Annotated in this window: 111 protein-coding genes (2 of these 111 only partly in view); 72 read left to right on the top strand and 39 right to left on the bottom strand. The window is 63.5% G+C overall.

Annotated elements, in window-relative coordinates:
* The 5 genes from EEB12_RS05030 to EEB12_RS05010 form a co-directional block, all read right to left on the bottom strand.
* Window positions 1-1,327: the 5' portion of a condensation domain-containing protein gene (locus tag EEB12_RS05030; RefSeq protein ID WP_046378325.1), read on the bottom strand. The gene continues 74 nt to the left of window position 1, outside the view; only the first 1,327 of its 1,401 coding nucleotides appear in the window; it begins with the start codon at window positions 1,325-1,327; the stop codon falls past the left edge of the window.
* A gap of 4 nt (window positions 1,328-1,331) precedes the next feature.
* On the bottom strand, window positions 1,332-1,748 hold the full coding sequence (locus EEB12_RS05025) for a SufE family protein (protein ID WP_019747745.1): 417 nt from the start codon (window positions 1,746-1,748) through the stop codon (window positions 1,332-1,334).
* On the bottom strand, window positions 1,745-2,650 hold the full coding sequence (locus tag EEB12_RS05020; protein ID WP_019747746.1) for a sulfurtransferase: 906 nt from the start codon (window positions 2,648-2,650) through the stop codon (window positions 1,745-1,747). The genes EEB12_RS05025 and EEB12_RS05020 overlap by 4 nt, the downstream gene beginning before the upstream one ends.
* 118 nt (window positions 2,651-2,768) lie before the next feature.
* Window positions 2,769-4,232: a condensation domain-containing protein gene (locus tag EEB12_RS05015; protein WP_141487463.1), complete on the bottom strand. Its 1,464-nt coding sequence runs from the start codon at window positions 4,230-4,232 to the stop codon at window positions 2,769-2,771.
* Window positions 4,232-5,725: a condensation domain-containing protein gene (locus EEB12_RS05010; RefSeq protein WP_141487462.1), complete on the bottom strand. Its 1,494-nt coding sequence runs from the start codon at window positions 5,723-5,725 to the stop codon at window positions 4,232-4,234. Before EEB12_RS05010 ends, EEB12_RS05015 begins: the two co-directional genes overlap by 1 nt.
* 150 nt (window positions 5,726-5,875) lie before the next feature.
* Between EEB12_RS05010 and EEB12_RS05005 the strand changes: the two genes are divergently transcribed.
* Window positions 5,876-7,573 carry an MFS transporter gene (locus EEB12_RS05005; RefSeq protein WP_019747749.1) on the top strand — a complete coding sequence of 566 codons (1,698 nt, stop codon included), beginning with the start codon at window positions 5,876-5,878 and terminating at the stop codon, window positions 7,571-7,573.
* 62 nt (window positions 7,574-7,635) lie between these two features.
* Window positions 7,636-8,946, top strand: a complete 1,311-nt coding sequence (locus EEB12_RS05000; protein ID WP_141487461.1) for an HNH endonuclease signature motif containing protein — start codon at window positions 7,636-7,638, stop codon at window positions 8,944-8,946.
* Between the two features lie 109 nt (window positions 8,947-9,055).
* Here EEB12_RS05000 and EEB12_RS04995 read toward each other — a convergent pair whose 3' ends face one another.
* Genes EEB12_RS04995 through EEB12_RS04985 form a run of 3 tightly spaced genes read right to left on the bottom strand, consistent with a single transcriptional unit; the run spans window position 9,056 to window position 11,691 of the window.
* Window positions 9,056-9,697, bottom strand: coding sequence for a Maf family protein (locus tag EEB12_RS04995; RefSeq protein ID WP_007731146.1), 642 nt, complete (start codon window positions 9,695-9,697; stop codon window positions 9,056-9,058).
* Between the two features lie 15 nt (window positions 9,698-9,712).
* Complete coding sequence (locus EEB12_RS04990) at window positions 9,713-10,054, bottom strand: acyl-CoA carboxylase subunit epsilon (RefSeq protein ID WP_019747751.1); 342 nt, start codon at window positions 10,052-10,054, stop codon at window positions 9,713-9,715.
* Window positions 10,051-11,691 (bottom strand): acyl-CoA carboxylase subunit beta, encoded by a 1,641-nt coding sequence (locus tag EEB12_RS04985; protein ID WP_020969200.1) that lies wholly within the window; start codon window positions 11,689-11,691, stop codon window positions 10,051-10,053. The genes EEB12_RS04990 and EEB12_RS04985 overlap by 4 nt, the downstream gene beginning before the upstream one ends.
* A 115-nt stretch (window positions 11,692-11,806) precedes the next feature.
* Here EEB12_RS04985 and EEB12_RS04980 point away from each other — a divergent pair, with 115 nt between their 5' ends.
* The 5 genes from EEB12_RS04980 (at window position 11,807) to EEB12_RS04960 (ending at window position 16,063) form a co-directional block, all read left to right on the top strand.
* Window positions 11,807-12,661 (top strand): biotin--[acetyl-CoA-carboxylase] ligase, encoded by an 855-nt coding sequence (locus EEB12_RS04980; RefSeq protein WP_019747752.1) that lies wholly within the window; start codon window positions 11,807-11,809, stop codon window positions 12,659-12,661.
* A gap of 118 nt (window positions 12,662-12,779) precedes the next feature.
* On the top strand, window positions 12,780-13,355 hold the full coding sequence (locus EEB12_RS04975) for an HdeD family acid-resistance protein (RefSeq protein ID WP_046378328.1): 576 nt from the start codon (window positions 12,780-12,782) through the stop codon (window positions 13,353-13,355).
* A gap of 74 nt (window positions 13,356-13,429) precedes the next feature.
* Window positions 13,430-13,996 carry a PH domain-containing protein gene (locus EEB12_RS04970; protein WP_021343702.1) on the top strand — a complete coding sequence of 189 codons (567 nt, stop codon included), beginning with the start codon at window positions 13,430-13,432 and terminating at the stop codon, window positions 13,994-13,996.
* 37 nt (window positions 13,997-14,033) lie between these two features.
* The gene (locus EEB12_RS04965) at window positions 14,034-14,714 is read left to right on the top strand and encodes a response regulator transcription factor (RefSeq protein WP_003940916.1); all 681 of its coding nucleotides are present in this window, start codon (window positions 14,034-14,036) and stop codon (window positions 14,712-14,714) included.
* A gap of 26 nt (window positions 14,715-14,740) precedes the next feature.
* Window positions 14,741-16,063: a sensor histidine kinase gene (locus tag EEB12_RS04960; RefSeq protein ID WP_019747754.1), complete on the top strand. Its 1,323-nt coding sequence runs from the start codon at window positions 14,741-14,743 to the stop codon at window positions 16,061-16,063.
* Between the two features lie 26 nt (window positions 16,064-16,089).
* On the opposite strand, the gene EEB12_RS04955 is transcribed toward EEB12_RS04960, so the two are convergent.
* The gene (locus EEB12_RS04955; protein WP_047890253.1) at window positions 16,090-16,725 is read right to left on the bottom strand and encodes a GtrA family protein; all 636 of its coding nucleotides are present in this window, start codon (window positions 16,723-16,725) and stop codon (window positions 16,090-16,092) included.
* Window positions 16,726-16,916: 191 nt separating this feature from the next.
* Between EEB12_RS04955 and EEB12_RS04950 the strand changes: the two genes are divergently transcribed.
* The 7 genes from EEB12_RS04950 (at window position 16,917) to EEB12_RS04920 (ending at window position 24,327) form a co-directional block, all read left to right on the top strand.
* Window positions 16,917-18,116 (top strand): 5-(carboxyamino)imidazole ribonucleotide synthase, encoded by a 1,200-nt coding sequence (locus EEB12_RS04950; RefSeq protein ID WP_410055704.1) that lies wholly within the window; start codon window positions 16,917-16,919, stop codon window positions 18,114-18,116.
* Window positions 18,100-18,612 (top strand): 5-(carboxyamino)imidazole ribonucleotide mutase, encoded by a 513-nt coding sequence (gene purE / locus EEB12_RS04945; RefSeq protein ID WP_019747756.1) that lies wholly within the window; start codon window positions 18,100-18,102, stop codon window positions 18,610-18,612. The genes EEB12_RS04950 and purE overlap by 17 nt, the downstream gene beginning before the upstream one ends.
* A gap of 7 nt (window positions 18,613-18,619) precedes the next feature.
* Window positions 18,620-18,997 (top strand): hypothetical protein, encoded by a 378-nt coding sequence (locus EEB12_RS04940; RefSeq protein WP_019747757.1) that lies wholly within the window; start codon window positions 18,620-18,622, stop codon window positions 18,995-18,997.
* 35 nt (window positions 18,998-19,032) lie between these two features.
* Window positions 19,033-20,220 carry a sensor histidine kinase gene (locus EEB12_RS04935; RefSeq protein ID WP_019747758.1) on the top strand — a complete coding sequence of 396 codons (1,188 nt, stop codon included), beginning with the start codon at window positions 19,033-19,035 and terminating at the stop codon, window positions 20,218-20,220.
* A gap of 35 nt (window positions 20,221-20,255) precedes the next feature.
* On the top strand, window positions 20,256-20,948 hold the full coding sequence (locus EEB12_RS04930; RefSeq protein WP_019747759.1) for a response regulator: 693 nt from the start codon (window positions 20,256-20,258) through the stop codon (window positions 20,946-20,948).
* Between the two features lie 134 nt (window positions 20,949-21,082).
* Window positions 21,083-21,880 (top strand): ABC transporter ATP-binding protein, encoded by a 798-nt coding sequence (locus EEB12_RS04925; protein ID WP_019747760.1) that lies wholly within the window; start codon window positions 21,083-21,085, stop codon window positions 21,878-21,880.
* Complete coding sequence (locus EEB12_RS04920) at window positions 21,877-24,327, top strand: ABC transporter permease (RefSeq protein ID WP_141487459.1); 2,451 nt, start codon at window positions 21,877-21,879, stop codon at window positions 24,325-24,327. The genes EEB12_RS04925 and EEB12_RS04920 overlap by 4 nt, the downstream gene beginning before the upstream one ends.
* 3 nt (window positions 24,328-24,330) lie before the next feature.
* On the opposite strand, the gene EEB12_RS04915 is transcribed toward EEB12_RS04920, so the two are convergent.
* Both EEB12_RS04915 and EEB12_RS04910 read right to left on the bottom strand, forming a co-directional pair.
* Window positions 24,331-25,044 carry a TIGR03089 family protein gene (locus tag EEB12_RS04915; RefSeq protein WP_019747762.1) on the bottom strand — a complete coding sequence of 238 codons (714 nt, stop codon included), beginning with the start codon at window positions 25,042-25,044 and terminating at the stop codon, window positions 24,331-24,333.
* A 21-nt stretch (window positions 25,045-25,065) separates the two neighbouring features.
* A complete protein-coding gene (locus tag EEB12_RS04910) occupies window positions 25,066-26,550 on the bottom strand; it encodes an LCP family protein (RefSeq protein WP_141487866.1) in 1,485 nt (494 codons plus the stop codon).
* A 114-nt stretch (window positions 26,551-26,664) separates the two neighbouring features.
* Between EEB12_RS04910 and rfbD the strand changes: the two genes are divergently transcribed.
* Genes rfbD through EEB12_RS04890 form a run of 4 tightly spaced genes read left to right on the top strand, consistent with a single transcriptional unit; the run spans window position 26,665 to window position 30,344 of the window.
* Window positions 26,665-27,504 (top strand): dTDP-4-dehydrorhamnose reductase, encoded by an 840-nt coding sequence (rfbD, locus tag EEB12_RS04905; protein WP_141487458.1) that lies wholly within the window; start codon window positions 26,665-26,667, stop codon window positions 27,502-27,504.
* A gap of 43 nt (window positions 27,505-27,547) precedes the next feature.
* Window positions 27,548-28,462: a glycosyltransferase family 2 protein gene (locus EEB12_RS04900; protein WP_019747765.1), complete on the top strand. Its 915-nt coding sequence runs from the start codon at window positions 27,548-27,550 to the stop codon at window positions 28,460-28,462.
* The gene (locus tag EEB12_RS04895) at window positions 28,459-29,541 is read left to right on the top strand and encodes a sugar phosphate nucleotidyltransferase (RefSeq protein WP_019747766.1); all 1,083 of its coding nucleotides are present in this window, start codon (window positions 28,459-28,461) and stop codon (window positions 29,539-29,541) included. The genes EEB12_RS04900 and EEB12_RS04895 overlap by 4 nt, the downstream gene beginning before the upstream one ends.
* A 32-nt stretch (window positions 29,542-29,573) precedes the next feature.
* Complete coding sequence (locus tag EEB12_RS04890; protein ID WP_019747767.1) at window positions 29,574-30,344, top strand: SGNH/GDSL hydrolase family protein; 771 nt, start codon at window positions 29,574-29,576, stop codon at window positions 30,342-30,344.
* On the opposite strand, the gene EEB12_RS04885 is transcribed toward EEB12_RS04890, so the two are convergent.
* The 3 genes from EEB12_RS04885 to cofD are packed head-to-tail and all read right to left on the bottom strand — an operon-like array spanning window position 30,335 to window position 33,273.
* The gene (locus tag EEB12_RS04885; RefSeq protein WP_141487457.1) at window positions 30,335-30,895 is read right to left on the bottom strand and encodes an NUDIX hydrolase; all 561 of its coding nucleotides are present in this window, start codon (window positions 30,893-30,895) and stop codon (window positions 30,335-30,337) included. The two genes, EEB12_RS04890 and EEB12_RS04885, sit on opposite strands and share 10 nt — an antisense overlap.
* A 3-nt stretch (window positions 30,896-30,898) precedes the next feature.
* A complete protein-coding gene (locus tag EEB12_RS04880) occupies window positions 30,899-32,284 on the bottom strand; it encodes a coenzyme F420-0:L-glutamate ligase (RefSeq protein ID WP_070386883.1) in 1,386 nt (461 codons plus the stop codon).
* Window positions 32,281-33,273, bottom strand: a complete 993-nt coding sequence (gene cofD, locus EEB12_RS04875; RefSeq protein ID WP_003940958.1) for a 2-phospho-L-lactate transferase — start codon at window positions 33,271-33,273, stop codon at window positions 32,281-32,283. Before cofD ends, EEB12_RS04880 begins: the two co-directional genes overlap by 4 nt.
* Window positions 33,274-33,653: 380 nt before the next feature.
* Between cofD and EEB12_RS04870 the strand changes: the two genes are divergently transcribed.
* Window positions 33,654-33,932, top strand: a complete 279-nt coding sequence (locus EEB12_RS04870; RefSeq protein WP_020907098.1) for a WhiB family transcriptional regulator — start codon at window positions 33,654-33,656, stop codon at window positions 33,930-33,932.
* 175 nt (window positions 33,933-34,107) lie between these two features.
* Here the strand turns inward: EEB12_RS04870 and EEB12_RS04865 are convergent, their stop codons facing one another.
* Window positions 34,108-34,596: a metallopeptidase family protein gene (locus EEB12_RS04865; RefSeq protein ID WP_003940797.1), complete on the bottom strand. Its 489-nt coding sequence runs from the start codon at window positions 34,594-34,596 to the stop codon at window positions 34,108-34,110.
* An 80-nt stretch (window positions 34,597-34,676) separates the two neighbouring features.
* Between EEB12_RS04865 and EEB12_RS04860 the strand changes: the two genes are divergently transcribed.
* The 18 genes from EEB12_RS04860 to secA all read left to right on the top strand — a co-directional run bounded on the left by EEB12_RS04860 (window position 34,677) and on the right by secA (window position 55,179).
* Window positions 34,677-35,063 carry a DUF3499 domain-containing protein gene (locus EEB12_RS04860; protein WP_020969213.1) on the top strand — a complete coding sequence of 129 codons (387 nt, stop codon included), beginning with the start codon at window positions 34,677-34,679 and terminating at the stop codon, window positions 35,061-35,063.
* Window positions 35,064-35,190: 127 nt separating this feature from the next.
* Window positions 35,191-36,564 carry a phosphomannomutase/phosphoglucomutase gene (locus EEB12_RS04855; protein ID WP_020907099.1) on the top strand — a complete coding sequence of 458 codons (1,374 nt, stop codon included), beginning with the start codon at window positions 35,191-35,193 and terminating at the stop codon, window positions 36,562-36,564.
* Between the two features lie 163 nt (window positions 36,565-36,727).
* Window positions 36,728-37,822: a tobH protein gene (locus tag EEB12_RS04850; RefSeq protein WP_141487456.1), complete on the top strand. Its 1,095-nt coding sequence runs from the start codon at window positions 36,728-36,730 to the stop codon at window positions 37,820-37,822.
* The gene (gene manA / locus EEB12_RS04845; protein ID WP_113683006.1) at window positions 37,823-39,055 is read left to right on the top strand and encodes a mannose-6-phosphate isomerase, class I; all 1,233 of its coding nucleotides are present in this window, start codon (window positions 37,823-37,825) and stop codon (window positions 39,053-39,055) included.
* A 28-nt stretch (window positions 39,056-39,083) separates the two neighbouring features.
* Window positions 39,084-40,043 (top strand): cation diffusion facilitator family transporter, encoded by a 960-nt coding sequence (locus EEB12_RS04840; protein ID WP_019747775.1) that lies wholly within the window; start codon window positions 39,084-39,086, stop codon window positions 40,041-40,043.
* A gap of 86 nt (window positions 40,044-40,129) precedes the next feature.
* A complete protein-coding gene (locus EEB12_RS04835) occupies window positions 40,130-41,626 on the top strand; it encodes an amino acid permease (protein WP_019747776.1) in 1,497 nt (498 codons plus the stop codon).
* 111 nt (window positions 41,627-41,737) lie between these two features.
* Complete coding sequence (locus tag EEB12_RS04830; protein WP_020907102.1) at window positions 41,738-42,964, top strand: alkane 1-monooxygenase; 1,227 nt, start codon at window positions 41,738-41,740, stop codon at window positions 42,962-42,964.
* Complete coding sequence (locus EEB12_RS04825; RefSeq protein WP_003940827.1) at window positions 42,964-43,149, top strand: rubredoxin; 186 nt, start codon at window positions 42,964-42,966, stop codon at window positions 43,147-43,149. The genes EEB12_RS04830 and EEB12_RS04825 overlap by 1 nt, the downstream gene beginning before the upstream one ends.
* Window positions 43,146-43,328: a rubredoxin gene (locus EEB12_RS04820; protein ID WP_003940894.1), complete on the top strand. Its 183-nt coding sequence runs from the start codon at window positions 43,146-43,148 to the stop codon at window positions 43,326-43,328. Before EEB12_RS04825 ends, EEB12_RS04820 begins: the two co-directional genes overlap by 4 nt.
* Window positions 43,329-43,376: 48 nt before the next feature.
* Window positions 43,377-44,018 (top strand): TetR family transcriptional regulator, encoded by a 642-nt coding sequence (locus EEB12_RS04815; RefSeq protein ID WP_021332563.1) that lies wholly within the window; start codon window positions 43,377-43,379, stop codon window positions 44,016-44,018.
* A 60-nt stretch (window positions 44,019-44,078) separates the two neighbouring features.
* Window positions 44,079-45,557: an adenosylhomocysteinase gene (gene ahcY / locus EEB12_RS04810; RefSeq protein ID WP_021332564.1), complete on the top strand. Its 1,479-nt coding sequence runs from the start codon at window positions 44,079-44,081 to the stop codon at window positions 45,555-45,557.
* Between the two features lie 80 nt (window positions 45,558-45,637).
* On the top strand, window positions 45,638-46,279 hold the full coding sequence (locus tag EEB12_RS04805; protein ID WP_019747780.1) for a dTMP kinase: 642 nt from the start codon (window positions 45,638-45,640) through the stop codon (window positions 46,277-46,279).
* A 116-nt stretch (window positions 46,280-46,395) separates the two neighbouring features.
* The gene (gene mtrA, locus EEB12_RS04800; RefSeq protein WP_003941013.1) at window positions 46,396-47,073 is read left to right on the top strand and encodes an MtrAB system response regulator MtrA; all 678 of its coding nucleotides are present in this window, start codon (window positions 46,396-46,398) and stop codon (window positions 47,071-47,073) included.
* Entirely contained in the window at window positions 47,070-48,809 is a 1,740-nt protein-coding gene (gene mtrB / locus EEB12_RS04795; protein WP_019747781.1) for an MtrAB system histidine kinase MtrB, read from the top strand. The genes mtrA and mtrB overlap by 4 nt, the downstream gene beginning before the upstream one ends.
* Entirely contained in the window at window positions 48,806-50,584 is a 1,779-nt protein-coding gene (gene lpqB, locus EEB12_RS04790; RefSeq protein ID WP_020907106.1) for an MtrAB system accessory lipoprotein LpqB, read from the top strand. The genes mtrB and lpqB overlap by 4 nt, the downstream gene beginning before the upstream one ends.
* Before the next feature lie 33 nt (window positions 50,585-50,617).
* Entirely contained in the window at window positions 50,618-51,349 is a 732-nt protein-coding gene (locus EEB12_RS04785) for a ComF family protein (RefSeq protein ID WP_141487865.1), read from the top strand.
* Between the two features lie 175 nt (window positions 51,350-51,524).
* Complete coding sequence (gene hpf / locus EEB12_RS04780) at window positions 51,525-52,205, top strand: ribosome hibernation-promoting factor, HPF/YfiA family (RefSeq protein ID WP_141487455.1); 681 nt, start codon at window positions 51,525-51,527, stop codon at window positions 52,203-52,205.
* A gap of 130 nt (window positions 52,206-52,335) precedes the next feature.
* Window positions 52,336-55,179: a preprotein translocase subunit SecA gene (secA, locus tag EEB12_RS04775; RefSeq protein ID WP_046378336.1), complete on the top strand. Its 2,844-nt coding sequence runs from the start codon at window positions 52,336-52,338 to the stop codon at window positions 55,177-55,179.
* Between the two features lie 52 nt (window positions 55,180-55,231).
* On the opposite strand, the gene EEB12_RS30740 is transcribed toward secA, so the two are convergent.
* Window positions 55,232-55,567 (bottom strand): Rv3235 family protein, encoded by a 336-nt coding sequence (locus tag EEB12_RS30740; RefSeq protein WP_243617116.1) that lies wholly within the window; start codon window positions 55,565-55,567, stop codon window positions 55,232-55,234.
* 314 nt (window positions 55,568-55,881) lie between these two features.
* On the opposite strand from EEB12_RS30740, the gene EEB12_RS04765 reads away from it, so the two are divergent.
* The 6 genes from EEB12_RS04765 to EEB12_RS04740 all read left to right on the top strand — a co-directional run bounded on the left by EEB12_RS04765 (window position 55,882) and on the right by EEB12_RS04740 (window position 62,112).
* Window positions 55,882-56,307 (top strand): HAD-IA family hydrolase, encoded by a 426-nt coding sequence (locus tag EEB12_RS04765; RefSeq protein ID WP_020969221.1) that lies wholly within the window; start codon window positions 55,882-55,884, stop codon window positions 56,305-56,307.
* Window positions 56,301-57,710, top strand: a complete 1,410-nt coding sequence (locus EEB12_RS04760) for a WS/DGAT/MGAT family O-acyltransferase (protein WP_003940935.1) — start codon at window positions 56,301-56,303, stop codon at window positions 57,708-57,710. The genes EEB12_RS04765 and EEB12_RS04760 overlap by 7 nt, the downstream gene beginning before the upstream one ends.
* Before the next feature lie 23 nt (window positions 57,711-57,733).
* On the top strand, window positions 57,734-58,234 hold the full coding sequence (locus EEB12_RS04755) for a DUF6912 family protein (RefSeq protein WP_031330962.1): 501 nt from the start codon (window positions 57,734-57,736) through the stop codon (window positions 58,232-58,234).
* Window positions 58,235-58,326: 92 nt separating this feature from the next.
* Window positions 58,327-59,445, top strand: coding sequence for a ferredoxin reductase (locus EEB12_RS04750; RefSeq protein ID WP_003940928.1), 1,119 nt, complete (start codon window positions 58,327-58,329; stop codon window positions 59,443-59,445).
* 24 nt (window positions 59,446-59,469) lie between these two features.
* The gene (locus tag EEB12_RS04745) at window positions 59,470-60,732 is read left to right on the top strand and encodes a fatty acid desaturase family protein (protein WP_020907111.1); all 1,263 of its coding nucleotides are present in this window, start codon (window positions 59,470-59,472) and stop codon (window positions 60,730-60,732) included.
* A 138-nt stretch (window positions 60,733-60,870) separates the two neighbouring features.
* A complete protein-coding gene (locus EEB12_RS04740; protein ID WP_019747790.1) occupies window positions 60,871-62,112 on the top strand; it encodes a fatty acid desaturase family protein in 1,242 nt (413 codons plus the stop codon).
* Window positions 62,113-62,234: 122 nt separating this feature from the next.
* On the opposite strand, the gene rsgA is transcribed toward EEB12_RS04740, so the two are convergent.
* Window positions 62,235-63,272 (bottom strand): ribosome small subunit-dependent GTPase A, encoded by a 1,038-nt coding sequence (rsgA, locus tag EEB12_RS04735; RefSeq protein WP_007731200.1) that lies wholly within the window; start codon window positions 63,270-63,272, stop codon window positions 62,235-62,237.
* Window positions 63,221-64,534, bottom strand: coding sequence for a 3-phosphoshikimate 1-carboxyvinyltransferase (gene aroA, locus EEB12_RS04730; protein WP_141487454.1), 1,314 nt, complete (start codon window positions 64,532-64,534; stop codon window positions 63,221-63,223). Before aroA ends, rsgA begins: the two co-directional genes overlap by 52 nt.
* 49 nt (window positions 64,535-64,583) lie before the next feature.
* On the opposite strand from aroA, the gene EEB12_RS04725 reads away from it, so the two are divergent.
* Entirely contained in the window at window positions 64,584-65,336 is a 753-nt protein-coding gene (locus EEB12_RS04725; protein WP_020969226.1) for an SOS response-associated peptidase, read from the top strand.
* A gap of 3 nt (window positions 65,337-65,339) precedes the next feature.
* On the opposite strand, the gene EEB12_RS04720 is transcribed toward EEB12_RS04725, so the two are convergent.
* Window positions 65,340-66,053 (bottom strand): SIMPL domain-containing protein, encoded by a 714-nt coding sequence (locus EEB12_RS04720; RefSeq protein ID WP_021332569.1) that lies wholly within the window; start codon window positions 66,051-66,053, stop codon window positions 65,340-65,342.
* A gap of 24 nt (window positions 66,054-66,077) precedes the next feature.
* Entirely contained in the window at window positions 66,078-66,572 is a 495-nt protein-coding gene (gene ybaK / locus EEB12_RS04715; protein WP_031330963.1) for a Cys-tRNA(Pro) deacylase, read from the bottom strand.
* 207 nt (window positions 66,573-66,779) lie between these two features.
* Between ybaK and EEB12_RS04710 the strand changes: the two genes are divergently transcribed.
* Together EEB12_RS04710 and rsrA are read left to right on the top strand one after the other, a co-directional pair.
* Entirely contained in the window at window positions 66,780-67,478 is a 699-nt protein-coding gene (locus EEB12_RS04710) for a sigma-70 family RNA polymerase sigma factor (RefSeq protein WP_019747795.1), read from the top strand.
* Window positions 67,475-67,756: a mycothiol system anti-sigma-R factor gene (rsrA, locus tag EEB12_RS04705; RefSeq protein ID WP_003940722.1), complete on the top strand. Its 282-nt coding sequence runs from the start codon at window positions 67,475-67,477 to the stop codon at window positions 67,754-67,756. The genes EEB12_RS04710 and rsrA overlap by 4 nt, the downstream gene beginning before the upstream one ends.
* Window positions 67,757-67,857: 101 nt before the next feature.
* On the opposite strand, the gene EEB12_RS31125 is transcribed toward rsrA, so the two are convergent.
* The gene (locus EEB12_RS31125) at window positions 67,858-67,932 is read right to left on the bottom strand and encodes a 50S ribosomal protein bL37 (protein WP_022597109.1); all 75 of its coding nucleotides are present in this window, start codon (window positions 67,930-67,932) and stop codon (window positions 67,858-67,860) included.
* Window positions 67,933-68,068: 136 nt separating this feature from the next.
* On the opposite strand from EEB12_RS31125, the gene EEB12_RS04700 reads away from it, so the two are divergent.
* Both EEB12_RS04700 and EEB12_RS04695 read left to right on the top strand, forming a co-directional pair.
* Entirely contained in the window at window positions 68,069-68,284 is a 216-nt protein-coding gene (locus EEB12_RS04700) for a biotin/lipoyl-binding carrier protein (RefSeq protein WP_007731208.1), read from the top strand.
* Between the two features lie 8 nt (window positions 68,285-68,292).
* On the top strand, window positions 68,293-69,795 hold the full coding sequence (locus tag EEB12_RS04695; RefSeq protein ID WP_019747797.1) for a sensor histidine kinase: 1,503 nt from the start codon (window positions 68,293-68,295) through the stop codon (window positions 69,793-69,795).
* Between the two features lie 119 nt (window positions 69,796-69,914).
* On the opposite strand, the gene EEB12_RS04690 is transcribed toward EEB12_RS04695, so the two are convergent.
* Together EEB12_RS04690 and EEB12_RS04685 are read right to left on the bottom strand one after the other, a co-directional pair.
* Window positions 69,915-70,169 (bottom strand): WhiB family transcriptional regulator, encoded by a 255-nt coding sequence (locus EEB12_RS04690; protein ID WP_003940950.1) that lies wholly within the window; start codon window positions 70,167-70,169, stop codon window positions 69,915-69,917.
* A gap of 255 nt (window positions 70,170-70,424) precedes the next feature.
* Window positions 70,425-71,381 carry a diacylglycerol/lipid kinase family protein gene (locus EEB12_RS04685; protein ID WP_019747798.1) on the bottom strand — a complete coding sequence of 319 codons (957 nt, stop codon included), beginning with the start codon at window positions 71,379-71,381 and terminating at the stop codon, window positions 70,425-70,427.
* A gap of 41 nt (window positions 71,382-71,422) precedes the next feature.
* Here EEB12_RS04685 and EEB12_RS04680 point away from each other — a divergent pair, with 41 nt between their 5' ends.
* A complete protein-coding gene (locus tag EEB12_RS04680) occupies window positions 71,423-71,893 on the top strand; it encodes a membrane protein (RefSeq protein WP_019747799.1) in 471 nt (156 codons plus the stop codon).
* Between the two features lie 26 nt (window positions 71,894-71,919).
* On the opposite strand, the gene EEB12_RS04675 is transcribed toward EEB12_RS04680, so the two are convergent.
* Window positions 71,920-72,399: a GNAT family N-acetyltransferase gene (locus tag EEB12_RS04675; RefSeq protein ID WP_003940724.1), complete on the bottom strand. Its 480-nt coding sequence runs from the start codon at window positions 72,397-72,399 to the stop codon at window positions 71,920-71,922.
* 17 nt (window positions 72,400-72,416) lie between these two features.
* Window positions 72,417-73,040 carry an acid phosphatase gene (locus EEB12_RS04670; RefSeq protein ID WP_019747801.1) on the bottom strand — a complete coding sequence of 208 codons (624 nt, stop codon included), beginning with the start codon at window positions 73,038-73,040 and terminating at the stop codon, window positions 72,417-72,419.
* A 71-nt stretch (window positions 73,041-73,111) separates the two neighbouring features.
* On the opposite strand from EEB12_RS04670, the gene EEB12_RS04665 reads away from it, so the two are divergent.
* Complete coding sequence (locus EEB12_RS04665) at window positions 73,112-73,909, top strand: ParA family protein (protein WP_003940948.1); 798 nt, start codon at window positions 73,112-73,114, stop codon at window positions 73,907-73,909.
* A gap of 15 nt (window positions 73,910-73,924) precedes the next feature.
* On the opposite strand, the gene EEB12_RS04660 is transcribed toward EEB12_RS04665, so the two are convergent.
* Together EEB12_RS04660 and EEB12_RS04655 are read right to left on the bottom strand one after the other, a co-directional pair.
* Window positions 73,925-75,127, bottom strand: a complete 1,203-nt coding sequence (locus tag EEB12_RS04660) for a hypothetical protein (RefSeq protein ID WP_181447582.1) — start codon at window positions 75,125-75,127, stop codon at window positions 73,925-73,927.
* A gap of 9 nt (window positions 75,128-75,136) precedes the next feature.
* Window positions 75,137-76,741 (bottom strand): DEAD/DEAH box helicase, encoded by a 1,605-nt coding sequence (locus tag EEB12_RS04655; RefSeq protein ID WP_030244557.1) that lies wholly within the window; start codon window positions 76,739-76,741, stop codon window positions 75,137-75,139.
* 400 nt (window positions 76,742-77,141) lie between these two features.
* On the opposite strand from EEB12_RS04655, the gene EEB12_RS04650 reads away from it, so the two are divergent.
* Both EEB12_RS04650 and EEB12_RS04645 read left to right on the top strand, forming a co-directional pair.
* On the top strand, window positions 77,142-77,837 hold the full coding sequence (locus EEB12_RS04650; RefSeq protein WP_029255047.1) for a ferritin-like fold-containing protein: 696 nt from the start codon (window positions 77,142-77,144) through the stop codon (window positions 77,835-77,837).
* 107 nt (window positions 77,838-77,944) lie between these two features.
* The gene (locus tag EEB12_RS04645; protein ID WP_003942312.1) at window positions 77,945-78,175 is read left to right on the top strand and encodes a DUF3107 domain-containing protein; all 231 of its coding nucleotides are present in this window, start codon (window positions 77,945-77,947) and stop codon (window positions 78,173-78,175) included.
* A gap of 69 nt (window positions 78,176-78,244) precedes the next feature.
* On the opposite strand, the gene EEB12_RS04640 is transcribed toward EEB12_RS04645, so the two are convergent.
* The gene (locus EEB12_RS04640) at window positions 78,245-78,916 is read right to left on the bottom strand and encodes a TetR/AcrR family transcriptional regulator (protein WP_003942309.1); all 672 of its coding nucleotides are present in this window, start codon (window positions 78,914-78,916) and stop codon (window positions 78,245-78,247) included.
* Window positions 78,917-79,245: 329 nt separating this feature from the next.
* Here EEB12_RS04640 and EEB12_RS04635 point away from each other — a divergent pair, with 329 nt between their 5' ends.
* From EEB12_RS04635 to EEB12_RS04625, 3 genes are read left to right on the top strand one after another with little or no spacing between them, the layout of a single operon-like run.
* Window positions 79,246-80,292, top strand: a complete 1,047-nt coding sequence (locus EEB12_RS04635) for a DUF3152 domain-containing protein (protein WP_153212496.1) — start codon at window positions 79,246-79,248, stop codon at window positions 80,290-80,292.
* Between the two features lie 47 nt (window positions 80,293-80,339).
* Window positions 80,340-81,527: an adenylyltransferase/sulfurtransferase MoeZ gene (gene moeZ / locus EEB12_RS04630; RefSeq protein WP_019747808.1), complete on the top strand. Its 1,188-nt coding sequence runs from the start codon at window positions 80,340-80,342 to the stop codon at window positions 81,525-81,527.
* 45 nt (window positions 81,528-81,572) lie between these two features.
* On the top strand, window positions 81,573-82,427 hold the full coding sequence (locus tag EEB12_RS04625; protein WP_007731227.1) for a TIGR02569 family protein: 855 nt from the start codon (window positions 81,573-81,575) through the stop codon (window positions 82,425-82,427).
* Here EEB12_RS04625 and EEB12_RS04620 read toward each other — a convergent pair.
* The gene (locus tag EEB12_RS04620; protein WP_020907120.1) at window positions 82,424-83,104 is read right to left on the bottom strand and encodes a FadR/GntR family transcriptional regulator; all 681 of its coding nucleotides are present in this window, start codon (window positions 83,102-83,104) and stop codon (window positions 82,424-82,426) included. The genes EEB12_RS04625 and EEB12_RS04620 overlap by 4 nt on opposite strands.
* 93 nt (window positions 83,105-83,197) lie before the next feature.
* On the opposite strand from EEB12_RS04620, the gene EEB12_RS04615 reads away from it, so the two are divergent.
* From EEB12_RS04615 to EEB12_RS04585, 7 genes are all read left to right on the top strand, one after another.
* Entirely contained in the window at window positions 83,198-84,460 is a 1,263-nt protein-coding gene (locus tag EEB12_RS04615; RefSeq protein WP_084326444.1) for a CynX/NimT family MFS transporter, read from the top strand.
* Window positions 84,461-84,573: 113 nt separating this feature from the next.
* A complete protein-coding gene (locus EEB12_RS04610; RefSeq protein WP_085989607.1) occupies window positions 84,574-85,974 on the top strand; it encodes an MFS transporter in 1,401 nt (466 codons plus the stop codon).
* A 49-nt stretch (window positions 85,975-86,023) separates the two neighbouring features.
* On the top strand, window positions 86,024-88,525 hold the full coding sequence (gene nirB, locus EEB12_RS04605) for a nitrite reductase large subunit NirB (RefSeq protein WP_070386895.1): 2,502 nt from the start codon (window positions 86,024-86,026) through the stop codon (window positions 88,523-88,525).
* Between the two features lie 90 nt (window positions 88,526-88,615).
* Window positions 88,616-89,029 (top strand): nitrite reductase small subunit NirD, encoded by a 414-nt coding sequence (nirD, locus tag EEB12_RS04600; RefSeq protein ID WP_019747813.1) that lies wholly within the window; start codon window positions 88,616-88,618, stop codon window positions 89,027-89,029.
* The gene (locus EEB12_RS04595; protein ID WP_019747814.1) at window positions 89,026-90,186 is read left to right on the top strand and encodes a uroporphyrinogen-III synthase; all 1,161 of its coding nucleotides are present in this window, start codon (window positions 89,026-89,028) and stop codon (window positions 90,184-90,186) included. The genes nirD and EEB12_RS04595 overlap by 4 nt, the downstream gene beginning before the upstream one ends.
* A complete protein-coding gene (locus EEB12_RS04590) occupies window positions 90,173-90,922 on the top strand; it encodes a sirohydrochlorin chelatase (RefSeq protein WP_020969234.1) in 750 nt (249 codons plus the stop codon). The genes EEB12_RS04595 and EEB12_RS04590 overlap by 14 nt, the downstream gene beginning before the upstream one ends.
* Window positions 90,867-91,514: a maleylpyruvate isomerase family mycothiol-dependent enzyme gene (locus EEB12_RS04585; protein ID WP_020907123.1), complete on the top strand. Its 648-nt coding sequence runs from the start codon at window positions 90,867-90,869 to the stop codon at window positions 91,512-91,514. Before EEB12_RS04590 ends, EEB12_RS04585 begins: the two co-directional genes overlap by 56 nt.
* 35 nt (window positions 91,515-91,549) lie before the next feature.
* On the opposite strand, the gene EEB12_RS04580 is transcribed toward EEB12_RS04585, so the two are convergent.
* On the bottom strand, window positions 91,550-92,317 hold the full coding sequence (locus EEB12_RS04580) for a hypothetical protein (protein WP_003942311.1): 768 nt from the start codon (window positions 92,315-92,317) through the stop codon (window positions 91,550-91,552).
* Between the two features lie 89 nt (window positions 92,318-92,406).
* On the opposite strand from EEB12_RS04580, the gene EEB12_RS04575 reads away from it, so the two are divergent.
* Complete coding sequence (locus EEB12_RS04575; RefSeq protein ID WP_029255052.1) at window positions 92,407-92,985, top strand: hypothetical protein; 579 nt, start codon at window positions 92,407-92,409, stop codon at window positions 92,983-92,985.
* Window positions 92,982-93,335, top strand: coding sequence for a hypothetical protein (locus EEB12_RS04570; protein ID WP_141487453.1), 354 nt, complete (start codon window positions 92,982-92,984; stop codon window positions 93,333-93,335). Before EEB12_RS04575 ends, EEB12_RS04570 begins: the two co-directional genes overlap by 4 nt.
* Window positions 93,336-93,340: 5 nt before the next feature.
* Here the strand turns inward: EEB12_RS04570 and EEB12_RS04565 are convergent, their stop codons facing one another.
* From EEB12_RS04565 to EEB12_RS04555, 3 genes are read right to left on the bottom strand one after another with little or no spacing between them, the layout of a single operon-like run.
* Window positions 93,341-95,092, bottom strand: a complete 1,752-nt coding sequence (locus EEB12_RS04565; protein ID WP_141487452.1) for an NTP transferase domain-containing protein — start codon at window positions 95,090-95,092, stop codon at window positions 93,341-93,343.
* 49 nt (window positions 95,093-95,141) lie between these two features.
* Window positions 95,142-95,438, bottom strand: a complete 297-nt coding sequence (locus tag EEB12_RS04560) for an MGMT family protein (RefSeq protein ID WP_019747820.1) — start codon at window positions 95,436-95,438, stop codon at window positions 95,142-95,144.
* Window positions 95,439-95,448: 10 nt separating this feature from the next.
* Window positions 95,449-96,237, bottom strand: a complete 789-nt coding sequence (locus EEB12_RS04555; protein ID WP_019747821.1) for an alpha/beta hydrolase — start codon at window positions 96,235-96,237, stop codon at window positions 95,449-95,451.
* A gap of 52 nt (window positions 96,238-96,289) precedes the next feature.
* Between EEB12_RS04555 and EEB12_RS04550 the strand changes: the two genes are divergently transcribed.
* Both EEB12_RS04550 and EEB12_RS04545 read left to right on the top strand, forming a co-directional pair.
* Window positions 96,290-99,652 carry an ATP-dependent helicase gene (locus EEB12_RS04550; RefSeq protein ID WP_141487451.1) on the top strand — a complete coding sequence of 1,121 codons (3,363 nt, stop codon included), beginning with the start codon at window positions 96,290-96,292 and terminating at the stop codon, window positions 99,650-99,652.
* A complete protein-coding gene (locus tag EEB12_RS04545) occupies window positions 99,653-103,045 on the top strand; it encodes an ATP-dependent helicase (RefSeq protein ID WP_141487450.1) in 3,393 nt (1,130 codons plus the stop codon). It begins immediately after the preceding gene.
* On the opposite strand, the gene EEB12_RS04540 is transcribed toward EEB12_RS04545, so the two are convergent.
* Window positions 103,042-103,443 (bottom strand): membrane protein, encoded by a 402-nt coding sequence (locus tag EEB12_RS04540; RefSeq protein ID WP_019747824.1) that lies wholly within the window; start codon window positions 103,441-103,443, stop codon window positions 103,042-103,044. The two genes, EEB12_RS04545 and EEB12_RS04540, sit on opposite strands and share 4 nt — an antisense overlap.
* 156 nt (window positions 103,444-103,599) lie before the next feature.
* Between EEB12_RS04540 and EEB12_RS04535 the strand changes: the two genes are divergently transcribed.
* Entirely contained in the window at window positions 103,600-104,667 is a 1,068-nt protein-coding gene (locus tag EEB12_RS04535; protein WP_003942296.1) for a potassium channel family protein, read from the top strand.
* 38 nt (window positions 104,668-104,705) lie between these two features.
* Entirely contained in the window at window positions 104,706-105,605 is a 900-nt protein-coding gene (nudC, locus tag EEB12_RS04530; protein WP_007731249.1) for an NAD(+) diphosphatase, read from the top strand.
* A 30-nt stretch (window positions 105,606-105,635) separates the two neighbouring features.
* On the opposite strand, the gene EEB12_RS04525 is transcribed toward nudC, so the two are convergent.
* The gene (locus EEB12_RS04525) at window positions 105,636-105,893 is read right to left on the bottom strand and encodes a mycoredoxin (protein ID WP_003942350.1); all 258 of its coding nucleotides are present in this window, start codon (window positions 105,891-105,893) and stop codon (window positions 105,636-105,638) included.
* A 103-nt stretch (window positions 105,894-105,996) separates the two neighbouring features.
* On the opposite strand from EEB12_RS04525, the gene EEB12_RS04520 reads away from it, so the two are divergent.
* Both EEB12_RS04520 and EEB12_RS04515 read left to right on the top strand, forming a co-directional pair.
* Window positions 105,997-108,135, top strand: coding sequence for an ATP-dependent DNA helicase UvrD2 (locus tag EEB12_RS04520; RefSeq protein ID WP_029537946.1), 2,139 nt, complete (start codon window positions 105,997-105,999; stop codon window positions 108,133-108,135).
* 512 nt (window positions 108,136-108,647) lie between these two features.
* Window positions 108,648-108,971, top strand: a complete 324-nt coding sequence (locus EEB12_RS04515; protein WP_003942321.1) for a WhiB family transcriptional regulator — start codon at window positions 108,648-108,650, stop codon at window positions 108,969-108,971.
* A gap of 26 nt (window positions 108,972-108,997) precedes the next feature.
* On the opposite strand, the gene EEB12_RS04510 is transcribed toward EEB12_RS04515, so the two are convergent.
* The 3 genes from EEB12_RS04510 to EEB12_RS04500 all read right to left on the bottom strand — a co-directional run bounded on the left by EEB12_RS04510 (window position 108,998) and on the right by EEB12_RS04500 (window position 112,759).
* Window positions 108,998-110,341, bottom strand: coding sequence for an ABC1 kinase family protein (locus tag EEB12_RS04510; protein ID WP_020969242.1), 1,344 nt, complete (start codon window positions 110,339-110,341; stop codon window positions 108,998-109,000).
* A gap of 4 nt (window positions 110,342-110,345) precedes the next feature.
* Entirely contained in the window at window positions 110,346-111,257 is a 912-nt protein-coding gene (locus tag EEB12_RS04505; protein WP_020969243.1) for a hypothetical protein, read from the bottom strand.
* A gap of 101 nt (window positions 111,258-111,358) precedes the next feature.
* Window positions 111,359-112,759 (bottom strand): zinc-dependent metalloprotease, encoded by a 1,401-nt coding sequence (locus EEB12_RS04500; protein WP_024487215.1) that lies wholly within the window; start codon window positions 112,757-112,759, stop codon window positions 111,359-111,361.
* Between the two features lie 123 nt (window positions 112,760-112,882).
* On the opposite strand from EEB12_RS04500, the gene EEB12_RS04495 reads away from it, so the two are divergent.
* A complete protein-coding gene (locus EEB12_RS04495; protein WP_020907134.1) occupies window positions 112,883-113,905 on the top strand; it encodes a PDZ domain-containing protein in 1,023 nt (340 codons plus the stop codon).
* Between the two features lie 41 nt (window positions 113,906-113,946).
* Here the strand turns inward: EEB12_RS04495 and EEB12_RS04490 are convergent, their stop codons facing one another.
* On the bottom strand, window positions 113,947-114,549 hold the full coding sequence (locus EEB12_RS04490; RefSeq protein WP_019747831.1) for a PPA1309 family protein: 603 nt from the start codon (window positions 114,547-114,549) through the stop codon (window positions 113,947-113,949).
* A gap of 174 nt (window positions 114,550-114,723) precedes the next feature.
* Here EEB12_RS04490 and EEB12_RS04485 point away from each other — a divergent pair, with 174 nt between their 5' ends.
* Window positions 114,724-115,343, top strand: partial view of a UPF0182 family protein gene (locus tag EEB12_RS04485; RefSeq protein ID WP_223257968.1) — the 5' portion only. It continues 2,296 nt past the right edge of the window; 620 of the gene's 2,916 nt are visible here — the first part of the coding sequence; the start codon lies at window positions 114,724-114,726; the stop codon falls past the right edge of the window.

Genomic DNA, 115,343 nt, shown 5'->3' with positions numbered 1-115,343 from the left:
CGACGGTCCGGCGCAGTGTGGCCACGTAGGCGTGAACCGCGGCGTTCGCCGTCTCGTTGCCTGGATACCTGACTGCGAGATTGAGGCCTTGGGGTGTGCGGTTGATCCAGATGTATACGTCGTGCGTGTATGCCTTGCTTCGAAGTGCTCTGGCGTTCCATTCGGGCCACTGTGCGGCCTCGGGTACAAAGCGAACGTCCATGTAGGACACCACGAATCGCGGTCGAATCGGGGTTTCGAGGTGCTCACCGATCCGATCGAACGGGACCGCGGCGGCAGGCTTGACCGAAGCGATCGATTCGGCGGCGCGTGTCGCGAGGTCGCCGAACGAACAGTCCGATCCAACGGCGAACTCGACCGGGCACAGTCCGACGAACCAGCCGAGCGCACCCGCCCACTCCTGAGCGCTGCGGGTGTGAACCGGCGTCACGACCTCGAATTGATCGGATCCCGCGACTTCGCGACCTACGGCCGCAAGTCCGCCGAGTAGTCCGGCGAAATAACCCACGCCGGCTGCTGCACACGTCGAACTGAAGGCCTTGGACTGCTCGGCGTCGAGTAGCCAGGTCGACAGGCCGTTCTGAGAATCGGTTCCGCGTTCACCGATCGGTAGCGGGAACTGGGGTAACCCGTCCGTTCCGAGAGCCTTACGCCAGATCTCCACCGCAGCCTTCTCGGCTTCCATGTCGGCCATCTGCTCGCGTTCGACGGCACCGAAATCGACGTAGCTGCCGACCGGAAACAGATTTGCAGCGCTGCCGGTCGAGGCCTCGCGGTACAGCGCTGCGATCTCGTGAGCGACCAGCACGATCGAGAAACCGTCGATGATCGAGTGGTCCGCCGCGAAGAACACGGTGAACGGACCGTCGCCACCGCGGGGCGTCAACGTCGCGAATACGTACGACGGCCAACTGTGCGGGGACGCGTAATCGTCGAACAGGCGGTGAAGGTGGTCGAAGTTGTCCTGGCTGGACGCGTCGTAGCCGTGGCTGACGACCCCGATGTCGATTCCGCCGATCGGGACGGTGTGCCGGGTGATCTCGCCACTCGAGGGCTCGAGGACGGTATGCGAGCGCAGAACTTCATGACGGTCGATCCAGCGGCCGAGGGCGACTCGGAACGCATCGACGTCGAGCGGGCCGGAAATCTCGAAAGCTGTTCCCAGCCAAGACTTGTCGCCTGCGCCTGCAGCGGAACGGTTGAGATGTGCCTCGTGAATGTAGGAGACGGGCCGCGGATCCGGAACCCAAGGCCCGGTTGCGCACGGCAACCATTCGACGAGTGCGCCGGCCGGAATCGCATAGTCGGCCAGTTCGGTGAACTCCATGTTTTCAGCCCCGCAAGTGCCGCTTGATGCGCGCGAGCATGGCCGACATTCCGCGCAGACGGAGCGGGCTCACAGCTTCTGCGAGACCGAGCGCCGAATAGAAGTCGTCGGGTACACCGAGGATCTCGTCCGCGCTGTGACCGTCGAGCCCCTGCGCGAGGATCGATGCGAAACCGCGCGTCGTGGGAGCCTCGGGGGGCGCGCTGAAGTACAGGCGGACGTTGTCGCGGTCCGAATCGTCGACCGAGAGGAACAGCGGCGACTGACATTCGGGGACCGGTTCCATCGCGCTCTGCTCGAGCTCCGCCGGCAACGGCGGTAGCTCTCGGCTGAACTCGAGAAGAAGGGTGAGCTTGTCCGAGGCGCCGACGGCTGCGAAGTCGTCGACGATCTCGGCCAGAGCCGAAGGAAGAGTGCTCATGACGCCGATACGGAGGAAGGAACTGCGCCGGGCTCTTCGCCCTGGACGATCGGGACGCGCACTGCATTGCCCCACTCTGTCCAGGAACCGTCGTAGTTACGAACGTTCGGGTAGCCGAGAAGATGGGTCAACACGAACCAGGTGTGGCTGGAACGCTCACCGATGCGGCAGTACGCGACGATGTTGTCGTCGGCCGACAGACCGCCGTAGATCTCGCCGAGTTCGGTGCGGGTGCGGAAGCGGCTGTCCGGTGCCGCTGCCTTCGCCCACGGGATGCTGAGAGCGCTGGGAATGTGTCCACCGCGCAACGCACCCTCTTCGGGGTAGTCGGGCATGTGGGTGCGCTCGCCGGTGTACTCCTGCGGAGATCGCACGTCGATGAGCGGCCCGTCGCCCAAGTGTGCGAGTACGTCGTCCTTGAATGCGCGGATGGGAGCGTCGTTGCGCTTGACGACCGGGTAATCCGTTGACGTGATGTCGGGAACGTCGAATGCGGTGTCACGGTTCTCGGCGATCCACGCATCGCGGCCACCGTCGAGAAGACGGACGTCCTCGTGGCCGAAGAGAGTGAAGACCCACAGTGCGTAGGCGGCCCACCAGTTGCTCTTGTCGCCGTAGATGACGACGGTGTCGTCGCGGCTGATGCCCTTGCGGTTCATCAACTCTGCGAACTTCGCACCGTCGATGTAATCGCGGGTGACCGGATCGTTGAGGTCGAGATGCCAGTCGATCTTCACTGCGCCGGGAATGTGGCCGACGTCGTACAACAACACGTCTTCATCGGATTCGACGACCTTGAGGCCCGGCGTACCGAGATTCGCCGAGAGCCATTCCGTCGAGACCAACCGGTCGGGATGCGCGAACTCGGCAAACGCGGTTGAGGGATCGGGGGCAACGGGCACGGGCGTACTCCTGAAGACGAATCGTTCGGTTCGAACACGGACTTGATCGATTCTATGCGCTGCGCGCAAGGGGAGACGCCCGGAAGCAGGTTCTGCCTGCTCGTACCCGTTGCCGACACTAAATCCTCGGTGTTCCTGCCCCGACGCTCGAATCTCTCAATTGTTCGGTGACACTTCCGATCGGCGTCACGCCCCGGGCGCAGACTTCCCTCAGAATCCGGTCGAGATCGGTGAGGAAATTCACCATGGTTTCTTTTGCCGTGTCGGTGTCCGGGAAGCGCGAACGCAGCGAGAGACCACGGTTCGTTCGCGAGATCCAGAACTGGGCATCGTCGGCGACAGTCACATTGCTGATGTGATGAGCGTTGAGGAGATCATGATCGTCGGTGCCGGGTAGTTTGCGGTAATCGATGTACGACACCATGAAGACGTCAGTGCGCGTGCGTCGAATCTTGTCGCCCAAAGCATCTCGAACCTGGGCCATGGTGACGCCCTCGAGCGTCAACGCAACTCGGAATGACGCGTGCGTATGTGCAAGGGATGCACCGAAATCCGCGTCGGGAGTGATCTGGACCGTGATCGGCGCGCTCGTGGTGAGCCAGCCGATGGCGTCGGCCCAGCGTGGATCTTTGCGGATGTGCAGCGGGAATTGCAGTGGAAGCGTCGCCTGTCCGGTGAACGAGTGGACGGAAAGTCCCATCGCAGTGAGGATTCCGGTGAACACGCTACCGCCGGCGGATAGGCAGATCTCGTCGAACGTCGCGGTCAGTTCCTCGTCGAGCAGCACGCGCACATCGGCGCCCTGAGGCGCGGGCTTTCCTGCCTCGACGCCGAGATCCAAGGGGAAACTCGGCGATGTGCCACCACAAATCTCGTAGAACCTTGCCCACTCTCGGATTCGAGGGTCGTTGTCGACGGGAAGCAGAGCGTCGGCCTCCAGTTCGCAGTACCGCACGAAACTTCCCGGGTCACCCAGTCGGCTCATCACTGCGTCGATGGCCTCGTGGTCGGTCAGTTCGGGTATGGCGATCAGTCCCTCGTAGATCTGTCGCAGTTCCCCGAGAGCGATGACCAACGAGTAGCCGTCGACGAGGGTGTGATCGAAGGCGCTCAGGACCGTGTAGTGCTCTTCGCGTTCGACCGTGGCAAACGTGTAGGCGGGGAAGGTCAGTGGATCGCATACCGTCGTGAATCGCTTCTTGAGGTGCGCTCGGAGGTCTTCGGTCGAATCGAACTTCACAGGTTCCGAAGTCTCGATGTGTGTGCCGTCGGGATCGAGTCCCATTCGGGTGGTGGTGAACTCGCCCACCTCGAATCCTGTGTGCAGAGTGTCATGGCGACTGATGAACAGGCGCAGCGCGAGATCGAGTGCGGGCCGATTCAGTTCTCCGGGAAGGTCGAATGCGGCTGCCATCCACACACTCCGGCCCATGCCGTGTGTTCGCGCAGTCTCGAGATGGAAATGTTGGTTGTACGACGGTGGTACTTCCGACTCGGTGACGGCGCCGTCCGCGGGCTGGAGCGACCATTCGGTGACGATTCCGGGCTCGAGTCCGTATCGATCGATCGAGGTGACATGCATCAGGACGCTCCCTCTGGTGCCGAGAACGAGTAGTCGCCCTGAGCTGCAACAGTTTTGATGATCTTGGAGACGTGCTCGGCGAAGCGGGTGGCCGATTCGTGGGCAATGGGGGTGTCAGGGTGGGACACGGCGATCCAGGTGCCGGTGTGCATCCGGTTGATCCACATCGACGCGATCTGCGTCTCTTTGCCGCCGACGATTCCCGTTGCCTTCGTCTCGGCGTAACTGTATGGATCCGGCATGCGGCGGCCGTCGATGTACGAGACGATCGGCGGTGGGGTGAGCGTCTTCGACAATCCGCCGGGTGCGGAATCCGACTCGGCCAAGCTCGACAGAACCAGATCGATGACTTGCTGCACAGAGACATCGAGGAGTGCCTTGCCGTCGTGGTACCCCTGCTGCCCGAGCTTTGCCAACTCGGTGAAGCGTCGCTTGTCGTCGACGTCGATGCCGACCGGGATCAGGTTGATGTACCAGCCCTGTGCAAACGAGTCGGCCTCGGTTCGTGTGCTGACCGGCGAGAGGGCGATGTACTTGTCGCGTCCGGCCAGTTCGAATTCCGCAATCGCGAGGGCGGTGAATATTCCACCGATGAAGTTGGCGCCGTTGGCTTTACAGATCGCACCGAACCTTTCGCACTCATTGTCGTCGGCCAGGTCGAAGCGTGAACCGATAGCCGGTTTGGGCGCGTCTTCCGCCCCGAGCGGGAGCGGAAATCCGGGGAACGAGCCGCCGCTGCGCATGAGGTAACCGAGCCACTGGTGCACTTCGGGGGACTGCATAGTCAGTTCGGTTGTTCGCTCGCGTTCGACGCGACCGAACTGTGCGTAACTTCCCGCGGGGCCTAGTTCGGGATGTGACCCGGTCGTTTCCGCGGCGTAGAGCTGACGCAATTCTGCGTACATCAGCACCATCGAGTTCATGTCCGAATGGGCGTGGTCGACTGCGTGGAACAGGGTGAAGCTCGGATCGGCTTCGAGGTCGGCATGGTGGTGCTCGACGGCGCCGAACACGAAGGCCGGCCACTGAAGGGCACTGGTTTCCGTTGCGAACTTGGTTGCGACGAGTGCGCGGATCGCCTCGGATTCGGAGACGTCGTCGCCGACGCGGTACTCGAGTTCGATGCTCTCGACCGGCACCACGTGTCGACGGACCTCGAACGCGGTGTCCGCAGCGTCGGTGGTTGCTTCGTCGAAGGAGAACCAGCTGTGCAGCGTGTCGTGGCGACGGACGTAGCGCTGCAGGGCTCGCGTCATGGCGTCGCGGTCGAGTGTTCCTGCGAAATCGAAGGCGATACCGATCCACGGAGACTGCGGATCGCCTTTCTCTGCGGTGACGCGGGCGCGTCGCAGGTGGCGATCCTGCATCGTGGTCGGGGGTAGTTCTCGGTCGATCTCGGCTTCGGCGGCTCGTTGAGCGGAAGCATGCGTGACGCCCCATTCGATTACCCGTCCAGGAAGCGGGTGCCAATGGGTGATCAAGTTCAGATCCATCGAGTAGAACTCCTGCGTGTGTCGTCGAGAAGCCTGCTCTGAAAATGGGCAGACGACGAACTATCCCATCTGGGGGACTGAATTGTCCGAAATACTACAATCTAAACAAGAACAGGTTCTAGAAGCGTCGTGTTCGATTAGGATCATTCGGTGCTTCCGGACCCTTTAGGTGACGCTGTCGGCGCCGACCACAAGGGCGGACGGCGAGCTGGTTCTCTGACGCCCTGGCTCGGGTTGGCGACGAGTCTGGCGGCGGCGTTCATGCAGTTGCTCGACGCGACGATCGTCAACGTCGCGCTTCCGAGTATCGCCGTCGATCTTCAAGCAGGCGTATCGGCGCAGTTGCTCATGGTCAGCGTGTACATCCTGGCTTTTGCGTGTTCGTTGATCACCGCGGCCAGGTTGGGGGACCTGTTCGGTCGTAGGGTTGTTTTTCTGACCGCCCTGTTCGTATTCGTCGCGGCCTCGTTGCTGTGCGGGCTCGCTCAGAGCGCGACGATGTTGATCGTCTTCCGGGGTTTGCAAGGGTTGGCGGCCGGTTCGATGTCCGCCCAGACGTTTGCCATCATCTCGGGTCTGTTTCCGAAGGCCAGGCATCCGCGAGTGTTCGGGATCTACGGTGCGACCATCGGGCTCGCAACGGTCAGTGGGCCTCTGATCGGCGGGCTGCTGATCGAGTGGAATCTCTTCGACTGGGGCTGGCGCCTGATCTTCTTCGTCAACATTCCGATCGGCATCGCCGCCTTGATTCTCGGGTATTTCCATCTCGTCGATGCTCGCGCTGAGCATGTGCGCTCACTGGACCTCATCGGCGCCGCACTGTCATCGCTGGCGCTGTTCCTGCTGATCCTTCCCCTGGCCGAGGGAAGGGCGCGTGGATGGCCCACAGGTCTTGTTGTCATGCTCGCGATGTCGGTGCCGGTGGCATTGGCGTTTGTGCTCTACGAATCGCGTCTGGCGAAACGAGGCGGCGATCCGGTCCTTCGTCTGGAGCTTTTCCGCGACCGAGCCTTCGCGATCGGCGCGGTTCTTGCGTTCGTATTCTTCGGAACCCTGACTTCGTTGATCTTCACCATCAGTCTCACGCTTCAGTTCGGGTTCGGGTTCTCCGCATTGCGAGCGGGCGTGATGACGCTCCCGTGGGCCGTCGGCATGGGCGTGGCTGCGGTTCTCTCATCCGCGGTGTACCGGATGCTTGGAAACCGCGTCCTGATCTTGGGGATGGTCGTCTTTGCCGGCTCGCTGATCGCGTTGTCGGTAATCCTCGAACACGAAGGAACTGATCCACGCTGGCTCGCGCTCGCCGGTCCTCTCCTCCTCGGGGGCGCAGGGCTCGGACTGTTCGTGGCGCCACTGCAAACCGCGATCCTCGCGACGGTCGAACCCGCGCACGCGGGTTCGGTGTCGGGACTGCTACCGACCGTTCAGCAGGTTGGCAGCTCGATCGGACTGGCCTTGATCGGAGTGGTGTTCTTCTCGCTGGTCGCGGGGCAAGCTCCGCAAGCAGTGCAGGGGGAGCGGCCCGAGTACGTTGCGAATCTTGAAGCTGCCGGCGTGAATCCCGGCCTGGTCGACATCGCCGAAAAGGCATTTGTCGATTGCGCGACAAGTCAATTGGCATCCGGAACACCGATGGAGGTGGCGCCGGAATGTCGCCGCGAAGGAACTGCCGGCGCCGGGGGCCAATCCGTTCAAGTGGCAGTTGATGCCGCGTACGCATCTACTCGCGCGGCGGCCGGCGAAGCGTTTCTCGAAGCCCAACGCCGCGTGCTCGCGATCATCGCCGCAATTGCGCTCGGCATCGGATTGGCCTCGACTGCCCTGCCGCGGGTCAATTCCCCAGTCTGAAAAAATGCCCTTGACTCGAACGGGTGTTCGAGTATTCTCTGAGTGGGGGATCGGGGGATTCAATGAGTGTTCTGTTGTCGGATGTGGTGTCCGGTTCTGCGGTGGGGTTGCGCGGACGCCTGTGGCAGTTGTCTGCTTCTGAGTTGCGGGCTGCTGCTATCGAGGCGAGTGCGGAGATTCTTCGTCTCGAGGCTGTGCGTGTGGCGGTGGTCGACGAGTTGTCGATGCGTCCCGATGATCAGGTGATCGCCAGCCGCGGTGTCGGTGCCTGGTTGGCCTCGAACACGATGCTGCAGGTTCGGGACGGGAAGAAGATCGCCGCCCTGGGTGCAGCGCTACGGCCGTTTCCGGCGGTGACTGCCCGGTTCGATGACGGGGACTGCTCCTTCGAGCATGCCGTGTTGATCGTGGCGTTCTGCGAATCACCACCAAAGGGCATGCCGGACGCCGCGTTGCCTCGCTGTATCGATTTGTTGTTGGCTGCCGCGTCGGGGGTGGAGTCGACGAACACGAAGGTCCGGAACGTGATCGCGATCTTGGAGCGAGTGTTCGAATCGGATGAGATTCCGCCCGCCGAAGATGTGGATCGGAATGAGTTGCGGATCGCGTCGACGTTGAACGGTCGGGTGGTGGTGCGCGGCGATTTCGATGCTCTCACCGGCGAAATGTTGTTGTCGGCGTTGTCGAATCTGACGATGCCGACCCCGGCACCCGATGGAACCCCGGATTCTCGCTCGGCGGCGAAGCGGACGGCGGATGGGTTCACCGAACTGATCCGCCGGTATTTGGACTGCGCCAAGACCGGTACGGATGGTGGTCAGCGGCCGCATGTGAACGTGCACATCAATGCTCGTGATTTGGCTGAGCATCGGGGTTGCGCCGCACAGTCTTCGGATTCGGGTGATGACGGCTCACTGGAGCCGGCCGATCTTGATGTCGGGCACATGTCCTGGCTCGGACCACTGTCCGTGTCGCAGACCAGACTCCTCGGGTGTGACTGTTTCCTGTCGACTGTTCTGCTCGACGACCACGGGGCGCCGTTGGATGCGAAACCCGGGAAACGGTTGGTGTCCGCCGAACAGCGAGTGGCGTTGATCGCCCGCGACAAAGGCTGCGCGTTCCCCGGCTGCACGTGTGTACCGGCCTGGACGGATGCGCACCATATTCGGCACTGGGCCAACGGCGGGCCGACGGTGATGAGCAACCTTGTCCTGCTGTGCCGTTCACATCACCGGTTGATGCACCGAAAATCCGGGTTCGTCGGGAAATGGGAAATCCGAATCGGGGTCGACAACAAACCGTGGTTCATCCCGCCGCCCTCGATCGACCCGCGGCAGCACCCGCGGCCCGCGAACACCACATTCAAAACCTGAGGGGTCAAGCCTCTTCGGCGACAACAAAAACGACCAGCTTCGCATCGGCATGAACCCGATGCGAGGCTGGTCAGTGGTGCTTGGAGAAAACGTGCTTGGAGAAATCGTGTCAGAAGATGCTCTGCGTGCGCCAGAGATCCGAGACGGAAACCCCGACACGCTCGAGAAGTGTTCGTACCAAAGGTAATCCGATACCGATGACGCTCGATGGATCACCCTCGATTCTCTCCACGAACCAGCCGCCGAGACTGTCGAGCGTGAATGCTCCGGCGACTTGGAGCGGTTCGCCCGTTGCCAGGTATGCCTCGAGATCTTCGGTGGACGGTTGCGCGAAATGAACCACTGTTGCGCTGTGATCCGAGGCCATGCGAACGATGCGGCCGTCGGCGACGCGCAGGACACAGTGCCCGGTCAAGAGAGTGGCGCTGCGTCCGGCCATTGCGGCCCATCGCTTTCGGGCGATGTCTACGCTGCCCGGCTTGCCTTGAAGTTGCCCGTCGATCAGGAGCATCGAATCGCACCCGACAACGACTACGTCGGTGAGATTGTCGGCGGCAAGACCGGGAACGATCTCGGCGGCCTTGGCCTCCGCCAGCACCGTCACGACTTTTTCGGGAGCGGCGTCGGGGCCGAGGTTGTCGGCAATCTTGTCCTCGTCGACGCCGGAGACACGCACAAGCGGCGAAACCCCGGCCGCCCGCAGAACTGCGAGGCGAGCCGGGGACGCTGAAGCTAGAACCAGTTGAGTCACGTCAGCAAGTGATCGTCAGCTGCGACGGATCGCGGGGTTCAGGTACGCGTACGGCGAGAACGGCGCACGCGTGCGGTGGAACTGAGTCGGATCGCCCCAGGTCTCCGCGGGAACATTCGACTCGGGAGCCTGACCGCTGCCGGCAGCCGCGGCAAGCACGCTGACCAGTGCGGCGATCTCGACGTCGGTGGGCGAACCCTTGACGATCTTGATGACCGACGCGTCGGAGGTCGACGTCTCGGTCAGCTCCGTGAGCGAAGCGTCCGTCGCGCTTCCCTCGACGACCGCACCGTTGGTCGGTGCAGTCTCCGCCAGTGCGACATCTTCGCTGAGAATGTCCTCGGTGGTTGCGGTCATAGGGGAATGTTCCCATGCTTCTTGGGCGGAAGGGAAACGGCCTTGCGCTCGAGCAGTCGCAATGCGGAAACGATTTGTCCGCGGGTGTGCGACGGAGGAATGACAGCGTCGACGTATCCGCGCTCAGCGGCGACGTACGGGTTGACGAGGGTGTCCTCGTACTCGTTCTGCAGCTTGAGGCGCAATGCATCGACGTCTTCGCCGTTCTTCGCGGCTTCGAGAAGCTGCTTGCGGTAGACGAATCCGACAGCTCCGGATGCACCCATGACGGCGATCTGAGCGGTCGGCCATGCCAGGTTCACGTCGGCGCCCATGTGCTTGGAGCCCATGACGTCGTACGCTCCGCCGTAAGCCTTGCGGGTGATGACCGTGATCTTGCCGACCGTTGCCTCGCCGTACGCGTAGAGGAGCTTCGCGCCGCGACGGATGATGCCGTTGTATTCCTGCTCGGTTCCGGGGAGGAAACCGGGAACGTCGACGAGGGTGATGATCGGGACGTTGAACGCGTCGCAGGTACGCACGAAGCGAGCGGCCTTCTCCGAGGCGTCGATGTCGAGGCAGCCCGCGAACTGGGTGGGCTGGTTGGCGACGATGCCGACCGAGCGGCCGTCGACGCGACCGAAACCGACGATGATGTTCATCGCGCGCTCGGCCTGGACCTCGAGGAACTCGTCGTCGTCGAGGATGCGACGGATGACCTCGTGCATGTCGTACGGCTGGTTGGCCGAATCCGGGATGAGGGTGTCGAGTTCGATGTCCTCAGCGGTCAGGCTGTCTTCGATCGAACCGATGATCGGGTCGGTGATCTCGCCGCGGGGAGCTGCTGCCTGGTTGTTGGACGGCAGGTAGCTGAGCAGGTCCTTGACGTAGTCGAGGGCATCCTGCTCGCCGGAAGCGACGTAGTGGGCGACTCCGGACTTGACCATGTGGGTGCGAGCACCACCGAGGTCTTCCATCGTGACGTCTTCGCCGGTGACTGTCTTGATGACGTCGGGGCCGGTGACGAACATCTGGGAAGTCTCGTCGACCATCACGACGAAGTCGGTCAGTGCGGGGGAGTAGACGTGGCCGCCGGCGGCGGGTCCCATGATCAGTGAGATCTGGGGGATGACACCCGAGGCCTGGACGTTGCGGTGGAAGATCTCGCCGTAGAGGCCGAGCGAGACGACGCCTTCCTGAATGCGCGCGCCTGCACCTTCGTTGATGCCGACGAGGGGGCGACCGGTGCGGATCGCGAGGTCCATGACCTTGACGATCTTCTCACCGTAGATTTCGCCGAGCGATCCGCCGAAAACGGTGGCGTCCTGTGAGAAGACACAGACGTCGCGGCCGTCGATGGTGCCGTAACCGGTGACGACGCCGTCGCCGACCGGGCGGTTGTCAGCGAGACCGAAGTTCACACTTCGGTGCCGTGCCAGTGCGTCGAGTTCGACGAAGGAGCCCTCGTCGAGGAGGGCGGTGATGCGCTCGCGGGCGGTCAGCTTGCCTTTGGCGTGCACCTTGTCGATGGCGGCTTCGCCGCTCGGTGCCTGCGCCTGGGCTTGGCGATTCCGCAGGTCCGCGAGCTTTCCCGCGGTCGTGTGGATATCGGGTGCGGCCGCCGCCTCCGGCGCGTTCGGCTCTTGGACAGTGGTCATGGACGTGAGCTTAACGAGAGTGCGTGGGGGGCTTCGAAGGCAGGTCCGATTGTCGCTGTCTTGCAGGCTCAAGCTACTGACCAGTACATTCTCGCTGTCGTCATAGGCTGGGGCTATGTGGACCGACTTGAACCGACCGCCCCTCGACGGCAATGCCCTACGACGCGCACTCGTGCGCAGTGACAACGACGACGCGCGCGTTTTCTGGAACCGCCTCGACGTTGTCGAGGAGACCGGTTCGACGAACGCGGATCTCCTTGCGCGAGCGGCAGATCCGGATGCCGACCGTCACGTTCTGATCGCCGAGTATCAGGCGAGTGCCCGCGGCCGTCATTCGCGCACTTGGGTGAGTCCGCCGCAAGCGCAGATCTCGATGTCGGTTCTGCTGTCGATGCCCGGAATGAATCTCACGGACATGGGTTGGCTCCCGCTACTGTCGGGAATCGCGGTCGTCGACGCGCTGCGGAACGTGGCCGAAGTGCCCGCAGAACTCAAGTGGCCGAACGACGTTCTCATCGGTGACAAGAAGGTCGCCGGAATTCTGGCCGAGGTGGCAAGGACAGCGCCCGATCCCGCGGTGGTGGTGGGCATCGGGTTGAACGTGAGCCTGGGTGTCGAGGAGTTGCCCGTCCCGACCGCTACATCACTCCTCATCGAAGAAGCATCGACTGTCGACCGCGACACCCTCGTTCGAGCAATCGCCCGTGAGTTGGCGACGCAATTCCGTGCTTGGGAATCATCGAAATGGGATACATCTGTGTTGGCTGCCGAATACCGGCAGCGTTGCGGGACGCTGGGCAAACGAGTCCGCGCGGTCTTGCCGGGCGACAAGGAGGTGTTCGGTATCGCGACCGACGTCGACACTTCCGGCCGCGTCGTCATCGAAATCGAGGGAACAGATGGGGAGACCTTTGCGGTCGCTGCGGGTGATATCACGCACCTTCGGGCCGCCCCGGTAGCCGAATCGTGAGCCTTGCCGGATTTTCTGGCACCAAAGTGCTAATTTTTGGCCCTGGCCGGTTTTCGAACCAACCGTCCGTCCTTCATTTCATTTAACTGCGGGATTTACTGAGCTGCCTAGGGGCGTCATGACCACACCGATCGTTGTTCCGACCGAAGCCGAGACGGCCGAGAGCGCTCGCCGCGTACTCACCGGTGTGACGGTGCTGCTCGGTGTCCTCACATTGGGCCTGGGTATCGCCGTACTCGCATGGCCGGATGCCACCCTTTTCGTGGTCGCGGTTGTCATTGCGATTCAGTTGTTCGGATTCGGAATCGTCCAGATCATCCGTTCGTTCGCGGACGTGGCGGCTTCGGGTGGAACTCGGACGCTTGTCGCGATCTCCGGCGCGTTGGCAGTGCTCCTCGGATTCCTGGTTCTCCGTAGCCCTTTGCAGACGGTGGTTCTGATCGCATTGGTGATCGGTGCCTGGTGGGTATTCCGTGGCGTTCTCGATCTGGTCGACGCGGCGTCCGGGCACACCGTCGATCGCGGTCTGTCGATCGTGCTCGGAGTCATCAGCATCGTCGCGGGTGCAATCGTCCTTCTGCAGCCCGAACTCTCGCTCGACGTCTTCCGCATCGTGGTCGGCGTGTGGATGGTGCTGTACGGCATCATCATCGTCGTGACCCCGTTGGTGCTGCGAAAGATCGCGCAGCCCTGAGCGTTGCCCTGAACGTGGGTGTGCCTGAAAGTCGGTGTGCCTGAAAGTCGGTGCGGGATGGCAGACTTCCCGTCATGGGATATCCCGAAGACGCCCTCGCTCAGGACGAGGAACTGATACTGCATCGCCATCCTCATTGGAAGATGTTGGTGCTTCCGGCGCTGACGTTCGTGCTTGCGACGGCCGTCGCCGGGTTCTTGTTGGGCCTCGCACAGACGAGATTGGACGGCACGGCTCGCACCGTGTCGTCCATTGCCATCGGAATCATCTGGCTCGGTGTCGTGGCCTGGCGATCGGTTGCACCGTTCACGGTCTGGAAGTTCACGCATTTCATCGTCACCGATCGGCGGGTGCTCATACGCCACGGAGTGCTCACGCATACCGGTATCGACATCCCCATGGGGCGGATCAGCAATGTTCAGTTCCGCCACGGCTTGATCGATCGAATGCTCAAGACCGGAACTCTGGTCATCGCCTCTGCCAGTGACGATCCGCTCGAGTTCGACGACATTCCTGACGTCGAGCACGTTCACGCCCTGCTGTATCACCAGGTTTTCGATTCCATGCAGCAGCCACCATCGCAGCCACCGCAGCGGCCGGCGGGTGAAAACGACGACCCGAACGATCGAAATGGCTGGTAATCAACGTGCAAAGGCGTGTTGTCCGTAGTCTGTTCGTGTGACTGCCGTATTGCTAGCCGAAGACGACGAGGCCATTGCCGCACCCCTCTCCCGCGCACTGGGGCGTGAAGGGTATTCGGTGACGGTCGAACCGACCGGACCCGCTGCGTTGCAGCAGGCGCTCGAAGGTGATTTCGATCTGTTGATTCTCGATCTCGGCCTTCCGGGCATGGACGGACTCGAAGTCTGTCGACAGATTCGTGCGCATCGCACCTCGCTCGCCGTGCTGATGTTGACCGCCAGGACCGACGAAGTCGACTTCGTGGTCGGGTTGGACGCCGGCGCCGACGACTACGTCAGCAAGCCGTTTCGTCTCGCCGAGTTGATGGCACGTGTGCGAGCACTCCTGCGTCGCCACGGTGGCCGCGAGGACACGATCGTCGAGGTCGGTGGCATCAGGCTCGAGCCCGCGGCACGACGCGTACTCGTCAACGGCTCCGAAATCGCCTTGGCCAACAAGGAATACGAACTTCTGCGGGTCCTCCTCGAACATGCCGGGGAAGTAGTATCGCGCGATACGATCCTTCGTGAGGTGTGGGGCGACGTCGAGCTTCGTGGATCGAAGACGCTCGACATGCACATGTCGTGGCTGCGCCGCAAGATCGGTGACGAGGGCCCCGCTGTGGAACGCAGAATTGCCACCGTCCGCGGTGTCGGTTTCCGAATCAACACCGACTAACTTCTCGAGAATCAGGAACTGCCGGCATGCGGCGTCGCATATTGCAGTCGATTCTCGCTGTCGTGATCATGACGGCGTTGCTGCTGGGGGTTCCGCTGATCTACACGGCGTGGCTCTGGGTGGAGGACGTGACGCGAAGTGATCTCCGGGTGCGCCTCGACCGGATGGCCGCTGAGGTCATCGCGCAAGAGGGGACGAACGGGCTCGTCGAAGGTGCGTTGAACACCGATTCGCTCAAGGTTCTCACCCCGAACGACGGGCGCCTCGTCGTCGTGTATCCGACCGTCGTCGACGGCGCTGCACGCGTCGACGTCGGTGAGGCGACGGTCAAGAACGCACTCGTCGAATCGCTCGCGATGGGAACGTCCGGCTCGTTGCGTCTCGAGGTGCCGTCGGAGAACTTGCGCACCCAGCAGAAGCAAGCGGTGATGGCCGTCGGTGTGCTCGTGCTTCTGTCCATCACGGCAGGCACCGTGGTCGCTGTGGTCACTGCACGTCGGCTTGCCGATCCGCTGCAGGATGTGGCCGACCGGGCGGCGCGCCTCGCCGAAGGTGACTTCCGGCCGGATCCTCGTCGGCACGACATCCCCGAACTCGACCGCGTGTCCGACGTCCTCGACGCGGCAACTGTGGAGATTTCGGTGCGGCTGCAACGAGAACGCGCGCTGGTCGCGGACGTCTCGCATCAACTGCGCAGTCGACTGACTGCAGTGCGGCTGCGCTTGGACGAGTTGTCCGTTCACGAAGATCCTGACGTCGTGAACGAGGCCGAGGAAGCCATGGCGCAAGTGGACAGGCTCACCGACGGAATCGACGACCTGATTCGCTCGTCGCGCACCAGTGGGTCATCGGCGAGTCTGGTGTCGGTAGTCGGCGAGCTGGAACAGGTGACCCGCGACTGGCAGGCTCAGTTCGACGGAGAGGGACGCAGGCTCCGCCTACGCGGCGATCGCGCGGTGATGGCCGCGACCACAGGTTCGCGTCTGCGTGAAGCTGTTTCCGTTCTGGTCGACAATTCGTTCGAACACGGTGAAGGTACGTGCACGGTGTCTGTCCGATTGATCGACGGTACCGGGCGCAGTTCGTCTCGTCGCGACTCGATGGTGTGCGTCGAGGTCACCGACGAAGGCTCCGGCGTGGAGAACGATCTTGCACCGCACATCTTCGACAGAGGATTTTCGGGGGCCGGGTCCACCGGCGTCGGGTTGGCGCTCGCACGTGCACTGATCGAAGCCGACGGGGGCCGACTGGAACTGCAGAGGCGTAAGCCTGCCTTGTTCGCGGTCTTCCTGCCGGTGGCCAACACTGCGCCGACCGCGGACGTCGTTCCGCACCGCGAACCGCGCTGACCGAAAGGCTCGCGCAGACGGAAAACTCAGGAGTGCCCGAGCTCCTCTTCGGCATCAGGAATGACCGGGTCAGGCGCCGTGGTTTCGGATAACGCTGTGGTTTCGGATAACGCTGTGGTTTCGGATAACGCTGTGGTTTCGGACAATCCTGTGGTGTCGGACAGCTCGAGCGGTTCCGGATTCTCGTCGGGAAACACGAACTTGCGGAAGGCCCAGAATCGGAACGCCATCTGCAGCAGGTTGCCGATGACATATGCACTGATGAAGTCGGCGATGTTCTCCGTCGCCAAGCTGACTTCGGGTACACGCAGGTTGAAGACGTAACTGGAGATGTAGAGCGGGATGAAGCTGATGACGACGCCGATGGCGCTGATGATGAAGAACAGAGCAGCTTCGTGCGCTGGCTCACGGCCACCACGGTTCTTGAACGACCACTCGCGGTTGAGAATGTACGACGCGATCACCGCGACGACGCCGGCGATGATCTTGGCCGTGATCGGCTTGGATTCGAGGATCGACAGCTTGAGTGTGTAGAAGATGCCCGAGTCGATCAGGAAGGTAGTTCCGCCGACGATCGCGAATTTGATCAGCTCGCTGTGACGCAGAGCGATGTCACGAAACGGTTGGGGTATGCGGGCAATGACCCCGTCGACAAATGGCACAACAGATGAGTTTACGAAACGAAACCGCGTTACCACCAATTTGCCGCGGATTCATCAGCAGAATCACAGATTGGGAACGCTGAATGAACGGGCGAACGCGGCACATGACAACATAGAGAGCCGTGACCGGCAACAACGATCCCGCGCAGATCCCCGCCCGCCCGACCACCCCTCGACCGGCAAAAGCATCCATGCCCGTCGTCACCATGATCGGTGGCGGACAGTTGGCCAGGATGACTCACCAGGCGGCGGTGGCCCTGGGCCAGACGCTCCGAGTGCTCTCCGGAACTGCGGACGAGCCGGCAGCTCAGGTCAGCCCCGATGTCGTGCTCGGTAGCCACACCGACCTCGACGCTCTTCGCCGCGCAGCGGTCGGTTCCAACGCGTTGACGTTCGACCACGAGCACGTGCCGACCGAACATCTCGAGGTTCTTGTTGCCGAAGGCGTGAACGTTCAGCCTCCGCCGCAGGCTCTGATCTTCGCTCAGGACAAATTGCTGATGCGTCGCAAACTTGCCGAACTGGGCGCACCTGTACCCGCGTACGCCGAAGTGACGTGGGCGGAAGACGTCGTGCGTTTCGGTGCCGAACACGGTTGGCCGCTTGTCATCAAGGCAACCCGCGGAGGCTACGACGGCCGGGGCGTCTGGATCACCGATGATCAGGACGAAGCAGAAGCCATTGTCACCGAGCAGTTGGACAAGGGTGTTCCGCTGATCGTCGAGGAAATGGTCTCGATGCGTCGGGAACTGTCTGCCATGGTTGCGCGGTCGCCGTTCGGACAGGGCGCTACGTGGCCGGTCGTAGAGACCGTTCAGCGCAACGGCCAGTGCGCCGTCGTGATCGCACCTGCCCCCGCCCTTTCGAGTGCCGTTGCCGAGGAAGCCGAACAATTGGCGCTGCGCATCGCTTCCGAGTTGGGTGTCGTCGGCTCGATGGCCGTCGAACTCTTCGAGACGACTGACGGCACTCTCGTGGTCAACGAGCTGGCAATGCGCCCGCACAACTCCGGTCACTGGACGATGGACGGCGCACGCACCTCTCAGTTCGAACAGCATCTGCGTGCCGTTCTCGACTACCCGCTCGGCGACACCTCGCCGATCGCGCCGGTCACGGTGATGGCAAACGTTCTGGGTGCGCCGGAAGCGCCCGAGATGACGATGGACGAGCGTGTCCATCACCTCTTCGCGCGGATGCCCGATGCGAAGATCCACCTGTACGGCAAGGGCGAGCGCAAGGATCGCAAGATCGGCCACGTCAACATCGTCGGCGGCGCCGGATCCATCGACGACCCGAATTACGTTGCCGCAGTTCGGGAACGCGCCGAGCGCGCAGCACATTGGCTTTCGCATGCAGTTTGGACCGACGGATGGGATGTACACGGTGAGTGAGAGCGCGCAGGTCGGCCTGATCATGGGCAGCGATTCGGATTGGCCGACCATGGAAGCTGCAGCCGAAGCTCTGGCCGAGTTCGGTATCCGCTTCGAGGTCGGTGTCGTCTCGGCGCACCGCACGCCTCAGCGGATGCTCGACTACGCCAAGGAAGCCGCCGGCCGCGGAATCAAGGTCATCATCGCCGGTGCCGGTGGCGCCGCGCATCTTCCGGGCATGGTTGCCTCGGCTACACCGTTGCCGGTCATCGGTGTTCCGGTGCCGCTCAAGTACCTCGACGGTATGGATTCACTCCTCTCGATCGTGCAGATGCCGGCCGGCGTCCCGGTGGCGACGGTCTCGATCGGCGGCGCTCGCAACGCCGGTCTGTTGGCTGCTCGGATCCTCGGCGCTTCGGATCCCGCACTGCAGCAGCGGATGGTGGCTTTCCAGGAGAGCCTCGAGGCGATGGTGCTCGACAAGGACAAGGCGCTTCGCGAGAAACTGCTGGGCTGATCTTCTCGTGTGTGCACGGCGTGGGCTGCCGCTGATCCGAGCGAGTCGGGGCAGCGCGCAGTCCGCATTCGTCACTCGCGTCGCGCTGTTCTACGCCGGGATTCTCGGCGCGGACATCCGCTTCGACAACGAGTCCGGGATCTTTGTCGCTTCCGGGCTGCGCGGCGGGTTCGCCAGAGGCGGAACAACTCTCGGTGGTGTGTACCTCACCCGGCGAAACACGACTCGATCCGTCCTTCGCCACGAGGCAGTTCACGCGGACCAATGGGCCAGGTACGGAATCGTATTCGGGCTGCTGTACCTGCGTGAGGAGTTGCGTCATCGCGGTCCGCGGAACCGGTTCGAAATCGAGGCCGGTCTCGAAGACGGCGGTTACCGCACCTGAGTGAAAGCTCGTGAGTAAAAGCTACTCTTGGCGGCATGGCTCGTTTTCCGACTAGTGAACGCTTCGTCCGCTGGAGCGCGGAACATGCTCGCGGTGTGGACATTTGCATTGCGACGGTTGCCGCACTGTTCAGCGTTGTCGTTGCGGTCGAGGCGAGTCCGCTGGCGGTGTTCGTCTCGCTGGGTATGACCGTTCCGTTGGCATGGCGACGCTCGCGCCCCGAACTCTCCGGCATGGTGATCGCAGGGTTCGCAGTTCTACACGTGATCTTCATCGGCAACACACTGCTCGCATCGGCCGTTGTCGTGCCCATCTCCCTGTACGCGCTGGCCGCCTATGGCGCTCGGTGGAGTTCGCTCACCGGCCTGGTGCTCGCGTTGCTCGGCTCGATTGCCGGAACTGTTCGATACTTCGGCTACGACGGAATCCCAGTGTCTTCGCAGGTCATGCAGTCCGTGGCCGTCATGATCTTCATGCTCGCGGTCTGGGCGTTCGGTGATTTGCGTCGAGTTCGCACCAAACAATTGGAAGGTCTGACCGAGCGCGCACGGTTGCTCGAACTCGAGCGTGCGCAGGAAGCGGAAATCGCGACGATCAGCGAACGCTCGAGGATTGCGCGCGAGATGCACGACATCGTCGCGCATTCGTTGACCGTTGTCATCGCTCAGGCCGACGGCGGACGCTACAGCGCGGCCAAGGATCCTCAGGCTGCAATCCAGGCGCTCGAAACCATTGCCTCCACCGGTCGCCAAGCGTTGACCGACATGCGATCGCTTCTGTCCGTCCTGCGTGAGGACACGCCCCGGGATTTCTCGGTGATCCCGGGCGCCGGTGATATCGACAGTCTCTTCCACGAGTTACGCAGCAGCGGACTCGACATCGCCGTCAGTGTGACCGGTGAACCACGCGAACTCTCTGCGGGTGCGGGGTTGACGGCCTATCGCATCGTCCAGGAATCGCTGACGAACGTTCTCAAACATGCGGGGCCAGGAGCACAGGCGAGCGTCGAGATGACGTGGGCTGAAACCGAACTCGTTCTCGGCATCACCGACGACGGACGAGGCGGCAGCGCCGCGCTGGTCGAATCGTCACCAGGCGGGCAGGGCCTGATCGGAATGGCCGAGCGCGCCAAACTGCACGGAGGCAAAGTAACCGCCGGGCCGAAATCAGGCGGCGGATACAGTGTCCGGGCCGTCCTGCCGTATGAACGAACGTCTGGGTAGGTCTTGAAACGTCTGAAGGTCTTAAGGTGAGTGGCATGGACGAACACGTGGCTCCGATCGCAGTGGCACTGATCGACGATCAGCAGCTGGTCCGCGCAGGTTTTCGAATGGTCATCGACTCGCAGCCGGATCTGTCCGTGGTGGTCGAGGCTTCGGACGGTCAGCAGGCATTGACCGAGTTGGCGGCCCGACATGTCGACGTCGTCCTGATGGATGTCCAGATGCCGAAGATGGACGGCATCGAGGCGACCCGTCGGCTCCTGGCCGACCCCGATGCGCCGAAGGTCGTGGTGCTCACCACCTTCGACAACGACGAGTACGTGATGTCGGCAATCAGGGCGGGCGCCAGCGGCTTCCTGCTCAAGGACGTGCCACCGGAACAGTTGCTCGACGCCATCCGCACCGTGCATCGCGGGGACGCGGTGATCGAAGCTCGGGCCACTCGGCGACTGCTTCAGCACGTCGGACCTCTCCTGGAAGGTTCGGCGCCCGAATCGCAGTTGCCCGAAGAGCTGACACCGCGCGAGGTCGAGGTGCTCGAGGCCATGGCGTACGGGCTGTCGAATTCGGAGATCGCCGCAAAATTCCACGTCTCCGAAACGACAGTGAAAACCCATGTCGGACGGGTTCTTTCGAAGACTCATTCACGTGATCGTGTGCAGGCCGTCGTCTTTGCCTTCCAGATCGGACTTGTCCGGCGCGCAGATCTCCTGGGAACCGAGGGCTGACGCGCAGCCCTGTTCAGTCCTACCCCGGGATGACACCGGGCTCTCCAAGATCGCCCCGCGCTCCGACGCGGAGACCACTTGCGCTGCAATAACGTCGATTCCGTCATAGCGAGAAGCTTTACGGAGGGCAAAAAATGCATGCGCACACCACGACGGAACCAGCCGCAGTGCCGGCGATCACTGCCCGCGGTGTCACCAAGGTGTACGGCACCGGTGAGACCACGGTTCACGCGCTCGGCGGGGTCGACGTGGACTTCGGTCGTGAGCGGTTCACCGCGATCATGGGCCCGTCCGGCTCCGGAAAGTCGACGCTCATGCACTGCCTGGCCGGGCTCGACACGGTTTCGGGCGGACAGGTCTTCCTGGGCGACACCGAAGTCACGAAACTCGGCGACACAGAACTCACCGAACTTCGACGCGAGCGAATCGGATTCGTCTTCCAAGCGTTCAACCTGCTGCCGGTGCTCACTGCTCGGGAGAACATGCTGCTGCCGATGAAGCTGGCGGGTAGTGAACCCTCGCCCGAGTGGATGGACGAGGTGATCGGGAAACTGGGCCTGTCGAAGCGCCTCGACCACCTGCCGCACGAGTTGTCCGGTGGTCAGCAGCAGCGTGTAGCTGTCGCCCGCGCACTACTGCCGCAGCCCGACGTGATTTTTGCCGACGAGCCCACGGGAAATTTGGATTCCCGTTCCGGGACCGAGGTTCTGGGCCTCTTGCGCACCAGTGTTCGGGAGACCGGTCAGACGGTTGTCATGGTGACACACGATCCGGTGGCGGCGTCGTATGCGGACCGAGTCGTGTTGATCGCGGACGGGCGTATTGCCGGAGAGATCGACCATCCCACCGTCGACTCGGTGATCGGTGCCATGCGAGCACTCGGTGCCGACGACCTGGCTGATGTTCCTGCAGTTTCGGGTGCACTGCGATGAGGGGTCTGGCTTTTGCCCAGGCGCGGGCACATGCCGGGCGCTATGTGGCTTCGATACTCGCCGTGGTGATCGCAGTCGGATACATCGTCGCGACTTTGACATTGAGCTCGACGGTCGATGCGAGTGTGAGTAAATCACTTGCGACGCAATACGAAACCACGGATGTCGTCGCCTCCGGTCCAGGCGTGACGGAAGCACTGCTGAGTGCGGTGCCGGGCGTCTCGGCAGTCGCCGACGACGTGTCGACGTATGTTCGTGTCGACTCCGAGGCAAAGGGCGCGTCCTACGGGGATGCTCTCTCGATCGCCGACAATCCCGAATTGCGTTGGGAGAACTTGTCGGAGGGTTCGCTTCCGGCCGGTCTGGGGCAGGTGTTGGTGAGCGCGGACTCCGGGATACCGACGGGTGCCCGAATCGCTGTCACGGCAAGGGATTCGACGGTCGGTGCCGCTGCGCCCACCGCGCAGGTGGTCGGACTGGTCGATCTCTCCGGTTCGGCGCAACGACTGGGCGGGATCAAGATATTCACCACCGCCGAGCAGGTGAGCGCGTGGGCCGGGGACAGCGCCAAACGTGAGTTCCGTGTCGCCGGTGACGGTTCGCGCTCTCAGCAACAACTCGTGGATTCGATCGCGAGCGCGTTGCCCGCGGACTCCACCGTGTTGACAGGAGAAGAAGCCACCGACAACGCGGCAGCGGAATACATGGGTGGCACCAAGATCCTCAGCACGGTGTTGCTCGCCTTCGGTGCCATTGCCGTTGTTGTTGCCGCGCTGGTGATCGCCAATACGTTTGCCGTTCTGCTCGCCGCGCGCACTCAGGAACTCGCGTTGCTGCGATGCGTCGGCGCCACAGCCAAACAGGTTCGCCGGAGCATTCGCAGCGAAGCCGCTGCGGTCGGCGTGATCGCCTCGGTGATCGGCGTCGGACTCGGTGTCGGACTTGCCTGGGCGATCGGTCGCGTAGCAACGGCCGCAGATGTGCCGGTGCCTCTTTCGTCACTGAGCGTCACCCCGGTGACCGTGCTGGTCGGTCTTGCCGTCGGCATCGTGATGACGATGCTCGCTGCATCTGCGCCCGGGCGGGCGGCAACGAGGCTCTCCCCGCTGGCGGCACTGCAGCCGATGGAGTCCAAGCCCGAGAGCGTTCAGGTGTCGGTCGTGCGCCGGGTTCTGGGCGTCGTGATACTGCTCGCGGGCATCGCGATGACCGTCCTGGGAGTGACGAATCAGCAGGTGCCGGCGGCGACTGCCGGTGGACTCTTTTCGTTCCTGGGGATCGCAGCACTGTCCGGGCGAATCGTGCCCGCGCTGATCAATGCCGCCGGCGGAGTGCTGGCGAGACTGATCGGTCCGGTGGGAAGCCTGGCAGCAGGCAACGCCGGTCGGAACCCACGCCGGACCTCGGCGACAGCCACGGCCCTGTTGATCGGTGTGGCCTTGACGAGCACGCTCGTCGTGGGAATCGCGACGGTCAAGGAAGCCGCACCCGCGGCGATGGACAGTCAATTCCCCGTCGACGTCATGGTGAGCAGTTCCGGTTCGGCACCGCTTTCCGCAGGGTTGGGCACAGACATCGCCGCGGTCAACGGCGTCGGCGCGGTGAGCGGTCTGGACAAGGCCGAACTGACGATCGACGGGCGCGGTTCGTTGGCCGGATTCGGCGTCGACGCTGCTCGGGTGAAAGATGTTCTGCGTACCGAGATCTCGGTACCCGCGGCCGGTCAGTTGGTGCTCTCGCCCGCTGACCTGACCGAATACAAACTCTCGGCGGGCGAGACGGCAACGGTGCGCGGAGATCGTGGAGCTGTCAACGTCAGCGTGATCGAAGGTGTGAAAGGTCAACCAGCGCTGTTGGATCGAGGCGATCTGGGTGCAGCGGCCACCACGCCGACCACCGATTCCTACTGGGTCAGGTTGGGGACGGACACCGACGAAGAGGCGCTCGCTGCCACCGACCGCATCACCGAACTGGCACGCCAGGAAGCTCCGGGCAGCGATGTTCAAGGAATGACCGAAATGCGCTCGGCTCTCGATTCGATCCTCGACACCATGCTCATGGTGGTTGCCGGGTTGCTGTCGGTAGCGGTGTTGATCGCTCTGATCGGGGTGGGAAACACCATGGCACTGTCGGTTCTCGAACGGCGCCGCGAATCCGGACTGCTTCGCGCACTCGGACTGACCAAGAAGGGAATTCGAGCCATGTTGATCTGGGAAGCACTGCTGGTGGCAGGAGTCGCATCGGTGATCGGAGTGCTGTTCGGGATGGTGTTCGGTGTAGCCGGTACCGCATCGGTGTTCGGGATCGAGGACGTCGCCCTCAGCGCAGTGCCGTGGGCGCAATTGGTAGCCATCGTGTTGATCGGCGGAATCTGCGGTGTGATCGCGTCACTGCTCCCCGCTAGGCGGGCGGGGCTGGTGTCACCGGTGACAGCTCTCGCGAGCTAGCGTTCAGAACTGCTTCGTGACCTTCTCGGTGCCCACTCGGCGCGCGGTAGCTTCCGCGTCCGGGTGGGCTACCTGCACGAGTGAGGCGCCCGCGGCGAGAACGGCCAGAAGCCCGTCGATCAATTCGTCTGCCGTGTCCCACGTGCGGCTGGAGAGGACACGATCCGTCGACGCCAATTCGACGTTCTTCGACGATGCCCGTGCGGCGTCGATCGTGTCCGCTACGGACCGGCCTTCCAGCGCCGAACCGGCTCCGGCGCTACGGAACTGGTCGCCGTGGACACGAATGGAGGTTGCGTAGTCGGCGACGCCGAGCGGAAGATCGCTCAAACCTTTGCCGAACGCGTCGAGTGAGAGTGCGGCTACTTCCGGTACGTCCGCAACATCGTCCAGGCGGTCGGCAGTGACAAAAGCCAGTTCGGCGTCGGCGTCGGGGGAGAGGACGACCTCACCGCCTGCCCACCACACACCCAGCAAGACGGCGACGCTCTGCCAGTGTGCGGGAAGCAGCACGGCAACTTTGCCACCGGGCTCGAGGGCGAACTCGTCCCGAACCATGTTCGCTGTCTTTGCCGCCCAGTTGGCCAGAGTGCTCGCAGACAATTCGATGCGCTCGCCGGTGGCGTCGTCGTAGTAGGTCACGCGAGGGCCGGCCGGGTCGGCAGCCAGGATCGGTCCGAGGAGGGCGTCGGTCAGGTTGTCTACAGGCGAAGGCACGTAATCAGCTTACGCAGCCGTTCAGTTAACACAGCGGGGACCGTTGGAGGCTGCATCGATCGGGGGACCGGGCGGTGCCGGGGTTGGGCTGGTCTCGGTGGTGCTCGCCGATTCAGTCGTGGTCGCTGCGCCTTCGGACGGGGATACCGCGTCCGCGGATTGCGGTCCGCTGTAGTCCTCGGCAATGACAACCCGAACCTTGCCCGAGGACAATGACGAATCCGCCTTGACCGTCAGACCGCCGAGTGCCTCGGCCACCGCGAGTGCAGCGTCGTCGTCCGCGGACTTTGCGAACACCGTCGATTCGGAGACGTCGGAGCCGGTGTTGTTGCCGACCTGACCCTGCTTGTACCCGAGGGCACTCAACGCCTCGGAAACCCCGCTGGCCAACCCCGCGATGTCGCTGGCGTTAGCGACGTCGACCGTGATCGAGGACGCATTCACGGTGGTCGGTGCCTCGGAGGTCTCCTCCGAGTCCTCGCTGTCGGCGCCGACCAATCCGGCGATGTACTTCTTGACGGCCTTGGGATCGACCTTGACGATGGACTCGCCGTAATCGGTCATGCCGTTGATGTCGAGAACGGGAATGGTCTCGAATTGCACCTTTCCGCCGGCCAGATTCTGCAACTGCTTGGCGAATTCGATGATGTCCCAGTCGTCGTCGATGACGACGGAACGCTGAACGGCCGAGGTCAACTGACTGAGCTTGCCCGGGTCACTGAGGGTTTTTGCGCTGAGTACCTTACTGACGAGGGACGCCATGAACACCTGCTGGCGCACGATCCGGTCCAGGTCGCCGCGAGGAAGGTCGTGTCGTTGTCGCACGAAGCTCAGCGCGTCGGCGCCGTCGAGTGTCTGTTTCCCGGCTGCGAAGTTGGCTCCGGACATCGGTTCGTCGACTGGCGCGTTGAGGCAGACGTCGACTCCGCCCACTGCGTTGGTCAGCAGGACGAATCCGAGTAGACCGACTTCGGCGTAGTGATCGACGGTGATGCCGGTCAGATTTCCTACCGCTCCGATGAGCGCGGTCCGGCCGGCTTCCGTCGACTTCTTGTCTGCGTCGCTGTCGGACGACCCGTTGTTGACCAACTTCAGTCGCTCGGTTTCCTTGGTGGCACCGAACGCGGCGTTGATCTTCGACATACCGATACCGGGGACGTTGACGTACGCGTCTCGGGGAATCGAGATCGCGGTTGCCGAACTGCCGTCGTTGGGGACGCGGATCAAGATGATGGTGTCGGTGTTGGACGCAACTTCCTCACCAGCGCGCAACGAGTCGAGCTCGCTTTGTGAAAGCGGGTTGCCGTGTGCGTCGGTGCGACTGTCGGTTCCCACCATCAGAATGTCGATGGCTCCGTCCTTGCCCCCACCGAGGCCGAGTCCGCTTGCAGTGGCAAGGCTGTTTCTCAACGAGTCCACACCTCGCCATGCGAACCCGGTGACCAGCAGTACGAGCACGGAGAGCACCGCGACCGCTATGCGAGCCGGGCTCGTCTTGGTCCGAATCGGCGCAGGTCGTGGACGCGCGCGGCGCTGCGGTTGCTGGTGGGACACCCCTTCAGGTTACTGGTCCGATGCTCGGCCGCGGGTACCTCGACGCGGCGTGCCAGACTCAACCATGTGACGAATATCCTGCTCACCGGCGCCCGAGGGCAGCTCGGAACACGTATCGATGCTCTCGCAACGTCGGCGGGTCACACTGTGACGGCCGTCGGTTCCCGCGAGCTCGACATCACAGACAGCCGCGCGGTCGACGACTTCGTCTCGCCCGATTCGGTGCTGATCAACTGCGCTGCGTACACGGCGGTCGACGCCGCCGAGACCGACCAGGAGGCAGCGAGGGCGGTCAACGAGATCGGACCGCTGAATCTCGCGCGAGCGTGTGCGCGGGCCGGTTCGCGGTTGATCCACGTTTCGACGGACTACGTCTTTCCGGGTGACGCGAGCACTCCATACGACGTCGATGCACCGACCGGTCCCGCGACGGTCTACGGCCGAACCAAGCTGGACGGCGAGATCGCAGTACGAGAGTCGGGCGCCGACGTGGCCGTTGTCCGTACCGCGTGGGTGTATTCGGGTGTCGGTACGGATTTTGTCGCCACGATGCGCAGGCTCGAAGCCGAACGAGAATTCGTGAACGTCGTGGACGACCAGATCGGGTCACCCACGTACAGCGTCGATCTGGCCGGCGGCATCGTCGAACTTGCGCTGCGGGACTTCACGAGTGCGTCGACGTTCCACCTGACCAACGGCGGGCAAGCCAGTTGGTACGAGTTGGCGCGAGCGGTGTTCGAGGAGATCGGAGCAGACCCGGCGCGGGTGCGCCCGTGCAGCAGCGCGGACTTCGTGCGCCCTGCGCCCCGCCCGGCATATTCGGTTTTGTCCGAGCGCGCGTGGGTTACCGCGGGAATGACGCCGCTGCGTCCGTGGCGAGAGGCTCTGCACGCCGCTCTGGCGTGAGCATTGTTCGGGGCAGTGCCCGTGGGCGGCTAGGCTGACCGGCGTGAGTCCCAAGCTGGCCGTGGTAACGGTGACGTACTCCCCAGGCGAGCATCTCGAGAATTTCTTGAGCACGCTCGCCGCGGCGACGACAGAAAAACCCCAGGTCATCATGGCCGACAACGGGTCGACCGATGGTGCGCCGGAGGCGGCGGATGCCAAGTACGAGCATGTTCGTCTGCTTCGTACAGGGGGAAACATCGGCTACGGCGGAGCGATAAATCGGGCTGTGGCGGAGATCGATTCGTCGATCGAATTTGTCGTGATTTCCAATCCTGACGTCCAATGGGCACCCGGTTCACTCGACGAATTGGTCGCTGCGGCAAATCGGTGGCCAAGGGCCGGTGCACTGGGGCCGAAGGTCCTCGAACCGGACGGAAGTGTCTATCCGTCGGCACGAACGGTGCCCGACATCACCTCGGGGGTCGGGCACGCGTTGCTCGGCACCGTGTGGCCGAAGAACCCGTGGACTGCTCGTTACCGTCAGGAGAACGAGGCCGTCACCGAGCGCTCCGTCGGTTGGCTTTCCGGGTCGTGCCTGTTGGTACGACGTGATGCCTTCGATGCCATCTCCGGCTTCGACTCGCGATACTTCATGTACATGGAGGACGTCGATTTCGGTGATCGCCTCGGAAAAGCCGGGTGGCTCAACGTCTTTGTTCCCTCCGCTGTCGTGACCCATGCCAAAGGCCATGCGGCAGGCCGGCATCCGGAACTGATGCTGCCCGCCCATCATCGCAGCGCTTACCAGTTCCAAGCTGATCGTCATCCGCACTGGTGGCAGGCTCCGCTGCGACTTGCCTTGCGCGGTGGCCTGGCCGTGCGGTCCAAGATCGCCGTAGCTTCTGCTGTACGCGAGCGCGCTCGCACCGACGACTCGACCGACAACCCATCAGTTTCGAACCACGGGGGAAAATGATGTCCGATCCGAATCCGACCGACGCCGTAATCCTGGTAGGCGGCAAGGGCACTCGGCTGCGTCCGTTGACGCTGTCGGCGCCCAAGCCGATGCTTCCGACCGCCGGCCTTCCGTTCCTGACGCATCTGCTTGCCAGGATCGAGGCTGCCGGTATCAAGCACGTGGTGCTCGGAACATCTTTCAAGGCAGAGGTATTCGAGGACTACTTCGGCGACGGCTCCAAGATGGGGCTCGAGATCGACTACGTCTTCGAGACCGAGCCGCTGGGCACCGGTGGTGGAATCCGCAACGTACTCCCGAAGTTGCGCGGCGACAACGTCATGGTGTTCAACGGTGACGTGCTCGGTGGCACCGACCTGAACGCCATTCTCGAGACCCACGAGAAGACGGACGCCGACGTGACACTTCACCTGGTTCGTGTGGGAGACCCGCGTGCATTCGGTTGTGTTCCGACCGACGAGGACGGACGAGTCTCGGCATTCCTGGAGAAGACCCAGGATCCGCCGACGGATCAGATCAACGCCGGCTGCTACGTCTTCAAGCGCGAGATCATCGAACAGATCCCGGAGGGACGACCGGTATCGGTCGAGCGCGAGGTGTTCCCGAATCTCCTGGCCGAGGGCAAGCGGGTGTTCGGCCACGTCGACTCGTCGTACTGGCGTGACATGGGAACCCCCGAGGACTTCGTTCGCGGTTCCGCCGACCTGGTGCGAGGCATCGCGCCTTCGCCGGCTCTCGAAGGTCCGCGCGGCGAGTCGCTCGTTCACCCCGGGGCGGGAATTGCGCCTGGCGCCGTCCTGATCGGCGGCACGGTTGTCGGCCGTGGCGCAGAAGTCGGCGCAGGTGCGCGCCTCGACGGTGCGATTCTCTTCGACGGCGCCGTTGTGGAAGCCGGTGCGGTAGTCGAACGATCGATCCTCGGATTCGGCGTCCGTATCGGACCACGAGCACTGGTCCGCGACGCCGTCATCGGAGACGGCGCGGACATCGGTGCGCGGTGCGAATTGTTGCGCGGCGCACGTGTGTGGCCGGGGGTGACGCTGCCGGACGGTGGCGTGCGCTTCAGCACAGATGTGTGATCGTTAGCTGACCTACTGGAATACTGGCGGGTATGACTTCTCTTCCGAGCCGTTACGTTGCCCTCGGTGACTCGTTCACCGAGGGCGTCGGCGACGCCGACGAACGATTCCCCAACGGTCTGCGCGGGTGGGCAGACCGAGTGGCCGAGCAGCTGGCGGTGAACAACCCCGAGTTCCGCTACGCCAACCTGGCGATTCGTGGTCGCCTACTCGGACCGATCATCGACGAGCAGTTGGAACCCGCTCTGGCGTTGAAGCCCGATCTGGTGACCATCTACGCCGGCGGAAACGACATGATGCGTCCGAAGCTCGACATCGACGCGATGGTCGCCCGCTACGATTCGGCAATCGGCCAGCTCACTGCTTCCGGTGCGCAGGTTCTCATGTTCACCGCATACGACACCGGATGGTCCGCCTTCTTCGGCAAGCTCCGCGGACGCCTGGCGATTTACAACGAGCTTGTTCGCGAGGTAGCGGACCGCCACGGCGCGACCCTCGTCGACTTCTGGCGATTCTCCGAATATCAGGACCTACGGATGTGGGACTGGGATCGCCTCCACATGTCGCCCGCCGGGCACGAGAACATGGCGACGCGGGTGCTCGACGTACTGGGCGTCGAACACGGATTGATCGCGCCCGACCTCGGGCCTGCGCCGGTTCTCACGAAAGCGGAAACTCGTCGCGAGGATCGTCAATGGGCGCGAGAGTTCTTGGTGCCGTGGGTAGCTCGGCGCGTGAAGGGAACATCTTCGGGCGACGGCGTGAGCGCCAAGCAGCCCGAGCTGTCTCCGATTCAGTCCTGATTCTTGCGCTGATGGGCGAGCGCTACCAGGTGGTCGATGGTCTCGCGTTCGGCAGTCGGCGGTAGCGCGTCCACCGGCCACCACCGGAGGTCGGTGGACTCCGCGCTGCGGACGATATGTGAATTGTCCGGCGCCACAACAAGAAACCGTAGATCGAGATGTCTGGTCGGGACCCCGAGTGAGCACGTGATCGGATGTGTGTGGGCGGAGAGTAGGTCCGCGTCTATCCGAACGTCGTGAATTCCGGACTCCTCACGAGCCTCCCGCAATGCCGCATCGACTACCGTCTCGTCGTCGGGCTCGCAGTGACCTCCGAGCTGAATCCACCTGCCCACCTTGGGATGCAGGGTCAGTAAGACATGGCAGCCACTCTCGTCGAGAACCAGAGACGACGCGGTGATGTGTCCTGGGGCATGGTGACGAAGGCAGCCGTCCGGAGCCGAATCGAGGAACGCGAGCATCGTGTGCCGCAGTGACTCGTCCGCTTCGGAGGACGTCGACCAGCCCTCCAGGACGCCCTTGGCGGAGGCGTGCAGCGATTCGGCTGACATGACCTACAGCTCCACCAACGCGTCCCCGGGGGCGGAGACCGTGCGCGGAGTCAGTGGTTCGAGGGGGTACCCGATTGCGACTGCGCCGAGTGGCTGCCAATCGGCCGGGAGATCGAGTTGTTCGCGTACGAGGTCGGCGGCGAAGATCGTCGATCCGATCCAGCAGCTTCCCACGCCGCGTGTGGCCAGCGAGACCAGCAGTCCCTGCACTGCCGCGCCGGCAGCGACGGTGAACATCGTGGACTCCGCCGCGGTACGTCGGGCATCCGGATAACTGTGTGCGCCGTCGGGCACGCAGAAGGGAATGACGACCTCGGGGGCATCGAACAGGATGTTTCCGCGGGCAACCCGCGCGTCGACGGATTCGTCGCTACGACCGTCCGCACGCAGATCGGCGGCCCACTTCTCACGCATCTGCTCGAGGAGCGACGTGCGGACCGACGCGGTCCGCAGCCACACGAATCGAACAGGCCTCGTGTGGTGGGGTGCTGGAGCGGTGAGTGCCTCGGCGATCGAGCTGCGAATGATCTCCGCGTCGACGGGATCACCTGCGAACTGCCGAACCGACCGACGCAACAGCAGCGCCTGGCCGCGGCCCATCGCCGTAGCCTCCTCGGTTCCCAGCCAGAACAGATCGTCCGGGCCGCGACGGATCAGATCCTGGCCACTCGAACCGTCGTCCTCGAATCGGAGTCCTCGCACGACGGCGACGGGAACGCCGCCGAGCTTGCCCTTGACCAGATCGCCCGCAGCGGCGATCTCGTCCGCGATCGCGATCTCGGTGACGATCAGATCGTTGCCCTGGCTGTCCTGTGCCCCGAGGTAGCCGTGCAGGACCGGAATGCCGGAGGAACCGATCGCGGCATCGGTCTGCCCATTGCGCCACGCACGACCCATCGTGTCGGTCACGACGACGGCGACGGACTTGCCCGTGCTCTCGAGGATTCGGGCACGCAGCCCCGCTGCGCTCGCATCGGGATCCACGGGGAGCAGGGCGAGTTCGGCACCGTCGACGTTGGAGCCGTCGATGCCCGATGCGGCCTGCACGATGCCGAGTTTGTTCTCGGTGATCAGAGTGCGGCCCTTGCGGGCCACGACGCGGACGGCTTCCTGATCCACCAGGAGGCGTCGTGCTGCGTCGCGCTCTTCCGGATCGGTCGGCGAGGAAACGATGCGACCCTCGACTTTTGAGAACACCTTGCTCGTGACGACAACGACGTCGCCGTTCTCGAGCCACGGTGTCGCGTCGACGACAGCGGCGGCCAAGTCGTCTCCGGGCCGGAACTCGGGAAGGCCGAGCACGGGAATGACTTCGATTGCGGCGCCGGGGGAGTGATCGCCGGGAGAGTGATTTCTGTCGCGGCTTGCTTCGGTTCCGGGCTCGGTCACAGTTCGACTCCGGCGATCTCGAAAGCCGTTCGAACCATTTTTGCGGTCTCTTCGGGGGACGTCATCAAAAGTGGGATGCTTCGCACGTCCACCCCGTCGATGTCGGCCGTGTCACCTTCGTCGACGAGCCAGCCGTCGAGAATGCCGTTGATCGAGCGAGCTCCGTAGTGGCGACCGATCGCCTCGGAAGTAGTCTCGACCCCGATCACTTCGAGGCACTCGTCAGCCATGCCGCGCAACGGTTTTCCACCGATGACGGGGGAGAGGCCGACAACCTTGGCCGCGGTGGTCCGCAGGGCTCCGCGAATGCCGGGCACCGCGAGGATCGCGCCGACGCTCACGACGGGATTGGACGGTGCGATCAGCACGATGTCGGCACCGTCGATCGCCTCGACCACCCCCGGCGCGGGCTTGGCCTGCTCGGCGCCGACGTGAGCGAAGCTGTGAGTTTCCACCTGTGCTCGATGGCGTACCCACCACTCCTGGAAATGAATCGCCTTCTGTTCACCGTCTTCCGGATCGGTGATCACAACGTGTGTTTCGCTGCGGTCGTCGCTCACGGGAAGCAGTGCGACACCCGGATTCCAGCGATTGCACAATGCTTCGGTGATCGCGGACAACGGATATCCCGTGCGGAGCATCTGGCTGCGAATCAAATGCGTTGCGATATCGCGATCTCCGAGGCCGAACCAGTCCGGCTTCGCTCCGTATGCCGCGAGTTCTTCTTTCGCATTCCAGGTTTCGCCGGCGTGCCCCCACCCGCGTTCGGTGTCGATACCGCCGCCGAGTGTGTACATACAAGTGTCCAGATCGGGGCAGATCCGCAGACCGTGCATCCAGACGTCGTCTCCGACGTTGACGACGGCCGTGATGCGATGTGGGCCTTCGTATTTCTCGAGGGATTCACCACCGGCGATTCCGAGCGCATTTTGCACACCTTGAAGGAAACGGGCCCCGCCGACGCCGCCAACCAATACAGTCACGTTCACGACAACAGAGCCTAGGCGGTCGGCGCGTCGTCGTGTCTGGCGGGCAGAAGGTCCCGTCAATTGGGGGCCGGAATACTAATGGATTCATCTCGTTTAGCTTGACCGCGACACGCTGGACGTGTGTAATCTCAAATGTGTCATTCCAACCGCTACTTGTGAGTTCACTTGCAGCGGGGCCGGTTTCGAACACAGTTTCGAACGGTCGACGGGGTGGGGTTGAAGATGGAGTGAAAATTCTGCGCTATTACAGGTGAGGAGGCGGAACGATGCCCAATGAAAATGTCGAGATCAGTTCTCTCGCAATGACAGTAAGCGACGAACCGCAGACCGATTCCCGAGCAGGCGCAGCAGAAGGTGCCTGCAGCAGTGAGTTCGACGGTATGAGTACTCGGCCAGTGCTGAGTCTCGTCACCGGCTTCGAAGAATTGTTCGACACCATCGAGGATCAGTGGCAGGAGCGTGCTCTCTGCGCGCAGACCGATCCCGAAGCGTTCTTCCCTGAAAAGGGTGGATCGACGAGGGAAGCAAAACGGATCTGCCTCGGTTGTGAAGTTCGTGACGAGTGCCTCGAGTACGCGCTCGCGAACGACGAACGGTTCGGAATCTGGGGAGGGTTGTCCGAGCGCGAGCGTCGGCGACTCAAGCGGGGGATCATCTGATCTGCTGCTGAATCGGTTCTGTCAGCGTCGGGGCTGACGGGCGGTCTTCGAAAGTCTGACCTGCAACGGGGAATTGCAGGTCAAGCAACGACTGTTTTGTTCTTCGTGTGGATTTACTTCTTCGTGTGACATCAGTTTTTTCGTCTGACGGTGCGTCAGTCCTCGTCGGGCAGTATCAGTCCTCGTCGGGCAGTGTGGGGTCGATGACCTGTGGGTCGACGCCCAGATACGTGCCGACTTGATGGACCAACACGTCGTGCACCAGATCCGTGAGTTCTTCCGGATCCTTCGCGCGCTGCTCCAACGGGCGGCGAAACAGCACAATTCTTGCGCGAGTCGTATTTCCGTGACGGTCGATTCCGGCGGGTATCAGTCGTGACAGTGGAACCGGGCCGTCTGCGATGACCTCCGGCGGCCATGTGACGGACTCCGGATCGTGCGCGTGAATCTTCGGAACTTCGTCCACCGCGATGTCGAGTTTCGTCAACCGGTCGTGCCACGCGAGGTCGACGGGCGAGAAGGCGTCGAGCACCAGGAGATCGAACTTCTCGGCCCGGGTACGCCTGGCCGGCACCTCCGGGGGAAGTAGTGGTCCGCGCAGGCCACGGCCGTGTCGCTCGATGGAACGAGTGGTGACCGAGCGTCGGCGGCGGGCTTGTGGCATGGCGCCCAGATTACGACAGAAGAAACTGCTCGGTGTGTCCGAGTAGGTTCCGGACGTGGGGAGGGCTAGGCTCCGTACCTGTGAGATCTCTGCGTCGCTGCTGCCGCCCCGGGTGCAAGAACCCCGCCGTCGCGACGCTTACGTATGTCTACTCGGACTCCACTGCGGTTGTCGGGCCGCTGGCAACCGTCGCCGAGCCCCATTCATGGGATTTGTGTGACACTCACGGCTCTCGAATCACCGCCCCCAAGGGCTGGGAACTCGTCCGTCACGAAGGCGGATTCGCGTCGAGCACTCCCGACGAAGACGATCTGACCGCTTTGGCCGAAGCTGTACGTGAAGCCGGTCTCGGAGATCGCAACAAGTCCAACGTCGACGCAGATGAGGACATACGTCCCGCGGCTCCGAGTACTGCCCGTACAGGGCGTCGTGGACACCTCCGCGTACTGCCCGACCCATCCAACTGACGCGAGATTCGTCGCCGCAGACGCTAGGCTCGACCGAGTACTTCCACACCCGAGTACTGCGAATCTCCGGACGCCATGCGCCCGGACGTTCCCGTCTGTGAGGGTGCATGCACAAGGAGAGTTTTCAGTGGGGCGAACAGCCGAGTCGGTTGCTGCAATCATCAAGGCGTACGACGTGCGCGGCGTGGTCGGTGAGCAGATCGACGAAGATTTTGTCCGCGACGTGGGAGCGTCGTTCGCCCGTCTGGTCCGTGACGAGGCCGGCGCTGCCACGACGGTTGTGATCGGCTACGACATGCGTGCATCGTCGCCCACACTGTCTTCTGCTTTCGGTGACGGCGTGCTCGCTCAAGGACTCGACGTCGTCTACATCGGATTGGCGTCGACCGACGAGCTCTACTTTGCATCCGGTTTGCTGAACTGCCCGGGCGCGATGTTCACGGCGAGCCACAATCCGGCCAAGTACAACGGCATCAAGATGTGCCGGGCCGGCGCCAAGCCCGTCGGTCAGGACACCGGCCTGGCAGTCATCTCCGCCGAGGTCGTCTCGGGTGTTCCCGCGTACGACGGACCGGCAGGTACCGCCAGCACGAAGGACGTCCTCGAGGAATATGCGAGCTACCTCCGCGGATTGGTCGACCTGGCTGCGTTGCGCCCGATGAAGGTCGCAGTCGATGCAGGAAACGGCATGGGCGGCCATACCGCGCCGGCCGTATTCGGGCCGATGCCTCTCGAAGTCCTCCCGCTCTACTTCGAGCTCGACGGCACGTTCCCCAACCACGAAGCCAATCCGCTCGATCCGGCCAACCTCGTCGATCTGCAGGCCTACGTGCGTGAAACCGGAGCAGACATCGGCTTGGCTTTCGACGGTGACGCGGACCGTTGCTTCGTCGTCGACGAGAAGGGCGACCCCGTCTCTCCGTCCGCGGTGACGGCACTTGTCGCCAAGCGCGAACTCGCGAAGGAACCGGGCGCGTCGATCATCCACAATCTGATCACGTCGCGGGCAGTGCCCGAACTGGTCGAAGAACTCGGCGGCGTCGCGATCCGTACCCGAGTCGGCCACTCGTTCATCAAGCAGGAGATGGCCGAGACCGGTGCCGTCTTCGGCGGCGAGCACTCAGCTCACTACTACTTCCGCGACTTCTGGGGCGCCGACTCCGGCATGCTCGCGGCGTTGCACGTACTCGCCGCACTGGGCGAGCAGGACCGTCCGCTCTCCGAGTTGATGGCGGAGTACACCCGCTACGCGGCGTCGGGCGAGATCAACTCCACGGTGGCTGATGCGGCCGATCGCACCGCCGCTGTGCTGGCAGCATTCGCGGACCGCACCGACTCGGTGGATCGCCTCGACGGTGTCACGGTCAGTCTCGAGGGAAATGCCTGGTTCAACTTGCGCGCGTCCAACACCGAGCCTTTGCTGAGACTCAACGTCGAAGCACCCACGTCCGCCGATGTCGACGCATTGGTGAACGAAATTCTGGCGATCGTCCGGGCTTGAATCCGAGTCTGATCGGTTTGTCGGTGAGCCGAAGCCCTGGGATAGTTGGGGGACTATTTCGGGAACGACTGCCTCGGGAACGAGGGCTTTGCCACCACGGACCGCGTAGAGCTGGAATGCTGGATGGTGCGGGAACTGCTAACGGAGAAGGGGGTGCGGTGAGATGACAGCGCCGATGCCGCTTCTCGACCTCGACGACAGCGAGGGTTTGTCGGCTGCCGATTCGGAAGGGTTACTGCGGTCTGTGGCCATGGGGGGCGCACAGATTCGGGCCACCGCATCGGCCGTCGGCGAGGGTGTGATCTCTCGGCTGGCCGGCCTGCGCCCGCGCAGCGTCGTGCTGATTGCCGGTGCCGGTGGCGCTCGGCACGGAGCCAGGATCGCGCTTGCTCTCGTCGGAGATTCGATCGGTTGTCCGCTCCTCGTACTCGACCGGACGCCGTCGTGGGCCGGACCGTTGGACGTGATCGTCGTTGCCGGTGACGATGCCGGTGATCCGCGCCTGGTCGAATCCGTCGACAGTGCAGTTCGCCGTGGCGCCGAAGTTGTTGTCGCCGTTCCGGACGAGGGGCCCATGCGGGCTGTGGCGGCCGGGCGCACCATGTCGTTGCCGCCGCGGCTCTACGCCTCGCCGAGGCACACGATGACGCGGTTCCTCGCCGTCTTCCTCGCGGTTGCCGCCGAAATCGAGGGCAAGGGATCGATCGAGGACCGTTCGGCGGTGCTCGGTCGAATCGCCGACGCCGTTGATGCGGAGGCGCTGCGGGACGGGCCGGTCAACGAGGTATTCCACAACCCGGCCAAGTCGTTGGCAACCAGAATGAGCGGCCGACGGGTCGTGCTGTGTGGGAGTGGTTCCGTGACAACAGCACTCGCAGAGTTCTCGAGCGTTTCGCTGATGAGCTCGGGCCTGAATGCCGCTGCCGCCGAGATGTCGGAGGTGATTCGTTCGGCGCGGGCGCTGTTCGCGCCGGACGCAGCTTCGCGTGATTCGGTGTTCCACGACCCGTTCTTTCACGATCCGCAACTCGACGGCGCATTGCCGACCCCACCGGCGCGGGCGTTCGTCTTCGCGACGGAATCCACGCGCGGGGAGGCGAGGCGCCGGATGGACGCACTGGCCGACGCCGATCTGGTGGTGGCGGCAGACGAAGACCAGACCAACGTGGTGATATCGGAGATGGAGCAGGTATTCGTGTTGGCGTCTCGAGTAGACATGGCCGCGGCGTACGTGCAGTTGACGGGTGGTGCGAAGTAAGTGCGTGAACTCGAAGGTGCACTTCGTTCTTACGCGTGGGGCTCGCGAACGGCAATTGCCGAACTACGCGGTCTTGCGACCCCGTCGAATCATCCCGAAGCGGAGTTGTGGTTGGGCGCCCACCCGGGGGACCCGGCGCGCGTGATCACCGAATCCGGAAGCGAGTCGTTGCTCGAGGTCCTGCACCGCGAACCCGAGCGTGAACTCGGCCGTGAGAACCTCGATGCATTCGGTGAGCGACTCCCATTCCTGCTCAAGTTGCTTGCGGCGGAAGAACCGCTGTCGCTTCAGGCGCATCCCAGTGCCGTTCAAGCCGACGAGGGTTTTCGTCGTGAGAACGCACTCGGCGTTCCCATGGAATCGCCGATTCGCAACTACAAGGACGGCAGCCACAAGCCCGAACTTGTTGTCGCGCTGAGCAGATTCGAAGCGCTTGCCGGATTCCGCGAGCCGACGCGGACTGTCAAACTGCTGCGCGCTCTGGCCGTCGACGAGTTGGAGCCGTACATCGGTCTGCTCGAAGGCCAACCCGATTCCGACGGACTCCGGGCGTTGTTCACGACATGGATCACGCTGCCGTCCACGGTGCTCGGGACGTTGCTCCCTGCCGTGCTTGCCGGGTGCATCACCTACGTCGCGCACCACGACGCCGAATTCGTGACCGAGATCCGCACCGCGCTGGAATTGAGCGAGGCGTACCCCGGCGACGCCGGCGTTCTGGCGGCACTACTGCTCAACCGCGTCACACTCGAGCCCGGCCAAGGGCTGTTTCTCGCTGCGGGAAATCTCCACGCGTATCTCCATGGACTCGCGGTCGAGATCATGGCCAACTCCGACAACGTGCTGCGCGGCGGGCTGACGCCCAAACACGTCGACGTGCCCGAACTGTTGAGGGTTCTGGACTTCGTCGGGGCCGATATCGAAGTGCTCGATCCGGCCCCGTCGCCAGGATCAGGTCAGTCAGGGTCAGGCAGATACGAGTACGTCACGCCCGCACCTGAATTTCGTTTGACGCGTCTGGAGTTCGACTCGAATGCCACCGACCTCGTTGTCGAAGCCGGCGGCCCGCGGATCCTGATCTGCACCGACGGCGCGGTCACTGCGACGTGCGGTGCCGACACTCTCGACCTCGATCGGGGCCGAGCCGCGTGGATTGCTGCCGACGAGCCCGTAGTACACCTGACCACACGAACCCCGACTGCGCAGGTTTTCAGTGCAGTGGTCGGTCGATAGGAATCTCGGTCGATAGCGAGGAGACATTGTGTCGGCTCATGGTGGCAAGAAGGCAATTCTGGCGGCCCTCGGAGCCAATGCCGGAATTGCCGTAGCCAAGTTCGCCGGATTCTTGATCACCGGATCGTCGTCGATGCTCGCCGAATCGGTGCACTCGGTGGCAGACACGTCCAATCAGGGTTTGCTGCTCTTGGGGCAGAAGAAGGCAGAACGTGAGGCAGATCAACTGCACCCGTTCGGTTACGGGCGCAACCGGTACTTCTATTCGTTCGTCGTTGCACTGGTGCTCTTCACCCTCGGTTCGCTGTTCGCGATCTACGAAGGTATTCACAAGATTCAGCATCCGGAAGAACTCAATTCGGCTTTCGTGGCAATCGCGATCCTGTTCATCGCGATCTGCCTGGAGGGCTACAGCTTCCGGACCGCAGCGAAGGAATCACGACCGCTCAAGGGAAATGCGTCGTGGTGGAACTTCATCCGAACCTCTCGTAGCCCGGAACTCCCGGTTGTGCTGCTCGAGGACACCGGCGCATTGATCGGTCTCGTCCTTGCACTCGGCGGCGTCGGTCTCACGATGGTGACCGGAAATCCGGTCTTCGACGGCATCGGAACTCTGTGCATCGGTGTCCTGCTCGGCATCATCGCGGTCATTCTGATCATCGAAATGCAGTCGCTGCTGATCGGTGAGGGCGCAACGGCGGTGGAGACCGAACTGATCCTCAACGCACTGGTCGACGGAACTCGTATCGAACGCGTCATTCATTGCAAGACGCAGTACCTCGGTCCCGAGGAGATCCTTGTTGCTGCCAAGGTTGCGGTGCCGGTCGGATCGACGATCTCGGATGTGGCGACGGCGATCGACGAGGCCGAGTCTCGCGTGCGCGCTGCAGTGCCTGCGGCGCGGGTGATCTACCTCGAGCCGGACCTGGATCGTCTCAGCGCAGGAGATCGCCCTGAAACAGATCTACAGGCTCCCGACAAACCCTGAACAAAGCCGCGCCTGCGGGCTTAGGCTGATGCCATCTCTCTACTTGCCCATGGTGGGACCTGCTGGTCCCCAGCAAGGAGGCGGCAATGGCTGTCAAGGACGAGCAGGCCGGATCTGGACGGTCGAAGCTGTTTCGAACCAAATCGATCGAGCAGTCCATCAAGGACACCGACGAGCCGGAGACCAAACTCCGGAAAGAGCTGAACTCGTGGGATCTCACGGTGTTCGGTGTCGCAGTGGTCATCGGTGCGGGCATCTTCACACTCACGGCTCGGACGGCGGGAAACGTCGCCGGGCCGTCGGTTTCGCTGGCTTTTGTCATCGCGGCAATCGCCTGCGGACTGGCAGCGCTGTGTTACGCCGAGTTCGCGTCGACGGTCCCGGTCGCCGGTAGCGCGTACACGTTCTCGTACGCGACGTTCGGTGAATTCGTCGCCTGGATCATCGGCTGGGACCTCATCCTCGAATTCGCTTTGGCGTCTTCGGTGGTGGCAAAAGGCTGGTCGCTGTACCTCGGCGAAGTGATGGGTTCACGCAGCCCGATCGTCGAGTTGGGGCCGATCTCGTTCGACTGGGGTGCGGTGCTGGTGATCGCCGTCATCACGATCCTGCTCGCGACCGGCACAAAACTCTCTTCGAGGGTGTCACTGGTGATCACGGCGATCAAGGTCGCGGTGGTGTTGCTGGTGATCATCGTCGGTCTGTTCTACATCGACACCGACAACTACTCGCCGTACATTCCGCCGTCGGAGCCGGGCTCGACGGGAGAGGGCATCCACCAGTCGTTGTTCTCGTACGTGACCGGGGCCGGTGGCAGCACATTCGGGTGGTACGGATTGCTCGCGGCAGCCAGTCTGGTGTTCTTCGCGTTCATCGGCTTCGACGTCGTCGCCACGACTGCGGAGGAGGCGAAGGAGCCGCAGAAGGCGTTGCCACGCGGCATCCTGGGCTCGCTCTTGATCGTCACGGTTCTGTACGTGGCAGTGACACTCGTGTTGACCGGGATGGTGAAGTACACCGAACTCGAGGGCGATACTTCCAACCTGGCAACGGCATTCGCCTTCCACGACATCACGTGGGCGAAAAACGTCATCTCGTTCGGCGCGTTGGCCGGTCTCACGACCGTGGTGATGGTGCTGATGCTCGGGCAGACCAGGGTGCTCTTCGCGATGGCACGCGACGGTCTGATGCCGCGACGCCTGGCGCCGACCGGCAAGCACGGAACTCCCGTGCGGATCACGATCTTGGTCGGCGTTGTGGTCGCGGTGCTCGCCGGAGTGTTCCCGATCGGCACCCTCGAGGAAATGGTCAATATCGGCACGTTGTTCGCGTTTGTTCTCGTGTCGTTGGGGGTTCTCGTGCTTCGTCGGACGCGGCCGGACCTACCCCGCGGGTTCAGGGTGCCGCTGGTCCCGCTGATCCCGATCCTGGCTGTCCTCGCGTGTCTCTGGTTGATGTTCAACCTGTCGGTGGAGACCTGGATGAGGTTCGTGGTCTGGATGGCCCTCGGTGTTGTCATCTACTTCGCCTACAGCAGGCAGCATTCGTTGATCGGGAAGCGTGAACGCGGCGAAATCGAGTAAATGTACAAAGATTATGATTTGTCTATCACTTGTACAAATAGCGTAGTACTGTCTATCTCAGGGTGAACTGACTCACAGTTGTCGAGTCGGTCCGAATCGAGGAGGTAGACCGTGTCGACGCACGTGAACTCGCAGTCCGGGCAGACACTCCCGCCCGAGCAGTGGCGTGACAAGAAGAGATATCTTTGGCTGCTCGGCCTGGTGCCGCCGACGGCGGTCTTCATTGCCGTCGGATTGGTCGCGTTGTTCAACAGTCTCGGGTGGAACGCGGTCTCGCCGGTGTGGTGGTGGATCGGGCCGTTGCTCGTCTACATCCTGCTCCCGATCCTCGACATCTTCTTCGGTCCGGACGGCGAGAATCCGCCGGACGAGGTGATGGAGCGCCTCGAGAACGACAAATACTACCGGTACTGCACCTACATCTACATACCGTTCCAGTTGGCCAGCCTGGTCCTGGCCTGCTATCTCTGGTCGGCGACCGACCTGTCCTGGCTCGGAATCGACGGGGGGCTGGGGCTGATCTCCAAGATCGGTCTGGCGATCAGTATCGGTTGCGTCGCAGGAATCGGGATCAACACCGCACACGAACTAGGTCACAAGAAGGACGATCTCGAGCGCTGGTTGTCGAAGATCACTCTGGCTCAGTCGTTTTACGGCCACTTCTACATCGAGCACAATCGTGGACACCACGTGCGGGTCGCCACGCCCGAGGATCCGGCGTCGTCTCGCTTCGGCGAGAGCTTCTGGACCTTCCTGCCGCGCAGTGTGTGGGGATCTCTGCGCTCGTCGTGGTCCCTGGAAAAAGCCAGGCTCGATCGACTGGGTAAGAAGCCGTGGACAATTCGCAACGACGTCCTGCATTCGTGGTTGATGTCCGTCGTACTCTTCGGTGTCCTCGTCGCCGTCTTCGGGCTCTCGGTGCTGCCGTTCCTGGTGCTGCAGGCCGTCTTCGGATTCTGCCTGCTCGAAACCGTCAACTACCTCGAACATTACGGACTGAAGCGTCGCCGTCTGGACAGTGGGCGGTACGAGCGCGCCGCACCGGAGCACAGTTGGAACAGCGATCACATCTGCACCAACATCTTCCTGTATCACCTCCAGCGTCACAGTGACCATCATGCGAACCCGACACGTCGTTATCAGACGCTTCGAAGCATGGACGGTGCACCCAACCTGCCCAGTGGGTACGCGAGCATGATCATGCTCGCCTACGTTCCGCCGCTGTGGCGAAAAGTCATGGATCCCAAGGTCCTTGCCCACTACGGCGGTGACATCACCCGAGTCAACGTTCAGCCGTCCAAGCGTGATCGCATTCTCGCCCGATACGGAGCAGCGTGATGAGCAGCTACCGATGCCCGGTATGTGAATACGTCTACGACGAGTCGAAGGGTGCACCACGAGAAGGGTTTCCGGCAGGAACGCCGTGGGATGCCGTGCCGGACGACTGGTGCTGCCCGGACTGCGGCGTCCGGGAGAAGCTCGACTTCGAACCGATGCCGGCGACGGCGGGGAGTGAATCATGAACGACTACAAGCTGTATCAGTGCGCGCAATGCGGATTCGAGTACGACGAGGCAGTCGGCTGGCCGGAGGACGGTATCGAACCGGGCACTCGCTGGGACGACATTCCCGAAGACTGGAGTTGCCCGGACTGCGGCGCGGCGAAGAGCGACTTCTTCATGGTTGAGGTCGAGCGGCGGTGAGATGCGTCGGCGTCGAACGGACCTAGGTGCGGCGGTAGTGTCGTCACCATGACTTCGACGCCAACTCGTCTGCCGCAGAAAGAAGCGTCGCGCCTGCTGCTGCGTACGTCGGTGCTCGATTCGATGCGTGAGTTGTTGACCGAGCGTGACTGGTCCGAGGTGACGCTGACAGTTCTGGCCAAGCATGCCGGTGTGAGTCGTCAGACGCTCTACAACGAGTTCGGTTCGAGGCAAGGGCTTGCCGAGGCATACGCGCTTCGCCTTGCCGACGGATTCGTCGATGCGGTGGACGAGGCCATGGTGGCGAACGACGGACGTGCAGTCGAGGCATTGACGGCGGGCTTCGGATCGTTTTTCGCCTCCAGCGCAACCGACCCGTTGGTGATCTCTCTGCTCACCGGTGAGGCCAAGCCGGACCTTCTTCGCCTGATCACCACTGACAGCGCGGTCATCATCGAACGCGCGTCGTCGCGGCTTGCGGAGAGCTTCCAGCGAGGGTGGATTCAGGCGTCACCCGCCGATGCCGGGATTCTGGCCAGGGCGATTGCGCGTCTCGGGCTCAGCTACATTTCGATGCCGCCGGAGTCCGAGGTTTCGGTGGCGGAGGATCTGGGCACATTGCTCGGGCCATTCATCGACGTGGCGCGAGAGGGTCGCGCAGTAGAGGGGCGGGCGGGAGAGGGCGTCTAACCGATAGCCTGGTACACCGATAGGCTTGTGCATAGTTTGCACGTCAACCAGGAGAGGCAGATGACGACCTCAGTTTCAACAACGCCCGTGGCCGAGAGCCGTAACGGCATCGACTTCAAAGTTGCAGATCTTTCGCTCGCGGAGTTCGGTCGCAAGGAAATCCGTCTGGCAGAGCACGAGATGCCCGGCCTCATGGCGCTTCGTCGCGAATACGCAGAGGTGTTGCCGCTCAAGGGCGCTCGCGTTTCCGGCTCGCTGCACATGACCATTCAGACCGCGGTTCTGATCGAGACGCTGACGGCGCTCGGCGCCGAGGTCCGCTGGGCTTCGTGCAACATCTTCTCCACGCAGGATCATGCTGCCGCCGCCATCGTCGTCGGTCCGCACGGCACCCCGGAAGAGCCCAAGGGCGTTCCGGTTTTCGCCTGGAAGGGTGAAACCCTCGAAGAGTACTGGTGGGCAGCCGAGCAGATGCTGACCTGGCCTGGCGAGCCCGCCAACATGATTCTCGACGATGGCGGCGACGCCACCATGCTGGTGCTCAAGGGCGCACAGTTCGAGAAGGCCGGCGTCGTGCCGCCGACGGACGACGACCAGGATTCCGACGAGTACAAGGTCTTCCTTGCGCTTCTGCGTCAGTCGCTCGCCGCTGACAAGGGCAAGTGGACTGCGATCGCCGAGTCCGTCCAGGGCGTCACCGAGGAGACCACCACGGGCGTTCTGCGTCTGTACCAGGTTGCCGCTGCCGGCGAACTCACGTTCCCCGCGATCAACGTCAACGACTCGGTCACCAAGAGCAAGTTCGACAACAAGTACGGCACACGCCACTCGCTGCTCGACGGCATCAACCGCGGCACCGACGTTCTGATCGGTGGCAAGGCTGCGCTGGTCTGTGGTTACGGAGACGTCGGCAAGGGTTGTGCCGAGGCACTTCGTGGCCAGGGCGCTCGCGTCGCGGTCACCGAGGTCGACCCCATCAACGCCCTTCAGGCGCTCATGGACGGCTTCGAGGTCAAGACAGTCGAGCAGGCCATCGGCTGGGCCGACATCGTGATCACGTCCACCGGTAACAAGGACATCATCACGTTCGAGCACATGAAGGCCATGAAGCACCAGGCCATCCTGGGCAACATCGGTCACTTCGACAACGAGATCGACATGGCAGGCCTCGAGAAGTCCGGCGACGTCACGCGGATCAACATCAAGCCGCAGGTCGACGAGTTCACCTTCGCCGACGGCCACTCGATCATCGTGCTGTCCGAAGGCCGCCTGCTCAACCTCGGCAACGCGACGGGCCACCCGTCGTTCGTGATGAGCAACAGCTTCTCCAACCAGGTCATCGCACAGATCGAACTGTGGACGAAGCCGGACGAGTACGACAACGAGGTCTACCGCCTCCCGAAGCACCTCGACGAGAAGGTCGCCAAGATCCACGTCGAGGCACTCGGTGGCACGCTGACCAAGCTCACGAAAGATCAGGCTGAGTACATCGGCGTCGACGTCGAAGGCCCGTACAAGCCGGAGCACTACCGCTACTGACCCGGCGATTCGTCGCTGAGAATGTAGTGCCCGCCGTCCCCCGGTCTGCGCAAGCAGGCCGGGGGATAGGCTTGTCCGCCGTGGGAACACTGGTGGCATTGGAAGGCCTCGACGGAGCTGGAAAGCGAACGTTGATCGGCAAAGTGGAGACCGAGCTCCGCCGCGGCGGCACGTCGATCGCGACTCTGGATTTTCCGCGGTACGGAAAGTCGATCCACGCGGATCTTGCTGCCGAGGCGCTCAAAGGATCACACGGAGACCTGGCCGAATCCGTGAACGCGATGGCGGTCCTGTTCGCCTTGGACCGCGCTGGTGCTGCGGATCGGATCTCGGAACTGTTGTCCACCAACGACATTGTTCTCCTCGACCGCTATGTTGCCTCCAACGCTGCCTACAACGCGGCGCGCGTGCATCAGGGCGTGGACGGCGAGATGGTCGCCTGGATCCGTGAATTGGAGTTGGGTCGACTCGCTCTCCCCGCTCCCGATCTGCAGCTGTACCTCGACGTACCGGTAGCTCTGGCCGAGCAGCGCGCCCGCTCCCGTGAGGCCCAGGACGCGTCGCGTCAGCTCGACGCCTACGAGCGCGACGGCGGTCTGCAGGCCAGAACCGGTGAGCTCTACAAGCAGTTGGCAGCGACGAACTGGGCCTCACCCTGGTGGATCGTGGGGCCGGAGACGGACCCGGCCGATCTGGCACGCAGGCTCGCGGATTTCGCGTGATCGGTCACCCTGGCAGCCGGGATTCGAACTTTCCGGCACAGTAGAGGGAAAGACGCGGCACGCCGCACGGCCTCGTAACGGTCTGATTCATCGCTCCGAGATGCAACGATAGGGATATGAAACCAAGGATTCTGGTTGTCGACGACGACACGGCACTCGCCGAGATGCTCACGATCGTGCTGCGTGGTGAGGGTTTCGATCCCTACGTGGTGGGCGACGGAACCCTGGCGCTCGCGGCAGTGCGTGAGACGCGCCCTGATCTCGTCCTGCTCGATCTCATGCTTCCCGGAATGAACGGGATCGACGTATGCCGGGTTCTGCGTGCGGATTCCGGTGTGCCCATCGTGATGTTGACGGCCAAGACCGACACCGTCGACGTCGTGCTCGGCCTCGAATCCGGTGCGGACGACTACATCATGAAGCCGTTCAAGCCGAAGGAGTTGGTGGCGCGAGTTCGCGCTCGCCTGCGCCGCACCGAAGAGGAACCGGCCGAGCTGCTGAGCATCGCCGACATCGTGATCGACGTCCCGGCGCACAAGGTCAGCCGCGGCAGCGAGCAGATCTCGCTCACACCACTCGAATTCGACCTGCTGGTCGCGTTGGCGCGCAAGCCGCGCCAGGTGTTCACCCGTGAAGTCCTTCTCGAGCAGGTGTGGGGATACCGCCACGCCGCCGATACCCGTCTGGTGAACGTGCACGTTCAGCGTTTGCGCGCCAAGGTCGAAACTGATCCCGAGAATCCCGAAGTGGTTCTGACGGTCAGGGGGGTCGGCTACAAGGCCGGACCGCCGTGAGCGGAGTTTCCAGGTGGCGTCGTCGTCTCAATCGACGGCTGACGCCATTTCTGCGGTGGTGTCACTCGATGAGCAACACCCTCGCGCACACGTGGCGACGCTCGCTCCAGTTGCGAGTGGTCGTCTCGACTTTGACGTTGTCCTTGATCGTCATCGTCATTCTCGGTGTCGTGCTGACCAGCCAGATCACCGATCGACTGTTGGAAACGAAAATCACCGCGGCGACCGAGGAAATGGACCGTGCCCGCGGCATCGTCGAAGACCAACTCGCGGGCGTCGACGATTCGACGGCGCTCAACGTTCAATTGGAAAGCGCTGCATCCGGACTGACAAGCCGTCGAAACCAGACCTCGGGCCAGGCCTCCGGGTCGGCCGGCACCTTCGACCCGGTGCTCATCGTGCCCGGGGACGGGCCGCGCCAGCCGACGAGTTCGGGACCGGTCGATCAGATCCCCGACAACCTGCGCGAGTTCGTCAAACGCGGCCAGATCAGCTACCAATTCGCGACGGTGTCCAACCCGAACGGTTACTCCGGTCCCGCGCTGATCATCGGTAGCCCCACCGCGTCGTCGATATCGGGACTCGAGCTGTACCTGATCTTCCCGCTCGCAAGCGAAGACCGGAGTCTGTCGCTTGTTCGAAGCACCCTGCTGATCGGTGGAGCCGTGTTGCTGGTGCTCCTGGCTGCGATTTCGCTGTTGGTTGCCAGGCAGGTCGTGCTTCCCATCCGATCGGCCTCACGAATCGCGGTGCGTTTCGCAGACGGCCGACTCAAGGAACGAATGCCGGTCCGCGGCGAGGACGACATGGCGCGCCTGGCCATGTCCTTCAACGAGATGGCCGAGAGTCTGTCCAAACAGATCACCCAGTTGGAGGAGTTCGGCAGTCTCCAGAAACGCTTCACCTCCGATGTCAGCCATGAACTCCGCACACCTCTGACCACGGTCCGCATGGCAGCCGACCTGATCTACGACGGCAGCGAGAACCTCGATCCGATGCTGCGTCGGTCGTCGGAACTGCTTGTCGCCGAGCTGGACAGGTTCGAGGGGCTTCTGGCGGACCTCCTCGAGATCTCCCGCCACGACGCCGGTGTCGCGGAACTCGCATCCGAACAACTCGACGTGCGTATGTGTGCGCGAGCGGCCGTTTCCACGGTTCGCCATCTCGCCCGCGAATCCGGCACCGAACTGATCGTGGACATGCCCGACGAGCCCGTCATGGCAGATGTCGATCCGCGCCGCGTCGAACGCATCCTGCGAAATCTCCTGGCCAACGCCATCGACCACGGTGAGGGGAAGCCGATTCTGCTTCGCCTTCGCGCCGACGACAATGCCCTCGCCTTCATCGTCCGCGACAGTGGCGTCGGGTTGCGTCCGGGCGAGGAGAAGTTGGTCTTCAACCGGTTCTGGCGATCGGACCCGTCCCGCGTGCGCCGCAGTGGCGGCACCGGACTCGGCCTCGCGATCAGCGTCGAGGACGCGAATCTGCACGACGGCAAGCTCGAGGCCTGGGGCGAACCGGGAGTCGGCGCCTGCTTCCGGCTGACGCTCTCGCGCACCCGTGGCAAGAAAGTCGTGTCGAGCCCACTGCCTCTCAAGCCGACGACCACAAAGTTCGTCCGCACGCCGAGCGAAGCCGATATCGTCGCCGATACCGTCGGCGAGGTCACGTCGTCCCTGCCGACTCCGCGCGAATCGGACTCGCGGAACGAGTCCAACGGTGGGGATCGATCATGATCGGAACCCGCCGCCGTCTGGCACTTCTCGCAACAACGCTCAGCGTGCTGTTGCTGACCGGCGCGTGCGCGAGTCTGCCGGAATCCTCCTCGCCGCAGGCAATCGGAACTCTGGCAACAGCCGTGCCCGGAACCTCCGTCGAATCACCGGCATCGGGGCGAGAGCCGGACTTGCTGGTACGTGACTTCGTCAAGGCGAGTACCGATCCGTCCAACCGGCATGCTGCAGCCCGTCAGTACCTCACCAAAGACGCCTCGGCGCGCTGGGACGACGCGGCCAGTGCCGTCATCGTCGACAAGATCGACACCCTGTCGGCGTCGCGAACCAGTTCCGAAGCGGTGTACACGATTCGTGTGAACAAGGTCGGTCGCCTCGACCCCGGCGGGCTGTACGTCCCCGAAGAGGGCAGCTTCGAAGCGAAGATGACGCTGACGTTGACCGATGGCGAATGGCGTATCAGCGATCTGCCACCCGGTGTGATCATGGAGCGCCCGCAGTTCCTCGGCGCATATCAGCGGAAGTCGTTGTTCTTCCTCGACCCGACCAGCCAGACAGTCGTCCCCGACCTTCGCTGGATCTCCGGCGGACAGGACCAGGTGGCAGCTCAGCTGATCGGCCTGATGATCGACGGACCGAAGGCAGCGCTGGCGCCGGCTGTACGAAACGAACTCGGCAATGGCGTGTCGGTGATCGGTCCGATCACCAAGGCCGACGGCAAGCCGGGACAGGTCGGAGTCGGTCTCGGCGGTGTGCGCATCAACTTCCGTCTGGACAACCCGATGGATGCTGCGACGCGCGGTTTGTTTGCAGCGCAAGTCATCTGGACGCTCGCCAATGCCGATGTCGCGGGACCGTACGTTCTGGAGATCGACGGCGAACCGCTGGACGCTGCTCATGCGGAAGGCTGGACCACCGCCGACGTCGCGTCCACCAACCCGCTGGCCACCACGAGTGCGACCGTCGGACTGCACGCACTGCGCAACGGTTCACTGGTGAGCGTCAGCGAGCAGGAGGCGACTCCGGTGCCCGGTTTCGCGGGCAATGCGGGCAACCTCACGGCGGCTGCTCTCTCGCGGGACGGCAAGTTGGTAGCAGCCGTCGCAGACACCGCTCGGCCGGATCCAGCCACCCGGTTCGACTTGTCGCTCGGTACATACGGCGATGGTTCCGCTCCGGTGCTCGAAGGCAGCGCCATCACCCGACCTTCGTGGGAGCTGGACAACAATGCGGTCTGGGCGGCGGTGAACGGCAATACCGTCGTTCGGGTCGTCCGCGAACCAGGCACTGGTCGGGTGTCGGTCACCAACGTCGATGTCGGGGCGTTGACGTCGGTCGGTTCCACGATCTCGGAATTACGTTTATCCCGCGACGGCGTGCGAGCCGCGATGATCATCGACGGCAAGGTCTACCTGGCCGTGGTCGTGCGCACACCCAGCGGGGTCTACGCCCTGACGAGTCCGCGTGCGGTGGCGTCCGGCTTGGGCAGTACCGCGCTCTCACTCGACTGGAGCAACAGCGACACCATCGTGATCGCGCGCAGCGGAGCCGACATACCGGTCGTCCAGGTCGCCATAGACGGTTCGCGAATGGACGCGCTGCCGAGTGGAAACCTGACCGCTCCCGTCACCTCCGTGGATGCGTCGCCGACCACCGAGTACGTCGCCGACGCGCGTGCGGTGTTCCAACTGAACAACAACGACCCCGCCGGGGATCGACGCTGGCGTGAAGTGACTGTGCTGACCGGACAGAAGGCGATTCCGGTTCTACCTGGCTGACGTCTCGGTGCTCTGGTGCATGTCGGTGCTCTGATGCATGTCGGTGCTCTGATTCATGATTCGGCCATGGGGGACAAGAAATTCGGTGCCGGATTGCTCGATCTGCTGTTGCCACGCGAGTGTGGTGGGTGTGGCCGCACGGGGACGCTGTGGTGCGGTGAGTGCGCGGAACTGCTGCGTGACCATCCGGTTCAATTGAGTCCGCGCGTAGACCCGGGCGTGCCGGTCTGGGCACTCGGCCGCTACGACGGCCCCAGGCGGCGCAGTGTGATCGAGATGAAGGAACGGGGTCGTCGGGACCTCGCGACGCCTCTGGGGATCGCTGTGGCCGGTGCATTGGGCACTCTGGAACGGTGGGGCGAGGTCGGCGGCGGGGGTCGTACGCCGATCATGCTGGTGCCGGCTCCCACACGCGCCCGAGCGGCGCGTTCTCGCGGGGGTGATCCGGTTCGCCGGATAGCCGAGAGTGTGCGCGAAAAGCGGGAAGTTGGTTATGTCGAGGGGCGTCCGGTACGTGTCTGTCCGATTCTCCGGATGACGCGAGGAGTACGTGACTCGGTCGGACTGTCCGCGGCCGACCGGGTGACCAATGTGAACGGTCATGTGTCTCTCGACACCACTGCAGTCTCTTCGATTGTCGGGGACGGCGACATCGTCCTGCTCGACGACGTCCTGACCACGGGAGCGACTGCGGCAGAGTCGGTTCGGGCTCTCGCGCTCAGTGGGATTCGGACAACTCTCGTGCTTGTTCTTGCAGGGGCTTAGATGAATTTCGTTGGAACAGTGGCACTCGCGCGCGTTACGTACTAGCGTCGGCGGCACACCCGAAAATACTGGTAGGAGGTGGTACTTCGATACTGGTGCCGGGCGGATCCCCTCTCGGTACTTGCAGAATTTGCCGCCGCCCACCGTGGGGCGGGGCCGTAATTGGGAGGTACGAGTGACGACCCCTTCGCAAGCCTCGTTTTTCATCGAGGACGCCACCATCGAGCGTTCCGAGAATGCCGCAGCTCCGAGATCCGACGTCGTAGTCAAGGGACGAAATGTCGAGATCCCCGATCACTTCCGAATCTACGTTTCGGAAAAGCTGGCGCGACTCGAACACTTCGACCCCTCCATATTCCACTTCGACGTGGAACTTCAACATGAACGCAACCGACGACAGGCCAAGAGTTGCCAGCGCGTCGAGATCACCGCTCGAGGTAAAGGCCCGGTGGCCCGAGCCGAAGCGTCCGCAGACAGCTTCTACGCCGCCTTCGAATCGGTGATCGACAAGCTCGAAAGCCGCCTCCGTCGAACCAAGGACCGCAGGAAGGTCCATTACGGCGACAAGCGACCGGTGTCCGTCGCGGAGGCAACCGCCTCCCTCGTCGACGCAGACTCACTCGGAGTCACACCGGACATTTCGCTGAACGGCCAAGAGCCGGACGAGTACGACGGCCCGGGACGCGTGGTCCGCACGAAGGATCACCCGGCCGAGCCGATGACCATCGACGACGCTCTGTACGAGATGGAACTGGTCGGACACGACTTCTTTCTCTTCCATGACAAGGAGTCGGACAAGCCGTCCGTCGTCTACCGTCGTCACGCTTTCGACTACGGATTGATCCGCCTGACATGACCCAATCGGTGGTGGGTTTGCTCGCTCGCCGCCGGTAGCGCCTACCATGGAATCCGGCCGGAGTTTTCGGACCCCGGCCGGATTTTCAGTGTGTGACCCCTGTCGCCGAAGATTGAGGACGAAGAAGACTGTGCCGTCGCTGTCGCTATCGAAGCTGCTCCGTGTTGGTGAAGGTCGCATGGTCAAGCGGCTCAAGCACATCGCCGAGCATGTGGAATCTCTGTCGCCCGATGTCGAAGGCCTGACAGACGAGCAACTCAAAGCCAAGACCACCGAGTTCCGTGAGCGCTATGCCGCCGGGGAAACTCTCGACGAGTTGCTGCCCGAGGCATTCTCCGTGGCCCGTGAGACGTCGTGGCGCGTGATCAACCAGAAGCACTTCCACGTGCAGATCATGGGTGGCGCGGCCCTGCACTTCGGCAACGTCGCCGAGATGAAGACCGGTGAGGGCAAGACTCTGACGTCGGTTCTTCCGGCTTATCTCAACGCGATCGCCGGTGACGGCGTCCATGTGGTCACGACCAACGACTACCTCGCCAAGCGTGACTCCGAGTGGATGGGTCGCGTTCACCGCGCCCTCGGCCTCGAGACCAGTGTGATCCTGTCGGGCATGACGCCGGCCGAGCGCCGCGTCGCCTACGCAGCCGACATCACGTACGGCACCAACAACGAGTTCGGCTTCGACTACCTGCGCGACAACATGACGCATTCGCTGGACGACCTGGTCCAGCGTGGCCACGCGTTTGCCATCGTGGACGAGGTCGACTCGATCCTCATCGACGAAGCCCGAACCCCGCTCATCATCTCGGGCCCGGCCGACGGCTCCAGCAAGTGGTACAGCGAGTTCGCTCGCATCGCGCCGCTGCTGAAGAAGGACGTCCACTACGAGGTCGACATCCGCAAGCGCACCATCGGTGTGCACGAGGCGGGCGTCGAACTGGTCGAGGACCAGCTCGGTATCGACAACCTGTACGAAGCCGCGAATTCTCCGTTGGTGAGCTACTTGAACAACGCGATCAAGGCCAAGGAGCTCTACACCAAGGACAAGGACTACATCGTCCGCGACGGTGAGGTCATCATCGTCGACGAGTTCACCGGCCGCGTGCTGGTCGGCCGCCGCTACAACGAGGGCATGCACCAGGCGATCGAGGCCAAGGAGAAGGTGGAGATCAAGGCGGAGAATCAGACTCTCGCCACCATCACCCTGCAGAACTACTTCCGTCTGTACGACAAGTTGTCCGGCATGACGGGTACCGCCGAGACGGAAGCTGCCGAGCTTCACCAGACCTACACCCTCGGTGTGATCCCGATCCCGACCAACCGCCCGATGGTCCGAGTCGACAACGGCGACCTCATCTACAAGACCGAGGAAGCCAAGTTCGACGCGGTGGTCGACGACGTCGTCGAGCGCCACGAGAACGGCCAGCCTGTCCTGATCGGTACCACCAGCGTCGAGCGCTCGGAGTACCTGTCCAAGCAGTTCACCAAGCGCGGCGTTGCACACAACGTCCTCAACGCGAAGTTCCACGAGAAGGAAGCGACCATCATCGCCGAGGCCGGTCGCTCCGGTGCGGTCACCGTCGCGACCAACATGGCCGGCCGCGGTACCGACGTCGTTCTCGGTGGTAACCCGGACATCATCGCGGACATCGCGCTGCGCAAGAAGGGCCTCGATCCGGTCACGACGCCGGACGAGTACGAAGCAGCCTGGGACGCAGTCCTGGACGAGGTCAAGGCTGAGGTCAAGGCAGACGCGGAGAAGGTCCGCGACGCAGGCGGCCTGTACGTTCTGGGCACCGAGCGTCACGAATCGCGTCGTATCGACAACCAGTTGCGCGGTCGTTCCGGACGTCAGGGTGATCCCGGCGAATCGCGGTTCTACCTTTCGCTCGGTGACGAGCTCATGCGCCGCTTCAACGGTTCGGCACTCGAGTCGATCATGACGCGCCTCAACCTTCCCGACGACGTCCCGATCGAAGCCAAGATGGTCTCGAAGGCCATCAAGAGCGCTCAGACTCAGGTCGAGCAGCAGAACTTCGAAATTCGCAAGAATGTCCTCAAGTACGACGAGGTCATGAACCAGCAGCGAACGGTCATCTACAAGGAGCGCCGCCAGATCCTCGAGGGTGAGGACATGGAGGGCCAGGTCGAGCAGATGATCACTGACGTGGTCACCGCCTACGTCGACGGTGCCACCGCCGAGGGATACGTCGAGGACTGGGATCTCGAGCAGCTGTGGACCGCGCTCAAGACGCTCTACCCGGTCGGCATCGATCACAAGACGTTGGCAGGGGAGGACGGCGCAGGCATCAACAGTGACCTGAGCCGTGACGACCTGCGAACCGCTTTGCTCGAAGACGCCCACGCGGCGTACAAGAAGCGCGAAGCCGAGATCGATGCGATCGCCGGCGAAAACGGTATGCGTGAACTCGAGCGTCGTGTCTTCCTCTCGGTCCTGGACCGCAAGTGGCGTGAGCATCTCTACGAGATGGATTACCTCAAGGAGGGAATCGGTCTGCGTGCGATGGCCCAGCGCGATCCGCTGGTCGAGTACCAGCGCGAGGGTTACGACATGTTCATCGGCATGCTCGACGGATTGAAGGAAGAGTCCGTCGGATTCCTCTTCAACCTGCAGGTCGAGGCAGCTCCGGCGCAGCCCGCGAGCGGAATCTCCGTCACGGCGGGCTCGGCCGCTGCGGCGTCCGCCACGGCGCCCAAGCCGCTCCCGACGCAGGAAGCCGCAGCCAGGACAACCGGAACTGCTGCCCCGACGGCGTTGCGCGCCAAGGGACTTGACGACGAAGGTCCGTCGCGATTGACGTACACCGGCCCGGACGAGGACGGCAAGGCGAAGGCAACGCGTGACTCGGCCGCCGACTCCGGTGACGGGGCCGCCTCGCGCCGCGAACGTCGTGAAGCAGCACGGACGCAGTCGAAGAGCAATCGAGCTCCGAAGTCCAAGCGCAAGCGCTGAGGTTCAGTACAGCTGAGCTACCAGCGCAGTTAGTACTCAGCAGGCTGGACAGTCACACCACGTGTAGTGCGGTGACCGTCCAGCCTGTTCCGTCTGTATGGTCGATCCGACCCGCGACGGCAAATGTCTGCGTGCCTCGTGTGTACGTCGCACAGACTTCGGCGGTACTCTTCGACACTGCTTGAACGTGGGTGCGGTGAACGGCCGCGCCGCCCAGCTTCCGGGCCGAAAATTCCGAAGTATAAAGTCGCGCAACTACTTCCAGGACGGACGGCGTCAATACGCCCTTGAGTTGCCGCGGATTTCGTCGCCGGTCGACGGTTTCGAGAACCAGGCGAAGTGATCGGTTCCAGAAAATGTCGGCACCCGCCAACTGCGGTTCCAGCACGTGAGTGAAACCGGCACTGGGCGACGTTCCGTTGTGTGGCGACTTTCGTGGGCGCCGCAGCATTCGGTCTGTTCGGCACTGTGCTCGGTCGGGTCGGCACTGCGGCTGCGTAAGCGCGACGGTATGCGCGTGAGGCTCGAATTGTGGCGCCGGCTCGAGAATGATTGTGCAGTCCTGCTTCATGACATCCCCCCCGGATGATCGTGCGTCCGAGATGGTCGTCTCGGACTTCGCTCCCCCGAGCGATGGTGAGAAGCATGACACGAAACGCTCGAGATGTCGCCGTGATCACCATCGCGACTTAGGGTGATGGCGTGCGGGGACTTCTGTTGGATGTCGGTGGCGTGCTGTTCGGTCCGGGATCGGATCTCGACGGCTTGAGCGCGGTCGTGCGCGCGGTGAAGGCCCGCGGAATCGTGACGGGAATCGTCAGCAACGATCCCGGCGGTGCCAATGCTCAGTGGTTGCGGGATCTCGGAGACGGGGTCTTGGTCGACGACGTGATCTTGTCCGGTGATGTCGAGATGGCGAAGCCCGACGCCGAGATCTATCTGTTGGCGGCGAGTCGTTTGGGCGTCGAGCCGGAGGACTTCGTTTTCGTGGACGATCTCGAAATCAACGTCCGGGCGGCGGTGGCGGTCGGGATGGTCGGGGTCCACCACGTCGGCTCCGAATCGACCATCGAGGAGTTGTCGATTCTGTTCGATCTCGGCGAAGGAGGGGACACGAAGCCATGGTGAACAGACTGACGACTCAGGATGCTGCTTTCTACTTCCTCGAAGCCGGGACGACGCCGATGCATGTCGGCTCGTTGGGGATCTTCCGGCAACTGCGAAACGGGATCGATCACGAGGAATTGCTTCGTCTGGTCGAAGAGCGGCTCGGATCGGTTCCGCGTTACCGCCAGCGAGTGCGTGAGGTGGCGTTCGGCCTGGCCCGCCCCGTGTGGGTGGACGACTCGGATTTCGACATCACCTATCACGTACGCCGATCGGCTCTGCCCAAACCAGGTTCCGACGAACAGCTGATGGATCTGATCGCGCGGCTGACGTCGAGACCACTCGACAGCACGAGGCCGTTGTGGGAGATGTACCTGGTCGAGGGGCTGACCAGAAACAGATTTGCCATCTTCACGAAGTCTCATTCGTCGTTGGTGGACGGCGAGGCGGCTCCAGAGATCAGTCAGGTGATCTTCGATCCGGAGAAGAATCGAGCGCCAGGCCCCGAAGAATTGTGGATGCCCGCCAGGCCGCCGAGCGATACCAGCTTGTTGGTCAGTGCAATGGCAGATCTCGTGACGAGCCCGGGGGAGGGGATCGCACGGGCGCGTGCAGCGTTCAACGACGTGACCACATCCGTCACCGAGGCTGTGAGTGCACTCGGGAAACTCGCGGAAGTGGTTCGAACGGCGACCCAGGTGGCCCCGTCGAGCCCGCTCAACGCCACCATCTCGCGCAATCGACGCCTTGCGGTGGCCAAGACGTCTCTCGAGGACTATCGACGTATTCGCGCGCGGTACGGGTGCGAGATCAATGACGTGATTCTCACCGTCATCGCAGGTGCGATGCGGAACTGGCTGCTCTCGCGTGGTGAGCCGGTGACCGAGGCGACCATCGTGCGGGCGATGGTGCCCATGTCGGTGTACACGGACGGCCCCGAGAGTCCCGACGTCGACGATCCGCAGGCGCCGGGGCATGTTTCCTCGTTCCTCATCGACCTGCCTGTCGGTGAACCCAACGCGGTTGTTCGGCTCTCTCACGTTGCGCATGCGACGGAGGCATTCGCGCGTCAGGGTCGGCGGGTCACCGCGCAGACGATGGTGCGAATGTCTGGGTTTGCGCCGGCGACGCTGCATGCGATGAGCTCCCGTGCGGCCAGTAGTCTGTCGCAGCGAATGTTCAACTTGATGATCACCAATGCGCCAGGGCCACAGTTCCCGCTCTACCTCGGTGGGGCTCGGATGCTGGAGATGTATCCGGTGTCGCCACTGCTCAAGAATCAGACACTCAGCATCGCCCTGACGTCGTACGACGGAAATGTCTACTACGGTTTGAATGCCGACCGTGACGCGATGTCGGACGTCGACGTCGTTCGTTCGCTGATCTTCGAGTCACTCGAGGAATTGACGGATGCGAGTCGGTGACGAACGAGCATGAAGGTGGTCTCATGAGGGTGTACGTACCGGCGACGGTCGAGATTTTGCAGAAGTTGGTCGCAGATCAGGAGTTCGACCCGATGAGCCGGACGGCTTTTGCGGTCACCCCGACTCTGCGTGAGTCGTATGCGGCGGGCGATGACGACGAGTTGGCCGAGGTCGCCATGGGTGAGGCTGCGCGTGCGTCGCTGCGCCTGATCGCCGGAACCGAGGGTGACGTCACCTTCCGGCGTGCTGTCGTTGCCGCCGACGTCGACGATGCCGATGTGAAGTTGCGGCCCGATCTCGACGATTCTGTAGTTCGATTGGCGGGTCCTCTGACGATGGCTCAGGTTGCATCTGTGCATGTCGACCTCCAACAGGCAGAATCGGACATCGAGCGCGCTGCTGGCATAGTCGACGCGGCGGATCTCGGCGATGCTGATGCCGAGTTCACGCTCGGCGACGCGGAGGACCACGAGTTGGCGTGGTACGCCGCGCAGGAGTTGCCGTTCTTGCTCGACCTGCTGTGAATGTGCTTACCGTGAAGTAACCTACGGTACCGTAACCTGATAACCTACGGTACCGTAGGCAGTGGGTTCGGAAGGTGAGAGGTGGAGGTCTGATGGGTCTGAAGGACTGGATCGAGGCACCGGCAGCGTCGGTAGTTCCGGCAGCGCGGTCGAAGCTCAATCTGCTTCGTGGTGCGGCGGCGCGGCTGACCACACCATTGCTTCCCGACGACTATCTGCACCTCGCAAATCCGTTGTGGTCCGCCCGCGAGCTGCGTGGTCAGATCGTCGAAGTCCGGCCTGAGACCACGGATTCGGCGACCATCGTCATCAAGCCGGGTTGGGGATTCGACTTCAACTACCAGCCGGGGCAGTACATCGGCATCGGTCTGCATATCGACGGACGCTGGCATTGGCGGTCGTACTCACTTACTTCGCCTCCCAACTGGGAGAACAAGCGCATTTCCATCGCGGTCAAGGCCATGCCAGAGGGCTTTCTCTCGAGCCACCTCGTCAGCGGGGCCGTGCCGTCGGGAACCATCGTTCGACTGGCCACGCCTTCGGGCAACTTCGCGTTGCCGGATCCGCCGCCGGAGAAGATCCTGTTCATCACCGCCGGCAGTGGCATCACTCCGGTCATGGGCATGTTGCGGACGATGAACCGGCGCGGTCAATTGCCCGACGTCATGCACATCCACTCGGCGCCGACGGAATCCGACGTGATGTTCGCCGACGAACTCACGGCACTGCACGCCGAGCACGAGGACTTCGTGAGTCACGTTCAGCTCACTCGCCGCGACGGAAAATTCAAACTCAGTTCTCTCGACACGGTCTGCCCCGACTGGCGTGAGCGCCACACCTGGGCGTGCGGACCCCTTCCGTTGCTCGACGAGCTCGAAGACGTCTGGAAGGCGGAAGGCATCGAGGATCGACTCCATATGGAGCGATTCGCGGTTTCACGCATCGACGCCTCGGCGGACGGCGGCACGGTCACGTTCGAGAAGTCGGGTAAGACGATCACCGTCGACGGCGCGACGACGCTTCTGGAAGCCGGCGAGCAGTCCGGCGCCTTGATGCCCTTCGGTTGCCGCATGGGCATCTGCCAGACGTGTGTCGTGCCTCTCGTCGCCGGCCACGCAATCGACCTACGCTCGGGAAAACAGCACGCGGAGGGCGAGCGGATTCAGACGTGCATCTCCGCTGCCGCCGGCGACTGTACGCTGGACGCATAGCTTCTAGGCACACGGAGGACCACGGTGGCCATCACCGATATCAAAGAGTTTTCGCACCTCACCGAGGCCGATGTCGAAGCTCTCGGACGTGAACTCGATCAGATTCGACTAGACATCGAAGACTCTCGTGGAATCCGGGACGCCCGCTACATTCGTCGCGTCATTCGCGTCCAGCGGGCGTTGGAGCTCGGTGGGCGTATCGCGCTGTTCGGCAGTCGGTACCGACCGGCATGGCTGGTCGGCACGACCCTGCTGAGCCTGTCGAAGATCATCGAGAACATGGAGCTCGGGCATAACGTCATGCACGGGCAATGGGACTGGATGAACGATCCCGAGATTCACTCCGTTTCGTGGGAGTGGGATCAGACCGGTCCTTCCGAGCACTGGAAGCGTGCGCACAACTACCAGCACCACACGTACACCAACGTCGTCGGGATGGACGAGGACCTCGGTTTCGGGATCCTGCGTATGACGCGTGACGAGCCGTGGAAGCCGATCAACCTCTTCCAGCCGATCGCCAACGTGATCTTGGCGGCCACGTTCGAGTGGGGCATCGCGCTGCACGACCTCACGGCGGCAGCCGAGTTGGAGGGCGCGGAAAAGGGGCAACTGAACTCGCAGGCGAACAAAGACTTCGCGCGCAAGATCTTTCGTCAGGTGGGCAAGGACTTCATCTTGTTCCCCGCGCTGACGGGGCCGGCGTGGAAGTCGACCATGACGGCCAATGCCACCGCGAATCTCGTGCGCAACCTGTGGGCGTACGTCGTCATCTTCTGTGGTCACTTCCCGGACGGCGCCGAGAAGTTCACCGTTGCCGAATTCGAGCAGGAGACTCGTCACGAGTGGTACCTGCGCCAGATGCTCGGTAGCGCGAACTTCAATTCGGGCAAGCTCATGGGACTCATGAGCGGCAACTTGAGCTACCAGATCGAGCACCACGTCTTCCCTGATCTGCCGAGCAACCGCTACCCCGAAATTGCCGTGAAGATGCGTGCATTGTGCGAGAAGTTCGATCTCCCGTACACCACAGGTTCGCTCTTCAAGCAGTATCTCCTGGCGCTGCGCACGATCCACAAGCTGGCCTTGCCGGACAAGTGGCTAACTGCGACCTCGGACAATGCTCCGGAAACGTCCTCGGAACTACGGTTCCGCGACTCAGGGTTCCGGGACGCAGCCATGGCGATGGTCGAGGACCTGCGTACCGATCCGGTCACCGGCAAGCGCCTCGGATTGTTGACCGCACTCAAGTCGCAGGCGCGTTCTCGCATGCCGAAGCGCCGGAAGTGATATAGGTTACATCGGGAAAAACCTAACCTACGGTGCCGTAAGTTACGCTACAGTAGGTGCAGTTGATCTGAACGATTCGAAGTCATGATCGTTCTGCACTTACTACTTTGCGCCTAACTCACTGCTAGGAGGCTTTCCATGGCGATTGCAGATGTCAAGGAATATGCACATCTCACGGACGCCGACATCGAGGCGCTCGGCCGCGAACTCGACGCGATTCGTCGCGACATCGAGGAGTCGCGCGGCGAAAAGGACGCGCGCTACGTGCGCAACGTCATTCGCCTGCAGCGTTCACTCGAAATCGGCGGCCGCGCAGTGCTTTTCGCCAGCCGTCGCCGTCCGGCGTGGCTCGCCGGAGTTGGCCTGCTGACGCTCTCGAAGATCATCGAGAACATGGAACTCGGGCACAACGTGATGCACGGTCAGTGGGACTGGATGAACGACCCGGAGATCCACTCCACCTCGTGGGAGTGGGACGTCACCGGCCCGTCTGCGCACTGGAAGCAGACCCACAACTACCTGCATCACAAGTACACCAACGTCCTCGGAATGGACGACGACGTCGGATACGGACTCCTGCGCGTCACCCGCGATCAGCGATGGAAGCCCTTCAACGCCGGCAATCTGGTCTACAACACGCTGCTCGCGCTGTTCTTCGAGTACGGCATCGCCGCACAGCACCTCGAGCTCGGCAAGGTGGCCAAGGGCCGCGCCGACAAGGAAGAGACCCAGCGCAAGCTCCGCGAGGTCGGCGAGAAGATCGGCAAGCAGGTCCTGCGCGACTACGTCATCTACCCGGCCATCACCGGCCCGGCGTGGAAGAGCACGTTGTCGGCCAACTTCACCGCCAACACCCTGCGGAACGTGTGGACCAACGCGGTCATCTTCTGCGGTCACTTCCCGGACGGTGCCGAGAAGTTCACCAAGGAAGACATCGACAAGGAAACGCAGGCCCAGTGGTACCTGCGTCAGATGCTCGGCAGCGCCAACATCGAGGGCAGCGCGCTCATGGACTTCATGACGGGCAACCTGAGCTACCAGATCGAGCATCACCTGTTCCCCGATCTGCCCAGCAACCGCTACAAGGACATCGCGGTCACGGTGCGTCAGCTCGCGGACAAGTACGACCTGCCGTACACGACGGGCCCACTTGCCGTGCAGTACGCCAAGTCCTGGCGCACCATCGCCAAGCTGTCGCTGCCCAACAAGTACCTCAAGGACACCGTCGACAATGCGCCCGAGACGGCGTCGGAGCGGATGTTCGACGGCGAACTGACGTCGACTGTCGATCCCGTGACCGGGCGTCGTAACGGTCTCAAGAGCGCCATCGCACGTAAGCGCAAGAGTGGAAAGCTGCGCAGCCTCCTCGGCCTGCGCTGATCTCCCGCCTGCGCTGATCTCCCGCCTGCGCTGACCAGACACAACAAGCGGCCCGACACCATTCGATATGGTGTCGGGCCGCTTTGCTGTTCTCGCGCTGGGGCGTCGTGCAGGGGTGTCGCTCAGTACTGATCGTTGGACTTGATCGCTTCCAGCAGTTGTCGCACAGCGACGACGCGTCGAGCGGATTTGCCCTCCAGTAGGTCGAGCTTGCATTCGGGGTCTGCCGGCGGCCCGAGGTGCGTGCATCCGCGCGGGCAATCCTCGATCGCCGCAGCGAGATCCGAGAATGCAGCCACCACGTTCTCGGGCGAGATGTGCGCCAGACCGAACGAACGGATGCCAGGGGTGTCGATCACCCAACCGCCACCGGCGAGGGGGAGTGCCACCGATTGCGTCGATGTGTGCCGGCCCTTGCCGACGCCGGATACGATGCCGACCGCTCGATTGGCATCGGGGACAAGGCGATTGACCAATGTCGATTTTCCGACGCCGGAATGTCCGATCAGGGCGGTCAACTTGTGCTCGAGGATCTGCGTCAGTTCGTCCAGGGGATCGTCGCGACCGGCGACGACCACTTGGATGTCGAGGTCGGCGAAAGTGCTCGCGAATTCCTCGGGTGGTTCGAGGTCGCTCTTGGTCAGGCAGACGATCGGTGTCAGGCCACCCACGTAGGCGGCGACCAGTGCGCGCTCGACAAAACCGGTGCGCGGTGGGGGATCGGCGAGTGCCACGACGATGAGCAACTGCTCCGCGTTCGCGACGACGATGCGTTCGAAGGGATCAGTGTCGTCGGCCGTCCGTCGCAGAACCGTAGAACGCTCGGAGACCCGGACAATGCGGGCGAGGGTATCGGTTTTGCCGGACAGATCGCCGACGATGTCCACCTGATCGCCGACGACGATGGGGGTTCGGCCAAGTTCGCGGGCACGCATCGTGACGATCAGTCGGTCGGGATCGCCGCCGAGGACGCAACCCCAACGGCCACGATCCTTCGACACCACCATCCCCGATTCGGCCGAGAGATGTTCGGGCCGAGTCTTCGTACGGGGGCGGGATCCGCGGCCGGGACGTACCCGGACGTCGGACTCGTCGTACTGCCGCGGACTCAGAAGCTTGCCTTCGGTGTCGCCGGCGAACTCTCGAGCATGTCGATCCACATGTTCTCGAAGCCGGGCAGTGTCTTGGCTGTGGTTCCGACATCGTCGACGTCGACGCCGTCGACGACCAGGCCGATGATGGCGCCGGCTGTTGCCATGCGGTGGTCGGCATACGAGAGCCATTGTCCGCCATGGAGTTCCGCGGGAACGATCGTCAGGCCGTCGTCGGTTTCGGTGACGGAACCGCCGAGCTTGTTGATCTCGTCGGCGAGGGCGGCCAGACGGTCGGTCTCGTGCCCGCGCAGGTGTGCAATACCTCGCAGATGCGAGGTGCCCTCGGCGAGAGCGGCCAGGGCCGCGACGGTGGGGGTCAGCTCTCCCACGTCGTGGAGGTCGATGTCGATGCCGCGCAGTTTCTCCGGGCCGCGAACGGTCAGCACGCCGTCGGCAAGAGTGACGTCGGCGCCCATCGAGGCGAGGATCCCGCGGATCGCGTCGCCGGGCTGCGTCGTCGACGACGGCCACATCGGGACGCTGACGGTTCCGCCGGTAACAGCGGCTGCGGCCAGGAACGGTGTGGCGTTGGAGAGATCGGGTTCGATCGCCCAGTCCACGGCGCGCACCGGCCCCGGTGCCACCCGCCACGTGTCTGCGTCTCCGCCCGTGGCCGGTGTCGTCACGGAAACTCCGGCTCGGCGGAGCATCTCGACGGTCATGTCGATGTGTGGCATGGACGGGACGGGCTTGCCGTCGTGGTGAACGGTGACACCCTCTTCGAAGGCAGCAGCCGAGAGCAGGAGACCGGAGACGAACTGCGACGAGCCGGATGCGTCGATGGTGACCGTTCCTCCGCGTAGGGATCCGGTTCCGGTGACGGTGAACGGGAGTGCGTCACCCTCGATCCGAGCGCCGAGACCGCGCAGTGCCTCCAAGATGGTGCCGAGGGGGCGTGTGCGTGCTTGCTCGTCGCCGTCGAAGCGGACGATGCCGTCGGCCATCGCGGCGAGTGGCGGCAGGAAGCGCATCACGGTGCCGGCCAGGCCGCAGTCGACCTCGCCGCCGCGCAGGGGCCCAGGGGTGATGCGAAGCGTGGTCGGATCGCCGGCTTCCTCGACGCCGATGCCGAGGTCACGCAGAGCTGCGATCATCAGGTCGGCGTCACGGCTGCGAAGTGCACCGGTGATCGTGGACGGGCCATCCGCAAGTGCGGCAAGAATCAGAGCTCGATTGGTGATGGACTTGGATCCGGGCAGCGTCACCACTGCATCGACGGGTGCTTGGGCCCTCGGGGCGCTCCACAGACTCAGACTCACATGGTCCATCTTCTCTCATCGGTGGGGGAATGGTCGAAACCGTGCCACCCTGGGTGTCATGTGCGGAAGGTATGCGACCACAGCGGACCCGGCCACCCTGGCGGTGGAACTCGATGCGCTCGACGAGACGGACCACTCGGCGCCCGTCGAAGCCGATTACAACGTGGCCCCCACGACCGAGGTGTTGACCGTCGTCGAACGCCACGATCGGGAGAACCCCGACAGCGATCCGACCAAGAGGATTCGGCGGATGCGGTGGGGATTGGTGCCGTCGTGGACCAAGGAACTGGGCAAAGGCCCGGTCCTGTTCAACGCCCGCGCCGACTCGCTGGCGGAGAAGCCGGCGTTTCGGACCGCCTTCAAGTTCAAGCGTTGCCTGGTCCCCATGGACGGGTGGTACGAGTGGCAGACCGAGGCCACCGGCGGGAAAAAGGCAGCGAAGATTCCTTACTACATGCACCCCGACGACGGATCACGGCTGTTCATGGCGGGCGTGTGGTCTGCCTGGCGGGACCCGAGGGTCGAGAACGCGAGCCCCGTCCTGAGCTGCTCGATCGTCACAGTCGACTCTCTCGGTCACCTCGAGCAGGTTCACGACCGCATGCCCCTCGCCCTGCCTCGTGACCGCTGGGAGGCGTGGCTCGATCCCGACAACACCGTCGATTCGGCTCTGCTCGAACCGGTGCCGGACCTCTTCGAGCGGATCGACGTCGATCGAGTCCGGCCGCTGGTCAACAGTGTCAAGAACAACGGGCACGAGTTGATCGAGCCGGACGTCGACCGTGCCGGCGAGCAGATCAGCCTGCTCTAGTGGTCAGCCGAGAGCCCAGGTAACGGTCACCTCGAACGAGACCTGCTGGGTTCCCGGGGCGAGAACCATGTCGGACATCGAGGCGTCGGGAGCGCGCATGGTCTGACCGCCGCTCGTGTCGTGTGCCTCGGTGATGGTCACGACGTTCTCGAGCGACGTACCGGACAGATCCGCGTACTGCTCGGCACGGTTCTTCGCGTCCTCGAAGGCCCGGGTGCGAGCGTCGGCCAGAAGCTGAGAGTCGTCGTCGATGGCGAAGGCGACGTTGCCGAGCCGTGCCGCGTTTCCGCCCGCCGCGATGCCGGCGTCCAGGACAGAAGAGGCCTTGTCGAGATCGCGTACGACGATTCGTACCGAGTTGGTTGCCCGGTAGCCGGTCACGTTGCCGCCGACGAACGGTCCGCCGCTGGCGTCGTACTGCGGCTGGACGGACAGATCGCTTGTCTGCACGTCCTCGGGGGCCACACCGGCGGCGACTATCGCGTCGATCATCTGACGGGCCTTGTCATTCGCCTCCGAGACCGCTCCCGATACATCCGGGGCAACCACCTCGATGCCGATGTCGGCATTGAGGATGTCCGGCGCCCCGCGGACCTGCCCTGATCCGACTACCGTGACTTCCTTGGCGGCATTGTCCGAACTCCCGCAGGCCGTCAGCGAGACGGTGAGAGCTGCCGCTGCAGCGGTCAGTGCAAGAGTTTTCAGGTGTGGTCGCATGGTGAGACCGTAGCGACCGGATACTCAGCCCGCCGTGATTTGCGCCGTGACCGCGCCACTCAACTGCGCGAGGTCCGTCGGAGCCAGCTCGATCTCGAGCCCCCGTCGACCGGCGCTGCAGAGAATGCGGTCCCAGTCGAGCGCCGACGCATCGATCACGGTCGGCAGTTTCTTGCGTTGGCCGAGCGGTGAGATACCGCCGAAGACGTAGCCGCTCGAGCGCTCGGCTTCGGCGCGATCGGCCATGACGGCTTTGCTTGCACCGAGGGCAGCGGCTGCGGCTTTGAGCGAGAGCTTGTTCGGGACCGGCAGGACCGCGACGGCGAGCTTGCCGGTGTCGAGTTTGACGACCAAGGTCTTGAAGATCTGTGCGGCCTCGACGCCTGTCGACTCTGCCAGTGCAGTGACCGCCTCGTCGCCGAAAGATTCGGCGCGAGGATCGTGGTCGTAGCTGTGAACGCGGTGCGGTGTCTTCGACTTGTCGAGAAGTACGGTCGCAGGGGTCGCTGTTCCGGCCATGAGGAACACCCTATGTGGATCGCCGACAGGTACATCCGACCAGGCCGGGAACAGAGTCGCAGACTCCCGTGTTGGTACCAGTTGATGAAACTTGTCCCGAGAAGCGAAGGAGCGACCGTGCTGGCTGTGTGTGAGCCACCACCGGCCCGTGGGTCGGATCTTCAGTTGGCGGTAACCTTGATCCCTACGGCTAGTGAAGGGATCAGAGTGCTGGAACACGACCGGCCCAAGGACGAACCGTCAGGGGTAACTGAACCTATCGACGGCGCTGTGTCCGAAACGCCCGAAACTGCGGATGAGTTGATTGCCCGGTTCGAGCGCGACGCGCTCCCGCTGCTCGACCAGTTGTACGGCGCTGCCCTGCGCATGACGCGGAATCCGGCTGATGCCGAGGATCTCGTGCAGGAGACGTACGTCAAGGCGTACACCGCTTTCCGTTCGTTCCGTGCCGGTACCAACCTGAAAGCCTGGCTGTACCGGATTCTCACGAACACCTACATCAACTCGTACCGCAAGAAGCAGCGCCAACCCGCGCAGTATCCGACGGACGAGATCACCGACTGGCAGTTGGCCGCCACCGCCGAGCACACCTCGACGGGGCTGCGATCGGCCGAGGTGGAGGCGCTCGACGCGTTGCCTGACGACGACATCAAGGCGGCGCTGCAGTCGCTTCCCGAGGAATTCCGTATGGCCGTGTACTACGCCGATGTCGAAGGATTCCCGTACAAGGAGATCGCGGAGATCATGGGCACACCCATCGGAACGGTGATGTCGCGACTGCACCGTGGTCGCAAGCAATTGCGTGGTCTCTTGGCCGATGTCGCAAAAGACCGGGGATTCAATCGGGACGGCGCGGTCGACACAGCCACAGTCGCAGCCACCGAGACGGAAGGTGTCACACGATGAGTGAGCAGGACGAATTCGAAAGGCTCGACTGCTCGGCAGTCATCGCCGACGTCTGGTTGATGCTCGACGGTGAATGCGACGATTCAAGTCGTGCTCGCCTGCAGCGTCATATCGACGATTGTGGATCGTGCCTCGAGGCCTACGGGATCGAGGAGAAGGTCAAGAGCCTGATCAACCGTAAGTGCGGTGGAGACCACGCGCCGGAAAGCCTGCGTCAGCGGCTCACCGTCGAGTTGCGTCGGACCATCGTCATAACGACTACCGAAACCGACAGCTAGCCCGTCAGCGAAGATCTGAGCGGCAGCAGTCGGAAGGCAGTAACGCCGAGGGGCGGGGAAGCAATGCTTCCCCGCCCCTCGGACGTTTGTTGCGCTACATGTCAGGCGTTTGGACGCTTGCCATGGTTAGCGGCGTTGCCCTTACGGCTGCGCTTCTTACGACCACGCTTACCCATGATTGGTCTCCCTTCTGTTTCTTTCGCGTCATTGTTTCACGCCGATGCCGGTGTGGTTCCATTGGCAGGTCGATCGAGTGATCCGTCGACGTATTTTCGTGGTCAGAGTGCAGTTCCGACAGAAGTGAGGTTCACGATGGCAGAAGACGTGCGCGCCGAGATGGTTTCGACGGTCTACCAGGTCGTCGTGAGCGAGGGAGACGTCGTTGCGGACGGCGACACCCTGGTCATCCTCGAATCCATGAAGATGGAGATTCCCGTCCTGGCCGAAGTTCCGGGAACGGTGACGACGGTGGGCGTCAAGGTCGGCGACGTGATTCAGCAAGGCGATCTGATCGCCGTGATCTCCTAAGCCGGACGATGTCCACTCTCAGTGACCTCCTCGCCGAACACACCGATCTTCCCGGTGCGGCGGTCGACCATCTCCAGCGCGTCGTGGGGGAGTGGCAACTGCTCGCCGACCTCTCCTTTGCCGACGTTCTCCTGTGGGTGGGCACCGAATCGGAGAAGAACCGATCCGAGGGGACGGTCATCTGCGTCGCGCATTGCCGGCCGACAACGGCATCGACGGCTTTTCCGGAGGACGCGGTCGGAACGGTCGTTTCCGAGTCCGAGCACCCGCAGGTTCTTCGCGCTCTCGTCGAGGGCCGCGTCGTGCGCGGGGAAGACGAGACGTGGCGTGAAGGAATGCCGCCGCGTCGGGAAGCCGTTCCGGTGCGTCTGGACGGGCGAGTCATCGCGGTTCTGAGCCGCGACACCAACCTGTCGCACCAGCGAGCGCAGAGTCCGCTCGAGCTCGCGTATCTCGATTGCGCCGAAGACCTGTGTCAGATGATCAGCGACGGAACCTTCCCGATCCGAGAATCGCGCTCCGACACGAACTCGAGCCCACGTGCGGGCGACGGCTTCATCCGTCTCGATACCGAAGGCACCGTCGTCTATGCCAGCCCGAACGCGCTCTCGGCCTATCACCGGATGGGTCTGAGTTCGGATCTGGTGGGCCAAGACCTCGCGGCGTTGACCCGTTCGTTGGTCACCGACCCGTTCGAGTCTCAGGAAGCTGCGGGATACATCCGAGATACGTTGGCGGACAAGCCCGGTCGCCGTATGGAAATCGAGGCGCGCGGGGCGACCGTTCTGCTGCGAGCCCTGGTTCTCAAGCCGGGCGGCCGGCATGTCGGTGCGGCGGTCGTCGTCCGCGACGTCACCGAGGTCAAGCGTCGTGATCGCGCTCTCCTGAGCAAGGACGCAACCATCCGCGAGATTCACCATCGAGTGAAGAACAACCTGCAAACCGTCGCGGCGCTTCTGCGTCTACAGGCCAGGCGAACCGGCAACGACGAAGCGCGACAGGCGTTGACAGAGTCGGTGAGGCGCGTGACGTCCATCGCCCTCGTTCACGACACCTTGTCGATGTCGGTGGACGAAGAGGTGGATCTCGACGAGGTGATCGACCGGTTGGTTCCCATGCTTTCCGATGTCGCGGGAGTGGGTGTGCCGGTGGCGATTCGGCGTGAGGGCAGTTTCGGAGTGTTCTCCGCCGAGCGCGCCACCCCGCTGGTCATGGTGCTGACGGAGTTGGTGCAGAACGCGATCGAGCACGCTTTCGATCCGGGAGTGACCGGCACGGTCACACTCAGCGCCGAGCGTTCTGCGCGCTGGTTGGACGTGATCATCCACGACAACGGGCGCGGCCTGCCGGAGAACTTCGACCTCGAGAAGTCCGATCGGCTCGGACTCCAGATCGTGCGGACTTTGTTGGGCGCCGAACTCGGTGGCTCGCTCGGACTGCACCCGGGAAGCGGTGGCGGCACCGACGCGGTTCTGCGTGTGCCGCTCGGTAGACGCACTGCGCGTTACTGATTCGAGCAGCGTTAGCGATTCGAGCAGACAAAAAGCCCGACACCATGTGGTGTCGGGCTGTCGTCTTCGACTGTGCGGAGGGGCTGTTCTCCGCCGCGAGTCGAACGTCTCGGTTCTACCTAGACGGAAGTGCGTGCACGGGTACGTGCGTTACGACGCTTGAGTGCGCGGCGCTCGTCTTCGCTCATTCCGCCCCAGACGCCTGCATCCTGGCCGGACTCGAGAGCCCAGGACAGGCACTCGGCGGTGACGGGGCAGCGGTTGCAGACAACCTTGGCATCAGCGATCTGAGCAAGGGCCGGTCCACTGTTTCCCACCGGGAAGAACAGTTCGGGATCCTCGTCGCGACAGATTGCGTTGTGGCGCCAGTCCATCTTTTTTCGCTCCTTAATTGGGTGTGTATTCACACCATTTGGTACCAATGAGTTTGTGTGTGCGTCATCAATGTTTCCGCACTGTTACTTGTGAATGCTTTCACGAACTCGCGGTATGTCAATAGGTTTGAACGGGTTCGTGGGCCAACTCACTAATTTGTGACACACCTGACGGCCACCTGGGCGTCACCGGCATTTTACCCGATTTCGACTATTCGGCACCAGAGTTTTTGCAGGTCAAACGTGTTGCCTGACTCACGTCGGAATCGGTGCGAACACTTCCAGTGCATCCGGGACCGAGGTGAATTCGACTTTTTCGCGAAGTCCGATGTAGTCGCCGTCCATCTGCAGTCCGATCGGTCGCGACGATTCGATGGTGATTGTCGGGACGTCGTCGGTGCGTAGAAGGACCTTCGATTTCGGTTCTGCGCCGCGTGCGAGGAGCTGTCGCACAACCCGCAGAGACGGTAGGACTTTGGTGCTCGTCATGGCGAAGATGCCGAGTCCACTGTCGAAGGTCGTTCCCGGATTGGTGTGTACGGGACGCTCTTCCAGATATGTCCACGGGCTCGAGTTCGACACGAACGCGTAGTGGACTCCGGAGACGGGATCCTGATCGGGGAGGTGGACTGTCAGGGCGGGCTCGGCTCGCTTGGCACGGAAGAACGCCGCGATTGCGGTTCGGACATACCGGGCGGGTGTGGCGGCGTCACCGTTCTTACGGCTGGCGTCGACGGCTTCGCATACATCGGCGTCGAGGCCCATTCCGGCGTTGAACGTGAACCAACGGTTGTCGCAGTGTGCGAGCCCGATTCGGCGTCTCGTTCGTTCCGAGAGTAGATCGACGAGTTGGTTTGTGGCGTCGATCGGGTCGGCGGCAATACCGAGTGAGCGCGCGAAAACGTTTGCCGAGCCTCCCGGGACGACAGCGATCGTCGGGATCGGACCGACCGGAACCGATTTCATCGACGCGGGATGCGGTGACCCGAGCAGTCCGTTGACCACTTCGTTGACCGTTCCGTCGCCGCCGTGGACGATCACCGAGCCGAAGCCGTCTTCGTGGGCTTCGCGCGCCAGTTCGGCAGCGTGTCCCCGATGTGTGGTGTGCGCCACAGTAAGTCGCACCCGACTCTCGAGGGCGTGTGCCAACAGGTCACGACCGGCAGCGGTGGTGGAGGTGGCATTGGGGTTGACGATCAGCAGTGCGCGCACGGGGCATGAGCCTATCCGGTGTCGTGTTCTAGGCTGGCCTCGTGCCGAATACCGCCAGTCCGAACGCCCTGCCCAAGACAGTCACATGGGCAGGTGCCCTCGTGACGCTGCAAGGGCTGGTTGCCGCCGGGTTCGCGATCGTCGCAGTGATTCGCGGCGCGACCGGCCACGATCAGAGCGTCACCAACGGATACGGATTTGCTGCCTGGGTCGCGATCCTCGGCGGCGCGGTGTTGGCTGCCGGTATCGCTTTGCTGACGGGCCGCCGGTGGGGCCGGGCAATCGCCGTCGTCGCGCAGTTGCTGCTCCTGCCGGTCGCCTGGTCGCTCCTGACCGATTCGCATCAGGTGCCGCTCGGCATCGTTCTGGGTGTCGTCGTTCTCGGCGCTCTGGGCTGCCTGTTCTCGGCTCCGACGTCTCGATGGATGGCAGCGGAGTACGGAGCGTACGCAGACGAGGTGTCGCCGGAAGAGGGACGCCCGGACGAGACCGAAGAGCCGCGGGACAAGTAGGACGGAACGCCTACCCTGCTTCAGTCCTACTCAGCTTCGGCGGCAAGAGCTCCGAGGTGGGTGCCGGTCAGGCGATACGTGGTCCACTCCGTCTTCGCGTCGGCGCCGAGTGACTCGTAGAACTTGATCGAGGGCGTGTTCCAGTTGAGCACCGACCAGGACAGCCGGGTGTAGTCGTTGTCGGTGCACTCCTTGGCGAGCGCGGCCAGAAGAGCCTTTCCGTGGCCTGATCCGCGCTGGCTGGGCTTGACGTACAGGTCTTCGAGGTAGATGCCGTGGGCGCCGTCCCACGTGGAGAAATTACGGAACCACAGCGCCATGCCGACGACGTCGTCAGCCGAATTCACAGCGACGTGCGCGAAGGCCGTCGCGGCCGGCCCGAACAATGCCTCGCCGATCTGTTCCGCCTTCACGGTGCACTCGTCGAGGGCCTTCTGGTAGTCCGCCAACTCGTAGATCATGTCGGTGATCGGCTGGACGTCTGCGGGCGTGGCGCGTCGGATCATGGGGAGAATCTTAAGCCTCAAGCCTCCACGAGCGGCGGCACGTTGTGATGGACGAGGTGGCTGGCGCCGTGCTCGTAACCGAGAACCGTGTAAGCGCCCGGGAACAACGCGAAACGCTTTCCTTCGGTGACCGGGAGCTCGAGCCAGCGGGCGATGAGCGCGCGTGAGAAGTGGCCGTGCCCGATCAGGATCACGTCCCGCTCGGGTAGCTGCGAACGCACCATCGACAGCACCATGTCGGTGCGGGCATGGATCTGATCGGTCTGCTCGCCGCCGGGGCACGGGTGTGTCCAGACGGTCCAATCGGGCACCGTTGCGCGGATCTCGGGCGTCGTGAGGCCTTCGTAGTCGCCGTAGTCCCATTCGGAAAGTGCATCCCAGGTTCGCTCTTCCGGCAGGCCGGCGAGATCACCCGTCAACTGTGCGCGCAGCCGCGGACTCGTCAGAATCATGGGGTTCCGGAGGTCGAGGGTTCGCAAGCGATTTCCGGTCGCGGTTGCCTGCATCTCGCCGAGCGGAGTCAGCGGAACCTCGGTCCGGCCCGTGTGTTTCCCGGTGCGTGCCCACTCGGTTTCACCGTGGCGCATGAGTACGACGCGAGCACCGAGGGGGATCGACGAGGGGGCGGACTGGGAGGTCATGTCGACCATCATTGCAGGCTGCCTCGCGTGTGTAGCTCGCCTCCTGGCGCGAAGTGCGCAAGGATCTACGTGTGACGACGGTTCTCGCAGTGGCGAATCAAAAGGGCGGCGTGGCTAAAACCACTACCGTCGCTTCTCTCGGTGCGGCTTTGTCCGCGCTCGGACAACGAGTTCTGGTGGTGGATCTCGACCCGCAGGGCTGCCTGACGTTCTCGCTCGGACACAACCCGGATCGCCTCGAGCGTTCGGTCAACGAGGTCCTGGCGGGTGATCTCGACGCGGTCGACGCCGTGCTGAAAACGGACGACGGTATGGATCTCCTGCCGGCCACCATCGATCTCGCGGGCGCCGAAGCGCTGCTCCTGATGCGACCCGGTCGAGAGTTCGCGCTCAAGCGGGCGCTGTCTCCGCTCCTGGGTTCTTACGACGTCATCATCATCGACTGCCCACCGTCGTTGGGTGTGCTCACACTCAACGGATTGACTGCGGCGCAGTCGGTTCTGGTTCCACTGCAATGCGAAACCCTCGCACACCGCGGCGTCGGACAGCTGCTGCGTACGGTTCGTGAAGTCCAAGCCATCACCAACCCGGATCTTGTTCTGCTCGGCGCACTTCCGACTCTGTACGACGCTCGAACCACGCACAGTCGCGACGTACTCGCTGACGTCAGTGACCGCTACTCCCTCGCCGTTCTGGCGCCGCCGATTCCACGCACGGTCAAGTTCGCCGAGGCCTCTGCTTCCGGCGCGACGGTCCTTGCCGGGCGAAAGAACAAGGGCGCGGATGCCTATCGAGAACTCGCCGACAATCTCGTAAAGCATTGGGCTGGAAATGAAGTCGTGACTTTCGCGCCGGAACTGGCGCTCTGAGGAAGGCGAGAGCTTCTAGCGCAGCGCGAACAAGGTATCGCCGCGCTGTTCCAGAACCGTCTCGCCCGCACTGGCGAGCACGATCGGCGTCGTCGTCTCACCGCGGTCGACTGCGATCATGCGCTGCACCGCTCCGTCCGACGGGCTGACGGCTGCAATGCCGCCCGGAACGGGGATGAGCATCTGACCGGCGACCATGCTTCCGGGCCCGGACGTTCCGTTGACTATCCACGTCGGAGCCAGGTCGCTCAGGCGGAGGTTGACCGTCTGAGAGCCGGTCCACCACGTGATCGAAGCCTTGTCGGCGTGGGTGCGGGCCCCTTCGGTCACCGCTCCCTCGATCGGATAGTCGACGATCGGATTGCCGGTTCCGTCGAAAATGGTGATGCGAGAAGCGGTTCCGTTGGCGGCAGGGAGGTAGACGGCCGTCTTCTCGCCGGCCACGGCCAGCAGGCGGGCGCCTTCGGAGTCGAGGAGAATCGAGGATCCGTACTCTTCGGGTTCCTGGGCGTCCTTCGGTGCGGGGTTCATCACCGTCAACCTGTTGGAGGCTTCACCCGGGCAGCGTTCGAGTACCGAGACTCGGTTAGCGCTCGACGCAGCGTCGAGCAGCGTGCATCCGGTGCGGGGTTGCTTGTTCGGATTGACCTTCGCGTCGACCCTGCCGTACTCGAGAGTTCGGACGAGGTCCGAGCGCCACAGTTCCATTCGCTCACTGCCGCGTGAGATCAGATAGGTGCCGTCCGCCGACAAGGTGACCGCGGAATCGGCGTCGCTGTTGCGCTGGTCCTTTCGGGCGCCGGTGTCGGCGACCAGTGACGTGACCTGAGAGCAACCGCGATCGTCCTGATAGACGCTGACGACGCGATCCCACGAACCGATCGCACCGCACAGGGGAATGTTGCGCGCGTATCGCCATACTTCTTCGCCTGTTGCCGGGTCGCGGCCGATCACGTCGGAACCGTCGGCGGTGACGACGGCATTTCCGACGGTGATGGGTGCCGTCGAGTCGGCACTGGGAGATTCCCACGTCTGCTTCAGGACGTCGGGTAACAACACCGACGTCGACAGAGGTGGGAGTGGAGATTCGGCGGTGACCGAGGTGGTTCCGCGCGCATCACTGCGCAACCACACCACGGTCACCGCCACGATTACTGCCAGCGCGATTGCCAGCGCACCGATCACATCTGAGCGAGTACGCCTTTCGGGAGCCAGCACATCGGCAGCTTACTCTGCGGCGCCTGCCGTCGCGGAAGCCGCGGGGCGACGACGCCGACGGCGACGCGGCTTCGCCGCTCCGTCTTCGTCCGAGTTCTCGGTAGCGGTTGCAGCCGGTGCCGAAGGGGGAGCTGTGGTGGCGCCGGCGGTGGTGGACGTCGCGGCGTCGGTCGAAGCACCGGCGCGGGTACGGCGGCGAGTCCGGTTGCGACGAGGCGCGGCCTTCTCTTCGTTGCCGTCGGCGTCGGCCGTCTTCGGCGCGTCTGCTTTGTCCGTTGCTGCCTTGTCGGTTGCAGCCTTCTCAGGGGCGGCCTTGGCCCTGCGAACAGTGCCCTTGGCGTCAGCCGGAATCGACAGCTCTTCGTAGAGGTGCGGCGAGCTCGAGTACGTCTCGACCGGATCGGGGATTCCGAGGCTCAGTGCCTTGTCGATGAGCTGCCAGCGAGGAATGTCGTCCCAGTCGACCAGCGTGACGGCGATACCGGTGCGTCCGGCGCGGCCGGTGCGACCGATGCGGTGGACGTAGGTCTTCTCGTCCTCGGGGCACTGGTAGTTGATGACGTGGGTGACATCGTCGATGTCGATGCCGCGTGCGGCGACGTCGGTGGCGACCAGCACGTCGACCTTGCCGTTGCGGAAGCCCTTCAGGGCCTTCTCGCGGGCAATCTGTCCGAGGTCACCGTGGACGGCACCGACGGAGAAACCGCGCTCGGCGAGATCGTCGGCGACTTTCTGGGCTGTGCGCTTGGTGCGGGTGAAGATCATCGTCGCGCCGCGGCCTTCGGCCTGCAGAACACGGGCGACCATCTCGGCCTTGTCGAGAGCGTGCGCACGGTAGATGTGCTGGCTCGTGCGGTCGTGCACTGCGGAGGATTCGGCTTCCTCGGCGCGAATGTGCGTCGGCTGCGTCAGGAAGGTGCGAGCCAGGGTGATGATCGGGCCGGGCATCGTGGCGGAGAAGAGCATCGTCTGACGCTTGTCGGGGACCATGCCCATGAGGCGTTCGATGTCGGGGAGGAATCCGAGGTCGAGCATTTCGTCGGCCTCGTCGAGGACGAGAACGCCCACTTTGCCCAGGATCAGGTGCGACTGGTTGGCCAGGTCGAGCAGGCGACCCGGGGTGCCGACGACAACGTCGACGCCCTTCTGCAGTGCCGAGATCTGCGCCTCGTACGGCCGACCGCCGTAGATGGGCAGAACCTGGAGACCTCGGTCGCCGACTCGGAGGTACTTGCTGGCGTTCTCGAGGTCGCGAGCGACCTGGATGCACAGTTCGCGGGTGGGAACGATGATCAGAGCGCGAGGCGTGCCGTCGAGGACAGCCGTGCCGTTCTCGGCGGTGACGATGCGATGCAGGAGCGGGACGCCGAAACCGAAGGTCTTGCCCATTCCGGTGCGGGCCTGACCGATGAGGTCGTCACCGGCGAGAGCCAACGGAAGGGTGAGTTCCTGGATGGCGAAGGTGCGCTCGATGCCGATCTCGTTCAGTGCGCGGACGATTTCGTCGCGTACACCGAGTTCGGCGAAGCTCGGGGGTACATGGGTGTCGTCGAGCTGGACGGAAACGGTGTTCTCGGTTGCTTCGTCTTCGTGGTCGACAGTGATCTTGCTCAGGGGACTAGCCTTTCCTCGTGGCGGTACGCACGCACAAGGTAAGGGGCCAGGCCGTAAATCGGCCGATGTCGATGCCCTCTTTTTCTTCGGTCATGCCTACGCCTCAGCACTGAATTCCACTCGGACGAATTCGAACCGTCCGGAGATCTCGGCGAAGCGGGCAACAACCGTCGATGCAGGTGCGCGCACATTATCGGTGGGGTCCGCGTGAGCACAGTCGTGTCGGCTGACCTAAAGCAGCCGTCCCGGCTAATCATAAGAGCCGGGGGAACTGGCGAACTCCCAAGACCATTGTAGCTGCACGTTGTCCGCCCCTCGCGATGACATGTCGAAGATCACCGAATCGGACATGCGGTCCTTGGCGGTCGCGTCGGCCGTCGAAGCACTACAGTTCGTAGTCATGGGCGCACACGATCTTGATGCTTCGACGGACGCTGGAACCGGAGGCCGAGTCGCTTCCGATCACCCCGGCGTGATCGATTTGTTTGCCGTTCTCGCCTACGGCGAGATTTCGGCGTTCTACCGGTTGGCGGAGGACGCACAAATGGCACCGGACCTGCGAGGCAAGGTGGCGTTCGCCAGCATGGCCGCCGCCGAGATGGACCACTTCGAGACTCTGGAAACGGCGCTGACGGAACGTGGCCACGAGATCTTTGCCGTCATGGACCCGTTCGTTCGTGCTCTCGACAACTATCACGCGTCGACGACACCGTCGACGTGGCTGGAATCGCTCGTGAAGGCGTACGTCGGCGACGGAATCGCTGCCGATTTCTACCGCGAGATCGGGCACTCCCTCCCGGCGGATGTCGCCGAGATCGTCGAGGACGTGCTGTCCCAGACGGGCCACTCGGAGTTCGTGGTGCTCGAGGTGAAGGCAGCAGTGGAGGCCAGCACCCGCGCCAAGGACCGGCTGATGCTGTGGGGACGCCGTCTTCTGGGTGAAGCAATCACGCAGGCGCAGTTCGTGCTGGCGCAGCGTGAGGACCTCACGGATCTGGTGATCTCGGCCTCGGGTGACCTCAACGGAGTTGTCGCGTTGTTCGACGGTATGCAGGCAAAGCACGCCGAGCGGATGGCGATTCTCGGACTCGTCTAGGTGCCTGTTCGCTCTGGGCACAGCGTGCAGAGGAGCGTGGGCGGTCGCTGCTGCATTAGCCTTGCGTCGACAACGGATGTAATTCACGAACAGTTCGGAGGTTGACCGTGGAGGTCAAGATCGGTGTAATCGACAGCCCGCGTGAGCTCATCGTCAACAGCGAACAGACCCCTGACGAGGTCGAGACACTGGTCGCGGCTGTCCTCGGTGGCCGCGAGCCGGTTCTGGCTCTCGTCGACGACAAGGGCCGCAAGTTCCTGGTGCAGGCTTCTCGTGTGGCGTACGTGGAGATCGGTCCGTCCGATATCCGCAAGGTCGGATTCGCGCCTACCGTCTGACGCGTAGCTGTAACAGCAGAATGGGCGGGCAGTCGTGAGACTGCCCGCCCATTCTCGTTCGGGTTCCGGTTACTTGGTTTCGGCCTGCAGCGGCACGTGTGAGAGACCGCCCCACGCCAGTGTCACGGTGATTTCCACGGCCTCTTCCTTGGGGATCGGCCGCGCGGCTTCGAGCCAGTACCGCGCGGTGAACTGGCTGGCACCGACCAGACCGACGGCAAGAATGCGCGCGCGGTACGGATCGAGTCCGGAATCCTGACTGACCAGGTCGAACACGGCGTCGACGCAGGCTTCGGTGGCTTGTTCGACGCGTGTCTGGACCTGAGGTTCGCCCATGATGTCGGACTCGAACACCAGGCGGAAGCCCTGCGAGTCGTTGTCGACGAAGTCGAAGAACGCCTGGACTGCGGCGCGGACACGCTGTTTGTTGTCCGTCGTCGATCGCAGGGCCTGGCGTACACCCGAGATGAGGCTGTCGACATAACTCTGCAGGACTGCGACATACAGTTCGAGCTTGCCTGGAAAGTGTTGGTACAGGACTGGCTTGCTGACACCGGCACACTCGGCGATCTCGTCCATGCCGGCCGAGTGGTACCCGTTCGCGACGAATACCTCACTTGCAGCCGCGAGGAGCTGGAGGCGGCGCGCATCGCGGGGGAGTCGGGTGCTGCGACGTGTTCCGGCAGGCTTGCCAGCCGTTGTACCGCGATCGGAGTCTGTCCGATCCGCGAGTTCTGTCATGTCGCTTCCAATCTGAGCAAAAGTAAATTCGGTCGGCGCGCGGATCCGCGAGTCGCGTGTGCGTACCCGCCAGTATCCTCCGTCACACCGGTCGTAGCCGAATGAACGATACCGTGTGTCGCCCGGGCGAGTCGCGCGTGCCTCGGTGAGCGAGACCAGCGGTCTTTCTCGTTACAGGACGGGTTGCCATGACACGCCAGGACCAGCATGTTTCGGTCAGCCCGGGCGAGCGACTTGCCGTGTGTGAGATTCTGGACGACGTGACTGACCCAGGGGGACCGCGCATGCGTGGACGAACTACGCAGAACCCTGAACGTGAGGAACGTCGAATGCGTAGCGGAACTGGAGCGCCCCGCGACGAACGTCGGCCAGAGGTGCCGGATGATCGTGCCTACGGCGAACGCGACTATCGCGGCATTTCCTCCCATCAGCCCTTGCGTGCCCAGTGGGATCCGACCAAACGAGAAGTGGGCCGAACCCCGCGTAATCCGCGGCCGGACCGGGCAGCGCGAAAGCAGAGCAAGCTCGGGCGCTTCGTCTCGACATACGGTTGGCGGGCCTACGCGATCCCGGTTCTCGTGGTGCTCACCATCCTTGTGATCGTCGACGCAGTACGTCCGGACGCCACAGACACCGCGAGCAAGACGTCGGCCACTGCCGACCTCGCCCACAGCACCGACGGAACCGACGTCATCGGTGCGCCGCCGGCCGGAGACGGAACCTTTGCGTCGTCGATACCGTCCGGCGCGCTCCCCGACGGTGGTCCGTTCACCGTCGCGGGCGGCGGAACGTGGCACGTCGTACCGGGTACGACGGGCAAGGTCGGACAGGGAACCGAACGCGAGTTCACGTACACGGTCGAGATCGAGGACGGCGTCGACACGACCGGTTTCGGCGGTGACGAATCGTACGGACGCATGGTCGATCAGACGCTGGCAAATCCGAAGAGTTGGACCAATGATCCCAAGGTCGCGTTCCGGCGCGTCGACGCGGGCGAGCCGGACTTCCGGATCTCCTTGACCTCGCAGATGACTATCCGTGAAGGCTGCGGATACGAGATCGAACTCGAAGGATCCTGCTACAACCCGAGCATGGACCGAGTCTTGCTCAACGAACCGCGATGGGTGCGAGGCGCCATTTCGTTCCAGGGTGACATTGGTTCGTATCGGCAGTATCAGATCAATCACGAGGTCGGCCATGCCATCGGATACGCCGCTCATCAGCCGTGCGAGACCGAAGGCGGACTCGCACCGATCATGATGCAGCAGACCTTCGGAACCGCGAACAACGACATCGCTAGGCTTGATCCCGAGGGCGTCGTTCCGATGAACGGACTCACGTGCCGCTTCAATCCGTGGCCGTACCCTCGAGCGTGACCGGATCGAGAATCCCTGATCTCGTCTTGAACTAGGAGTGTTTCGCGGTGTCTGCAACACCCGTCGTATTGCCACCACTGGTGGAGCCGGCAGCCGAGTTGAGCCGGGAGGAAGTTGCCAGATACAGCCGGCACCTGATCATCCCGAACGTGGGCATGACCGGCCAGAAGCGGCTCAAGAATGCGCGAGTCCTGTTCATCGGCGCCGGTGGATTGGGTTCGCCTGCACTGCTCTATCTCGCGGCCGCAGGAGTGGGCACCATCGGGATCGTCGAGTTCGACGAGGTCGACATGTCGAACCTGCAGCGTCAGGTGATTCACGGACGCTCCGACGTCGGACGCCCGAAGGCGGTCAGCGCGAAGGAGTCGATTCTCGAGATAAACGAGCACGTCGACGTCCGGTTGCACGAATTCCGCCTGGACAACTCCAACGCGGTCGAACTGTTCTCGGAGTACGACCTGATCCTGGACGGTACGGACAACTTCGCGACGCGGTACCTCGTCAACGATGCCGCCGTCATCGCCGGAAAGCCGTACGTGTGGGGCTCGATCTACCGCTTCGAAGGGCAGGTCTCGGTCTTCTGGGAAGACGCCCCGGACGGCGCGGGACTGAATTATCGCGATCTTTACCCGGAGGCGCCGCCGCCCGGCATGGTCCCCTCGTGCGCCGAGGGCGGTGTTCTCGGAGTCCTGCCTGCGACCGTCGGTTCGATCATGGCGACCGAGGCGGTCAAGCTCATCACAGGGATCGGCGAACCGCTTCTCGGGCGCCTGATGATCTACGACGCTCTTGCGATGACGTTCCGGACGATCCGCCTTCAGCGTGATCCGACCCGCGTGCCGGTCACCGCCTTGATCGACTACGACGCGTTCTGCGGTGTCGTGTCCGAAGAGGCGAGCGCTGCTGCTGTCGGCTCGACGATCACGGCGCCGGAGCTGGAGGCCATGATCGGCGAGGGACGATCGATCGAGCTGGTAGACGTACGAGAACCGGTTGAATGGGACATCATGCATCTGCCGGGGGCGGTGCTGATCCCGAAAGACCGCATCCTTTCCGGTGAAGCTCTGGCGACGTTGCCGCAGAACAAGCAGATAGTTCTGTACTGCAAAACCGGCATTCGTTCGGCTGAGGCACTGGCCTTTCTCAAGAACGCCGGTTTCTCCGACGCAGTTCACGTTCAAGGCGGCGCGATCGCCTGGGCGAACCAGGTGGATGCGAGTCTGCCGGTCTACTAGGCGCGCCTCGCGGGAGGCGGCGCCGCGCACCGGTAGCGTTGGGGTGTGAGCACAGGCCAACCTCCCCAGCACGTGTGCTCCACCTTCGGCCTCCGTGAAGTCGATCCCATCCCACTCGGTGCGGATTGGGACGGCGGGTGGCTGTGTGGAGACGTCGTCCTTTCAGCAGTCGCGGATCATGCCCGCGCAGCGTGGTCGGCGAAGGTGCGAGAGAACCTCGAAGTCGACGGCGTTCGGTTGGCTCGACCGGTGCGTTCGACCGACGGTCGTTACGTCGTCTCGGGCTGGCGTGCCGACACATTCATCGTCGGATCGCCGGAACCACGTCACGACGAAGTGGTCTCGATGTCCTGCCGACTGCATGCGGCGACGGCCTCGCTCGAGCGCCCGCGCTTCCTTGCACAACCGCCGGTGCCGCCGTGGGCCGAGGTCGACGTATTCGTCGCCGCTGATCGCGCGGCATGGGAAACGGTTCCGCTGAGGATCGCGAAGGGCGTCGAGCAACTCGAGACGCCCACTCCGGACGGTCGCAAAAGTCTGGAACTGATTGCCGGGCTCGCTACTTTGCGGAAGCCGGTGCAGAGCCCGGACCAGCTCGTGCACGGCGATCTGTTCGGGACGGTGCTGTTCTCGGGCAGTATGGCCCCCGGAATCACCGACATCACGCCGTATTGGCGACCGGCTGCGTGGGCCGCCGCCGTCGCTGTGGTCGACGCGATCTCGTGGGGCGGGGCAGACGAGGCACTGGTCGGCCGGTGGGAAGATCTCCCCGAGTGGCCGCAGATGCTTCTACGCGCGGTGATGTTCAGGTTGGCAGTTCATGTTCTGCATCCCCGCTCGACGGCGGACGCGTTCCCGGGGTTGGCCCGTACGTCCGACATCGTGCGCTTGCTGCTCTAGATCGGGGCGCCGGTACCGAAGTCCGAGACCAGGCCCTCGAACAACTCGCGTGCGGCGTTCGAGGCCGCCACGGTGTTCCCGTCGACGACAGCGTTGACGAGGTTCGCGTGCTGCGAGTGGAACCCTTCGCCGGTTGCATCGATGTGCTGTTGGATCGTGGTCTCGATGACCGGGAGCAGGGAGTCGTAGAACTCCAGGTAGACCTCGTTGTGGCTGGCCGCGACGATTGCTCGGTGCAGGGCGACGTCCGCGGTGGTGGCAGCGTCGATGTCCTGACCCTCCCATGACGCGGTGCGAAGCTCGAGTAGTCGCGTCAGTTCGGCGATGTCGTCTTCGGTTCGCCGTGCGGCGGCGAGGGTGGCCGCGGTGATGTCGAGTGCGCGCCGAAGTTCGAGTACATCCCGCTGGTGGGCGCCGGCAAAGTAGTTGCCGAGAGTGCCACCGAGGTCGGAGACAGCAACGACGTAGGTGCCCGATCCCTGACGACGTTCCAGCATTCCGGCGTGAACGAGCGCCTGGACCGCCTCGCGCACGGTATTGCGACCGGTCCCGGTCAGCTCCGACAGTTCCGGTTCGGTGGGGATTTTGGAACCGATCGGCCAGGTTCCGCTCCGGATCTCGTTGCGGAGTTGTTCGGTGACCTGCGAGATGAGACTTGCGCGTCGAACGGGTTGCACGTGGTTGTTTCCTCGGGTCCGGGTAAGTGGTGTGAATGTGACGTTAGATTACCGCGCTTGTGCGAGTTCGTCCGGTCATCCTATGATTTCCCGGTGACTGCTCAACTGGAGAGAACCGAAACCCGCTCGTTGATACAAGGCCGTGTGCTCGTCTTCGCTGCGATTGCGATGTCTGCGCTCGTACTTCGACTTGCGGTGACCTCGTTCTCGCCCTTGGCGGCCGAGATTCGCGACGAGATCGGCTTCTCCGCCTCGATCGTCGGTGTCTTCGGCATGGTTCCGACCGCAATGTTCGCCATCTTCGGTCTCATCACTCCCGCCATCGCGAAACGTATCGGGCTCGAGCGAACGGCCCTCGTCGCGATGCTCATGGCCGGCGTCGGAATGCTGTTGCGCGCCATGATGTCTCAGACATGGTCGTTGCTGGCCCTCTCGGCTCTGGCACTGGCAGGCATGGGAATCGGCAATGTCGTGATCCCACCGTTGGTCAAGCGGTACTTCTCGGATCGCCTCGCCACCATGAGTTCGGTCTACATCGTGGCCGTGCAGATCGGCACCATCGTTCCGGCGTTCGTCGCAGTCCCGGTTGCCGACGCCTTCGGGTGGAGGTTCTCGATCGGCTGGTGGTCCGCCTTCGGCTTCGCCGCAGCCGTGCCGTGGTTGATCACCCTCGCTCGCTCGCGCAAGGCTCGCGCGAATGAAGCCGGGTCCGTCGAGAATGCATCGGATTCGGTTGCGGCAGTGGCAGAACAGCCACGCGGTCAGGTCTGGCGTTCTCCCGTGGCCTGGGGGATGGCCGGCATGTTCGGCATGACCTCACTGATCACGTATTCGATGTTCACGTGGATTCCCTCGATCCTTCGTGACGCCGGAGCCAGTGATGCGTTCGGCGGAACGATGGTCGGAATGTTCTCGGTGATCGGGCTCGTCGCAGCGTTCGGTGCGCCGACGCTGTGCGCCCGCATGGCCAATCCCTTCCCTGTCGTGATCGCGTGTGCCGTCTGCTACCTGGTCGGCATGGGCGGGCTGTACTTTGCCCCGATGGCGGCGCCGATCGTGTGGGTTGTCGTCCTGGGCCTCGGTCCGAGCACGTTCCCGATGTCGCTCACGCTGATCAACCTGCGTACTCGTTCGCACATCGGTTCCTCGGCACTGTCCGGCTTCACCCAGGGCATCGGCTACTCCGTTGCCTGCCTCGGTCCGCTCCTGTTCGGCGTTTTCCACGACGTGTCCGGTGGATACGCTGCGCCGTTCGGCCTGCTCGTCGTCGCGGTGATCGTGGTGCTCCTGGGCGCCTACCAGGCATGCAAGCCTCGGATGCTCGAGGATTCCTGGCACGCACCTGCGAAAAACTAGCTCACACCCGGTCTTGTTACCGGGTGAGGATCAATTGACTTCGCGGTCATCGCACGCAGCACCGGCGCAATAACCGTTTTCTACCTTTGGGTCTCCAACATATTCAGGAGGCCCTGGTGAGTCATTACATCGAGCATTGGGATGCAGAGGACGTCGACGCCTGGGAATCCGGCGGCAAGGACATCGCGAAGCGGAACCTGATCTGGTCAGTGGTAGCCGAACACGTCGGCTTCTCGATCTGGTCGATCTGGTCCGTGATGGTGTTGTTCATGCCGACGGATATCTACGGCATCGACGCGGCCGGAAAGTTCTTCCTCGTCGCAGTGCCCACACTTGTCGGGTCGGTCCTCCGCATTCCATACACGGTTGCCACCGCACGGTTCGGCGGTCGTAACTGGACCGTCATGAGTGCGCTGTTCCTCTTCGTACCAACACTTCTCACGCTCTACCTGATGATGAACCCGGGTGCGTCGTACACCACGTTCATGTTGGTAGCGGCCACTGCAGGTATCGGCGGCGGCAACTTCGCGTCGTCGATGACCAACATCAATGCCTTCTACCCGCAACGCCTCAAGGGGTGGGCGCTCGGTCTCAATGCCGGCGGCGGCAACATCGGTGTACCGATGATCCAGCTGATCGGTCTGCTGGTGATCGCCACCGTCGGTAACCGTGCTCCGTGGATCGTGTGTGCTGTCTATCTCGTGTTCATTGCCGCTGCTGCCGTCGGTGCCGCGCTGTTCATGGACAACCTGGGCAACCAGAAGTCGGACCTGCGCTCGATGGCCAAGGCACTCAAGTTCTCCGAGTCGTGGGTGATCAGCTTCCTGTACATCGGTACGTTCGGTTCCTTCATCGGATTCAGCTTCGCCTTCGGTCAGGTTCTGCAGATCAACTTCCTCGCCGGCGGTGCCACTCCGGCCGCGGCCGCGCTGCATGCAGCACAGATCGCCTTCATCGGTCCTCTCCTCGGTTCGATCGCTCGCCCCCTCGGCGGCAAGCTGGCCGACCGGATCGGCGGCGGCAAGATCACCATGTGGACGTTTGTCGCCATGGCATTCGCTGCATCGATTCTCGTGACGGCCGGAACGATGGACGACAACACCGCGGGCGTCGCCAGCGCCGGAATCATGGTGACATTCGTTCTCGGATTCATCGCCCTGTTCCTGCTCTCCGGCATCGGAAACGGATCCGTTTACAAGATGATCCCGGCGATCTTCGAGGCGAAGGCTCAGAGCTTCGATCACATGGATCGAAGCGAGAAGGCAACGTGGTCGCGCAGTATCTCCGGTGCTCTCATCGGATTTGCCGGTGCGGTAGGCGGTTTGGGCGGCGTAGGCATCAACCTGGTGCTGCGCGCGTCGTACAGCAGCCCCGCGAAGTCGGCGACCATGGCCTTCTGGGTGTTCCTGGCCTTCTACATCGCCTGCATCGCAGTCACCTGGTTCGTCTTCCTGCGCAAGCCGTCGACGCTGACCACAGACGTCGACGAGGCGAAGGTCGCAGTCACGGCGTGAGCGGTCCGCGGAATCTCAGAACTATCTCGTACCTCAGGAAGTAGGCGTCATGAGCAAGTCGGTTGTTGTCATCGGACACGGAATGGTCGGACACCGATTCGTCGAGGCACTGCGTTCGCGCGACGAAGCGAACAACTGGTCGGTGACCGTACTCTGCGACGAGCAGTACGCAGCGTACGACCGAGTCGGGCTGTCCTCGTACGTCGGAGCGTGGGACCCCAAGGAATTGGCACTGGCCGGCAACGATTACGTCGGTGACGGCCTGGTCGATCTCCGAGTGGGGGAAGGCGCGCTCTCGATCGACAAAGATGCACGCACGGTCACGACGACAACCGGCGAGACGATCTCCTACGACGCTCTGGTGATGGCGACCGGTTCGTATCCGTTCGTGCCTCCCGTACCGGGGCACGACGGCGACGGATGTTTTGTCTACCGCACCCTCGACGACCTCGACGGTATCCGGGCCGCCGCCGAGAAGGCGGGTCCTGGCGCTGTCGGCGTCGTGGTGGGCGGCGGTCTTCTCGGACTCGAGGCGGCAAATGCTCTCTCGCTCATGGGAATGACGGCACATGTCGTCGAACACAATGCGCGATTGATGCCGATGCAGGTCGACGAGGGCGGCGGCGCACTGCTCGCTCGCCTCGTCACCGAACTCGGTCTCACCGTTCACACCGGAGTCGGGACGGCGGGAATCTCGCAGGCCGACAACGGAATTGTGGTCGAACTCTCCGACGGCTCCACCATCGACGCGTCGCTGCTCGTCTTCTCCGCCGGAGTTCGTCCGCGTGATCAGCTGGCCCGCGACGCCGGCATCGCAGTGGGGGAGCGCGGCGGCATCCTGACCGACCTCGGCTGCGTGACTTCGGACGAGAACATCTATGCCGTCGGAGAATGTGCTGCGGTGGAAGGCCGTTGCTACGGTCTGGTTGCTCCCGGCTACACGACGGCCGAGATCGTGGCCGATCGTCTGCTCGGCGGCGCCGCGGATTTCCCGGGCGCCGACATGTCCACCAAGCTCAAGCTCATGGGCGTCGACGTCGCCAGTTTCGGTGACGCGATGGCGACCTCACCGGGCGCTCTCGAAGTTGTCCTCAGCGACGCGTCCAAGGGGACGTACGCGAAGCTCGTGGTCTCAGATGACGCGAAGATCCTGCTCGGCGGCATTCTTGTCGGTGACGCATCGGCCTACGCGTCGCTGCGCCCGCTGGTCGGTCGCGAACTACCCGGTGACCCGGCGACATTGATCTCGCCTGCGGGGGAGAAGCCGGGTGCAGGCTCGCTGCCCGACGACGCCGAGGTGTGCTCGTGCAACGCGGTGACCAAGGGAGCCATCTGCGGCGCAATCGCGGCCGGCGCATGCGACATTGCTTCGGTGAAGGCGTGCACCAGCGCCGGAACCACCTGTGGCGGTTGCCTTCCCACTGTGAAGCAGCTGCTGGCCGATTCCGGCGTCGTGATGTCGAAGGCACTGTGCGAGCACTTCGCTCAATCGCGGGCCGAGTTGTTCCAGATCGTCCAGTCGACGCAGACCAGAACCTTCTCGGCGCTGATCGCCAAGTACGGCAAGGGCGCCGGTTGCGACATCTGCAAGCCCGTAGTCGCTTCGATTCTGGCATCGACGGACTCCGATCACATCCTGCACCGCCAGCAGGCGTCGTTGCAGGACACCAACGATCACTTCCTCGCGAACATCCAGAAGAACGGTACGTACTCCGTGGTACCTCGTATGCCTGGCGGCGAGGTCACGGGTGAGCAGCTCATCGTCATCGGTGAGGTGGCGCGTGACTTCGGCTTGTACACGAAGGTGACCGGCGGTCAGCGCATCGACTTGTTCGGGGCTCGTGTCGAACAGTTGCCCGCGATCTGGAAGCGTCTCGTCGACGCCGGGATGGAATCGGGTCAGGCGTACGGCAAGTCCCTGCGGACGGTCAAGAGCTGCGTCGGTTCGAGCTGGTGCCGCTACGGCGTTCAGGACTCGGTGGGAATGGCCGTCGACCTCGAGAACCGCTACCGCGGCCTGCGTTCGCCGCACAAGATCAAGTTCGGCGTCTCGGGATGTGCTCGTGAATGCGCCGAAGCGCGTGGCAAGGACGTCGGCGTCATCGCGACGGAGAACGGTTGGAATCTGTATGTGGGCGGCAACGGCGGACAGTCGCCCAAACACGCTCAGCTGCTTGCCGGAGGCCTCGACGACGCAACCTTGGTCAAGTACATCGACCGCTACCTCATGTTCTACATCCGCACCGCCGATCGCCTCCAGCGCACGGCGCCGTGGGTCGAATCACTCGAAGGCGGACTCGATCACCTCAAGGCCGTTATTTGTGAAGACAGCCTGGGAATCGGCGAAGAACTCGAGGCTCTGATGGCCAAGCACGTCGAGGGCTACCAGGACGAATGGGCTGGTGTGCTGGGTGATCCGGAGAAGTTGTCGAGGTTTGTCTCGTTCGTCAACGCACCGGAAGAAGCCGACCCGACGGTTGTGTTCGACGAGACCGGAGTGCGCAAGGTTCCAGTCCTGATGGGTATGCCGAGCATCCCTACGCGCCGGTAATAGTCGCGTAACCCGTGGGAAACACGGGGTCCGTAGAAACGTAGACAAGAACCCGCGCGACGTTGTCGCCGGATCGACAGGAGGACTTCGATGAGTGTCATCGATGCGCAGATTGCCAAGCTGGATTCGGATCGACTCGAATGGACGTCGGCCTGCCCGCTGAGCCATCTGATCCCTGGACGCGGGGTCGCCGTGCTTCTTCGCGGCGGCGAGCAGGTGGCGCTGTTCCTGCTAGAGGACGGCACACTGCGGGCTGTCAGCAACTTCGATCCGTACGGCCGCGCCGCGGTGATGTCACGCGGACTCGTCGGCGACCGGGACGGTGAACCGATCGTGGTCTCGCCGCTGCTCAAGCAGGCGTTCTCGCTGGTCGACGGCCGAGCGCTGGACGACTCCGCGGTCGCGCTGCCGGTATACGGAGTTCGCGTGTGGGCAGGCGTCGTTCAGGTACACAGCCTTCAGATGCAGGGCGTTCGCTCGACTGTCGCCGATGCAGTCTCGTGAGTGACGACATGCCGTTGGCTGGATTCACGGTAGGTATCACCGCTTCGCGCCGCGCCGAGGAATTCGCGACGTTGCTGACTCGTCGGGGAGCGGACGTCGTTCACGCTCCGGCGATTCGGATCATCCCTCTCGCCGACGACCGCGAGCTCGAAAGGGTGACACAGCAGATCATCTCGGATCCTCCCGAGGTGGTTGTCGCCACGACCGGGATCGGATTCCGGGGTTGGCTGGAAGCAGCCGACGGGTGGGGTGAGGCGGAAAATCTCGGATCCGCGTTGGGCTCGGCTCGTCTGCTCGCGCGCGGACCCAAGGCCAAAGGGGCAATCCGCGCGGCCGACCTTCGTGAAGAATGGTCTCCGGCATCCGAGTCTTCCGCCGAAGTGCTCGAACATCTTCTTGCAGAAGGTGTCTCGGGAAAACGAATCGCCGTTCAACTGCACGGCGCCACTACCGAATGGGAGCCGATTCCCGATTTCTGTCAGGTGCTGCGCGACGCGGGCGCCGAGGTCATCGCGGTCCCTGTCTATCGATGGGAACCGCCGGAGGATCCGACGCTGCTCGACCGGATGATCGACGCCATCGCTTCAGCCGGAATCGACGCCGTCAGCTTCACCAGTGCACCGGCCGTCGCGTCGATGTTGATGCGCGCCGACAAGACCGGGGATCTCGGCGACATTCTCGACGCGATGCGGGGTCCGGTGGCGGCAATGTGCGTCGGCCCGGTCACCTCGGCGCCGCTCGAAGCCTTGAATGTACCGACCACAGCCCCGGCGCGGGCACGTCTCGGGGCGCTCGCGCGACACATCGTCGACGAACTCCCGCAGCGAGCCAACAAGATTCAAGCCGGCGAACACGAAATCAGCATCCGCGGCGGTTGCGTCGTCGTGGACGGTGAAGTGAAGCAATTGCCGCCGGCTGCGATGTCGTTGATCCGCACTCTCGGTGCCAGCCCCGGCCGAGTCGTCTCCCGCGACGAACTTCTGGCATCTCTTCCCGGAGGCGGCGGCGACACCCATGCCGTCGAGACCGCCGTCGCCCGATTGCGCGCGTGCCTCGGTGCGCCCAAAGCCGTTCAGACCGTGGTCAAGCGGGGCTATCGACTTGCCCTCGACCCCGGCGACTACGTACAGAATCCAGGTGACTATGCAACGCGATGACGATGTACTCGTACTGGTAGCTCACGGCACGCGTAGCCCACGTGGCGTGGAAATGGTTGCCGCCCTTGCCGAAGCCGTCTGCACGCGCGTCGGACGCACGCGCGTTGCCTTTGTCGACGTGCTCGGTCCGTCACCTTCTGAAGTCCTCCGGGACACTCCGGGGCGAGCGATTCTCGTACCGGCCTTCCTGGCGTCCGGCTACCACGTTCACACCGATGTTCGACGCGAAGTGGCGATCAGTGAGCACTCGGCTGTGACTGTGACGCCCGCACTCGGACCCGATCCGGCGCTTGCGCGCGTGCTGCTCAGACGCTTGACCGAAGCGGGGTGGAATCCGGGCGACGCGATAGTGCTTGCTGCTGCCGGGTCCTCCGATGCGCGGGCGCTGCGAGACGTCGAGCGTGCTGCGCTGATGCTCGCCGAAGCGGCGGGGGTCCGGGTGGACATCGGATACATCGCGACCGGGGAACCGAAGGTAGCCGATGTTGTTGCAGCAGCACGCGTTCGCGGCGCGAAGCGAGTGTTCGTTGCCTCGTACCTCCTCGCACACGGACTGTTTCACGAAAGATTGCACGCTGCAGGAGCCGATGGTGTGACCGAACCGCTCGGCGTCGATCCGGGAGTGGTGGACCTTGTCGTGAATCGGTATGAGAGTGCGCGAAGGGAACTAGTATCGCTGCATGACGTCTCACTCCGTAACGCCGACGTATGCCGACCTGGTCGCCGCAGTTCGTGAATCCGACGTCAAGGCACAGGCTCTCATCGGCGGACTGACCGAAGAGCAGGCGCGGGAGCCCTCCGGGCTCCCCGGGTGGAGTCGGGGACATGTCGTGACGCACATGTCGCGCAACGCCGACGCGCTGGGCAGATTTGTTGCCGGAGTGCAGGGCGGCGAATCGGGGGAGATGTATCCCGGGGGACCGGACGCGCGCAATGCTGCAATCGAGGAAGGTGCAGATCGCCCGGCTGAGTTGTTGGCTCTCGACTACCGCTTCTCGGGAACGAGACTGGTGGACGCGTTGTGCGAGATCCAGGCAGATCGACTGGACACGCCGGTGCCGTGGCGCAAACCTGTGACGGCATTCGATCTGCCGATTCTGCGCTGGAACGAGATCGAGATTCACCTGATGGACCTCGACATCGGCTACACCTGCCACGACTGGCCTGCCGAGTTCGTGGAATTCACTCTCGCCCGTCAGTTGGGCGCACTGGAGACAGCGGTCCCGGGTGTACGTGTTCCTTCGCTGTCGGATGCGGAGACCTTGGCCTGGTTGGTCGGGAGGCCGACGAGGGTGGGGCTGCCTACCCTCCCTGCCTGGCCTTTTTGAGACACGGCCTTTCTGAGACACGGCCTTTCTGAGAGTTAGAACAGGGTGGGGGCGCTGACGTCGTTGCGTGCTTGGGCCAACCGCGCACTCCACCGTTTCACCAACCACATCTCGACGATCTCGGGTTGGGTGCCGGCGGCATAGGCCCAACTGTCGAGCAGTTCGCAGTACCGGCGGTAGCGACGCGTCGTGAAGCCCGTGACGGAAGGATCCTCGAGCCAGCCCTCGTGGATGAGTGTCGAGACGCCGTACTGATCGATCATCTGAGCGCGCCGGCCTTCGTCCTGTACGCCCACCGCCCACATGAAAGCGGCCATGAGTGATACCCCCACGCCGGGGGTGAGTGGCCACCCGGACCAGGTGTCGCGTCGCACGACCGGCATCGACTTGTTTTTCGAACAGTGATCGAGAATGGCTGTGATCTGGGTCAGCGGATCCTCGTCTTCGCGGTGATGCGGATTGAAGACGTTGGGGAACCGCCGCGTGAACCGTCTGCTTTCGTGCGAGCCTTGCCAGGCCGCGCAGAGAAACAGCAGTCCGAGGCCGTCGTGCTGGGCGACAACGAGGTCGCTCGACGGGCGAAGGTCGTTGCGTTGAACGATGGCTCGGCCTTCGGTGATCACTTTGCCGTCGAGATCACGCCCGCGCAGGCTGATGGTGTGGCCGGCGTCCTTCAGGTGCGCGTTCCACCAATCCAGGTCGACGGTCGCTTCGTCGTCGAGGACGTGCAGTGGAAAGGTGCGGGAGCGGCACCACTCGACCAATGCGTCCGGCGGTTCGAATCCTTCGTCGACACGATTCATGGCGCGATGATCCCACGAGTCGCCGACAGGAATTCGTCCGACGCGCAGGTCACAGAGATGGAACCGGACACTCGCGGTACGCTCCGCTCATGAAATTGGCGTCCTCGCAGGTGCGGCCGGCGCTGTGGACGGTAGCCATCGCCTTGACGGCCACGGGTCTGAGCGGATGCATCGGTGCCGTCGATCGGATGGATTTCGACAACCAGATGCGCGAACGTGGCGGTGGGATGACGTCGGAGTTGGTGCGAGGCGGGTTCGACAGCCTCGCACATAGATACGGCGTCGACGCGATATCGGTGACCAGCATCGACATCAGCCCGATCGAGACGCTCGGCGTCACCGTTCGTGACCCCGGGAAGCCGTCACAGCTCGACAGATTCTCTTTCGACGGCGTCATTCTCGGCGAGCCCATCCCCGTGCAAGTCAGTGTCACCGATGATCTCGATGCGCGATCGTTCACGCTGGATCAAGTGCCGGCATTGGCGAATGTCGAGAAGTTGGTCGACGACGCGCTGGCGAGCAGCGGAGTCGACGACGGCGAAGTCTCCGGGATCTCGGTCAGTCGCACCGAGTCGATACACGCCTCCGTGATGGTGGAATCCCCACGCTCGCGAGTACTTGTGGTCTTCGAGCCTGACGGAACTCCCTTTCTGGTGCAGCCGCTGTGAGCCGCCGAATCGCTCCGTTACTGATCTCGGTAGCGGTGATCGTGGTCGTGGGAATCTTTGCCGCACTGCTGTCTTCGGTGATCTGGCCCGGCCAGGTCGCGCACTTGGCGCCGATCTTCTGTGAAGAACCGACATCGAGCGCGATGGTCGTCTCGGATACCTTTACCGACGGCGACGGTACGTCCACCAATTTCACGCTGTACTGCGTCGGACCGCGCGGTCAGACCGTTGATGCCGGCTGGCTGCTGCCGTTCTTGGTGCTGTGGGGCGTGTATTCACTGGTGCTCGCGATCGTGGTCGGCGTGATCGTGCTGGCGGACGTCGGCCGGCGCAGGCGCCGAAACCGCTGACCCGATCAGCGTGGGAGGACGACCAATTCGGCGACGGCGCCGTCGTCGGAGTGTGCCGGTACGAGTGCAAACGCCGAGCGTTCGATCAACCCCGCAAGGTGCGCGGTACGTACAGACGGATCGGCGCGCCAGCGACCGTCTTCGGATTGTGTCACCGGCAACAGGCGTACCGCATCGGAACTCACCGCAGCGGCGTTCTCGATGATGCCGAGTAGTGGCGGCGGCGTGTCGCTTCCGGTCAAGGCGGCCACGACGGTGGGCAGCATCGTCAACAGGGTGGTCACGGCGGCATACGGATTGCCGGGGAGGCCGAGAACCACCAGACCACTGGGCAGGACGGCCGTTATCTGAGATCCGCCGGGGCGCGAGGCGACTCGCCCGACAATCGTGCGAGCGCCGAGTCGATCGAGCGCACTGCGCATTTCGTCGGCAGCGCCGCCTCCCGTCGCACCGATGACGACGAGTAGATCGGCTTCCTGGTCGACTCCGTCTGCGAGCACCCGCTCGAAACTGTCCGCAGTGTCTCTCAGGTGCGAATTCGCCACGCACCGTACGCCGTTGCTTTCCAGTATGTAGGGGAGAATCCCGCCGACGGAGTCGCGAGTCTGACCTTCACGCAGTGGACCGGTCCGCCGGATCTCGTCGCCGGTGACTATCAGGCGTGCCCGTACCGGACCACGGACGAGGGCGTCGAACACTTCACCGCTGGCAGCTGCGGAGATCACCGCCGGAGTCACCGCGGTACCTGTCGGGGCGATCGTGAATCCGGTGGTCCAATCTTCCCCTCGTGGTCGAGCGTCGTTGCGGTGCGGCGCATCCGGCATTCTCCGTACCATCCGAGATGGCTCGTCGACGGACAGATACTCGTCACGAATTACCGAGGTGGCGCCGAGGGGCAGGTGTGCTCCCGTGGCAATGCGAATCGCTTCACCTTCGCCGAGTTCGAGTTGCCCGTCGGCGCCCGCGATGCGGATCTCGGTGCGGATTCGCCAGGGGCCCTCGCCGGAGACCGCGTACCCGTCCATCGCCGAAACGTCTGACCTGGGAAGATCACCCAGGGCGACCAGAGGCTGCGCGAGCGTTGCTCCGAGGCTGTCGGCGAGATCGGCACGGTGCGGCGGCAATGCTGTCAGCGAGTTCCTGACGGCGGCGCGGGCTTGATCGACCGTCAGCCGCGGATGGCTTCGCGCGCGATCGATGTCTTCCGGTGTGTCGCAGTCGGTCGTACCAGCGACACTCAGCGTCGAGAACGGCTCGGTGACAATCGCTTTCATAGGTTGGTTCTCCAGCCCCGAACTCTCCCGCAATGTGGACAGGCGTTGCCGGAGTTCGCGAAATGTCCATGCGGAGAACAGGAATTGGGTTCGGTTGTTCTCGTCCACGGCACACGTCACCGGATTGTCCGTCGACGTGGCAGCGATCAAGGCGTCGACTGATTCGGCCTCGATGTGCGGCAGGTCGGACGCCAGCACCACCACCACGGCGTTATCGGGTAACCGGGTCGCAGACAAACCGGCCCAGATCGCCTCGACAGGGCCGGCTCCGGCCGGAGATTCCTGAGTTTGGGTGATTCCAGGATCAAGTTCAGGTCGATGCGGGCCGACCACGACGACGGCGTCGAGATGCGACGTTGCTGAAAGCGCGATGTCGAGGAGCCTGCGACCGTGTACGAGAAGGCCAGGTTTGTCGACACCACCCATTCTGGTCCCGCGACCACCCGCCAGAATGACGGCGGCGGTCGGCGGCGTGGTGGTCATGCCTCCATGCTGCCCCATCGCCGGGGTGAGGACGACCGGTGACACGGGATCAGAAGTGAAACCGTGCCTTCTTCAGGTCGATCCGACCCTCCTTGATCGGTACCCCTTCGAGTTCGAGCTTGGCGATCTGACGATGAGCCAGGTGCGCCGACGGTTTGCCGGAGGCGCCGAGAACCCGATGCCACGGCAGGTCGGCAGAGTCCGTCCGCATGATCCAACCGACCGTGCGAGCACTGGAAAGTCCTGCAGCATCAGCGATATCGCCGTACGTCGCCACGAAACCGGCGGGAATCGACGCGATGAGTCGCCGTACCTCTTCGATCTGCTCTTCGGTGGTGGCTGCCATGTCGGTTCCTTCAGAGCACGCTGCGAACGAGGGCGGCAACTTCGTCGGCCCGCACGTGCGGGACCATGTGGTCACAGTCGAATTCGACGCTGGTCAGATTTTCACCGAGGTGCTCGGTGAGCGCTGCCCGGAACTCGTCGGTGACGTACGGAGGCTGGACTTTCATTGCTTGAACCAGCACGGTCGGCATCGAAGGCGGTGGCAGCACGATCGGGCGAGCGAGTTCGCCCCACCCGGTCACGATCGCGGGCGTGGACAGGCGCCAGTTGACGCGCCCGTTGCCCAGTTGAATCAGGTGCTCGGCCATCTCGACGTCGAGGTCCTGGGTGGGAACCTCACCCCACGAGCCGTGAATCTTCTCGGAGTACGCCTCGGCCGCATCGGTGTAATCCGGTGAGCCGATTGTGAGTTCGGCCACTTCCTGCATGAAAGTCGGATCCAAGCCGATCGCTGGATCGAGCAGAACGAGCCCACGAACGCGTTCCGGCGCGGTGGCCGCGAGGTGAAGCGCCAGCATTCCGCCGAACGAATGCGCGACGATCACCACCGGTCCGTTTGCATGTTCGTCCAGTGTCTCGAGCAGGCTCTCCACGTGGGATTCGATGTTCCACGGGGGAGCCCAGGTCGAGCGTCCGTGACCACGCAGATCGGGCGAGATCCAGCGCGCTTGGGGCAGTTGGTTCTCGGCCATCGACTGCCAACGGCGGCCGTGACCGGTCAGACCGTGCAGCGAAAGGATCTCCGGCGCCCCGACGGGTCCGTAGAGATACGTATGGAGTGCAGACACGAGGTCAATCATGCCGGAAGCAGGCGATGTGTGAGTTGTCGGTGCGCTCTGGTGGAATGCCTGGGTGAGTGAGACGGCAACACGCAGCAAGGTCACCATTCCGCGGGCGCGGTTGGTGCACCGAACTGCGCCGTCTCCGATACCCCGAACGTGGGATGAAGGGACGACGCGGCTCTTCGCGCCGCCGTCCGAGGATCCGTTCCAGCTCGCGTTCGGCCCTGTTTCATTCGGTTCGGCAGCGGCTTGGAATCCCTGGCAGGTACTCGGCAGTCCCGGAACCGGCAAGACGTCCCTTCTCGTGGATCTGGCAGTGCAGAAGATCTCGGGTGGCGAAGATCCTGAATCGGTCCTGGTGCTCACCCAGTCACGCCGAGCCGCGACGCAGGTCCGAGAGCAGATCACCGCTGGGTTGCTCGGGTACCAACAGGAACGCGGACCGCAGGCAACCCGTGAGCCGCTGGTACGCACCGTTCACTCCTACGCCTTTGCCGTTCTCCGGCTTCAAGCCGCAGCACACGGCAATGCGCCGCCACGCCTGATCACCGGCGCCGAGCAGGACTCGGTGCTCCGAGAGATGTTGCGCGGCGACATCGAAGACGGCGCCCTCGGGTGGCCGGAGCGTCTGCGACCCGCATTGGGTTTGAACGGATTTGCCGTCGAACTTCGAGATCTGATGCTGCGAGCCAACGAGCGCGGGCTCGGCCCCGAAGATCTGGTCAAGCTCGGCAAGAAGCGTGGCCGTCCGGAGTGGGTGGCGGCCGGGCGGTTCGCCGAGGCCTACGAGCAAGGCGTGCTGCTGCGCGGCAGTGTCGGTGTCGAGGCTCCGGAGGCGACGGCGCCGGCGCTCGACGCGGCCGAGTTGATCGGTGCGGCCTTGACCGCGTTCGCCACCGATCCCGAATTGCTTCGCTCCGAGCGCGCTCGGATCCGGCACCTCCTTGTCGACGACGCACAGCATCTGGATCCGCAGGCGGCGCAACTGGTTCGGTTGATCGGAACCGGAACTGCGGGCACGGTCATCGCCGGTGATCCCGATCAGTCCGTCTTCGGATTCCGCGGTGCGGATTCGGCGTTCCTGCTCGGACTGGCCGAGCGCGGAGACGAGCGCCAGATCGTTCTGCCCGTCACGTATCGCAACAACGCCGACGTCGCGTCGATCGCGGCCAAGATCGCTGCGCGGCTGCCTGGCAACTTGGCTCATCGCATCGCGGTTCCATCCGATCTCACCGATGAGAATCCGGGACGGGCGTCGGTGCGGGTTCTCGGTACGACGGCCAAAGAGGCGGCAGTCGTCGCAGATACCTTGCGCCGGGCGCATCTGCTGGACGGGATTGCGTGGTCCGACATGGCCGTCATCGTGCGGTCGGTCCCGCGCACTCTCGCCCCTCTCCGGCGAGCCCTGCTCGCGGCGGGGGTGCCCGTCACGACCGCTGCCACCGAATTGCCGCTCGCGCGGCAACACGGAGTGTCCGGCCTGCTGCTGGTCCTTCGGGCGCTCGGCGGCGATCAGTTCACCGGCGACGACGCGCTTGCCCTGATGGCCGGTCCCATCGGCGGCGCCGAACCGGTCACCCTGCGCCGGTTGCGTCGTGGCCTGCGCCGAGTCGAGTTGGCATCGGGAAGTGATCGGGACTCTTCGGAGTTGTTGCGGCTCATTCTGATCGACGAGGATCGTGCGCAGTCCAAGCGCCTGATGGGCAAGCTGACAGACGTCGAAGCTGCGGCCCTCAATCGCGTGCTGTCGGTCCTTCGCAAGGCCCGAGTGCCTCTCGAGCGTGGTCTCGGGGTCGAAGAAGTTCTGTGGGCGGCCTGGCAGGCGACGGGGCTGGAACGGCGGTGGGCGGCCGCGTCGGCGCGCGGCGGACCGATCGGCTCACAAGCCGATCGAGACCTCGACGCCGTAGTCGCACTCTTCGACGCGGCTGCCAACTACGTCGACCGGCTGCCGCGTTCGCAACTCTCCGGTTTTGTCGACTACCTGACCAGCCAGGAGATACCGACCGACTCGCGGAGCCGATCGGTCATCGCTCCCGACGCCGTCACCGTGGTCAGCGCTCACGCCGCGGCGGGGCGCGAATGGGCGGTGGTGGCGGTGGCGGGTGTGCAGGAGGGGCTCTGGCCGAGTTTGCGGGCACGCGGCTCGCTACTGCGTACCGAAGCTCTTATCGACCTGGTCAACGGAGTCTCCGACGGCAGTGACTCGGCTGCCGAACGACTCTCGCGAACCGCGCCGCTTCTGGCCGAAGAACGCAGGTTGTTCCTGGTCGCCTGTAGCCGTGCTCGTCGCCGACTGCTGATCACCGCAGTCGAATCGGCTTCGGGGGACACCGACTTGGTGCCTTCGCGGTTCGTGGACGAATTGATCCGTGGTGACGCGTACTCGGACGACCCGTCCTCCGATCTCGACGTCGTTGCACCCGAGACCGGGGATACCCGGGTTCTGTCGCTGCCTGCACTGGTCGCACAGCTTCGCAGCGTGGTGTGTGATCCCGACATCGCGCATTTCGACCCCGAGAAGCATTCTCGGGCTGCTCGCCAGTTGGCCCGTCTGGCTGCGGCCGGAGTACGAGGCGCGCATCCGGATCAGTGGTACGGCACAGCCGAGCCGAGTACCGCTGCTCCCATGTGGCAACCCGAGGACGGACCGGTTTCACTGTCCCCGTCCACCATCGAGCTTCTCGAAACATGTCCTCTCCGATGGGTGTTCGAGCGTCACGGTGGCAGCGACGGAGACAACACTCATGCGATCGCCGGTACGCTGGTCCATACCTTGGTGCAGGCACTGGCCGGCCGGATTCCACCGGATCAGGTCGAGAAGGCACTCGAAAATGCCTGGGAATCCATCGATCTGGGATCGCAGTGGTACTCGCGCCGTGAACTCAATCGAACTCGGGAGATGCTGGCGACGTTCACGGCCTGGATGAACGCAACTCGCGGTGAGCTGACCGAAGTCGGCGTCGAGGTCGCGGTCGAGGGGGTCCTCGAACCGCGCGAAGAAGGAGCGCCTGCGGTCAAGCTACGTGGCCGGATCGACCGGCTCGAGCGCGACACCGAAGGTCGTCCAGTGGTTGTCGACGTCAAGACTGCGCGAAACCCCGTCAGCAACGAGGCCGCGCAATCTCATGCGCAGTTGGCGGCGTACCAGGTCGCAGCGGCCGAAGGTGCGATTGCCGGCGAACCGGCCACACAACCCGGCGGTGCACGCCTGGTATTCGTGGCCAAGTCCAACAAGAAGGACGGTGCGGCGCAGCGAGTTCAGCCGCCGCTGACGGCCGAAGCCGTCGAGATGTGGCGAGACGTCATTCACAACGCTGCGGCAGCGACCCAAGGACCGCAGTACCTGGCCAGGGTCAACGACGGATGTAGACATTGCCCGGTGCGTTCGAGTTGCCCGGCACACGACGAGGGACGACAGGTGAGTAACTAAGTGGCTGCCGCGACGCAGAAGGCACGCCGACCGAAGATCGACCCTGTCGACCTGGCGGTCGCGCTCGGTCAGCACCCTCCGACGCCCGAGCAGGCAGCAGTGATCGCCGCACCGCTCGGTCCGACATTGGTGGTCGCCGGCGCCGGTGCCGGAAAGACCGAGACGATGGCTGCTCGCGTCGTGTGGCTGGTTGCCAACGGCTTCGTCGATCCCGAGGCGGTTCTCGGCCTGACCTTCACGCGCAAAGCGGCGCAACAACTCACGTCGCGAATCCGCAAGCGGTTGGCGCGGCTGGCGGGTTCGGACGTTCTGCGGGCACTCGACCCGACCGGCGGAGTGCGTTCCCGGATTCTGGCCGGCGAACCCGAAGTCAGTACCTACCATGCTTACGCGGGACGGTTGCTCTCCGAACATGGACTGCTGTTGCCCATCGAACCCTCGGCGACGTTGTTGTCCGAGACCGAACTGTGGCAGGTTGCGCACCGCGTCGTGAGCGGCTGGGACAGTGATCTGGACACCGACAAGAATCCGGGTTCGATCACCGAGACCGTTCTGGCTCTTGCCGGTCAGTTGGCGGAGCACCTGGTCGATCCCGAGCAGTTGCTCGAGGCACACACCGAGCTGGACAAGCTGATTCACACTCTGCCCGCCGGCCCGAAACAGCGGGGTGGACCGAGCAAGGAGTTGTTGAATTACCTTGATGTGCAACATAAGCGCATCGAACTGTTGCCTCTCGTCGCCCGGCTGGGTGAGACGCTGCGGCGTGAAGGCGCATTGGATTTCGGCAGCCAGATGTCGCTGTCTGCCCGGGTCGCCGCCGAGCATCCCGAGGTCGGGCAGACCGAGCGTGAGCGCTTTCGGGTAGTTCTTCTCGACGAGTACCAGGACACCGGTCACGCTCAGCGAGTGTTGTTGTCCTCGTTGTTCGGTGGGGGAGCCGACGGCCGCTTGGCACTGACGGCCGTCGGCGATCCGATGCAGTCGATCTACGGTTGGCGCGGCGCGTCGGCGGCCAACCTGCCACGGTTCGCAACCGATTTCCCGCTTGCCAACGGAAAGCCGGCTCCGACGCTCGAACTGCTCACCAGTTGGCGTAACCCGCCGGAGGCTCTCGAACTGGCAAACCTGTCGTCGGCACCGTTGCGTCGACGCGGTGTGGCGGTCAGCACCCTTCGTGCGCGGCCGGGAGCCGTCGCCGGAGACGTTCGACTGGCGTTGCTGGGCGACGTCGAACAGGAACGTCAGTGGGTGGCGGAGAAGATCGCCGGAGAATACGAGGCGGCACGTGCCGAAGACCGCCCGACGCCCACGGCAGCGGTGTTGATCCGCAGGAACGCCGATGCCGCTCCGCTGGCCGAGGCCTTGCGGTCCAAAGGTCTGCCGGTCGAAGTGGTCGGACTCGGTGGGCTCCTGCACACACCCGAGGTTGCGGACGTGATCGCCATGCTCCGGGTGGTCGCCGATCCGCTTGCAGGAAGCGCTGCCGTTCGGCTGCTCACCGGCGCGCGATGGCAGATCGGCGCGAAGGATCTCGCCGCACTCTCTCAACGCTCCCGCGAACTTGCCATCTCCGCGGGATACGGAACGGCGGGTGCGGTCACCGACGCCGAGGCGCTTACCTCGGCGGTCCACGATGCGCTGCCCGGGGAGAACGCCGAGCAAGCAGGATTGGTCGACTCGATCTCCGATCCAGGCCCGGCAGAACGCTATTCGGCTCTCGGGTACACACGCATCAACGCGATAGCGGCAGAGTTGGCGTCGTTGCGCGAACGTATCGGCCAGCCGCTCACCGAATTGGTGGCGGAGGTCGAGCGGGTGCTCGGGATCGGAATCGAGGCGGGCGCGCGGACCCGAGTCGGCGTCGTCGGGACCGCGGGCCGCGAGCATCTCGACGCATTCGCCGACGTTGTCGCCAACTACGCGACGCGTCCAACTGCCAATCTGACCGGGATGCTGGCTTTCTTCGCGGCAGCCGAACAGATCGAAAAGGGCCTCACGCCAGGCGAAGTGGAGGTGGCGCCGGATCGGGTCCAGATCCTGACCGTGCACTCGGCGAAGGGGCTCGAATGGGAAGTAGTGGCGATCCCGCATGTCAGCGACGGGGTGTTCCCCTCGTCCACCGCGTCCGGATCGTGGCTCGGGGCGCTCGCCGAACTGCCACCGTCGTTGCGTGGTGACCGGGCGGTCGACGCGGATTCGGCCGACGGAGTTCCGGTGCTCGACCTCGAGGAGCTCTACAACCGCAAGGACCTCGAGAACGCGATAACGGCGCACAAGAAGGCCTTGTCCAACCGTCGACTGGACGAGGACCGGCGGTTGTTCTACGTTGCGCTGACCAGAACCGAACGGGCGCTGTTCATCTCGGCGCATCACTGGGCGGAATCCGGTTCGGAACCGAAGGGGCCTTCGGAGTTCCTGGACGAGCTGCATCAGATGGTCACGGCCGACAACGATGCCGATGAGGAAGACTCACGCGGTGCGATCGGCGTCGTGGAGGAATGGGCGCCGGCCCCGGAACCCGATACCGAGAACCCGTTGGCCGCCACGCCCCGTACGGCGCAGTGGCCGCCGGATCCGCTGGGTGCGCGGCGCGGCGCCGTCGAGGCCGGAGCCGCGAGCGTCCTGTCCGCTCTCGCTTCGCTGCCGCAAGACAGCGAAGAGGCGGAAGAACCGGGGGACGATCCGGAGAACTGGGCCTCGGACGTCGACGTGCTCCTGGCCGAGCGCGAGGCCCGCGCAAACGCGCGTGCCGAAGTGATTCTCCCGGCGCAGCTTTCGGTGACTCAGCTCGTCGACCTCAAGGCAGATCCGGATGAACTGGCGGCTCGCCTACGTCGTCCGTTGCCGTATCCGCCCAACCCGTTGGCTCGTCGCGGAACCGCTTTTCACGCCTGGATCGAGCGAAGGTTCGGTGCGACTCGGCTGTTGGATCTCGACGAGCTACCCGGCGCCGCGGATACCGGCGCGGGTCCCGAGACCGACCTGGTGAAACTTCAGGATGCGTTCTTGCGGTCCCCGTGGGCCAATCGCAGCCCGATCGAAGTGGAAGTTCCTTTCGAAACATCCATTGCCGGAACGGTTTTGCGCGGTCGGATCGACGCTGTGTTCGCCGATCCCGACGGCGGATGGACGGTGATCGACTGGAAGACCGGTGCCGAACCGTCGGCCGCCAACGAGGACGCTGTTGTGATGCAGTTGGCCGCGTATCGGGTGGCCTGGGCCGAATTGATGTCAGCCAGAGCTCGTTCGGCGGGGCGCAACGAACAGTTTCCGGCCGACAAGGTGAGGGCGGCGTTTCACTACGTTCGATCGGGTCGCACCATCGCACCCGAGAACCTGCCGGACGGTGAGGCTCTCGCTCGCCTCATCCGAACGGCAGGCGCGCAAAATTAGCTTGCGTTTCGACGAGCCTTGAGTGCTTCGGTCACCAGCGGGACCTGCAGGGGGAGACGTGCGATCGAACCGATCTTCTGCGGTGTGGACGTCTTCGGGCTTCGGCACCAGTCGATCGCCATCTGGATGTTGGCGGGGAACACGGCAACAAAGAGCGCGGCGGCAAGGCCCGCGCCGAGCTTGCGGGTCTTCGGCACGGCCAAGGCAGCGCCGATCGCCAGTTCCGCGACGCCGGACACCTGGGTGTAGGTGCGGGCCTGTCCGGGAAGCTGGCGGGGAACGGTGCTGTCGAAGAACGAGGGCGCTGCAAAATGCATGGTGCCGGCGCCGAGAAGGAGGGCCGACAAACGAAGAGCGGCCGCTTGGCTGGGAGTGGACGTCGAACCGGTGAAAGGCATTTGCCCAGCCTGCCTCACGGTGGACCTTCTTGCCACTACCGGTGCCACGACCCGCGCGCTATTCGGCGCCCGAGTTCCGAAGTCGATCTTCGAGGGTTACGCTGCCTGCCGATGTCCGTGTAGGTATTTCGTAAGTTCGAGTGAGAGAGTCGATGTATGGCCGGTAAGCTCCGGGCGCGTTTGACCAGGTCGGAAGCATTGACCGATCAGCCTGACTTCGCCCTTGTCGGGGTGCTGCGCATTCCCCAGCTACAGACCAGTCCGGCGCGGGCCATCTACAAGCGAGTTCTCATCGCGTTGGGTGCTCTCGGTGCCGCCGTGTTGATCGTGTACATCGATCGCGCCGGATACCGAGACGCACAGGACAACGAGCTTTCGCTGCTCGACTGCATCTACTATGCGACGGTTTCGCTCTCGACCACCGGCTACGGCGATATCACTCCGTTCACTCCGTCGGCGCGCCTGGTCAACGTCCTGTTGATCACGCCACTTCGAATCTTCTTCTTGATCGTGTTGGTCGGAACCACACTTTCAGCTCTGACCGAGAGTTCGCGTCAGGCGTTCAAAATTCAGCGTTGGAGGCAGCACGTGCGTAATCACACCGTCGTCGTCGGATACGGGACCAAGGGGCGGACGGCAATCGAAGCAATGCTCGGTGACGGTGTACCGGCGTCGGAGATCGTGGTCGTCGATACCGATCAGACAGTCCTCGACTCCGCGGCGAGCAAGGGCCTGGTGACGGTGTTCGGTTCGGCGACGAAATCGGACGTACTTCGGTTGGCAGGCGCGCAGAATGCGTCGTCGATCATCGTCGCCACGAATCGTGACGACACCGCAGTGCTCGTGACGCTCACAGCCCGCGAAATCGCGCCGAAAGCCAAGATCGCCGCAGCCATCCGTGAAGCCGACAACGCGCATCTTCTGCGTCAGTCCGGCGCAGACTCGGTGGTCGTGTCCTCGGAGACGGCAGGTCGACTCCTCGGCATCGCCACCACAACGCCGACTGTCGTGGAGATGATCGAAGACCTTCTCACCCCGGAAGCCGGATTCGCGATCGCCGAGCGCGCAGTCGAACGTGACGAGGTCGGCGGCTCTCCGCGTCATCTCTCCGACATCGTGCTCGGGGTAGTTCGCGACGGCCGTCTGGTTCGCGTCGGTTCGCCCGAGGTGGACGCCGTCGAGGAGAACGATCGCCTGCTCTACATCCGCCGCGTCACGAACTGAGTGCTGCCGAGCTTCGTGCGCGCAGTAATGTCGTGAGCGTGAACGACTTCCAGCTGACCGAAACACCGCTGCTCTCACGCTCGAGCGTCGGCCGCGCCGAGGAATTGCGGTCGGATGCCGCCGCACTGACCACGGGTTGGGCGGACGCGCTGCTCCTCCGTGTGAATTCACGGGGTCAGGTCAAGGTCTCGCCGGAAGGTCAGTTGGTCTTCGCCGAGGCAACCGAACTGGGTCCGGAGCCGGTGCGCGGTGCAGTGTTCCTGGGAATTCGGGAGAATCGCCACGTCTGGGCGGTGCGGGTGTCGCTGCTGGCGGGCACGTTGTCCGAATTGCGCATGCTCGGCGGAACACTCGACGACGCCGACGCCGGTTTGTTGACCGGTGCCGTCGCGATTCTCAACTGGCACGACAGTGCCGGATTCAGCGCTATCGACGGCGCACCGAGTGAACCCACCATGTCCGGCTGGTCACGCATTTCCACGTCCACCGGCCACGAGGAGTTTCCCCGAACGGATCCGGCGGTCATCTGCCTGGTGCACGACGGCGGCGATCGAGTTCTACTCGCGCGTCAGCCGACCTGGCCGCAGCGACGTTTCTCGATTCTCGCGGGATTCGTCGAGGCCGGGGAGTCACTCGAAACGTGCGTTGTCCGCGAGATCAAGGAAGAAGTCGGCATCGACGTGCACAGCGTTCGATACCTCGGGAGCCAGCCTTGGCCGTTCCCGCGTTCGGTGATGTTGGGCTTCGCCGCAATCGGCGACCCCGCCGCTCCGCTTCTGTTCGCGGACGGCGAGATCGCCGAGGGCACCTGGTTCACGAAGGACGAGGTGCGTGCCGCTCTCGAACTCGGCGACTGGGGTTCGGAAGCGGACGCGCCACTGCTGCTGCCCGGCTCGATCTCCATCGCTCGCGGAATGCTCGAGAGCTGGGTCAAATAAGAGCTGGGTCAGACAGCAGCCTGAAAGGCTCTAAAGACCCAGGGCCTGCTTGACCTGGTTGAGCGACGGGTTGGTCGCGACGCTGCCGTCGCCGTACTTCACGGTCGGAACGACGTGATTTCCACCGTTGACGCTGCCGACGAAATCGGCTGCTGCCGGATCGTTCTCGATGTCGATCTCGGTGTACTCGATCCCCGACGCGTTGAGCTGCGTCTTGAGGCGGCGGCAGTAGCCACACCACGTGGTCGAGTAGATGGTCAGGGCAGGCGCATTTTCGGTAGAAGTCACGGCCGATATAACACCACGACCGAGAGCGTTGTTCCGTATCGGCCCGTGTTCTCTTGCCCACATACCGTCGGGCGCGGCGAATGGAGTGTCGGAACGTCCTGCCATGATGGTCCCCATGCCTGCGGACACCGGACTGGATCCAGAACAATCGGCCGCCGTGCTCGCGCCACGCGGCCCGGTATGTGTCCTCGCGGGCGCTGGAACAGGCAAAACCCGCACCATCACGCGCCGGATCGCGCATCTGGTTGCCGACGGTCATGTCTCCGCCGGGCAGGTGCTTGCCGTGACATTCACAGCGCGAGCGGCCGGCGAAATGCGTGGACGGCTTCGTGAGCTGGGGGTTGGTGGGAGTGGGCCGCAGGTACAGGCTCGCACCTTCCACGCCGCCGCTCTTCGTCAACTCAAGTACTTCTGGCCGCAGGTGATCGGTGACACGCCGTGGCGTCTGCTCGATCGGAAGTTCGCGGTTGTCAGCAGTGCCGCCGCTCGTGTCGGGTTGTCCACCAGTACGGAAAGCGTGCGCGACCTCGCCAGCGAAATCGAGTGGTCCAAGGCCTCACTGATCGCGCCCGAGGACTACCCACGCGCGATAGCCAAGATTCGTCGCGAGGCGCCGGTCGATGCCACCAAGGTTGCGCAGGTCTACGCGGCATACGAAGAGCTGAAGGCACGTGGCCAGGACGGAATGCTCCTCGATTTCGACGATCTCCTACTTCACACCGCGGCTGCGCTCGAAGAGCATTCGACGGTTGCCGACGAGTTCCGCGAGCGGTACCGCTGCTTCGTGGTCGACGAGTATCAGGACGTCACCCCGCTGCAACAGCGGGTGCTCGACGCCTGGCTCGGCGACCGCGACGACCTGACCGTGGTGGGCGATGCGAATCAGACCATCTATTCCTTCACCGGCGCCACCCCGAACTATCTGTTGGACTTCTCGCGGAAATTCCCCGAAGCGACCGTCGTCCGGCTCGAACGGGACTACCGCTCCACCCCTGAGGTCGTGTCGCTGGCGAACCGCGTGATCGGTGCAGCGCGCGGACGGATCGCCGGGACGCGTCTTCAGTTGATCGGGCAACGCGCTCCGGGGCCTGAGCCGGAGTTCATGGAGTTCGACGACGAGCCTGCCGAAGCGCTCGGCGTTGCGCGGGCGATCAAACGGCTGATCGCGGCAGGCACTCCAGCGGCCGAGATCGCTGTTCTGTATCGGATCAATGCTCAGTCGGAGGCGCACGAGCAGGCACTCACCAAGCTCGGCATTCCGTTCCAGGTGCGTGGTGGAGAGGGCTTCTTCACCCGCACCGAGGTCCGTCAGGCCGTGGCGGCACTGCGTCAGGCCGCCGGACGAGACGACCTCCCCGAAGGCGCAGACAACGGCGAAGCGCTGGTTTCACTGGTTCGCGCTGTACTCGCGCCACTCGGTCTGACCAACGAAGAACCTTCGGGCACGCAAGCCCGCGAGCGCTGGGCGTCGCTCTCGGCTCTCGTGGCGCTGACCGAAGAACAACTCGTCCACGAACCCGAACTGTCGCTCACCGGGCTTCTACAGGAGCTAACAGCCCGAGCCGAGGCGCGGCACCCACCGACCGTGCAGGGCGTGACGTTGGCTTCCCTTCACGCGGCCAAGGGGCTCGAATGGGATGCGGTGTTCCTGGTCGGCCTCAACGACGGCACCCTGCCGATCCAACACGTTCTCGGCGACGCCAATTCGGGCGCCGACGACGTCGCGGTGGAGGAGGAGCGTCGGCTTCTGTACGTGGGTGTTACCCGCGCCCGCGAGCATCTGCAGCTGTCTTGGGCATTGGCTCGCAATGAGGGGGGACGCAAGTCCCGTCGCCGGTCGAGGTTCCTCAACGGGCTCATCCCCGAGGACTCACCGGCTTCGCGCGTTGCCGCGCCGTCGTCGGGGAACAAGAAGCGTCCGCGCTGCCGCGTCTGCGGCAAGCCGTTGATCGGGACGTCGGCGACAATGCTCGGGCGCTGCGAAAAATGCCCGTCCAATGTCGACCTGGAATTGCTCGAGCACCTCAAGGCCTGGCGGCTGGACAAGTCCCGAGAACTCAAAGTTCCGGCCTATGTCGTCTTCAGCGACAACACACTGATGGCTATTGCCGAACAACGACCACAAGACAATCGTGGACTGGTTTCGATCCCTGGAATCGGGCCGAAGAAACTCGACAACTTCGGGGAAGACGTACTAGCTGTCATTCGCGGCGAACTGCGTGCGGCAACACTCGATATCTGAAATGCATCCGAATCGACAACGGTGAGTTACATAACCGCAGGTCAAAAATAGGTTGTGCAGATTCGACGGATTCTCTACTCTGGTTTTCAGTGTTACGGGGCAACCTGTGCGCAGAAACTATCCGGACCGACACGAAATGGAGGTGGCAAATAAATGACGAACTTGATCTCGTATGAAGCGTGGGCAAGCGCAAAGTTCGCTGTTGCCGCCCCCATGCTGCCGCGTGCAGCGGGATGGGCGCAGCATGCGTTCCGCCTGCGCCCTCAAGCAGCAGCAAAGAAAGCAGCTGTCGAGTCCGTGTTCTTAAGCCATCGAGGTATTTCTCGGTAGGACACATCCGTTCACTTACGGCCACGGACCCGCAGCCCCTGCGGACCGTGGCCTTTGTGTTGGATACCCCTCTTTATCCGGTTTCCGACTCGGCTCAGGTTCGCACCCATCGAACCCATATCGTGCGACACAGTTTCGCATCCGAGCACTAGGAGACCGAGTTGTCTGCCCAGACAATCCGCGTGGAATCCGAAAACTCCACCACTGCAGTAACTTCCACCGACGTCACTTCGGCTGCAGTCACGTTCATCGAGGTCGCGTCCACCCGCCGCGACCTGCCGTGCCGGGCATCCAACCCCGATCTCTGGTTCGCCGAAGCTCCGGCCGAACTCGAGCAGGCGAAGGCACTGTGCGCGCAGTGCCCCATCCGTTCCCGTTGTCTCAGTGCGGCTCTCGACCGCGCCGAGCCGTGGGGGGTGTGGGGAGGCGAGATCCTCGATCAGGGGGCCGTCATAGCGCGCAAGAGACCGAGGGGGCGCCCACGCAAGCAACTCGTGTGCGCGTGAGAGCCTTATTCGGCGGCGCCGGCGCCTTATTCGGCGGAGCCGGTGTCATCCAGAACCGGCTCCGCGAACCCTGGCAACCAACGAGTCAGGATTTCCATGTACGGGGCATATGCGTCCAACTGGGCGCATATGCCGACCGAACCGAGAAGAACTCGGAAGATCATCAAATACTCGGCCGGAAGGTTGAGTGCACGGGCCGTTCGGAACTGCGCACTGTTGAAGTCAGTGGCGGTTCCGGCGGCCTTTTGCAGCCACGACCGAGTGAAATGAAATGACTCGGTCTGGATCGGGTCGGTGAAGGGTCGCAGGTAATCCGCGATCTCCTTGTCGGTCACCGTGCGTCCGGGAATCACGAAACCGTTGGCGCGCAACAACTCCGTCAATTCGTCGAATTGTTCCTCGACAGCCAAGCGCACCATCGTGCCGAGAACCCGTGGCAGTCCGTTCGGGAACGGCGCAGCCGCACCGAAGTCGATGACGCCGAGTCGGCCGTCCGCGAGAAGCATGAAATTGCCGGGGTGCGGGTCGCAGTGGAGCAAGCCGACACGGGCCGGAGACGCGAAGTGGAATTCGGCGAGTAGTGCACCGGCAGCATTGCGCTGCTCCGGCGTTCCACTTTCGATGATTCTGGTCAACGGGGTTGCCGTCATCCATTCGGTCACGACCACTTTCGGCGCGCTCGCCACGACGTGCGGGATCACGAATTGGGGATCTCCGTCGAATTCTTTTGCAAAAGCTCGCTGATTGTTCGCCTCGATCCGATAGTCGAGTTCTTCTTCGGTGCGCGCGGTGAACTCCTCGATCACGGGGCGCACATCGACACCGGGCATGACCGAACCGAAGAGACCGGCAAATCTGCCCAAGGTCTTGAGGTCGGCGCGTAGAGCTTCGTCGGCGCCGGGGTACTGAACTTTCACGGCTACGTCGCGGCCGTCCGCCCAGACCGCACGGTGAACCTGCCCGATGCTTGCCGACGCGGTCGGTTCGTCGTCGAACGACTGGAATCGGTCGCGCCATTTGGTTCCGAGTTGCTGATCGAGCATCTTGTGTACTTGCTTGGTCGGCAGCGGTGGGGCGGCGGCTTGGAGCTTGTTCAGCGACTCGCGGTACGGCTCCGCGAATTCCTCCGGAATCGCCGCCTCCATGACGCTGAGCGCTTGGCCCAGCTTCATCGCGCCGCCCTTGAGTTCGCCCAGCACCGCGAACAGTTGCTCGGCGGCCTTCGCGCTCAACTGCGCGTCGATCTCGCCTTTGTCGCCGCCGGCGAGCTTGCGTCCGAAGCCCATGGCGGCGCGACCGGCCATCCCCAGGGGGATGCTCGCGAGTTTGGCAGTACGGGCAGAACTCTTGCGTGGGATCTCGGACACCACACCATCATGTCTGACTGGGGCGTCCTTTGCCCGAAACAGGTGCCAGGTATTGGCAACTGCAAGATATTTGCCGAGGCCAGCGCCTGGTTGTGATCCGATACGGACGGAGCGCGATCTCGAGCGTCGACGACAGACTCGCCGCATACGTCGCCGTTGTCTCGGATAATGCGGAGTCGATCTCGGCCAGGGCCAGCGCGACACTTGCATGGATCATCGCCGATTCCGCGTGGCCGGCGCTGCCGAGTAGCTGCGCGGACAGATGAAGCCAATGAGGGTCGAGTTCGGATCGGATGATGTCGGCGCATCGCAGGCAACTCGACTGGCCCGGCAAGACAAGAGGACCGATCACACCGTTGCCGTCGCGGATGCGGACGGAAAGGTGGGGGAGTCCGCAGCGAACGAGATCGCTGACCAGGCGAGGATCAGTGACCACGTCGTCGGCCAGCACCACCAGTTGTTCGTTCCACGTGCGCACGACGTCGGTGTTGCGATACCCGCGCGAGCGACGCGTGCTTACCCCGCCGGTGACCAGGGCGCGCTCGACGGCGTCCGAGAGTGGACCGACACCGTGGATCCGGACGGACACGGTCCTCCTGGCGGCAGTGTGGACGAATCCGGAATCGGTGAGTTGCTCGAGCAACTTCTCCGTCACCGACGTCGAAATCCCGCGCGTCGATGCTTCCCACAGGATGGTCGCGCGGGATCTGGAGCCGTCCATTTTGCGGAGGATCGACTTCACCGCGCGCGCATCGACCCCGACAGGCAGCGTCAGCAGGACGGCACGTCCGGGTGTCCATCCCAGCTGCAGCCGACCGTCCGGGCGCGACAGAACAGCGATCCGCGGGTCCCATCGGGGTCCCGCGGATCGCTGTGACGTGCTGTTCTGTGTGGTGTCGTCTTGCGTGTCACCGGTCATCGTTCGATGCTGGCACGGCGGGCCGTCGGCGAGTCCGCGTCAGTGACAGTTATCCACAGGACGTCAGCATGGCTGAACTGCGAAAATGTGTCGAGAAGGAATTATTTCTCTTCGTCGTCCTCGCGGGTCTTGTCCATCGCTGCCTCGGCCGCACGCTCTTTTGCCTCGACGGCTTCGAGCTGGGCGATCGGGTCGTCGAAATTGCCGGCTTCGCCGCCGCCGAGGACCCGGGCGACAAATCCGTCCGGTGCGTCGAGATCGCTCGAATCGGGCATGAGGTCGGGATGTGACCAGACGCCGTCACGAGTGTCCATACCGGCTTCCGCGGTGAGCTTCTGCCACAACCCGGCCGCTTCACGGACCTTGCGAGGACGAAGTTCGAGTCCGACCAGCGTCGCAAAGGTCTGTTCGGCGGGGCCGCCGGTGGCACGGCGACGCCGCAACGTCTCGCTCATCGCGGCAACACCAGGCAGTCGCTCGCCGAGTGCGGCGGTGACGACCGTCTCCACCCAACCCTCGACCAGCGCGAGCAGAGTCTCGAGCCGTTCGAGAGCGGCTTTCTGCTCCGGGGTGTTCTGCGGCTCGAACGTGCCCTGCTGCATCAGTGCTTCGAGCTTGCTCGGATCGGTGAGAGCGGACGGGTCGAGGTCCTTGGCAAATTCTTCCATCGCCGAGAAGTCCATCGTGATCCCGCGGGCGTATTCCTCGACTGTGGCGAGAACGCGCTGTCGCAGCCACGGAACGTGACTGTAAAGGCGCTGATGAGCTGCTTCCCGCGCGGCGAGGAACACCAGAACTTCCTGATGCGGCTGTTCGAGACCCTCACTGAACGCCTGAACCGCAGCGGGGAGAAGGGCCGCGGTGCCCTCTGGTCCGAGGGGCAAGCCGATGTCGGTGGAGGAGAGCACCTCGGTGGACAGTTGGCCGAGTGCCTGGCCCAATTGCGAGCCGAACGCGAGTCCACCCATCTGGCCGAGCATGCCCAGCATCGGGCCCGCCATCTGCTGTGCTTCGGCGGGAAGTCCCTGGACCCACATGCCCGCCACCTTCTCGGCCACCGGATCACAGAGCCGCTTCCACGTGTCGATCGTGTTGTCGAGCCAGTCGTTCGGAGTCCAGGCGAGAGTGCGGCTCGCTCCGGCAGGAAGCGTCGTTGCGGCGTCCAGCCACATCTCGGCCAGATGTGCGGCGTCGGCGATCGCCTTGACATTGCCCTCGGTGATCGGTGTAACCGATCCGATCTGTTGGCGTGCCAGCTTCTTGGCGATGTCGTAGTTCACCGGACCGGAAGTACCGCCCTGGCCCATCGACGAGCCCATCCCGCTCAGCATCTGACCGAACTGGGTGAGCATCTGGCCGAGCTGAGCCGGATCGAATCCCTCACCGCCCGCGCCGAACCCGAACGGCGTGTCACCACCCCCGAACGGATTGCCACCCGCCGCGTTCTTGTCGCGATCGGGATCGTCGTCGGAGTTGGAGAAGCCGAACGGCATATTGCTCATACCTCAACGGTACAAGGCTCGAGCGGTCGGAGTCGCCCTCCGAGTCACGCTGACGGCGAACACGCACGGCGCTCAGGCGGTGCGATCGGTGCTCCGGCGCCTTCGCGCTTTACTCTGGATCAGGTGAATCGACGGATAGTGACGCTCTTGGCCGCACTCGCACCCATCGTCGTGTTGGGAGTCGTCGGAACAATGGTCACTGTTCCTTATGTCGCACTCGGTCCTGGCCCCACCTTCAACACCCTCGGCGACGTCGACGGTAAGCCCGTCGTCGACATCCAGGGGACCGAGGTCGATCCCACCGACGGCAACCTCAACATGACAACGGTGTCGGTTCGCGACGGCCTCAACATTTTCGAAGCGTTCGGACTGTGGGCGAGTGGCAGCAACGGACTCGTCCCACGCTCGGAGATCTATCCGCCCGAGAAGTCGAAGGAAGAGATTCAGCAGGCCAACACCGCCGACTTCCAGCAGTCCGAGGACAGTGCCGAGTTGGCTGCACTCCACTTTCTCGGTAAGCCGGTGGCACTCACTGTCTCGAAGGTGACCCCGGACGGCCCTGCCGCGGGTGCCCTGCAAGAGGGCGATGTCCTGGTCAAGATCGGCGACACTCCGGTAACCACCATCACCGGCGTTCAGGACACGGTCGGTGCGATCGCGCCAGGCACCGCGATCGACGTCACCGTCCTTCGCGAGGGTGTGGAGACCGTTGTACCGGTCACCGTTGGGGCGCGGCCCAACAAGCCCGAATCGGGTTACCTCGGCGTCACGCCCAACGAGGTCCCGGACGTTCCCTTCACCGTGCAGTTCAACCTTGCCGACATCGGCGGTCCTTCTGCCGGACTGATGTTCACACTGGCGTTGGTGGACAAGCTGACTCCAGGGGAGCTCAACGGCGGAAAGTTCGTGGCCGGAACGGGCACCATCGACTCCGACGGCGAGGTCGGTCCGATCGGCGGTATCAGGTACAAGTTGATCGCCGCCTCCGAAGCCGGTGCTGAGACCTTCCTCGTGCCGGCCCAGAACTGTGACGAGGCGAAACAGAATGCGCCGGACGGGCTTCGACTCGTCAAGGTCGACAACCTGCCCGGCGCAGTGGACTCACTCGAAAGCCTCAACACGGGCGGCGACGCACCCCGCTGCTGAAACCTGCCTTGCCGAAGACAGGCTCGGTCAGTCTTCTTCTTTCAGTCTTCTTCGACCTCGTCGAGCGTCGCGTACAACGCGTGAACCAGGTGAGGTGCAAGACCGTCGTAGGTAAGCAGTTCCAGGTCACCGTACGGATCCGCATCCTCGTCGGGACGCATCTGCAGAAGCGACAGCGAAGGACCGTCACGGAGCACGCCGACGAACAGTCGAGCCTCGCGTCGATCGGGATGCGCGTTGGCCGTCAGTCGCGCGACCTCGTCCGCAGCATGCTGATCGGTCAATACCGGCGCCGTGGCGTGATCGAGATCCGATTCCGCCTCGGGCGGCAGGACGACGATCTCCTGAACCAGGATGCAACCCTGCACCGACTCGGGCCAATGCGTCGTTGCCAGGAACTCGTCGAGTGCCCGTGAACCGCCGATGATGTCCTCGGGAAGCGATTCCTGTTCGATCGGTGTGTATTCGGCGCCCTCGGCGAGTTGGTCGAGCAGTCCGGGTTCGGCCGCGGCGAGCATTTCGGTAGGCACCAACGCGTACAGCTTCGGCGGTTGATCCCAGCCTTCGGCGTCGATGTGGTCGACAACTTCATGAACGCACCGGGCGAGGGCACTCGGTGATCTGCTCATATTCTCTTCACTCACACGTTCATCCTCCCACCTTCTGTCCGGCTCCCTGCTCTCCGTGTTGTCAACCCGTGACCGTTGTTACGTAGAGTGGTCGGAAACGGCCAAGTCCACTCGGGCGTGGCCGCAGTGATCGATGCAATCGGTTGCGACGCCACGGCGTCGCCAAATCTTGGAGCGTGGCACGTGGGCATGCGGCCCCCCGCAGGTTTACCCTCTCTGTCCAGACGCAGTCGAATCTTGTTGGTGGTGGCTGTCGTAGTGGCGGCCTTGCTGCTCGTGGGGCCGCGACTGATCGGCATGTACACGGACTGGTTGTGGTTCGGAGAAGTCGGCTACCGCGGTGTCTTCACCAAGGTTCTGCTGACGCGATTCGTGCTCTTCCTCGTGGTCGGAATTGTCGTCGGAGCCATCGTGTGGCTCGCGATGCTTCTCGCGTACCGCGCACGTCCGGTGTTCGTTCCGGTCTCCGGACCCAACGATCCGATCGCGCGCTACCGCACGACCGTCATGTCGAGGCTTCGTCTGTTCGGCGTGATCATTCCGGTCGCGATCGGCATTCTCTCCGGTCTCATCGCGCAGGCCAACTGGGTCACGATCCAGTTGTTCCTCAACGGTCAGCCGTTCGGCATCACCGATCCTCAGTTCAACTTGGACGTCGGCTTCTACACGTTCGATCTGCCGTTCTACCGCTTCGTTCTGAATTGGTTGTTCGTCTCGATTCTGCTTGCCTTCGTGGCAAACCTGGTCACCCACTACGTTTTCGGTGGGATCAAGTTGGCCGGGCGCGCTGGGACATTCACGACTGCCGC

The sequence above is a fragment of the Rhodococcus sp. WS1 genome (assembly GCF_003797745.1).
Taxonomy (GTDB): domain Bacteria; phylum Actinomycetota; class Actinomycetes; order Mycobacteriales; family Mycobacteriaceae; genus Rhodococcus_F; species Rhodococcus_F erythropolis.
The sequence above is the reverse complement of the archived record's forward strand: the minus strand, read 5'-3'. Positions and strand labels throughout refer to the sequence as shown.

Excerpts from the sequence above, each read along its gene's own strand:
- EEB12_RS05025 (WP_019747745.1), bottom strand. The coding sequence starts at position 1,748 with ATGAGCACTCTTCCTTCGGCTCTGGCCGAGATCGTCGACGACTTCGCA.
- EEB12_RS05015 (WP_141487463.1), bottom strand. The coding sequence starts at position 4,232 with ATGCATGTCACCTCGATCGATCGATACGGACTCGAGCCCGGAATCGTC.
- EEB12_RS05010 (WP_141487462.1), bottom strand. The coding sequence starts at position 5,725 with ATGGATCTGAACTTGATCACCCATTGGCACCCGCTTCCTGGACGGGTA.
- EEB12_RS05000 (WP_141487461.1), top strand. The coding sequence starts at position 7,636 with ATGAGTGTTCTGTTGTCGGATGTGGTGTCCGGTTCTGCGGTGGGGTTG.
- EEB12_RS04990 (WP_019747751.1), bottom strand. The coding sequence starts at position 10,054 with ATGACCGCAACCACCGAGGACATTCTCAGCGAAGATGTCGCACTGGCG.
- EEB12_RS04985 (WP_020969200.1), bottom strand. The coding sequence starts at position 11,691 with ATGACCACTGTCCAAGAGCCGAACGCGCCGGAGGCGGCGGCCGCACCC.
- EEB12_RS04980 (WP_019747752.1), top strand. The coding sequence starts at position 11,807 with ATGTGGACCGACTTGAACCGACCGCCCCTCGACGGCAATGCCCTACGA.
- EEB12_RS04975 (WP_046378328.1), top strand. The coding sequence starts at position 12,780 with ATGACCACACCGATCGTTGTTCCGACCGAAGCCGAGACGGCCGAGAGC.
- EEB12_RS04970 (WP_021343702.1), top strand. The coding sequence starts at position 13,430 with ATGGGATATCCCGAAGACGCCCTCGCTCAGGACGAGGAACTGATACTG.
- EEB12_RS04960 (WP_019747754.1), top strand. The coding sequence starts at position 14,741 with ATGCGGCGTCGCATATTGCAGTCGATTCTCGCTGTCGTGATCATGACG.
- EEB12_RS04950 (WP_410055704.1), top strand. The coding sequence starts at position 16,917 with ATGCCCGTCGTCACCATGATCGGTGGCGGACAGTTGGCCAGGATGACT.
- purE (WP_019747756.1), top strand. The coding sequence starts at position 18,100 with ATGTACACGGTGAGTGAGAGCGCGCAGGTCGGCCTGATCATGGGCAGC.
- EEB12_RS04935 (WP_019747758.1), top strand. The coding sequence starts at position 19,033 with ATGGCTCGTTTTCCGACTAGTGAACGCTTCGTCCGCTGGAGCGCGGAA.
- EEB12_RS04930 (WP_019747759.1), top strand. The coding sequence starts at position 20,256 with ATGGACGAACACGTGGCTCCGATCGCAGTGGCACTGATCGACGATCAG.
- EEB12_RS04925 (WP_019747760.1), top strand. The coding sequence starts at position 21,083 with ATGCATGCGCACACCACGACGGAACCAGCCGCAGTGCCGGCGATCACT.
- EEB12_RS04920 (WP_141487459.1), top strand. The coding sequence starts at position 21,877 with ATGAGGGGTCTGGCTTTTGCCCAGGCGCGGGCACATGCCGGGCGCTAT.
- EEB12_RS04895 (WP_019747766.1), top strand. The coding sequence starts at position 28,459 with ATGATGTCCGATCCGAATCCGACCGACGCCGTAATCCTGGTAGGCGGC.
- EEB12_RS04890 (WP_019747767.1), top strand. The coding sequence starts at position 29,574 with ATGACTTCTCTTCCGAGCCGTTACGTTGCCCTCGGTGACTCGTTCACC.
- EEB12_RS04885 (WP_141487457.1), bottom strand. The coding sequence starts at position 30,895 with ATGTCAGCCGAATCGCTGCACGCCTCCGCCAAGGGCGTCCTGGAGGGC.
- EEB12_RS04870 (WP_020907098.1), top strand. The coding sequence starts at position 33,654 with ATGAGTACTCGGCCAGTGCTGAGTCTCGTCACCGGCTTCGAAGAATTG.
- EEB12_RS04865 (WP_003940797.1), bottom strand. The coding sequence starts at position 34,596 with ATGCCACAAGCCCGCCGCCGACGCTCGGTCACCACTCGTTCCATCGAG.
- EEB12_RS04850 (WP_141487456.1), top strand. The coding sequence starts at position 36,728 with ATGACAGCGCCGATGCCGCTTCTCGACCTCGACGACAGCGAGGGTTTG.
- EEB12_RS04835 (WP_019747776.1), top strand. The coding sequence starts at position 40,130 with ATGGCTGTCAAGGACGAGCAGGCCGGATCTGGACGGTCGAAGCTGTTT.
- EEB12_RS04825 (WP_003940827.1), top strand. The coding sequence starts at position 42,964 with ATGAGCAGCTACCGATGCCCGGTATGTGAATACGTCTACGACGAGTCG.
- EEB12_RS04820 (WP_003940894.1), top strand. The coding sequence starts at position 43,146 with ATGAACGACTACAAGCTGTATCAGTGCGCGCAATGCGGATTCGAGTAC.
- EEB12_RS04815 (WP_021332563.1), top strand. The coding sequence starts at position 43,377 with ATGACTTCGACGCCAACTCGTCTGCCGCAGAAAGAAGCGTCGCGCCTG.
- ahcY (WP_021332564.1), top strand. The coding sequence starts at position 44,079 with ATGACGACCTCAGTTTCAACAACGCCCGTGGCCGAGAGCCGTAACGGC.
- mtrA (WP_003941013.1), top strand. The coding sequence starts at position 46,396 with ATGAAACCAAGGATTCTGGTTGTCGACGACGACACGGCACTCGCCGAG.
- lpqB (WP_020907106.1), top strand. The coding sequence starts at position 48,806 with ATGATCGGAACCCGCCGCCGTCTGGCACTTCTCGCAACAACGCTCAGC.
- EEB12_RS04785 (WP_141487865.1), top strand. The coding sequence starts at position 50,618 with ATGCATGTCGGTGCTCTGATTCATGATTCGGCCATGGGGGACAAGAAA.
- EEB12_RS04760 (WP_003940935.1), top strand. The coding sequence starts at position 56,301 with ATGGTGAACAGACTGACGACTCAGGATGCTGCTTTCTACTTCCTCGAA.
- EEB12_RS04755 (WP_031330962.1), top strand. The coding sequence starts at position 57,734 with ATGAGGGTGTACGTACCGGCGACGGTCGAGATTTTGCAGAAGTTGGTC.
- EEB12_RS04750 (WP_003940928.1), top strand. The coding sequence starts at position 58,327 with ATGGGTCTGAAGGACTGGATCGAGGCACCGGCAGCGTCGGTAGTTCCG.
- EEB12_RS04740 (WP_019747790.1), top strand. The coding sequence starts at position 60,871 with ATGGCGATTGCAGATGTCAAGGAATATGCACATCTCACGGACGCCGAC.
- aroA (WP_141487454.1), bottom strand. The coding sequence starts at position 64,534 with ATGGACCATGTGAGTCTGAGTCTGTGGAGCGCCCCGAGGGCCCAAGCA.
- EEB12_RS04725 (WP_020969226.1), top strand. The coding sequence starts at position 64,584 with ATGTGCGGAAGGTATGCGACCACAGCGGACCCGGCCACCCTGGCGGTG.
- EEB12_RS04720 (WP_021332569.1), bottom strand. The coding sequence starts at position 66,053 with ATGCGACCACACCTGAAAACTCTTGCACTGACCGCTGCAGCGGCAGCT.
- ybaK (WP_031330963.1), bottom strand. The coding sequence starts at position 66,572 with ATGGCCGGAACAGCGACCCCTGCGACCGTACTTCTCGACAAGTCGAAG.
- rsrA (WP_003940722.1), top strand. The coding sequence starts at position 67,475 with ATGAGTGAGCAGGACGAATTCGAAAGGCTCGACTGCTCGGCAGTCATC.
- EEB12_RS04700 (WP_007731208.1), top strand. The coding sequence starts at position 68,069 with ATGGCAGAAGACGTGCGCGCCGAGATGGTTTCGACGGTCTACCAGGTC.
- EEB12_RS04695 (WP_019747797.1), top strand. The coding sequence starts at position 68,293 with ATGTCCACTCTCAGTGACCTCCTCGCCGAACACACCGATCTTCCCGGT.
- EEB12_RS04690 (WP_003940950.1), bottom strand. The coding sequence starts at position 70,169 with ATGGACTGGCGCCACAACGCAATCTGTCGCGACGAGGATCCCGAACTG.
- EEB12_RS04675 (WP_003940724.1), bottom strand. The coding sequence starts at position 72,399 with ATGATCCGACGCGCCACGCCCGCAGACGTCCAGCCGATCACCGACATG.
- EEB12_RS04670 (WP_019747801.1), bottom strand. The coding sequence starts at position 73,040 with ATGACCTCCCAGTCCGCCCCCTCGTCGATCCCCCTCGGTGCTCGCGTC.
- EEB12_RS04650 (WP_029255047.1), top strand. The coding sequence starts at position 77,142 with ATGGGCGCACACGATCTTGATGCTTCGACGGACGCTGGAACCGGAGGC.
- EEB12_RS04640 (WP_003942309.1), bottom strand. The coding sequence starts at position 78,916 with ATGACAGAACTCGCGGATCGGACAGACTCCGATCGCGGTACAACGGCT.
- EEB12_RS04635 (WP_153212496.1), top strand. The coding sequence starts at position 79,246 with ATGCGTAGCGGAACTGGAGCGCCCCGCGACGAACGTCGGCCAGAGGTG.
- nirB (WP_070386895.1), top strand. The coding sequence starts at position 86,024 with ATGAGCAAGTCGGTTGTTGTCATCGGACACGGAATGGTCGGACACCGA.
- nirD (WP_019747813.1), top strand. The coding sequence starts at position 88,616 with ATGAGTGTCATCGATGCGCAGATTGCCAAGCTGGATTCGGATCGACTC.
- EEB12_RS04590 (WP_020969234.1), top strand. The coding sequence starts at position 90,173 with ATGCAACGCGATGACGATGTACTCGTACTGGTAGCTCACGGCACGCGT.
- EEB12_RS04585 (WP_020907123.1), top strand. The coding sequence starts at position 90,867 with ATGACGTCTCACTCCGTAACGCCGACGTATGCCGACCTGGTCGCCGCA.
- EEB12_RS04580 (WP_003942311.1), bottom strand. The coding sequence starts at position 92,317 with ATGAATCGTGTCGACGAAGGATTCGAACCGCCGGACGCATTGGTCGAG.
- EEB12_RS04575 (WP_029255052.1), top strand. The coding sequence starts at position 92,407 with ATGAAATTGGCGTCCTCGCAGGTGCGGCCGGCGCTGTGGACGGTAGCC.
- EEB12_RS04565 (WP_141487452.1), bottom strand. The coding sequence starts at position 95,092 with ATGACCACCACGCCGCCGACCGCCGCCGTCATTCTGGCGGGTGGTCGC.
- EEB12_RS04560 (WP_019747820.1), bottom strand. The coding sequence starts at position 95,438 with ATGGCAGCCACCACCGAAGAGCAGATCGAAGAGGTACGGCGACTCATC.
- EEB12_RS04555 (WP_019747821.1), bottom strand. The coding sequence starts at position 96,237 with ATGATTGACCTCGTGTCTGCACTCCATACGTATCTCTACGGACCCGTC.
- EEB12_RS04540 (WP_019747824.1), bottom strand. The coding sequence starts at position 103,443 with ATGCCTTTCACCGGTTCGACGTCCACTCCCAGCCAAGCGGCCGCTCTT.
- EEB12_RS04535 (WP_003942296.1), top strand. The coding sequence starts at position 103,600 with ATGGCCGGTAAGCTCCGGGCGCGTTTGACCAGGTCGGAAGCATTGACC.
- EEB12_RS04520 (WP_029537946.1), top strand. The coding sequence starts at position 105,997 with ATGATGGTCCCCATGCCTGCGGACACCGGACTGGATCCAGAACAATCG.
- EEB12_RS04505 (WP_020969243.1), bottom strand. The coding sequence starts at position 111,257 with ATGACCGGTGACACGCAAGACGACACCACACAGAACAGCACGTCACAG.
- EEB12_RS04500 (WP_024487215.1), bottom strand. The coding sequence starts at position 112,759 with ATGAGCAATATGCCGTTCGGCTTCTCCAACTCCGACGACGATCCCGAT.